At 72.0% G+C, this 81,795-nt stretch carries 88 protein-coding genes and 1 other RNA gene; 52 read left to right on the forward strand and 37 right to left on the reverse strand.

Going from position 1 to position 81,795, the window contains the following annotated elements; all coding sequences use genetic code 11:
* The first annotated feature begins 213 nt into the window (after positions 1-213).
* The 4 genes from GT358_RS13835 (at position 214) to GT358_RS13850 (ending at position 3,978) form a co-directional block, all read left to right on the forward strand.
* A complete protein-coding gene (locus GT358_RS13835) occupies positions 214-1,998 on the forward strand; it encodes a methanol/ethanol family PQQ-dependent dehydrogenase (RefSeq protein WP_166583306.1) in 1,785 nt (594 codons plus the stop codon).
* 61 nt (positions 1,999-2,059) lie between these two features.
* Positions 2,060-2,602, forward strand: coding sequence for a c-type cytochrome, methanol metabolism-related (locus tag GT358_RS13840; protein WP_166583225.1), 543 nt, complete (start codon positions 2,060-2,062; stop codon positions 2,600-2,602).
* Complete coding sequence (locus tag GT358_RS13845; protein WP_166583226.1) at positions 2,583-3,413, forward strand: substrate-binding domain-containing protein; 831 nt, start codon at positions 2,583-2,585, stop codon at positions 3,411-3,413. The genes GT358_RS13840 and GT358_RS13845 overlap by 20 nt, the downstream gene beginning before the upstream one ends.
* A gap of 4 nt (positions 3,414-3,417) precedes the next feature.
* Positions 3,418-3,978, forward strand: a complete 561-nt coding sequence (locus tag GT358_RS13850; protein WP_166583227.1) for a PQQ-dependent catabolism-associated CXXCW motif protein — start codon at positions 3,418-3,420, stop codon at positions 3,976-3,978.
* Between the two features lie 20 nt (positions 3,979-3,998).
* On the opposite strand, the gene GT358_RS13855 is transcribed toward GT358_RS13850, so the two are convergent.
* Complete coding sequence (locus GT358_RS13855; RefSeq protein WP_166583228.1) at positions 3,999-4,508, reverse strand: DUF3280 domain-containing protein; 510 nt, start codon at positions 4,506-4,508, stop codon at positions 3,999-4,001.
* A 53-nt stretch (positions 4,509-4,561) separates the two neighbouring features.
* Here GT358_RS13855 and GT358_RS13860 point away from each other — a divergent pair, with 53 nt between their 5' ends.
* Genes GT358_RS13860 through GT358_RS13885 form a run of 6 tightly spaced genes read left to right on the forward strand, consistent with a single transcriptional unit; the run spans position 4,562 to position 9,615 of the window.
* On the forward strand, positions 4,562-5,746 hold the full coding sequence (locus tag GT358_RS13860) for an ABC transporter substrate-binding protein (RefSeq protein WP_208103541.1): 1,185 nt from the start codon (positions 4,562-4,564) through the stop codon (positions 5,744-5,746).
* Entirely contained in the window at positions 5,743-6,726 is a 984-nt protein-coding gene (locus GT358_RS13865; RefSeq protein WP_166583229.1) for a YVTN family beta-propeller repeat protein, read from the forward strand. The genes GT358_RS13860 and GT358_RS13865 overlap by 4 nt, the downstream gene beginning before the upstream one ends.
* A gap of 17 nt (positions 6,727-6,743) precedes the next feature.
* The gene (locus GT358_RS13870; protein ID WP_208103538.1) at positions 6,744-7,196 is read left to right on the forward strand and encodes a hypothetical protein; all 453 of its coding nucleotides are present in this window, start codon (positions 6,744-6,746) and stop codon (positions 7,194-7,196) included.
* 42 nt (positions 7,197-7,238) lie between these two features.
* Positions 7,239-8,210: an ABC transporter substrate-binding protein gene (locus GT358_RS13875; RefSeq protein WP_166583230.1), complete on the forward strand. Its 972-nt coding sequence runs from the start codon at positions 7,239-7,241 to the stop codon at positions 8,208-8,210.
* Positions 8,211-8,212: 2 nt separating this feature from the next.
* Complete coding sequence (locus GT358_RS13880) at positions 8,213-8,962, forward strand: ABC transporter permease (RefSeq protein WP_166583231.1); 750 nt, start codon at positions 8,213-8,215, stop codon at positions 8,960-8,962.
* The gene (locus tag GT358_RS13885) at positions 8,959-9,615 is read left to right on the forward strand and encodes an ABC transporter ATP-binding protein (RefSeq protein WP_166583232.1); all 657 of its coding nucleotides are present in this window, start codon (positions 8,959-8,961) and stop codon (positions 9,613-9,615) included. Before GT358_RS13880 ends, GT358_RS13885 begins: the two co-directional genes overlap by 4 nt.
* Here the strand turns inward: GT358_RS13885 and GT358_RS13890 are convergent.
* Positions 9,584-11,056 (reverse strand): D-alanyl-D-alanine carboxypeptidase family protein, encoded by a 1,473-nt coding sequence (locus GT358_RS13890; RefSeq protein ID WP_243730902.1) that lies wholly within the window; start codon positions 11,054-11,056, stop codon positions 9,584-9,586. The two genes, GT358_RS13885 and GT358_RS13890, sit on opposite strands and share 32 nt — an antisense overlap.
* A gap of 238 nt (positions 11,057-11,294) precedes the next feature.
* On the reverse strand, positions 11,295-11,996 hold the full coding sequence (locus GT358_RS13895) for an HAD family hydrolase (RefSeq protein ID WP_166583233.1): 702 nt from the start codon (positions 11,994-11,996) through the stop codon (positions 11,295-11,297).
* A gap of 89 nt (positions 11,997-12,085) precedes the next feature.
* Between GT358_RS13895 and clpS the strand changes: the two genes are divergently transcribed.
* Positions 12,086-12,424, forward strand: coding sequence for an ATP-dependent Clp protease adapter ClpS (clpS, locus tag GT358_RS13900; RefSeq protein WP_166583234.1), 339 nt, complete (start codon positions 12,086-12,088; stop codon positions 12,422-12,424).
* 7 nt (positions 12,425-12,431) lie between these two features.
* Entirely contained in the window at positions 12,432-13,439 is a 1,008-nt protein-coding gene (locus GT358_RS13905) for a class I SAM-dependent methyltransferase (protein ID WP_166583235.1), read from the forward strand.
* Positions 13,440-13,453: 14 nt separating this feature from the next.
* On the opposite strand, the gene GT358_RS13910 is transcribed toward GT358_RS13905, so the two are convergent.
* Positions 13,454-13,846, reverse strand: coding sequence for a hypothetical protein (locus GT358_RS13910; protein ID WP_166583236.1), 393 nt, complete (start codon positions 13,844-13,846; stop codon positions 13,454-13,456).
* A 96-nt stretch (positions 13,847-13,942) separates the two neighbouring features.
* On the opposite strand from GT358_RS13910, the gene hemF reads away from it, so the two are divergent.
* The gene (hemF, locus tag GT358_RS13915) at positions 13,943-14,833 is read left to right on the forward strand and encodes an oxygen-dependent coproporphyrinogen oxidase (RefSeq protein ID WP_166583237.1); all 891 of its coding nucleotides are present in this window, start codon (positions 13,943-13,945) and stop codon (positions 14,831-14,833) included.
* A gap of 7 nt (positions 14,834-14,840) precedes the next feature.
* On the opposite strand, the gene GT358_RS13920 is transcribed toward hemF, so the two are convergent.
* Positions 14,841-17,177, reverse strand: coding sequence for a DNA topoisomerase IV subunit A (locus GT358_RS13920; RefSeq protein ID WP_166583238.1), 2,337 nt, complete (start codon positions 17,175-17,177; stop codon positions 14,841-14,843).
* A 145-nt stretch (positions 17,178-17,322) separates the two neighbouring features.
* Here GT358_RS13920 and GT358_RS13925 point away from each other — a divergent pair, with 145 nt between their 5' ends.
* From GT358_RS13925 to GT358_RS13940, 4 genes are all read left to right on the forward strand, one after another.
* Entirely contained in the window at positions 17,323-18,036 is a 714-nt protein-coding gene (locus GT358_RS13925; protein ID WP_166583239.1) for an SH3 domain-containing protein, read from the forward strand.
* 55 nt (positions 18,037-18,091) lie between these two features.
* Positions 18,092-18,967 (forward strand): SDR family NAD(P)-dependent oxidoreductase, encoded by an 876-nt coding sequence (locus GT358_RS13930; RefSeq protein WP_243730903.1) that lies wholly within the window; start codon positions 18,092-18,094, stop codon positions 18,965-18,967.
* A 61-nt stretch (positions 18,968-19,028) separates the two neighbouring features.
* On the forward strand, positions 19,029-20,438 hold the full coding sequence (locus tag GT358_RS13935; RefSeq protein WP_243730904.1) for a YcjX family protein: 1,410 nt from the start codon (positions 19,029-19,031) through the stop codon (positions 20,436-20,438).
* A 22-nt stretch (positions 20,439-20,460) separates the two neighbouring features.
* Positions 20,461-21,486 (forward strand): YcjF family protein, encoded by a 1,026-nt coding sequence (locus GT358_RS13940; RefSeq protein ID WP_166583241.1) that lies wholly within the window; start codon positions 20,461-20,463, stop codon positions 21,484-21,486.
* Positions 21,487-21,561: 75 nt separating this feature from the next.
* On the opposite strand, the gene rpsU is transcribed toward GT358_RS13940, so the two are convergent.
* Positions 21,562-21,768, reverse strand: a complete 207-nt coding sequence (gene rpsU, locus GT358_RS13945; protein WP_166583242.1) for a 30S ribosomal protein S21 — start codon at positions 21,766-21,768, stop codon at positions 21,562-21,564.
* Positions 21,769-21,876: 108 nt separating this feature from the next.
* Between rpsU and GT358_RS13950 the strand changes: the two genes are divergently transcribed.
* The 5 genes from GT358_RS13950 (at position 21,877) to GT358_RS13970 (ending at position 25,579) form a co-directional block, all read left to right on the forward strand.
* The gene (locus tag GT358_RS13950) at positions 21,877-22,566 is read left to right on the forward strand and encodes a COQ9 family protein (protein ID WP_166583243.1); all 690 of its coding nucleotides are present in this window, start codon (positions 21,877-21,879) and stop codon (positions 22,564-22,566) included.
* The gene (locus tag GT358_RS13955) at positions 22,566-23,564 is read left to right on the forward strand and encodes an NAD(P)H-quinone oxidoreductase (protein WP_166583244.1); all 999 of its coding nucleotides are present in this window, start codon (positions 22,566-22,568) and stop codon (positions 23,562-23,564) included. The genes GT358_RS13950 and GT358_RS13955 overlap by 1 nt, the downstream gene beginning before the upstream one ends.
* A gap of 27 nt (positions 23,565-23,591) precedes the next feature.
* Complete coding sequence (locus GT358_RS13960) at positions 23,592-23,786, forward strand: hypothetical protein (protein WP_166583245.1); 195 nt, start codon at positions 23,592-23,594, stop codon at positions 23,784-23,786.
* A gap of 114 nt (positions 23,787-23,900) precedes the next feature.
* Positions 23,901-24,659, forward strand: coding sequence for an electron transfer flavoprotein subunit beta/FixA family protein (locus tag GT358_RS13965; RefSeq protein WP_166583246.1), 759 nt, complete (start codon positions 23,901-23,903; stop codon positions 24,657-24,659).
* Positions 24,659-25,579 (forward strand): electron transfer flavoprotein subunit alpha/FixB family protein, encoded by a 921-nt coding sequence (locus GT358_RS13970; RefSeq protein WP_166583247.1) that lies wholly within the window; start codon positions 24,659-24,661, stop codon positions 25,577-25,579. Before GT358_RS13965 ends, GT358_RS13970 begins: the two co-directional genes overlap by 1 nt.
* Positions 25,580-25,595: 16 nt before the next feature.
* Here GT358_RS13970 and GT358_RS13975 read toward each other — a convergent pair whose 3' ends face one another.
* Positions 25,596-26,438 carry a DUF6473 family protein gene (locus GT358_RS13975; RefSeq protein WP_166583248.1) on the reverse strand — a complete coding sequence of 281 codons (843 nt, stop codon included), beginning with the start codon at positions 26,436-26,438 and terminating at the stop codon, positions 25,596-25,598.
* Between the two features lie 122 nt (positions 26,439-26,560).
* Here GT358_RS13975 and GT358_RS13980 point away from each other — a divergent pair, with 122 nt between their 5' ends.
* Positions 26,561-27,439 (forward strand): 3-hydroxybutyryl-CoA dehydrogenase, encoded by an 879-nt coding sequence (locus GT358_RS13980; protein WP_166583249.1) that lies wholly within the window; start codon positions 26,561-26,563, stop codon positions 27,437-27,439.
* Positions 27,440-27,463: 24 nt separating this feature from the next.
* Here the strand turns inward: GT358_RS13980 and GT358_RS13985 are convergent, their stop codons facing one another.
* The 6 genes from GT358_RS13985 to GT358_RS14010 all read right to left on the reverse strand — a co-directional run bounded on the left by GT358_RS13985 (position 27,464) and on the right by GT358_RS14010 (position 32,242).
* Positions 27,464-27,745 carry an HPr family phosphocarrier protein gene (locus GT358_RS13985; RefSeq protein ID WP_166583250.1) on the reverse strand — a complete coding sequence of 94 codons (282 nt, stop codon included), beginning with the start codon at positions 27,743-27,745 and terminating at the stop codon, positions 27,464-27,466.
* Positions 27,746-27,748: 3 nt separating this feature from the next.
* Positions 27,749-28,162: a PTS sugar transporter subunit IIA gene (locus GT358_RS13990; protein WP_166583251.1), complete on the reverse strand. Its 414-nt coding sequence runs from the start codon at positions 28,160-28,162 to the stop codon at positions 27,749-27,751.
* 108 nt (positions 28,163-28,270) lie between these two features.
* Positions 28,271-29,197: an RNase adapter RapZ gene (gene rapZ, locus GT358_RS13995; RefSeq protein WP_166583252.1), complete on the reverse strand. Its 927-nt coding sequence runs from the start codon at positions 29,195-29,197 to the stop codon at positions 28,271-28,273.
* Between the two features lie 3 nt (positions 29,198-29,200).
* A complete protein-coding gene (locus GT358_RS14000; protein WP_166583253.1) occupies positions 29,201-29,659 on the reverse strand; it encodes an HPr kinase/phosphorylase in 459 nt (152 codons plus the stop codon).
* 99 nt (positions 29,660-29,758) lie between these two features.
* Positions 29,759-31,534 (reverse strand): sensor histidine kinase, encoded by a 1,776-nt coding sequence (locus GT358_RS14005; protein WP_166583254.1) that lies wholly within the window; start codon positions 31,532-31,534, stop codon positions 29,759-29,761.
* Between the two features lie 6 nt (positions 31,535-31,540).
* Positions 31,541-32,242, reverse strand: coding sequence for a response regulator transcription factor (locus GT358_RS14010; protein WP_166583255.1), 702 nt, complete (start codon positions 32,240-32,242; stop codon positions 31,541-31,543).
* A gap of 287 nt (positions 32,243-32,529) precedes the next feature.
* On the opposite strand from GT358_RS14010, the gene GT358_RS14015 reads away from it, so the two are divergent.
* A complete protein-coding gene (locus tag GT358_RS14015; RefSeq protein ID WP_166583256.1) occupies positions 32,530-34,128 on the forward strand; it encodes a phosphoenolpyruvate carboxykinase in 1,599 nt (532 codons plus the stop codon).
* A 4-nt stretch (positions 34,129-34,132) separates the two neighbouring features.
* Here the strand turns inward: GT358_RS14015 and GT358_RS14020 are convergent, their stop codons facing one another.
* Positions 34,133-34,618 carry a lipocalin family protein gene (locus GT358_RS14020; protein ID WP_166583257.1) on the reverse strand — a complete coding sequence of 162 codons (486 nt, stop codon included), beginning with the start codon at positions 34,616-34,618 and terminating at the stop codon, positions 34,133-34,135.
* Positions 34,619-34,625: 7 nt separating this feature from the next.
* Entirely contained in the window at positions 34,626-35,666 is a 1,041-nt protein-coding gene (locus tag GT358_RS14025; RefSeq protein ID WP_166583258.1) for an aldo/keto reductase, read from the reverse strand.
* A gap of 152 nt (positions 35,667-35,818) precedes the next feature.
* On the opposite strand from GT358_RS14025, the gene GT358_RS14030 reads away from it, so the two are divergent.
* Both GT358_RS14030 and metG read left to right on the forward strand, forming a co-directional pair.
* Entirely contained in the window at positions 35,819-36,562 is a 744-nt protein-coding gene (locus tag GT358_RS14030) for an SDR family NAD(P)-dependent oxidoreductase (RefSeq protein WP_166583259.1), read from the forward strand.
* 63 nt (positions 36,563-36,625) lie between these two features.
* Entirely contained in the window at positions 36,626-38,341 is a 1,716-nt protein-coding gene (metG, locus tag GT358_RS14035; RefSeq protein ID WP_166583260.1) for a methionine--tRNA ligase, read from the forward strand.
* Between the two features lie 4 nt (positions 38,342-38,345).
* Here the strand turns inward: metG and GT358_RS14040 are convergent, their stop codons facing one another.
* A complete protein-coding gene (locus tag GT358_RS14040; protein WP_166583261.1) occupies positions 38,346-39,608 on the reverse strand; it encodes an AI-2E family transporter in 1,263 nt (420 codons plus the stop codon).
* Positions 39,609-39,805: 197 nt separating this feature from the next.
* Between GT358_RS14040 and GT358_RS14045 the strand changes: the two genes are divergently transcribed.
* Entirely contained in the window at positions 39,806-40,579 is a 774-nt protein-coding gene (locus tag GT358_RS14045; RefSeq protein ID WP_166583262.1) for a DUF1013 domain-containing protein, read from the forward strand.
* 51 nt (positions 40,580-40,630) lie between these two features.
* Here GT358_RS14045 and recR read toward each other — a convergent pair whose 3' ends face one another.
* The 5 genes from recR to ffs all read right to left on the reverse strand — a co-directional run bounded on the left by recR (position 40,631) and on the right by ffs (position 44,783).
* On the reverse strand, positions 40,631-41,230 hold the full coding sequence (gene recR / locus GT358_RS14050; protein WP_166583263.1) for a recombination mediator RecR: 600 nt from the start codon (positions 41,228-41,230) through the stop codon (positions 40,631-40,633).
* 4 nt (positions 41,231-41,234) lie between these two features.
* Positions 41,235-41,579 (reverse strand): YbaB/EbfC family nucleoid-associated protein, encoded by a 345-nt coding sequence (locus GT358_RS14055; RefSeq protein WP_166583264.1) that lies wholly within the window; start codon positions 41,577-41,579, stop codon positions 41,235-41,237.
* A gap of 66 nt (positions 41,580-41,645) precedes the next feature.
* Positions 41,646-43,568 carry a DNA polymerase III subunit gamma/tau gene (locus tag GT358_RS14060; RefSeq protein WP_166583265.1) on the reverse strand — a complete coding sequence of 641 codons (1,923 nt, stop codon included), beginning with the start codon at positions 43,566-43,568 and terminating at the stop codon, positions 41,646-41,648.
* The gene (gene rsgA, locus GT358_RS14065) at positions 43,565-44,581 is read right to left on the reverse strand and encodes a ribosome small subunit-dependent GTPase A (RefSeq protein WP_166583266.1); all 1,017 of its coding nucleotides are present in this window, start codon (positions 44,579-44,581) and stop codon (positions 43,565-43,567) included. Before rsgA ends, GT358_RS14060 begins: the two co-directional genes overlap by 4 nt.
* Before the next feature lie 104 nt (positions 44,582-44,685).
* Positions 44,686-44,783, reverse strand: an RNA gene (ffs, locus tag GT358_RS14070) — signal recognition particle sRNA small type.
* A 98-nt stretch (positions 44,784-44,881) separates the two neighbouring features.
* Between ffs and GT358_RS14075 the strand changes: the two genes are divergently transcribed.
* Complete coding sequence (locus GT358_RS14075) at positions 44,882-46,249, forward strand: Xaa-Pro peptidase family protein (protein WP_166583267.1); 1,368 nt, start codon at positions 44,882-44,884, stop codon at positions 46,247-46,249.
* A gap of 162 nt (positions 46,250-46,411) precedes the next feature.
* Here the strand turns inward: GT358_RS14075 and GT358_RS14080 are convergent, their stop codons facing one another.
* Positions 46,412-47,956, reverse strand: a complete 1,545-nt coding sequence (locus GT358_RS14080) for a carboxylesterase/lipase family protein (protein WP_166583268.1) — start codon at positions 47,954-47,956, stop codon at positions 46,412-46,414.
* Between the two features lie 104 nt (positions 47,957-48,060).
* Positions 48,061-48,519, reverse strand: coding sequence for an Lrp/AsnC family transcriptional regulator (locus GT358_RS14085; RefSeq protein ID WP_166583311.1), 459 nt, complete (start codon positions 48,517-48,519; stop codon positions 48,061-48,063).
* 144 nt (positions 48,520-48,663) lie between these two features.
* Here GT358_RS14085 and ald point away from each other — a divergent pair, with 144 nt between their 5' ends.
* On the forward strand, positions 48,664-49,779 hold the full coding sequence (gene ald, locus GT358_RS14090) for an alanine dehydrogenase (protein ID WP_166583269.1): 1,116 nt from the start codon (positions 48,664-48,666) through the stop codon (positions 49,777-49,779).
* A 6-nt stretch (positions 49,780-49,785) separates the two neighbouring features.
* Here the strand turns inward: ald and GT358_RS14095 are convergent, their stop codons facing one another.
* From GT358_RS14095 to mscL, 3 genes are all read right to left on the reverse strand, one after another.
* Positions 49,786-50,994, reverse strand: coding sequence for an ATP-binding protein (locus GT358_RS14095; protein WP_166583270.1), 1,209 nt, complete (start codon positions 50,992-50,994; stop codon positions 49,786-49,788).
* An 84-nt stretch (positions 50,995-51,078) separates the two neighbouring features.
* The gene (locus GT358_RS14100) at positions 51,079-51,288 is read right to left on the reverse strand and encodes a DUF378 domain-containing protein (protein WP_166583271.1); all 210 of its coding nucleotides are present in this window, start codon (positions 51,286-51,288) and stop codon (positions 51,079-51,081) included.
* A gap of 73 nt (positions 51,289-51,361) precedes the next feature.
* Positions 51,362-51,823 carry a large conductance mechanosensitive channel protein MscL gene (gene mscL / locus GT358_RS14105; protein ID WP_166583272.1) on the reverse strand — a complete coding sequence of 154 codons (462 nt, stop codon included), beginning with the start codon at positions 51,821-51,823 and terminating at the stop codon, positions 51,362-51,364.
* Between the two features lie 183 nt (positions 51,824-52,006).
* Here mscL and GT358_RS14110 point away from each other — a divergent pair, with 183 nt between their 5' ends.
* The 18 genes from GT358_RS14110 (at position 52,007) to GT358_RS14195 (ending at position 66,021) form a co-directional block, all read left to right on the forward strand.
* Positions 52,007-52,702, forward strand: a complete 696-nt coding sequence (locus tag GT358_RS14110; protein ID WP_166583273.1) for a glutathione S-transferase family protein — start codon at positions 52,007-52,009, stop codon at positions 52,700-52,702.
* A gap of 164 nt (positions 52,703-52,866) precedes the next feature.
* On the forward strand, positions 52,867-54,375 hold the full coding sequence (gene ffh, locus GT358_RS14115) for a signal recognition particle protein (protein ID WP_166583274.1): 1,509 nt from the start codon (positions 52,867-52,869) through the stop codon (positions 54,373-54,375).
* 4 nt (positions 54,376-54,379) lie between these two features.
* Positions 54,380-54,889, forward strand: a complete 510-nt coding sequence (locus GT358_RS14120) for a GNAT family N-acetyltransferase (protein ID WP_166583275.1) — start codon at positions 54,380-54,382, stop codon at positions 54,887-54,889.
* Positions 54,886-55,398 carry a GNAT family N-acetyltransferase gene (locus tag GT358_RS14125; protein ID WP_166583276.1) on the forward strand — a complete coding sequence of 171 codons (513 nt, stop codon included), beginning with the start codon at positions 54,886-54,888 and terminating at the stop codon, positions 55,396-55,398. The genes GT358_RS14120 and GT358_RS14125 overlap by 4 nt, the downstream gene beginning before the upstream one ends.
* Positions 55,395-55,721 (forward strand): chorismate mutase, encoded by a 327-nt coding sequence (locus tag GT358_RS14130; RefSeq protein WP_166583277.1) that lies wholly within the window; start codon positions 55,395-55,397, stop codon positions 55,719-55,721. The genes GT358_RS14125 and GT358_RS14130 overlap by 4 nt, the downstream gene beginning before the upstream one ends.
* 43 nt (positions 55,722-55,764) lie before the next feature.
* On the forward strand, positions 55,765-56,118 hold the full coding sequence (gene rpsP / locus GT358_RS14135; RefSeq protein WP_166583278.1) for a 30S ribosomal protein S16: 354 nt from the start codon (positions 55,765-55,767) through the stop codon (positions 56,116-56,118).
* Positions 56,119-56,122: 4 nt separating this feature from the next.
* Positions 56,123-56,626 (forward strand): ribosome maturation factor RimM, encoded by a 504-nt coding sequence (gene rimM, locus GT358_RS14140; protein WP_166583279.1) that lies wholly within the window; start codon positions 56,123-56,125, stop codon positions 56,624-56,626.
* An 80-nt stretch (positions 56,627-56,706) separates the two neighbouring features.
* Entirely contained in the window at positions 56,707-57,264 is a 558-nt protein-coding gene (locus GT358_RS14145) for a cysteine hydrolase family protein (RefSeq protein ID WP_166583280.1), read from the forward strand.
* A 104-nt stretch (positions 57,265-57,368) separates the two neighbouring features.
* Complete coding sequence (locus tag GT358_RS14150; protein ID WP_166583281.1) at positions 57,369-57,533, forward strand: DUF1328 family protein; 165 nt, start codon at positions 57,369-57,371, stop codon at positions 57,531-57,533.
* A gap of 40 nt (positions 57,534-57,573) precedes the next feature.
* Positions 57,574-58,473, forward strand: coding sequence for a tRNA (guanosine(37)-N1)-methyltransferase TrmD (trmD, locus tag GT358_RS14155; RefSeq protein ID WP_166583282.1), 900 nt, complete (start codon positions 57,574-57,576; stop codon positions 58,471-58,473).
* Positions 58,457-58,837 carry a 50S ribosomal protein L19 gene (rplS, locus tag GT358_RS14160; RefSeq protein ID WP_166583283.1) on the forward strand — a complete coding sequence of 127 codons (381 nt, stop codon included), beginning with the start codon at positions 58,457-58,459 and terminating at the stop codon, positions 58,835-58,837. The genes trmD and rplS overlap by 17 nt, the downstream gene beginning before the upstream one ends.
* Positions 58,834-59,055 carry a 50S ribosomal protein L31 gene (gene rpmE, locus GT358_RS14165; protein ID WP_166583284.1) on the forward strand — a complete coding sequence of 74 codons (222 nt, stop codon included), beginning with the start codon at positions 58,834-58,836 and terminating at the stop codon, positions 59,053-59,055. Before rplS ends, rpmE begins: the two co-directional genes overlap by 4 nt.
* A 78-nt stretch (positions 59,056-59,133) precedes the next feature.
* Positions 59,134-61,278 carry a bifunctional diguanylate cyclase/phosphodiesterase gene (locus GT358_RS14170; protein WP_166583285.1) on the forward strand — a complete coding sequence of 715 codons (2,145 nt, stop codon included), beginning with the start codon at positions 59,134-59,136 and terminating at the stop codon, positions 61,276-61,278.
* A gap of 94 nt (positions 61,279-61,372) precedes the next feature.
* On the forward strand, positions 61,373-62,182 hold the full coding sequence (locus tag GT358_RS14175) for a division plane positioning ATPase MipZ (protein WP_166583286.1): 810 nt from the start codon (positions 61,373-61,375) through the stop codon (positions 62,180-62,182).
* 74 nt (positions 62,183-62,256) lie between these two features.
* Positions 62,257-62,664, forward strand: a complete 408-nt coding sequence (locus GT358_RS14180; RefSeq protein WP_166583287.1) for a polymer-forming cytoskeletal protein — start codon at positions 62,257-62,259, stop codon at positions 62,662-62,664.
* Between the two features lie 106 nt (positions 62,665-62,770).
* On the forward strand, positions 62,771-63,943 hold the full coding sequence (locus tag GT358_RS14185; protein WP_166583288.1) for an acetyl-CoA C-acetyltransferase: 1,173 nt from the start codon (positions 62,771-62,773) through the stop codon (positions 63,941-63,943).
* A gap of 49 nt (positions 63,944-63,992) precedes the next feature.
* The gene (gene phbB, locus GT358_RS14190; RefSeq protein ID WP_166583289.1) at positions 63,993-64,718 is read left to right on the forward strand and encodes an acetoacetyl-CoA reductase; all 726 of its coding nucleotides are present in this window, start codon (positions 63,993-63,995) and stop codon (positions 64,716-64,718) included.
* Between the two features lie 64 nt (positions 64,719-64,782).
* The gene (locus tag GT358_RS14195) at positions 64,783-66,021 is read left to right on the forward strand and encodes an argininosuccinate synthase (protein WP_166583290.1); all 1,239 of its coding nucleotides are present in this window, start codon (positions 64,783-64,785) and stop codon (positions 66,019-66,021) included.
* Here the strand turns inward: GT358_RS14195 and GT358_RS14200 are convergent.
* The 3 genes from GT358_RS14200 to GT358_RS14210 are packed head-to-tail and all read right to left on the reverse strand — an operon-like array spanning position 66,018 to position 69,911.
* Positions 66,018-66,734 (reverse strand): HAD family hydrolase, encoded by a 717-nt coding sequence (locus GT358_RS14200; RefSeq protein ID WP_371416301.1) that lies wholly within the window; start codon positions 66,732-66,734, stop codon positions 66,018-66,020. The two genes, GT358_RS14195 and GT358_RS14200, sit on opposite strands and share 4 nt — an antisense overlap.
* The gene (locus GT358_RS14205; RefSeq protein ID WP_166583291.1) at positions 66,731-67,633 is read right to left on the reverse strand and encodes a D-amino acid aminotransferase; all 903 of its coding nucleotides are present in this window, start codon (positions 67,631-67,633) and stop codon (positions 66,731-66,733) included. Before GT358_RS14205 ends, GT358_RS14200 begins: the two co-directional genes overlap by 4 nt.
* Positions 67,634-67,643: 10 nt before the next feature.
* A complete protein-coding gene (locus GT358_RS14210) occupies positions 67,644-69,911 on the reverse strand; it encodes an NADP-dependent malic enzyme (protein WP_166583292.1) in 2,268 nt (755 codons plus the stop codon).
* A gap of 111 nt (positions 69,912-70,022) precedes the next feature.
* On the opposite strand from GT358_RS14210, the gene mutS reads away from it, so the two are divergent.
* Positions 70,023-72,674 carry a DNA mismatch repair protein MutS gene (gene mutS, locus GT358_RS14215; RefSeq protein ID WP_166583293.1) on the forward strand — a complete coding sequence of 884 codons (2,652 nt, stop codon included), beginning with the start codon at positions 70,023-70,025 and terminating at the stop codon, positions 72,672-72,674.
* 359 nt (positions 72,675-73,033) lie between these two features.
* Here the strand turns inward: mutS and GT358_RS14220 are convergent, their stop codons facing one another.
* Both GT358_RS14220 and pheS read right to left on the reverse strand, forming a co-directional pair.
* Complete coding sequence (locus GT358_RS14220; RefSeq protein WP_166583294.1) at positions 73,034-73,825, reverse strand: ZIP family metal transporter; 792 nt, start codon at positions 73,823-73,825, stop codon at positions 73,034-73,036.
* Positions 73,826-73,832: 7 nt separating this feature from the next.
* Positions 73,833-74,900, reverse strand: a complete 1,068-nt coding sequence (gene pheS, locus GT358_RS14225) for a phenylalanine--tRNA ligase subunit alpha (protein ID WP_166583295.1) — start codon at positions 74,898-74,900, stop codon at positions 73,833-73,835.
* 266 nt (positions 74,901-75,166) lie between these two features.
* On the opposite strand from pheS, the gene GT358_RS14230 reads away from it, so the two are divergent.
* Complete coding sequence (locus GT358_RS14230) at positions 75,167-75,700, forward strand: hypothetical protein (protein WP_166583296.1); 534 nt, start codon at positions 75,167-75,169, stop codon at positions 75,698-75,700.
* A 6-nt stretch (positions 75,701-75,706) separates the two neighbouring features.
* Here GT358_RS14230 and rplT read toward each other — a convergent pair whose 3' ends face one another.
* From rplT to pyk, 4 genes are all read right to left on the reverse strand, one after another.
* Positions 75,707-76,069, reverse strand: a complete 363-nt coding sequence (rplT, locus tag GT358_RS14235) for a 50S ribosomal protein L20 (protein ID WP_166583297.1) — start codon at positions 76,067-76,069, stop codon at positions 75,707-75,709.
* A 12-nt stretch (positions 76,070-76,081) separates the two neighbouring features.
* Positions 76,082-76,282 (reverse strand): 50S ribosomal protein L35, encoded by a 201-nt coding sequence (rpmI, locus tag GT358_RS14240; protein ID WP_166583298.1) that lies wholly within the window; start codon positions 76,280-76,282, stop codon positions 76,082-76,084.
* 152 nt (positions 76,283-76,434) lie between these two features.
* Positions 76,435-76,659, reverse strand: a complete 225-nt coding sequence (locus GT358_RS14245; protein ID WP_166583299.1) for a hypothetical protein — start codon at positions 76,657-76,659, stop codon at positions 76,435-76,437.
* Positions 76,660-76,717: 58 nt separating this feature from the next.
* Positions 76,718-78,163, reverse strand: a complete 1,446-nt coding sequence (pyk, locus tag GT358_RS14250; protein ID WP_166583300.1) for a pyruvate kinase — start codon at positions 78,161-78,163, stop codon at positions 76,718-76,720.
* 107 nt (positions 78,164-78,270) lie between these two features.
* Here pyk and GT358_RS14255 point away from each other — a divergent pair, with 107 nt between their 5' ends.
* The 3 genes from GT358_RS14255 (at position 78,271) to GT358_RS14265 (ending at position 79,767) form a co-directional block, all read left to right on the forward strand.
* Positions 78,271-79,059: an N-formylglutamate amidohydrolase gene (locus GT358_RS14255; RefSeq protein ID WP_243730906.1), complete on the forward strand. Its 789-nt coding sequence runs from the start codon at positions 78,271-78,273 to the stop codon at positions 79,057-79,059.
* Positions 79,060-79,070: 11 nt separating this feature from the next.
* Positions 79,071-79,397, forward strand: coding sequence for a DUF1244 domain-containing protein (locus GT358_RS14260; protein ID WP_166583302.1), 327 nt, complete (start codon positions 79,071-79,073; stop codon positions 79,395-79,397).
* Positions 79,398-79,581: 184 nt separating this feature from the next.
* Positions 79,582-79,767, forward strand: coding sequence for a hypothetical protein (locus tag GT358_RS14265; RefSeq protein ID WP_166583303.1), 186 nt, complete (start codon positions 79,582-79,584; stop codon positions 79,765-79,767).
* 7 nt (positions 79,768-79,774) lie between these two features.
* Here GT358_RS14265 and GT358_RS14270 read toward each other — a convergent pair whose 3' ends face one another.
* Both GT358_RS14270 and dgcA read right to left on the reverse strand, forming a co-directional pair.
* Positions 79,775-80,629 carry a D-amino-acid transaminase gene (locus GT358_RS14270; RefSeq protein WP_166583304.1) on the reverse strand — a complete coding sequence of 285 codons (855 nt, stop codon included), beginning with the start codon at positions 80,627-80,629 and terminating at the stop codon, positions 79,775-79,777.
* Between the two features lie 3 nt (positions 80,630-80,632).
* Positions 80,633-81,595, reverse strand: coding sequence for an N-acetyl-D-Glu racemase DgcA (gene dgcA / locus GT358_RS14275; RefSeq protein WP_166583305.1), 963 nt, complete (start codon positions 81,593-81,595; stop codon positions 80,633-80,635).
* Positions 81,596-81,795: the final 200 nt, after the last annotated feature.

Raw genomic sequence — 81,795 nt, forward strand, 5'->3', positions numbered from 1 at the left:
GAAGCGTCGTCGTGTTCTGAAAACAAACGGCGCCGCAGACGACAGGATTCGAAGCCAGCACAAGGAGCAGCATCAGGACGCGCGACACGACCGGACGGGAGAACGGGCTGCCTGGACCCGTCTTCGGAGCCGCCGCCAGAGACGGCCCGATCCGTCCGGCTAGGGATGACAGCCCCGTTCTTGGGAGGAACCGAAGTGAGACATGCCTTGTGGATGTCGGCGGCCACCCTGGCCTGCGCGACCGCGCCTGCCCTGGCCAACGACGAGCTCCAGCAGATGATGGAGGACCCGACGCAATGGGTCATCCAGACCGGCGACTACGCCAACACCCGCTATTCCGAACTCGACCAGATCAACCGCGACAATGTGGGCGATCTGCAGGTCGCCTGGACCTTCTCCACGGGGGTGCTGCGCGGTCATGAGGGCGGGCCCCTCGTTGTGGGCGACATCATGTATGTCCACACGCCGTTTCCCAACAATGTCTTCGCCCTCGACCTCAACGACAACGGCCGCATCCTGTGGCGCTACGAGCCGCAGCAGGACCCCAACGTGATCGCGGTGATGTGCTGCGACACGGTCAACCGTGGCGTCGCCTATGCGAACAACACGATCTTCCTGCATCAGGCCGACACGACGGTGGTGGCGCTCGACGCCATGACCGGCGAGGTCAAGTGGAGCGTCAAGAACGGCGATCCGTCGATCGGCGAGACCAACACCGCGACCGTCCTGCCGGTCAAGGACATGGTCATCGTCGGCATCTCGGGTGGCGAGTACGGCGTACGCGGCCACGTCACCGCCTACGACATGGAGACGGGCGAGCTGCGCTGGCGGGCCTATTCCACCGGTCCGGACGAGGAGATGCTGGTCGATCCGGAACGGACCACCCATCTGGGCGAGCCGATCGGCGAGAACTCGTCGCTCGACAGCTGGGAAGGCGACCAGTGGCAGATCGGCGGCGGCACGACCTGGGGCTGGTACAGCTACGATCCCGAACTGGACCTGATCTATTACGGGACGGGCAACCCCGGCACATGGAACCCCGCCCAGCGTCCGGGCGACAACCGCTGGTCCATGACCATCATGGCCCGCGATCCCGATGACGGGATGGCTCGCTGGTTCTACCAGAAGACGCCCCATGACGAATGGGACTACGACGGCGTCAACGAGAACATCCTGGTCGACAAGGAGATCGACGGGGAGATGCGGCAGCTTCTCGTCAACTTCGACCGGAACGGCTTCGCCTACACGCTCGACCGCGCCACGGGCGAGCTGCTGGTGGCCGAGAAGTTCGACCCGGTGGTGAACTGGGCGACCCATGTGGACATGGACCCCGAGTCGGAGACCTACGGGCGGCCCATGGTCGTGCCCGAGTTCTCCACGGCCCAGAACGGCGAGGACGTGAACACGACCGGCATCTGCCCGGCCGCCCTCGGCACCAAGGACCAGCAGCCCGCGTCGTATTCGCCGCGCACGGGCCTCTTCTATGTGCCGACCAACCACGTCTGCATGGACTACGAACCCTTCCGGGTGAGCTACACGGCCGGGCAGCCCTTTGTCGGGGCGACGCTCTCCATGTATCCCGCTCCCGACAGCCATGGCGGCATGGGCAACTTCATCGCCTGGGATGCCGTCGAGGGCGAGATCGTCTGGTCGGTGCCGGAGAAGTTCTCCGTCTGGTCGGGGGCCCTGGCGACCGCGGGCGACGTGGTCTTCTACGGCACGCTCGAGGGCTTCCTGAAGGCGGTGGATGCGGAGACGGGCGAGGAACTCTACAGCTTCAAGACCCCGTCCGGCATCATCGGCAACGTGATGACCTACGAGCATGACGGCCGGCAATATGTGGCCGTCCTGTCGGGCATCGGGGGCTGGGCGGGCATCGGCCTCGCCGCAGGGCTGACCAACCCGACCGACGGCCTGGGCGCGGTGGGCGGCTATGCGGCCCTCAGCGACTACACCGCCCTGGGCGGCCAGCTGACGGTCTTCGCGCTGCCGGAATGATCCGGATCGCCGGCGGGGGTCTTCCCCGCCGGCACGTTCCTTGTCCCAGCAGGAGAAGAGCATGACGCGCATCGCAGGACGCGAAGCGGCGCTGGCCCTGTCCGCCGCGGTGCTGGCCGCCACGGCGGGATGGTCCCAGGAGAGCGGAGCGCCGGAGGGCGATCCGAACCTGGTTGCCGCCTACGAGGAGGACGGACGCTATTTCACCGCGGACGGCATTCCCACCTTCAACATCCAGGAGGACGGAACGGTCGACTGGCTGACCTTCTCGGGCTACCGCCGCTATCACGCCGAATGTCACGTCTGCCACGGCCCCGACGGCGAGGGGTCCACCTATGCGCCCGCCCTCAAGGACTCGGCCGTGCAGATGGACTACTACGACTTCTACTACGTCGTGGTGAACGGTCGCCAGGCTGTCGATGCGAGCCACCAGAGCGTGATGCCCGCCTTCGGCACCAACCTCAACGTCATGTGCTACATCGACGACATCTACGTCTATCTGAAGGCGCGGGGCGCGGGTGTCCTGCCGCGGGGACGGCCAGCCAGTCGGGAGGACAAGTCCGAGGCCATCGCGGAGGCCGAAGATGCCTGCATGGGCCGCTAGCCTGCGGCTGGCCGCAGGCATCCTGCTGGTCGCGGGGACGGTCTGGGGCCAGCCGGCGGACCTCGTCTCGCGGACGGCGCTGCGGGTCTGTGCCGATCCCGCAGCCTGGCCGGCCTCCACCGAGGACGGCAGCGGCTACGAGAACCGCATCGCCGAGCTTCTGGGGGAGGCGCTGGGACGTCCGGTCGAGTACACATGGTATCCCATGTCCACGGGGTTCGTGCGCAACACCCTGCGCGCAGCGCGTTGCGATCTCATCATCGGCTATGCCCAGGGCGACGAGCTGGTGCTCAACACCAACCACTGGCTCACCTCGGCCTATGTTCTGGTGACACGCCGGGACGGCCCCTTCGCCGATGTGACCGATCTGAGCGATCCGCGGCTGGCCGAGGCCCGCATCGGCGTGGTCGCCGGCACGCCTCCGGCCGATCACCTCGCGCGCCACGGGCTGCTGGACGATGTCCGGTCCTACGAACTCTTTGCCGACCGGCGGTATGACTCGCCGCCGGACCGGATGATCGCCGATCTGGAGGCGGGGGAGATCGACGTGGCGTTGATGTGGGGACCGATCGCCGGCCCCATGGTCAAGCAACGCCATCCCGATCTGGTGGCGACCCCGCTCCTGCGCGAGCCGGGTTTTCCGCGGCTGACCTACCGGATCACGATGGGGGTCCGTCCCGGCGAGGACGCCTGGAAACGGGAGATCAACTCGCTTCTCCGGCGCCATCAGGACGAGATCGACGCGATCCTGCGCGACGCCGGGGTTCCGGTGCTCGACGACATGGGGACCGCCCCCAAACCGGAGGGCTGAGCCGGTGCCGTGCGTCCGGCCTGTAGTCGCGCTTGCCGTCCTGGCGGTCTTGGCGGCCGCGGGAGGGCTCCGCGCCGGTCCCGTCCCGGAACCCGCGGGCTATCGCGGCGAACCCTACCGCGCAGACGTTCCGGCGACACTGACGGGCGCGACCACGGTCGGCACGGCGGAGGCCCGGGACCTCTGGCGCCGCGGGGAGACGGTGTTCGTGGACGTCATGCCCCGGACCGCCCGGCCCGACGGGCTGCCACCCGAGGCGATCTGGCGCGAGACGCCGCGCGAGACGATCCCGGGTGCCATCTGGCTGCCGAATGTGGGCTACGAGGTCCTGAACCCGGACGAGGAGGACTATCTGCAGGCGGGTCTGGCGGCGGCGACCCGCGGCGACCTGTCCAGGCCCGTCCTGTTCTTCTGCCTCGACCGGTGCTGGATGTCGTGGAATGCGGCCAAGCGGGGCCTGTCTCTCGGCTACCGCAGGGTGATCTGGTATCCGCAGGGCACGGATGGCTGGGCCGAGGCCGGTCTGCCGCTGGTCGAAACCGCGCCCTGGAGTCCCGCGCCATGACACCGGGGGCGTGGGCGCGGTCAGGGCGCCGGTGGAGCGAAGACGTGCCGGTCGAGAATGTACCGGCCGCCGCGGAGCCAGGATTCGTCCGTGTTCGAGCGGATGTCGACCGCCAGCATGCGCACCAGCCGGCCGCTCTCCACCTCGCGCAGCGCCAGGTTCATCGACAGGATCAGGTTGGACACCTTCTGGACCTCGCCCACGAGGGCATAATCCGCCCCGAGCCTGGCCCCCATCCGCAGGTCGCAGCCGTTGCAATCGGCCGGGTTGCGGGTCCGCGCCAGTTCCTCGGCAACCGGATCGAGCGCGACGAGGTCGAATCCCTCGGTCTCGAATCTCTGCCGGACAAGATCCTCGAGAAGGGCCAGCCGTGCGGTCTCGTCCTCGCGCGGGCCGGCCAGTTCTCCCTCCAGCGAGGTGTCCAGAAAGGTGATCCCGAAGAAGGCGACCTTCGCGCCGGGCCGGAGCGCCTCCAGCGCAGAGGCCGGGCCGGCGACAAACAGCAGCAACAGCAGCAGGAGGTGTCGCATTGAAGAGGCCTAACGCAAACAGGGCGATCTGCCAAGCCGGTCTCGCGTCCGCGCTGCTCGGGTGGCTTGCGGCGACGGTCCCCTTCTGGGCTGCCCCCCGGGCGGAGGCGGTAGAGCTGGACACGGCCGTGCTGCGGGTGGATTACCCGTCGCTTCTGCCCCTGTCGCGCCTCGACCTGCCGGTTCCCGATCTCGGACTGGCCGGAGCGGAACTGGCGACGCAGGACAATGCAACAACGGGCGGCTTCCTCGGGCACCGCTATGCGCTCCACAGCGTGACGACCACGCCGGAGGAGGCCCCCGAGGCCTTCGCGACCCTGATGGATCAGGGCTACCGGATCGTCGTGCTCCTGGCCGAGGGGCCGGAGATCCTGGCCTTGGCCGATGCCGCCCCTCCGGATGCGCTGCTCCTCAATGCCCGGGAGACGGACGAGGCGCTCCGGGGTGAGGCATGCCGGGCCAATGTGCTCCATGTCGCGCCCAGCGATCAGATGCTGACCGACGCTCTGGCCCAGTTCCTGGTCTGGAAGCGCTGGACGGACTGGGCGCTCATCCACGGCTCGCACCCGGCCGATCATGCGCTTGCCCAAGCCTACGAGATGTCGGCGCGCCGGTTCGGGGCGCGGATCGTGGAGTGGCGGGAGTTCGTGGACACGGGCGGCGCGCGGGTGTCGGATTCGGGCCATGTGCAGGTGCAGCGCCAGATCCCGGTCTTCACCCAGAACATGGCGCGGCATCATGTGGTCGTCGCCGCCGATGCGAGCGACGTGTTTGCCGTCTATCTGCCCTATCAGACCTGGGAGGCTGCCCCTGTTGTGGGGTCGAGCGGTCTGCGCCCGGTCGTGTGGCATGCCGCGCACGAAAGCTGGGGCGCCATCCAGCTCCAGAACCGCTTCGAGGCGCTGGCCGGACGCCCGATGCGGGAGGAGGACCACCTGGCCTGGCTGGCCCTGCGCGCCGTGGGCGAGGCGGTCGTCCGGACCAACTCGGCCGATCCGGCCGCGATCCGGGCCTATCTGCTCGGAGACGCCTTCAACCTGGCAGCGTTCAAGGGACAGCCGCTCACCTTCCGGCCGTGGAACGGTCAGCTTCGTCAGCCGATCCTGCTGACGGACGGGCGCATCACGGTCAGCGTCTCGCCGCAGGACGGCTTCCTGCATCCGCTCTCCCCCCTCGACACGCTGGGCCCCGACCGCCCCGAATCCGCCTGCTCCGCCTTCGAGGAGACCGCCCCATGACCGGACGTGCCGCCGCCCTCGTGCTGACCGCCACCCTTCTCGCGCTGGGCACTGTCCCCGATCCCGCCGCGGCCTACAGGGTGTTCGTCAGCAACGAGCGGAGCAACACGATCACCGTCATCGACAGCGAGACCTGGGAGGTGATCGCAGAGTTTCCGGGCGGCAACCGGCCGCGCGGCATCACGATCGCGCCGGACGGATCGGAACTCTATGTCTGCGCCTCGGACGACGACACGGTGCGCGTGTTCGATCCGCAGACCTTTGAGGAGCTGCATACCCTGCCGTCAGGACCCGATCCCGAACTCTTCGTGCTGCACCCGAGCGGCAACCCGCTCTACATCGCCAACGAGGACGACAACCTCGTGACCGTGACGGATGTGAGGACCCGTCAGATCCTCGCCGAGATCCCCGTGGGCGTGGAACCCGAAGGAATGGGGATCTCGCCGGACGGCCGGGTGGTGGTCAACACGTCCGAGACCACCAACATGGCGCATTTCATCGATACCGAGACGTTCCAGATCATCCGCAACGTCCTCGTGGATCAGCGCCCCCGCTTTGCCCAGTTCACGGCGGACGGCTCGCTTCTCTATGTCAGCGCGGAGATCGGCGGGACGGTCAGCGTCATCGACCCCGAGACCGGAGACATCCTGCACAGGATCACCTTCGAGGTTCCGGGCATCCAGCCCGAGCTGTTGCAACCCGTGGGCGTGCGCGTCACCTCGGACGGGCGGCGGGTCTTCGTGGCCCTCGGGCCATCGAACCGCGTCGCGGTGGTGGACGGCGAAAGCTGGGAGGTTCTCGACTATCTGCTCGTCGGCCAGAGGGTCTGGCAACTGGCCTTCACGCCGGACGAGCGGTATCTGATTACCACAAACGGCAACAGCAACGACGTCTCGGTGATCGACGTGGCGGCCGAGCAGGTGATCCGGTCGATCCCGGTGGGCCAGCAGCCCTGGGGAGTCGTGGTGGCCCCGCAATGACAGAAAGGGAGGGAACGATGCGACACATGCTGATGGGCACGCTGCTGGCCGGGGCGGTCACGGCAGGCACGGCCGCGGCGGCCCCCCTTTGCGACGACCTGGGTCCGGCAGGTCTGCTCGCGCGCTGCAACCGGGGGGAGCCGGTCGCGCTGACCCTGTCTTCTGGTCGGCCGCTCTACGAAGGTCCTCAGCCCGTCGAGCTGCAATCGGGCGCCTATTACGTGATCGAGATCACCGCGGACGGAACCGCCGAACTGGCGATCGCGGGTCCCGAGTTCTTCCGGGCCGTGTGGATCAACGAGGTGGTCGTCGAGGATATCGAGATCCGGCCGCTCGGCCTCGACAGCCTCGAATTCGACAGCGCCGGGACGGCGCGGATCTCCTTTGTCGCGATCCGGCCGGGGCGTTACGCGATCGCCATCCCGGGCACCACGGGCGAGACGCAGCGCGTGGAGATCGTCATCCAGTAGAAGCGCCGGCCCGAACCGAGCCGGCCAGCGGAGGAGGGCAACATGACCATCCTGAAGGTGATCGGCGGCGGATTCCTGGCCGGCGCCCTGGCCGCCGCCGCGGCGGCGCAGGACCTGCCGGTGATCCGGGCTGCCACGCTCGAAGCGGGCACGGTGAACTGGGAACTCCAGACGATCCTCGAGCACGACCTTGACGAGGCAAACGGCTTCCGCCTGGAACTGATCCCTTTTGCCGACAACGGGGCCACACGTGTCGCCGTGGAGGGCGACGCGGCCGATGTGGCGGTGGCGGACTGGATCTGGGTCGCCCAGCAGCGCGCAGCCGGGCGGCCCTATGTCGCCTTTCCCTATTCCACGGCGGTGGGCAGCATCGTGGTGCCCGCCGACAGCCCCGCCCGAACGCTCGAGGATCTGCGCGGCGGCACCATCGGGATCGCCGGCGGGCCGCTCGACAAGTCCTGGCTGATCCTGCGGGCCTATGCGCAGCGCGAATACGGCTTTGACCTGGCCGACGAGACCGAGCAGGTCTTCGGCGCGCCGCCGCTGATCTACAAGACCGCGCTCGACGGCGAGACGGATGCGGCGATCAACTTCTGGCACTGGACGGCCAAGATGACGGCAGCCGGGATGCGCGAGCTGATGACCGTGCAGGAGGCCGCCGAGGCGCTCGGCCTCGACCCCGGCACGCCGCTGCTGACCTACTACATGAAGGAGGAGTTCGCCCGCGAGCATCCCGAACTGGTGCAGGGCCTCTACAATGCCTCGCGCGCGGCCAAGGACCTTCTGGCGGGCGACGAGGCCTGGGACGCCATCCGGCCGCTCATGAACGCGGACAACGAGGCCGAGTTCGAGGCGTTGCGTGCCGGGTTCCGGGCGGGCTTTCCGGCGGAAGGACCGGTGGACGAGGAGGCGGCCGGACGGATGCTCGCGGTCATGGCGGATCTGGGCGGCGAAGAGCTGGTCGGGCAGGCGACGACCCTGCCCGAGGGTCTGTTCCTCGACGTCTCGCGCTGAGGATGCGCAGCGACGGGGTCGCGCGGTTCGTGTCGCTCGGGGGCATTCTCGGGCTGTGGATCGTCGCGGCCCTGGTGGCGGCGGACCCCTTGGTGCTGCCGGCGCCTTGGGCGCTGGTCGAACCGCTCCGCCGCGAGATCGCGTCGGGTGCGCTTCCCTTCCACCTGTCGCAGACTCTGCTCCGGGTCGCCTGGGCCTTTGCGCTCGCCATGGCCCTGGGGATCGCCATCGGCCTGGTGATGGGCACGAAGCCGCGGATCGACCGCTGGTTCGATCCCTGGCTGACGGTGTTCCTGAACCTTCCCGCCCTGGTCCTGATCGTGCTGTGCTATCTCTGGATCGGGCTCAACGAGACGGCCGCGATCATGGCCGTGACGCTCAACAAGATCCCGAACGTCGTCATCGTCATCCGCGAGGGCGCGCGCGCTCTTGATCCGGAGCTGTCCGCCATGGCCCGGGTGTTCCGGATGTCTCCGATCGACCGGTTGCGGCATGTGGTGCTGCCGCAACTGGCCCCCTATGTGGCCGCCGCCGCGCGCGGGGGTGTGGCGGTGATCTGGAAGGTCGTGCTGGTGGTGGAGTTCCTGGGCCGGTCCAACGGGATCGGCTTCAAGATCCACATGCATTTCCAGCAGTTCAACGTGGGAATGGTGCTCATCTACTCGCTGTCCTTCGTGGCGGTGATGCTGGCCGTGGAAGCCCTGCTGCTGCGTCCCTGGGAGTCGCGCGTGCGCCGGTGGCGGGCGGCATGATCCGCATCCATGTGCGCCGCAAGACATTCGGTGCGACCGAGATCCTGCGCGACATCCGCCTCTCCATCGCGCCGGGAGAGCGCATCGCCATCCTGGGCCCTTCGGGCGTGGGCAAGAGCACGCTGCTGCGGATCGTGGCAGGCGTGGACACCCGCTACGAGGGCGAGGTGGAGCGCCCCGCCGATGTGGCCATCGTGTTCCAGGAGCCGACGCTCCTGCGCTGGCGCAGCGTGCTCGACAACCTGCTTCTGACCCATCGCGGCCTGTCGCGCGAGGCGGCCCTGTCCATGCTGGAGCGGGTCGGGCTGGGGGCCAAGGCCGGGCTGTTTCCGGGGCAGCTCTCGCTCGGCCAGCAGCGCCGCGTCGCGCTGGCGCGCGCCTTTGCGGGACGGCCCGAGCTTCTCGTCATGGACGAGCCCTATGCCTCCCTTGATCCGGCGACCGCGGACGAGATGCTGTCGCTGACCGAGGAGCTGCTGGACCTGGTCCGGCCCACCTTGCTTCTCGTGACCCATGCACGGTCCGAGGCCGAGCGGCTCGGCCAGCGCATCCTGCGGCTGGAAGGGTCTCCGGCGACGCTCGTGGACGACGCGCCGCCCGAGGGGAGGGCCGCGGAGGGACTCAGCCCGCCGTCTCCTCCGTCCCGATCATGAAGCAGGTCGTGCCCCGTGCCTGGAGGCGGCGGCAGGCCAGATCGGCCCCTTCGCGGGTGAGGCCCATCACATTGGCGTCGAAGCCGCCCGAGCGCTGCACGACTCGCCGCAACCCGCCGTCGAGCGCGGTCGCCTCGGCCAGCGCGACCTGGATCAGGGCCCGCTCGGCCGCATCGCGCGAGGGGAAGCGGCCGAGATTGATGCCCCAATGATGGCCGCCGGAGGTCGAGACGCGGGTCACGACCTCGGGATCGGGAGCCACAAGGGGGGCGGCCGCCGGGTCGATGGCCTGGGCGGTCATGATGATCTCGGCCGGGCCCGTGTCGGGCGCAGCGGCCATGCTGTCGCCCTCCGGCTCGGGCAGAAGCCCGAGCGCCTCGGCAAGCGCCCCCTCGATCGCCTCCGGCGCCACGGTGGCCACGGCCACGGCCGCGCCCGGTGCGGTGCCGGGACGGGCGGGCGGGCGCATGGCGGCCGCCACGAGGCCCGAGGGCCGGACCGTCCTGGCCGAAGGTGGGGCGTTCGTGTTGGAGGCCACCGGGAGCGGCGCCGGCGTCGATGCCGGACGCGGCGCGGCAGGAGCCGGAGCGGCCGCGACGGCCGGCGGCGTCCAGCGCAGCTCGGCATGGGCCGGCGCGCGTGCAAAGCCGATGTCGAGCAGCCGCGACACCCTGGCATTGCGGTCGGCGGTGGAGGTGCCACCGAACACGGTGGCGATGATCCGCACCTCGCCCCTCTGGGCCGAGGCGGTGAGATTGTAGCCGGCTGCTTGGGTGTAGCCCGTCTTGATCCCGTCGGCACCGGGATAGGAGTCGAGGAAGCGCCGATTGGTATTGGCGACCTCCGCAATCCCCGCATCGGCCGTGCGCCGCGAAAAGAGGTTGTAATACTGCGGAAAGTCGTAGATGAGGTGCCGGCCCAGGATCGACATGTCCCGCGCCGTGGAATAGTGTCCCTGCTGAGTCAGGCCGTGCATGTTGAGAAAGCGCGTCTGGGTCATTCCCATCGCCTGGGCCATGGCGTTCATCCGCGCCGCGAAGCCTTCGGGGCTGCCGCCGATGGCATAGCCGATCGCGGTGGCGGCATCGTTGGCCGACTTGACCGCGGCCGCGCGCAGAAGGTAGCGCAGACGGATCGTCTGGCCCGGCCGGAGCCCGAGCTTGGAGGGCGGCTCGGCAGCGGCCTGCTGGGAGATGCGCACCTCGGTGTCGAGCGTGATCTCGCCCCGCTGGATCGCATGGAATGCGACATAGAGGGTCATCATCTTGGTCAGCGACGCCGGATGGAGCGGCGTGTCCGCATTCTCCGCATGGATGACCTCGCCCGTGCGGGCATCCATCACGAAGGCCGCATAGGGTGCCGCCTGCGCCGCACCCGCCAGCAGGGCGGCGGCCAGCCATACGAACGCCAGCCGGATCGGCCGGCCCGAAGGTTTCATCATGGCTCTGTCCCTCTGCCTCAGGGCGGCCGGGTTCGTGCCCGCCCGACTCCTTGAACAGCCGAACGCTAGCACGGCCCCGCCCTCAAAAAAAGTCCCCGTTTCGGCATCGTTGCGGCCTCATTCTGCTTCTGCGCTCGAACATCTTGGGCGTGAACCCCGAGGCCGCCACAGCCCCTTGATTATGGCAGAACCTTGGCAAACCGCTCGCCACCGGGCGTGATTCCCTGCGGCGCCGGGCTCACGCCGGCGACATGAGATCGGAGAGCAGGTCCGGAACCTCGCCCAGATCCCTGATGGCGCGGAAGCGCGGATGGTCCTGCGGCGGCTCGGCCGCCTCCAGGGCCCATTCGGGACCACTGCTCGGGACATGGACGCCCCAGGCCCCCGCGGCGAGCGCGGGTATGACGTCGGACTTGAGGGAATTGCCGATCATCATCGCATCGCGGGCACCGTGGCGGGCGAAGATCCGCAGATAGGTGGCCGGCGACTTGTCGCTCACGATCTCCACGGCATCGAACAGGTCCCCCAGTCCCGACTGGGCGAGCTTGCGCTCCTGATCGAGCAGGTCGCCCTTGGTGACGAGCACGACCTCTCCCACGAGCCGCGCCGCTTCGACAGCCTGCCGTGCATGGGGCAGAAGCTCGATCGGATGGGCCAGCATGTCGCGGCCCATGGCCAGGATCTCGCCCACGACATCGCCGGGCACGCGACCGTCCGTGACCTCCACCGCCGTCTCGATCATGGAGAGCACGAAGCCCTTGATCCCGAAGCCGTAGAGGCCGAGGTTGCGCCGCTCGGCCTCCAGAAGCCGGGCCCGCAGCGCGCCTCCCTCCATGTGCGGTGCCAGAAGTTGCGCAAAGCGGTCTTCCGTCATGCGGAAGAAGCGCTCGTTGTGCCAGAGCGTGTCGTCCGCATCGAAGCCGATGGTCCATGCCCGCATGAGCCCTCGCGTCTTTCCTTGCCCGAGGCTCCGGCTTATATTCGCATCCAGCAGGAATCCACCGAACACCGGAACGCGGACCCCTTACCATGCCGGGACTGCCCATCCTCATGGCCAATGACCCCGGACGCGAAGGCGGATCGGGGGTCAAGCTGGAGACGCGCACCCGCACCCAGCGCCCGCCCCTCTACAAGGTCATCATCCTCAACGACGACTACACGCCGATGGAATTCGTCGTGCATGTGCTCGAACGCTTCTTCGGCATGAGCCATGCGCAGGCCTTCGACCTGATGCTCACGGTGCACAAGACCGGCCTGGCCGTCGTCGGCGTCTATTCCTACGAGATCGCGGAAACCAAGGTGGCCCAGGTGATGGATTTCGCCCAGCGCCACCAGCATCCGCTCCAATGCACCATGGAGAAGGAATAACCCCGCCTTGGCGCATTCCCGCCTCGCCGCCGCGCTTTCGGCGGGCCTGTCCCTGCCCTCCGGTCCCGTCCTGGTCCTGCGTCCGCCTGCCACGGCGGACCTGTCGTCGCTCGACCCGGAGCGGTTGCGGATCCATCACACGAGCCGTCCCGATCACGACGCCTGGGCTCTCCAGGGGCTGATCGTGGAGGAACGGCCGGGGCCGGCCGAGGCTGCGCTGGTCTTCCTGCCGCGCGCCAAGGCTCTCGCGCGCGGACTCGTGGCGCAGGCAGCAGCCCTGGCACCGCTCGTCTTGGTGGACGGCGCCCGGACGGACGGGATCGACAGCCTCTGGCGCGACATCCGTGCGCGCCGGCCCGAAGCGCAGGACGTGACCCTCTCCCACGGACGGCTGATCTGGTTCGCCGGAGGACCCGGTTTCGAGGACTGGCAGCTTCCCGGTCCGCAGCGGCGCGCCGACGGGCTCTGGAGCCAGCCCGGCGTCTTTTCGGCGGACGGACCGGACCCGGGCTCCGCCCTCCTGGCCGGAGCCCTGCCGCCGCGCCTGCCGGCGCGCATGGCGGATCTGGGCGCGGGAATCGGCGTTCTCTCCCTCGCCGTGCTGAGCCGCGACGGCGTCCAGTCTTTGGACGTGATCGAATCCGAGCGTCTGGCGCTGGACTGCGCACGGCTCAACATCGCCGATCCGCGGGCCCGCTTCTGCTGGGCCGATGCGGTGGCGGCCCCTCTGGGCCCGTATGACGGCGTTGTCATGAACCCGCCTTTCCATGCGAGTCGCACAGCCGATCCGGCGCTGGGACGCGGCTTTGTCGCCGCGGCGGCACGCGCGCTGGGTCCGCGCGGCACCCTGTGGATGGTGGCCAACCGCCACCTGCCCTACGAGGCGGCGCTGCGCGACGGCTTCCGGCACTGGGAGGAGATCGGCGGCAACGGCGCCTTCAAGCTCCTCGAGGCCCGGGAGCCGCGGCACGCCGAGACCGCGGCCCGGCCCGGCCGCCGTCTCCGGGCGCGCTGAGCCGGCTCGGCGCCCTATTCGGGAAAGCGCGCCGTGCAGGCCTGGATGCGCGCAGCCTGTTCCGCCTGAAGGCGCTGGCGACGCTCCAGAAGGTTCTGGAGCTTGGCCTGTTCCGAGCGCGGGTCGATCGCGACCGGCCGGCGGACATCGCGCACCTCGGTCCGCTCGCAGGGGACCTGCCGGACCGTGCCGTCCGCGTCGCGGATGCGGCAGAAGCGGGGACGGACGCGCACCTCCTGGTCGGTCTCGACGGCATAGCCGCGCTGGAGGTTGGCTTGGGTCTGGCGGATCAGCGCTTCGACGGTGCGCAGTTCGCGCGCACCCTGGTTGATGCACGCCTCCCGGGGGCTTTCGCAGGCCGCCAGGGCCGCAAGGCCAAGAACGGCAAGACAGGACACAGCACGCATGGGACTCCTCTCCCTTATATGGGCAAGCCCTAGACCGGTGGAGGCGGCACGGGAAGGCTGATAGGTGCGCTATCGGATAGCGAAGGGGCGGCGGGAATGACGGAAGGCGCCATGGAGGCAGAAAAGGCGGAGGCCAGCGCATGGTTCGGCACCCTGCGCGACCGGATCGTGGCCGCGGTCGAGGCGCTCGAGGACGAACCGGCTGCGGGCGCGGGCGATCGGGCGCCGGGCCGCTTCGTGTTCCGCGAGACGCGCAGGGCGGCCCCGGACGGGGAGGATGCCGGCGGCGGGGTCATGGCGCTGCTCAAGGAGGGGCGGGTGGTGGAGAAGATGGGCGTGGGCGTCTCCACCGTCCATGGCGTCCTGAGCCCGGCCGCGCGAGAGGCGATGCGCGCACGGGGCGTTCTGGCCCCCGAGGATGGCGGCACCTTCTGGGCTTCGGGGATCAGCCTCGTCTGCCATCCGCGCAACCCGCACGTCCCAGCGGTCCATCTCAACACGCGGATGTTCTGGACCTCCACCAACTGGTGGTTCGGCGGCGGCACGGACCTCAACCCGGCCATCCCCTACGAGGAGGACACACGGCACTTCCACGCCGTGCTGGAGCGCGCGCTGGCCCCCCATGGCGCGGACGAATACCGGCGGCAGAAGGAATGGGCGGACCGCTACTTCTTCATCCCGCACCGGGGTCGGCCCCGTGGCGTCGGGGGCATCTTTCTCGACGATCACTGCTCGGGCGACTGGCAGGCCGACTTTGCCATGATCCGCGCCATCGGCGAAGCCTTCCTCCCGGCCTGGCTTCCGCTGGCCCGACGCCGCGCCGCGCAGACCTGGACCGACGCGGACCGGGAGGCGCAGCTTCTTCACCGGGGCCTCTATGCCGAGTTCAACCTGGTCTATGATCGCGGCACGCGGTTCGGCCTGGCCTCGGGTCACGACGCGGACGCCGTCCTGATGAGCCTCCCGCCGCTGGCCGCCTGGGCCTGAACAGCCCTCAGGGCCGCTCGGGCGGGGGGGCAAAGCGGTTGTCGCGCGGAAATCCCCTCGGCGCCATCCGGCCTGCCTGCCCGCGCTTTCCCGTCCATTCGGAGAGATCGGCCTCGCGGCGGATCTTGCCGCCGTCCTGCACCCAGGCGAGCCCGTCGGCCAGGTTCAGCGTGACGATGTCCGACAGCCCACCCCCCTTGTAGCTCTGCAGCCGCACGCCCTTGCCCCGCGCCATGACGGGCAGACTGTCGAGCGGGAAGACGAGCATCTTCCGGTTCTGGCCGACAACCGCGACATGATCGCCCTGCACGGGCACCATGTGGCTCGCCCGCCCCTCGGGGCCGAGATTGAGGACTACCCGCCCGGCGCGTGTCTGCGCGAGAACGTCCTCCTCGGCTACCACGAAGCCGCTGCCGTCCGCCGTGGCCACCACCAGGCGCCCGCCGGGGCGGTGGACGCGCAAGGCCGCCACCGGTGCGTCGAGGTCGATCATCAGGCGCAGCGGCTCGCCCAGCCCCCGCCCGCCCGGCAGCGCGGACACGGCCAGCGTGTAGATCCGCCCGTTCGCCCCGAGCACCAGCAGCCGGTCGGTGGTATAGGCGTCCAGCAGGAAACGCGTCCGATCGCCGTCGCGGTGGCGCAGATCGGCACCCTGTCCATGCCCCTTCAGGGTGCGAATCCATCCCATCTCGGACAGGGCGACCGTGACGGGCTCGCGCTCGATCATCGCATCGGGCGCGATCTCCGCCACCTCCTCGACCTTCGCGATGGAGGTCCGCCGCGCGCCTCCGGGCGATCGGGCGCCGAACGCCTTACGCCGCTCGCGCAGGTCGGCTGCGATCGCCTTCCATTGCAGATCCTCGCTCCCCAGAAGCGCCTCGAGGCCGGCCTGCTCCGCGCGGAGCGCGTCGCGCTCGGTCAGGAGCGCCATCTCCTCGAGCCGACGCAACGACCGCAGGCGCATGTTGAGGATCGCCTCGGCCTGAGCCTCCGTCATCCCCGGCCCGGACCCCGCGCGCATCGGCAGGGGCGAGACATAGGACGCCTCGCTTGCAGCGCGCTTACGGGGCCGGGACCAGTCCTCGGCCTGGAGCGCGGCCTTGGGATCGTCGTCGTAGCGGATGATGTCGATGACGCGATCAAGGTTGAGGAAGGCGATCAGCAGCCCCCCCAGCACCTCGAGCCGCTGGGCGATCCGTTCGAGCCGGTGCCGGGACCGGCGGCGGAGGACCTCGCGACGGTGGTCCAGGAAGGCGCGCAGGACCTCGCGCAGCGAGCAGACCCGAGGCACCAGTCCGTCGATCAGTACGTTCATGTTGAGAGGCACCCGCACCTCCAGATCGGAGAGGCGGAAGAGCATCGCCATGAGCTGCTCGGGATCGACAGCGCGGGAGCGCGGCTCGAGGACGATGCGGATATCCCCGGCCGACTCGTCGCGCACATCCGCCAGGGCGGGAAGCTTCTTGCCGGCGACGATGTCCGCCAGCTTCTCGATCAGCTTGGACTTCTGGACCTGCCAGGGGATCTCGGTCACGACGATCAGGCGCTGGCCGCGCCCCAGTTCCTCCACGCTCCAGCGGGCCCGCAGGCGGAAGCTGCCCCGGCCCGTGCGGTAGGCCTGCGCGATCGACTCCGCCGGCTCGACCAGGACGCCGCCCGTGGGAAAGTCCGGCCCCGGCATGTGGACGAGAAGGGCCTCGTCCGAAGCGTCGGGATGCTTGAGGAGGTGCAGACAGGCTCCGATCAGCTCGTCGAGGTTGTGCGGCGGGATCGCCGTCGCCATCCCGACCGCGATCCCCGAGGCTCCGTTGGCCAGCAGATGCGGAACCGGGGCCGGCAGCACGACGGGCTCGGACAGCGTGCCGTCATAGTTCGGACGCAGGTCCACCGCGTTCTCGTCGAGCCCTTCCATCAGGGCTTCGGCCAGAGGCGTGAGGCGTGCCTCGGTGTAGCGGGCCGCGGCAGGGTTGTCGCCGTCGATCGAGCCGAAGTTGCCCTGCCCCTCGACCAAGGGATAGCGCAGGTTGAAATCCTGCGCGAGGCGGGCCATCGCATCGTAGATCGCGGCATCCCCGTGCGGATGGTAGTTGCCCATCACGTCGCCCGAGATCTTGGCCGACTTGCGGAACCCCGCCGAGGGCCGCAAACCCAGTTCGCGCATGGCATAGAGGATGCGCCGATGCACGGGCTTGAGCCCGTCGCGTGCGTCCGGCAGCGCCCGGTGCATGATGGTCGAGAGCGCATAGGTCAGGTAGCGCTCGCCGATCGCTCGCCGGAGCGGCTCGGTCGTCAGGGTCTCGTCGGAAGGCTCGATGGGGCCGGGCGTCGGGGCGTCCTCGCTCATGGAACGGACTTAGAACACCGCTCGCACAGGCGCAAGGCGACCGGCCGATCCGCGCGCGGGAGGGAACGGGGCCGTGCCTTCGTGCGTCGTCGGGTCTATACTGGCGGAAGCCATCCGAACCCGTCCACCACCCGGAGAGTTGGCCATGCGTCTGTTTATCCTGCTCAGCTTCGTCTTTCTCGGCTGGCTCTACTGGGAGCTGTCGGGCGGAGCGGGGTTCCGGCCGGAGCCGAGCGAGACGGAGCCGACTCTCGCGCGGGCTGCCGCGCCTGCCGAGCGATCGCCGGAGGACCAGCAGGTCGCCGTCACGGCCGCCGCGCCACCGGTCGAAGCCGAGGCCGAGGCCGAGGCCCTGACCGCCGCCGCGGCCGTTCCCGTCCCCTCTGCCGAGTCGGACGTCCAGGCCACCCGTGCCGCTCCGCCCGCCGAGGGCGTCCTGGCCCTGCCCTCGCCCGGGGCGCCCGAGGCACCGGCGCTGCCGCCGCGGGTTGCGGGGCCGACACGCTCCGGCTCCACCGATCCGCTCCGGCCGACCGAGGCTCTGGCGGCCCTGAGCGGGGGTCCTGCTCCGGCCCCGGCCGAGGACGAGCCGGTCGAGGCCGCCTCTGCCCAGTCCGCGACCGAGGACGAGGCCGCTCCGGTGGAGGTTGCCGCTCCGACCGTGGAGCGGCGGCGCGTCACCGGCGACCGGGTCAACATGCGCGGCGGTCCCGGCACGGATTTCGCCGTGGTCGGACAGATGGGCGCAGGCGAGATCGCCGAGGTGATCGGCCAGCAGAACGGCTGGCTCCAGGTCCGGACACCGGACGGCCAGGAAGGATGGATGTCCGCGCGCTTTCTTGCCCCGGCCGACGGCTGAACGCGCGACGCGGCTGCCGGACCGCGATCTTGCCGATCCCCGCCGGACAGATCAGATGGGCCCCGTCCGGCCGGAGAACGCCATGGTCCAGCGTCAGCCGCCCCCGACGGGGCGCACAATCCTCATCACGGGCTGCTCCTCGGGGATCGGGTTCGATGCGGCACAAGGCCTGCGTGCCCGAGGCTGGCGGGTGCTGGCCTCGTGCCGCCAGGAGGCCGATTGCGCACGACTGCGCGCCGAAGGCTTCGAAAGCCCGCGGATCGACTATGCCGATGCCGAGAGCGTCGCGGAAGGCGCGGCCCGGGCGCTGGAGGCGACGGGGGGTCGACTGGACGCGCTGTTCAACAACGGCGCCCATGCCTGTCCCGGCGCGGTGGAGGACCTGCCGCGGGGCGCGCTCGAGGCGATCTTTCAGGCCAACCTGTTCGGCTGGCACGACCTGACGCGCCGTGTGATCCCGGTCATGCGGGCACAGGGCCACGGGCGGATCGTCAACTGCTCGTCCGTGCTGGGCTTTGTGGGGCTGCGCTGGCGCGGCGCCTATGTGGCGACCAAGTTCGCGCTCGAAGGGTTGACCGATGTCCTGCGTCTGGAGATGGCGGGAACGGGCATCCACGTGTCGCTGATCCAGCCGGGTCCGATCGCCACGCGCATCCGCGAGAACGCCGTGCCGCATTTCGAGCGGTGGATCGACTGGCGCGCCTCGGCCCGGGCGGCGGAATACGAGACGCTGCTGGACCGTCTCTATGGCCCGAAGCGGCCCGATCCGTGGGAGCTGCCGCCCGCGGCCGTGACCGCGCGGCTGATCCACGCGTTGGAGAGCCGCCGGCCGCGCGCGCGCTACCGCGTCACGGTTCCCACGCATGCGATGGCCGTTCTGCGGCGCCTGCTGCCGGGCGCGGCCGTGGACTGGGTGGCGCGCCGGGCCTGAGGGGCGCCCCTACCCGCCGCCCGCGCGGCCCTCTATGTTCTGGCGCGGAACGGAGGACGGCATGATCGGCGGGTTGGCCACGGGCGCCTGGGACGCGACGCGCAACCTCGCCGAGGGGATCACGGCGCCCTTCCGCGACCCGGTGGTGCGGCTGGGCGTCACGGGCCTGTCGCGGGCCGGCAAGACGGTGTTCATCACCTCGCTCGTGGCGAACCTGCTCGACCGCGGGCGGATGCCGCAGCTGCGGGCGGTGGCCGAGGGGCGTGTCCTGGCCGCGTGGCTCCAGCCCCAGCCCGACGACAATGTGGCGCGCTTTGCCTTCGAGGAGCACCTGGCCGCCCTGACGGCGCCCGAGCCGCGCTGGCCCGAAGGGACGCGCCGCATCTCGCAGCTGCGCCTGTCGCTGCGGCTCGCGCCGGAGGGGCTGATCGGCACGCTGCGCGGGCCGCGCACGCTGCACCTCGACATCGTGGACTATCCCGGCGAGTGGCTTCTCGACCTGGGACTCCTCGACCGGTCCTTTGCCGAATGGTCAGAGGCCGCGCTGGCCCGGGCGGAGGGGCGACCGGGGGGCGAGGCGTTCCTGCAGGCGGTGCGGGCCGTGGACCCTTCCGCACCCGCCGACGAGCCGGCGCTCAAGGCCCTCGCCTCAGTTTATGCCGCGCATCTGGCCGCTTCGCGCGAGGCCGGGTTCGCGGATTGCACCCCGGGGCGGTTCCTGCTGCCCGGCGACATGGAGGGGTCCCCCGCGCTGACCTTTGCGCCGCTGCCGCCTGCGCCGGATGCGCCGCGCCGGTCGCTGTGGCGCGAGTGCGAGCGGCGCTATGCGGCCTACAAGCGGCACGTGGTGCAGCCCTTCTTCCGCGACCACCTCGCGCGGGTGGACCGCCAGATCGTGCTGGTGGACGTGCTGGGGGCGCTGGCCCGCGGCCCGCAGGCCTTCGAATCGCTGCGCGGCGCGATGGCGGACCTGCTTGCGGCCTTCAATCCCGGCCGGTCGGCCCCGCTGGCGCGCCTGCTGGGCCAGAGGCGGGTCGAGCGGATCCTGTTCGCGGCCACCAAGGCCGATCACCTGCACCATGCCCAGCATCCGCAGCTGGCCGCCCTGGCCGAGGCGATGCTGCGCGAGGCGCGCGACCGCGCCGCCTTTGCCGGGGCGCAGACGGCCGCCATGGCCATCGCCGCCCTGCGCACCACCGTCGAGGACCGCGTCACGCACGAGGGCCGGACGGTCGAGATCGTGCGCGGCCGCCTGGCGGACGGGCGGCAGGTGGCGCTTCATCCCGGCGATCTGCCGGAGGACCCCGGCCGCCTGCTGGCCCCCGCACGGGCCGGGGCGGCGGAGTGGCCGGGTGCGGCCTTTGCCCTGCCCGAGCTGGCCCCCGCCTCCCTGACGCTGCGGCCGGGCGAAGGGCCGCCACACATCCGTCTCGACCGCGCGGCCGAGTTCCTTCTGGGGGACCGGCTGTGAGCGCCCCTGCCGGAGCGGGACCATGAGAGAGCCGTCCGAGACGCGTGGGCCCCTGATCCTGCACCTCGAGGACGCGCCGCCGCCGACCCCGGCCGAGGCGCCGCCCGTTGACGGAGAGGCGCCGCACCCCCCGGCCATGGCCCGTGCCCTCCGCCGGGCCGGCAACCGGCGGAGTGGCGGCCTGGCCGGGGCGTTCTGGTCCTTGCTGGCGGGGTTCCTGCTGCTGGCGCTGTCGCTCGCGGCCTGGGACTGGGCGACGGGCCTCGTGGCACGGCATCCGCTGCTGGGCTCGGCGGCGACGGTGCTGCTCGTGGCGCTTGGCGTCGTGGCGCTGGCGGTCGCGGGGCGCGAGGTCTGGGCGCTGCGGCGGCTCGCGCGGATCGACGCGCTGCAGCGCCGCGCGGCCGCGGCCCTGTCCGGGGACTCGGTGGCCGAGGCGCGCGGCGTGGCGGCGGATCTGGCCACCCTCTATGGCGGCCGCCCAGCGCTGGCCCCCGCCGCGGACCGGGTGCGCGCCCGGCTGACCGAGGTGCTGGACGCCGACGGCCTGCTGCGCATGGCCGAGGCGGAACTGCTGCCCGGCCCTGACGCCGAGGCGCTGGCCGAGATCCGCGACGCCGCGCGCCGCGTCGCAGCGCTGACGGCGCTGGTGCCGCTGCCCTTTGCCGACATGGCGGCGGCGCTGGCGCTGAACCTGCGCATGATCCGCCGCGTGGCCGAGGCCTATGGCGGGCGGTCGGGGGTGGTGGGGTCCTGGCGGCTGGTCCGCGCGGTGGCCGGGCACCTGATCGCCACGGGGGCGGTGGCGGTGGGCGACGACATGATCGGGGGCCTTGCCGGAGGGACGGCGCTGGCGCGCCTGTCGCGCCGATTCGGCGAGGGGGTGCTGAACGGCGCGCTGACCGCACGGGTGGGGCTGGCCGCCGTCGAGGTCTGCCGCCCCCTGCCCTTCCTGTCCCGGCCGGTGCCCACCGTCACGGGCACGCTGAGCGGTGCGCTGGCCGGCCTGTTCGCCCGCGGCAACCGCCGACCCGATCCGCCGGGCTGAGCGGCCAGGCATGGAAAACCCCCGGAGCGGACGCTCGCGGGGGTCTGACCGTCGCGGACGATCGGGCGCGGCCCCTTACAGAAGGCCCTCGCGCTGCAGCTTCTTGCGGGCAAGCTTGCGCTGCCGGCGGATCGCCTCGGCGCGCTCGCGGGCGCGCTTCTCGGAGGGCTTCTCGAAATGCTGCTTGAGCTTCATCTCGCGAAAGACCCCCTCGCGCTGCAACTTCTTCTTGAGTGCGCGGAGCGCCTGATCGACGTTGTTGTCGCGGACGGAGACCTGCATGGGTTGTTGTCACCACCTTTCGGGTTCGAGTTTCGCATGTCCATGCGGGGAGCCCGGCCTATACCAAGGGGCTGGAAGCCTGTCCAGCGCCGGGAGGATGCGTGAACCATGACTGAACCGGAGGATTTCGCGGGCGATCCGACACGCCGCGCGCTGCTGCGGGCGATGCTGCCGCATGTGCCGTTCGACGGCTGGTCCGACGCCGCGTTCCGCGCTGCCGCGCGCGAGGCGGAGCTGACGCTGAACGAAGCCCGCGCCGCCTGCCCGCGCGGGGCCGTGGACCTCGCGGCCGAGTGGCACCGCGAAGGCGATCGCGCCATGAAGCGCATCCTTCAGACGGAGAACCTCGAGGGGATGCGGATGCGGGACCGCGTGGCGTTTGCCGTCAAGACCCGGCTTCGCCTCGTCGAGGATCGCGAGGCCCTGCGCCGCTCGGCGGCCCTGTTCGCGCTGCCGCAGAACGCCGCTCTGGGGGCGCGCCTGCTGTGGGAGACCGCCGATGCGATCTGGACAACCCTGGGCGACCGCTCTCGCGATGGCAACTGGTATACCAAGCGCGCGACGCTGGCCGCGGTGCTGGCCTCCGCCACGCTCTACCGCCTGAGCGACGACGATCCCGCGCTGGAGGCGACCGGAGCCTTCGTGGACCGCCGCATCGACGAGGTGATGGCCTTCGAGACCTGGAAGAACGGATCGGCCGCCAATCCTCTCCTGCGACCGCTGGCGCGGCCGCTCGACTGGATCATCCGGCATGTGCGGGCGCCTGCTCCGCCGACGGACCTGCCCGGCAGCCGCTGATGCGGGCGGTTGCGATCGCCGCACCCGGCGGCCCGGAGGCTCTGGTTGCCGTCGAACGGCCGAGCCCCGAGCCCGGGGCCGGCGATGTCCGGCTTCGTCTGGCCTATGCGGGCGTCAACAGGCCGGACCTGCTCCAGCGTGCCGGTCTCTACGCGCCGCCGCCCGGTGCGTCGGACCTGCCGGGGCTCGAGGGCGCAGGCTGGATCGACGCCCTCGGGCCGGCCGTGACAGGTCTGCGGCTTGGCGAGGCGGTGTGCGCCCTCCTGCCCGGCGGCGGCTATGCCGAACAGGTCGTCGTGCCCGCCTCCCATGTCCTGCCGGTGCCTGCGGGCCTGACGCTGCGGGAGGCGGCCTGCCTGCCCGAAGCGCTGTTCACCGTCTGGTTCAACGTGATCGACCAGGGCCGTCTCCGCGGGGGCGAACGCTTTCTCGTCCATGGCGGTGCCTCGGGCATCGGAACCACCGCGATCCAGCTTGCCGCGGCTCTCGGCGCAAGGGTCTGGGCCACCGCCGGAAGCCCGGCGCGTGCCCGCGCCTGCGAAGCGCTCGGGGCGGAGCGCGGCATCGACCGCCATGCGGAGGATTTCGCGGCCGTCCTGCAGGAGGAAGGCGGAGCGGACGTGATCCTCGACATGGTGGGCGGATCTTATCTGGAGCGGAACCTTCATGCGCTGGCGGAGGGAGGTCGCCTCGTCCAGATCGCGCATCTTCAGGGCGCGAAGGCCGAATGCAATCTCGCGCTCGTCATGCGCCGGCGGCTGACCGTCACGGGATCGACGCTGCGGCCGCAACCGGCGGCCACCAAGACGCGCATCGCGACGGCGCTTCGCCGCGACATCTGGCCCCTGATCGAGAGCGGACGCATCCGCCCTGTGATCGCGGCCGAGTATCCCCTGGCCGACGCCGCCGCTGCCCATGCCCGGCTCGAGGCAGGCGGAGTGGTGGGCAAGATCGTCCTGCGGATCACCGAGGCTGGACCCGAGGGTTCGGAGTTCTAGCTTCCTCGCCGACAGGGAGGGTCTGCCATGGTGTCCGACCCGGGCGATCCGGACGTGGCGCGCACGCTGGGCGGTCCCATGCGGAGCGGGGACGCCAATCCGGGCGAGCATGCCAAGAACCGCAGCTTTCGCGATCCGGGGGGGCATGACCTTCCGGAAACCGACGCCGAGGAGACCGCCCGGCGCCTCGGCACGACGGGGCGGGACCTCGGCAACCGCTGAGCCGTCCGACGCGGCGTCGGGAGGGATCAACCTGTCGGTTTTGCCCTGTCTCTTGCCGCGGCATCGCGCTAAGGGGCGCTGGATAGCACAGCATCACGCCAGGGGAGCGCGCCGATGAAGGTCCTTGTGCCCGTCAAGCGCGTGATCGACTACAACGTGAAGGTCCGCGTGCGGGCGGATGGGTCCGGGGTCGATCTCGCCAACGTCAAGATGTCGATGAACCCCTTCGACGAGATCGCCGTCGAGGAGGCGATCCGGCTCAAGGAGGCCGGCAAGGCCGGAGAAGTGGTCGCCGTGTCCATCGGGATCCGGCAGGCCCAGGAGACGCTGCGGACCGCGCTCGCCATGGGTGCGGATCGGGCCATCCTCGTCGTGGCGGCAGAGGACGTCCATCAGGATATCGAGCCGCTCGCCGTGGCCAAGATCCTCGCCGCCGTGGCTCGCGAGGAGCAGCCCGGCCTGATCCTGTGCGGCAAGCAGGCCATCGACAACGACATGAACGCGACAGCCCAGATGACGGCGGCGCTTCTGGGCTGGGCCCAGGCCACCTTTGCCTCGGAAATCGTGGTCGATGGGGACCAGGCTACCGTCACCCGCGAGGTGGATGGCGGCCTGCAGGTCGTACGGGTCGGCCTGCCGGCCGTCATCAGCGTGGATCTGCGCCTCAACGAGCCGCGCTATGCCTCGCTTCCCAACATCATGAAGGCCAAGAAGAAGCCTCTGGAGGAGAAGACCCCTGCCGATTACGGCGTCGATGTGTCCCCGCGGCTCGAGGTGCTCAGGACGACCGAGCCGCCCTCGCGCAAGGCCGGGGTGATGGCCAAGTCGGTGGACGAGCTCGTGGACATGCTCAAGAGCGCGGGGGTGGTGTGATGGCAACTCTTCTGATTGCGGACGTGGCCGAGGGTCGGCTCGGTCTTGATGCCACCGCCAAGGCCGTGACGGCAGTCAGGCCGCTCGGAGACGTGACGGTCCTGGTCCTCGGCCCGGAGGCGGCGGGGGCCGAGGCGGCGCAGATCGACGGAGTGGCGCGCGTCCTCGTGGCCGAGGACCATGCCCTCGCCCATCGTCTGGCAGAGCCTGCGGCCGAACTGGTGCGCGGCCTTGCCGGCGGCTTCTCCCATCTGGCGGCCCCGGCCACGTCGGACGCCAAGAACATCCTGCCACGTGTGGCCGCCCTCCTGGACGTCATGATGATCTCGGACGTCACGGCCATCCTCGATGAATCCACGTTCGAGCGGCCGATCTACGCAGGCAACGCGCTCCAGACGGTCCGGTCGCGGGATGCGATCAAGGTGCTGACCATCCGCACAGCCGGCTTCGATGCCGCCGCGATGGGGGGCTCGGCTCCCGTGGAACGGGTGCCCGGCGTGTCCGATCCAGGTCTTTCCGCCTGGGTCGAGGATCGCGTTGCCAAGTCCGGCCGCCCCGAGCTGACCTCGGCCCCCGTGGTGGTGTCGGGCGGTCGCGGGATCGGCTCCAAGGAAGGATTTGAGATCGTCGAGAAGCTGGCCGACAAGCTGGGGGCGGCGGTCGGCGCGTCGCGCGCGGCAGTCGATGCAGGCTATGCGCCGAACGACTGGCAGGTGGGCCAGACCGGCAAGGTCGTCGCGCCCAACCTCTATGTCGCGGTCGGGATCTCCGGAGCGATCCAGCATCTCGCCGGCATGAAGGATTCGAAGTTCATCGTCGCGATCAACAAGGACCCGGAGGCGCCGATCTTCCAGGTCGCCGATTTCGGCCTGGCGGCGGACCTGTTCGAGGCGGTGCCGGAACTCACCGACAAGCTCTAGCAGGGCACCGGGCAGTCTAGACCGACAGCACGGCCCGGATCGAGGCACAGAGCGCCTGAGCCGCCTCGTGGTGGGCCGCCTGCCCCAGAAGCTCGGCTGCGGCCGCCCCCTCGTGGGGGCGGTGGCAGAGCCCCTCTCCCCGTCGCGCCGCAGCGCGTGCGGAGGGTTGCACCATCACCACTCCCCGGACCAGGGGCCGCAGGCTGTCGAGCATCCGCCGCGTCACGAACAGCGGTTCGCGCTGGAGAGGCGAGTCGTGATCCTCCCAGCGCATGTCCGACGGCAGGTGGGGACTGAGCCAGAGCAGGAGCGTCCGCGGGCCGATGCGGTCAAGCAACGTCCGCATCCGGGCCAGCCAGGCGGTCTGCAACTCCTCGCGCAGGATCGGAAACCGCTCGGGCGACACGTCCCAGAGGCAGGACAGCATGTGCCGCGTGAAGCAGAAGTCGGTGAAGTCGACCTCCGGATAGATGGCGCGAAGCACCGAGGAGGCCTGCAGGAAGCGGTCGTTGCGCCGGGGATGGACGGTGTAGAAGCGGTTGGACAGGTTGGCCGCACCGCTGACCTCGAGAACCGTCAGCACGGCGTCGCGGCAGATCCCCGGCACCACCGGATCCGCCAGGATCGCCTCGACCGAGGCGTTGATCTGGCCGAGGTTGATGCACACTTCGCCAAGCCCCTCCTCCACCAGGGCGGGAAAGGGTCTGCGGAGGAACCGTCCGTATGTCTCGGTGGACCCGACAAAGGCGATGTGGCGGCCATCGGTCGGCCGTCTGGGTCCGCGAAACAGAAGCCGCGAACTGCCATAGCGGCAGGGCGTGATGCTTGCCGCTTGATCGTCCAGCGTGTCGTGCCTCATGATTCCCACCCCGGATCCAGCCTGCCGCAGGATGCACCGGGAGGTTTTCCAAATTCCTAATGCGGCGATTGCTTGGCATTCTGCCGGCCCTATGCTGCGCGGCAGCATGAGGGAGGTTCGCCATGACGATCAACCGCGTGGGCGTGGTCGGCGCCGGCCAGATGGGCAACGGGATCGCCCATGTCTTTGCCCTGTCCGGCTTCGATGTCCTCGTGACCGACACGAATCCAGAGGCTCTGGACGCGTGCCCGGTCGTGGTCGGGCGGAACCTCGATCGTCAGGTCGCGCGCGGCACCATCCCCGCCGAGGCGCGGGAGGCGGCCCTGTCGCGGATCCGCACGACGCCCGATCTGGCGGATCTGGGCGGGCTCGACCTCGTCATCGAGGCCGCGACCGAGCGGGAGAGCGTGAAGTCCGCAATATTCGAGGCGCTCGTGCCGCATTGCGCGGCCGAGACGATCCTGGCCACCAATACGTCCTCCATCTCCATCACGCGTCTGGCAAGCCGGACCGACCGCCCGGACCGCTTCATGGGCATCCACTTCATGAATCCCGTCCCCGTGATGCAGCTGGTCGAACTGATCCGGGGGATTGCCACCTCGCAGGAGACCTATGCGGCGGTGCTCTCCGTGGTCGAGCGGCTCGGCAAGACGGCCGCGACGGCCGAGGACTTTCCCGCCTTCATCGTCAACCGCATCCTGATCCCGATGATCAACGAGGCCGTCTATACCCTCCACGAGGGAGTCGGCACCGTCGCCTCCATCGATACCTCGCTCAAGCTCGGCGCCAACCATCCGATGGGGCCGCTCGAACTCGCCGACTTCATCGGTCTCGACACGTGCCTTGCGATCATGACCGTGCTGCATGACGGGCTGGCCGACACCAAGTATCGCCCCTGCCCCCTGCTGGTGAAATATGTCGAGGCCGGCTGGCTCGGCCGCAAGACCGGCCGCGGGTTTTACGACTATCGCGGGGACGGGCCGCCGGTGCCGACGCGGTGAGCGGGCGGATCGGGGGAGCGTCCCTCAGCACCCCTCGCCGAACCGGTCGGCGACCAGGCGGGCGATCGCGTCGGCCAGCTTCTCGGCCTCGGGGCCGCGGGTGACGACCTCGATCTCGCTCCCCGGACCGGCCGCCAGCATCAGCAGGCCCATGATCGAATCGCCCGACGCCTCGAGACCGTCGCGGGACACCACGGCGGTGGCGTCGTGCGCCTCCACCACCTCCACGAGCCGCGCCGAGGCGCGGGCATGCAGACCCTTGACGTTGCAGATCGTCAGCCGTCGGTACGCCGTCGGTTCGTCCACCGGTCAGAGACCCACGGCCCGTTCGAGATCTTCGCCCACGATCTGGCTGTCGATGTACTTGCGCCCGGCATCGAGCGCAGCCGCCACGGCCTCGGGAACGGGCTTGCTGCGGGACTTCGCCAGCTTGATGAGCATGGGCAGGTTGGCCCCGTAGAGGATGCGCCGATTGGAGGACCCGCAGGCGCGCAGCGACAGGTTGGAGGGCGAGCCGCCGAACATGTCTGTCACGACAATGACCCCGTCGCCCTGATCGACCGAGTCGGCAGCCTCGCAGATCTCGGCCTGCTTCAGCGCCCGGTCGTCATCGGGCAGGATGGTGATGGCGCGGACGCCGGGCTGCTGACCGACAACATGTTCCACGGCGGCAAGGTATTCCCGGGCCAGCCCGCCATGTGCGACGATGACAATCCCGATCATGCGTGCCGTCTCCGAAGGCCACCGGCCCGTACATCCCGGCAGGGCTGGTCGCAGGCCGACACCGTCAGCCGTGCGCATCCGACCCGGGCGACCCTGCCGCTCACGTCCTCATCCCCGATCGGCGCCCGCGATCCCGGCGCGCCTCTCCAGTTCCCGATGCCGTTTAGACACCTGCCATCCGGCCTCTGCAAGGGTCATGGCCAGTCTCTCCGCCACGGTCACCGAACGGTGTTGCCCGCCCGTGCAGCCCAGCCCGATGGCCAGATGCGCCTTGCCCTCCTCGCGATAGGCCGGCAGCAGCTGGATGAGCAGGGCCCGCAGGCTGTCGAAGAAGGGTCCGAAACGGGGATCGGCTTCGACGAACGCGACCACGGACGGATCGCGGCCGTCCTTGGGGCGCAGCGCCTCGGTCCAGTAGGGGTTCCGGAGAAAGCGGCAATCCATCACGATGTCGAGTCCCGCCGGAAGGCCGCGCTTGTAGGAAAAGCTCTCCACGCTGATGCCGAAGGGACGGCCCTCGCTCGGGGCGAACCACCGCTCCACCGCGGCGCGCAATTCGTGGGGGCTCAGGGCAGTGGTGTCGATCACGATGTCCGCCCGCTCGCGCAGCGGGGCCAAAAGCTGCCGCTCGCGGGCGATGCCGGACCCGAGAGCCCCTTCACCGGCCAGCGGATGCCGGCGGCGCGTCTCGGAGAAGCGGCGCAGCAGGACGTCGTCGGAGCAGTCGAGATAGAGGATCTGCCCGCCGGCGCCCTTGACGAGATGGTCGATCGCCTCCGGGAGCGTCTTGATCCCGAAGTCCCGGTTGCGGGTGTCGATCCCGAGTGCGAGCGGCCGGCAGAGCGGCGGCCCTTCGAGAAGGCGAGGCAGAAGCGACAGCGGAAGGTTGTCGATCACCTCGAAGCCGAGATCCTCGAGCGCCCGGATGGCGGTGGACCGTCCCGCCCCGGCCGGCCCCGTCACCAGCACGACGTTCGGCGGGCCGCCGGACAACGTGGCGGAGGGCGGCGGAGGGCGGAGTTCGGTCAGGGTCATGGATCACTCGAGCGCCGGCCGATACCGGCCAGCCTTGAGATATTGGAGAAGGGCGGCGGAAAAACGCTCGGTCGCAGGCTTGTGAAGACAGGGGACGGGAACCGAAAGGATGGTCCGGATGCGTGGTGGCGGCAAGCGGGTCTCCTCCTCCAAGGCGAGGTCGAGCAGGGCAGCGACTTCAGCCTCGGCCTGGAGCTCGGCTGGAAGCAGGCCGATGCCGCGCGCCTCGATCAGGGGCGGAAGACCCGGCGGCGCGGCGGCGATGATCCGGTCCCCCTCGCGCCGCAACTCCGTGCGGTCGTCGGCCACCAGACGGCAGCCCCAGGCCATCATCTCGAGCGCGATCGCGGACTTGCCCGAGCCGGACGGGCCCAGCAGCACGAGACCGCGATCCCCCCAGGCGACGGTCGTCGCATGCAGCACGAGGCGCTCCGTGCCCCCGGCGGCTGCGGGGGTGCTCATGCGATGACCCTGCAGCCCGGCCCGTCCTGCACCTCCCGCCGGCGCGCGGCACGAGATCGGGCCGGTCCGGCGGGCCGGGCCCCGCCGGGTGTCGCAGGCTCAGATCGGCAGACCCACGACAAAGCGCGCCCCGAGCGGCTCGGAGGTCGGGTCGGCCTCCGTCGGGCGGATGTTCTCGGCCCAGATCACCCCGCCATGCGCCTCCACGATCTGCTTGGAGATGGCCAGACCCAGACCGGAATTGTTGCCGAACTGTCCCTCGGGGCGTTCGGAATAGAACCGCTGGAAGATCTTCTCGAGCGAGCCCTCGGGGATGCCCGGCCCGGTGTCTTCCACCACGACGAGGACGCGATTCTCGCGGCGGCGTGCCCAGATGCGGATGGCATCGCCCTCCTCGCAGAAGGAGATGGCGTTGCTGAGCAGGTTGACGAAGACCTGCGCGAGGCGGTTCTCGAGCCCGTGGATGACGATGGGCTGTGGCGGAAGGTCGGCGATGAACTCGATCCCCTTGGCGCGCGCCTCCGCGCCCAGATGTTCGTTCAGGTTGCCGATCAGCCGCAGAAGGTCGAACGGCCGCTCCTCCTCCTTGACGAGTTCGCTGTCCAGCCGGGAGGCATTGGAGATGTCGCTCACCAGGCGATCGAGCCTGCGGACGTCGTGCTCGATGATCTCGAGCAGCTTGCGGCGCTGATCCTCGCGCGTGGCGAGATGGAGGGTTCCCACGGCCGAGCGCAGGCTGGCGAGCGGGTTCTTGATCTCGTGGGCCACGTCGGCGGCGAATTGCTCGTTGGCCTCGATCCGGTCGTAGAGGGCGGCCACCATCCCCCGCAGCGCGGCGGACAGGCGCCCGATCTCGTCCGGGCGGGCGCTGAGGTCGGGGATGCGGACGCGGCCGGGGCTCATGGCGCCTGGGCTGCGTTCGCGCCCCACCTCCGCGGCCGCAGCCAGGTCCGACAGGGGATTGGCGATGGTGCGCGCGAGCACGAGGCTGAGCCCGATGGAGACCAGCACCCCGACCACGAACATCCGCAGCACCTGCTCGCGTTCGCGCCGCACGAGGCTGTCGATCTCGCCGCCGGCGCTGCGCACCGCGACGACGCCCACGACCTCGCCCTCGTGCCGCACGGGGTGGGCGACCGTGAAGACGGTGCGGCCCTGCGCGTCGGTTCCCGTCTCGACCACCGTTCCGGCGCGGAAGGCCCGCTCGACAAGGGAATGCGCACCCTCGAGGCTGGCCGTGCCGGGATCGGGGGAGGCAGGCCGCGCCGGACCCAGGGCGCTGGCCAGTCCTTCCCACAGGGCGTTGAGCGCATTGGTGATGAGCGTGCCGTCCACCTCGCGCTGCGGCCCGATCGCGTCCAGATCGGCGCGCGGCTCGGCCTGGGCCACCAGCGCGCCGGAGCGGTCGAACAGGAAGGCCCGCGTGCCGCCGCGCAGGCCCAGCCGGTCGAACACGGCCTGCGGATCGAAACCGTCGCCGGCGGCGAGGCTGACCGGCGGCCCGGGCGGAAGATGGGCCGCCACCACGTCGGCCACCAGGATCGCCTCGCTCGCGAGGCCGGAGGCGCGCTGGAAGGCCAGATTGTCGCGCGAGGGGGTCAGCCACAGCATGCCGGTCACGAGCAGGATAAGACCGACGAGGTTGAAGGTGATGATCTTGCGCGCCAGCGGAGAGGCCTGAAGGGTCACGAAGTTCCGCCGGGACGCCGTCTGCGCTTCCGGCGCGACGCCGTCCGCGCCGATGATCGTCCCCTCCTCCGACGCCGGAGGGCTTGCGTCGCGGTTGGCGGGGGCCACCGCGCGGACGGCACGGCGGACCGAGCGCAGGTCGCGCACATCCACCTTGGGCAGGCCGGGTCGGGGGAGCGCGGTCATGGGCGCTCACTCCTCGTTGTAGCGGTAGCCGATGCCGTAGAGCGTCTCGATGGCGGCGAAATCCTCGTCCACCGCGCGCATCTTCTTGCGCAGGCGCTTGATGTGGCTGTCGATGGTGCGGTCGTCCACATACACCTGATCGTCGTAGGCCACGTCCATGAGCTGGTCGCGGGACTTCACGAAGCCCGGCCGCTGGGCGAGGGCCTGGAGCAGGAGGAACTCGGTCACGGTGAGGGAGACGTCACGCCCCTTCCACTTCACCGCGTGACGCAGCGGGTCCATGACGAGCTGGCCGCGAACCATCACCTTCTGGTCGGCCTCCGGCTCCGGCCCCTCGCCCGACAGCGCCTCCTGCCGGCGCAGGAGCGCGCGGATGCGTTCCACCAGCAGGCGCTGGGAGAAGGGCTTCTTGACGTAGTCGTCCGCGCCCATCCGCAGGCCCAGCACCTCGTCGATCTCGTCGTCCTTGGACGTCAGGAAGATGATGGGCATGCTCGTGCGCTGGCGCAGGCGCTGAAGCAGGTCCATGCCGTCCATGCGGGGCATCTTGATGTCGAGCACCGCCATGTCGGGGAGCTTCTTGGAGAAGGCGTCATAGGCCGCCTGCCCGTCGTTGTAGGTGTCCACGTCGAAGCCCTCGGCCTCGAGCGTCATGGATACGGATGTCAGAATGTTTCGGTCATCGTCCACGAGGGCGATTCGGGACATGGCTCTGCCTCTGCTGCTCGGATGTTGCCTGTTTTTTCCGGATGGTCCGCGACTGCCTGACGCGAATCAAGCCCGGGTCACCCTGCCGTTCGATTCGCGTCACTCTTTTGCACCGAGAACCCTTAAGGTTGAGTAAACGGCCGGCAGGTTTACGCGCATCGGACCCGCCGTTGGCGCTAACATACAAGTGCTTGCGCTAACAGGATTTTTTGGCCTTCCCGGCCCTCCGGGGGGCTGCTAAGCGGATCGGCAGACAGTCCTTGCGAGGCCGATTGGGAGGGTTCCTGATGCCCCTGTGCCACAGCCCAGACCCGGATCGTCCCGGCCCGGCCCTGGTTGCCCTGCCCCGGAGAAGCCGCAATCTGGACGTCCCGGCGCTGATGGAGGAGGCGCTTGCGGCGGGCGAGGGGCGGCTCGGCTCCGGGGGGGTCCTGCTGGTGGAAACCGGCCGCTTCACCGGCCGCTCCCCTAGGGACAAGCACATCGTGCGCCGCCCCGAGACGCAGGGCGAGGTCTGGTGGGACGGCAACGCCGCCATGGAGCCCGATGCCTTCGGGCGGCTGCGGGCGGACCTGTTCGCGCATCTGGCCGCGGGGCCGGGGCTTCACCAGCAGGACCTGTGGGCCGGGGCGGACCCCGCCCACCGCATCGCGGTGCGCGTCCTGACCGAGCGGGCCTGGCACGCGCTGTTCATCCGCCACCTGCTGATCCGCCCCCCCGCGGCGGCGCTGGCGGGGTTCGCGCCCGACTGGGTCGTGATCAACGCGCCCTCGTTCCGCGCCGACCCGGCCCGGCATGGCTGCCGGTCGGAGACGGTGATCGCGCTCGATTTCGGGACGCGGACGGTGCTGATCGCCGGGACCGAATATGCGGGCGAGACCAAGAAGGCGGTGTTCACCGTCATGAACTGGCTTCTGCCCGCGCGCGGGGTGCTGTCCATGCACGGCTCGGCCAACCACGCACCGGGCGATCCGGCCGACGCGGCCGTGTTCTTCGGCCTGTCGGGGACGGGCAAGACGACGCTGTCCTCGGACCCCGGGCGCGTGCTTCTGGGCGACGACGAGCACGGCTGGTCGGAGGGGGGGATCTTCAACATCGAGGGGGGCTGCTACGCCAAGACCCTTCACCTCTCGGCCGAGGCGGAGCCCGCGATCTTTGCCGCCACGGGCCGGTTCGGCACGGTGATCGAGAACATGGGCTGGGACCCCGTGACGCGCGCGCTGGACTTCGCGGACAATTCGCGGACGGACAACACGCGCTGCGCCTATCCGCTGGAGGCGATCCCCAACGCCTCGGGGACGGGGATGGCGGGGGCGCCGCGGCATGTGGTGATGCTGACCTGCGACGCGTTCGGCGTGCTGCCCCCCGTGGCGCGGCTGTCGCCGGCGCAGGCGATGTACCATTTCCTGTCGGGCTTCACCGCCAAGGTCGCGGGGACCGAGCGCGGCGTGACCGAGCCCGAACCCACCTTCTCGCCCTGCTTCGGCGCGCCCTTCCTGCCGCGCCGGCCCGAGGTGTACGGACGGATGCTGGCCGAGCGGGTGGCGCGGTCGGGCGCGTCCTGCTGGCTGGTCAACACGGGCTGGACGGGCGGCGGCTACGGGACGGGGCGGCGGATGCCCATCGCGGCCACGCGCGCGATCCTGGGGGCCGTCCTGTCGGGGCGGCTGGGCGCGGGGCGGTTCCGGCGCGATCCGTTCTTCGGCTTCGAGGTGCCGCTGGCCGTCGAGGGGGTGGAGGCGCGGCTGCTCGACCCGCGGGCGACCTGGGCGGACGGCGCGGCCTACGACGCGGCGGCGCGGCGGCTGGTGGACCTGTTCGCGCGGAACTTCGAGCGGTTCGACGGCCTGCCGGACGCGGGCGGGCGGGCGGCGGCGCTCGGCTGATCCCTCAGGGCAGCCGCGCGAGGTCGAAGCCGTTGAAGTCGAGCATCTCGCGCGCGGCGCGCGCGCGGTCGCTCGAGGCGCGGCCTGCGCGGTCCATGATCCAGCCCGCGCGCCCGTCGGGGCTGCCGATCACGGCGGTGCGGCCGTCGTCGTCGGTCCAGAGCAGCCACAGCTCGGTTCCCCCGGCCCGGAAGCGGCCGCGGGCGACCTCCTCGGTCCGCAGCGTCCGGCCGCCCGCCGACCACAGGAGCGCGCCCCCCTCGGCCATGCGCAGCGACAGGGGCGTGCCGGCCGCGAGCGGCAGCGGCCCGCCCGGATAGGCGCGCGCCACGACCCATTCGCCCGCGAGATCGGCCGCGCCGGCCCGCAGGCTGGAGGCGATGGGAATGGCAGGATCGCGGAAGGAGGGTGCGGCGACCGGCTCGGGCGCCTCGGGCGCGGGGCGGCCGCAGGCGGCAAGCAGGACAAGGAGCAGGAGGGGCGCGCGCATCGGGGCCTCAGAACGGCAGAGGGTGGTCGCGGTGGATCTCGTCGATCCGGGCGGCGAGGTCGTCGTCCACCCGCGCCCCGAGGCCGCGCAGGATATGGGCGAGCTGGTCCGCGTCGGTCGCGCCGAAGATGGGAATCGAGGGGAAGGGCCGCGTCCGGTGCCAGGCCAGCGCCATGTGGACCGGGTCCATCCCCGCCTGGGCCGCGAGCGCGCGGTAGGCCGCAACGGCGGCGAGGGCGCGGGGCGTCAGGCGCCCGCCCAGACGGCCGTCCCCCACGGCGAGCCGGCTGCCGGGCGGACAGGCGCCGTCCTGGTACTTGCCGGTGAGCAGCCCTGCCCCGAGGGGCGAGAAGGCAAGCAGCGTCACCCCCTCCATCGCGGCCGCCTCGGCCAGATCGGTGTCGTAGAGCCGGCAGAGGAGCGAATACTCGTTCTGGATCGTCTCGGGGCGCGGCCCGCCGGTGGCGGCGGCGCGGTCGAGCCAGCGGGTCGTGCCCCAGGCCGTCTCGTTGCTCAGGCCGATGGCGCGGACCTTGCCCTCCTCCACCAGCCGGGCCAGAGCGCCGAGCACGTCGTCCATCCGGCCGAGGACGGCCGCGGCGTCCGCGTCCGGGCGGAAGGTCCAGTTGCGGCGGAAGTGGTAGTGCGAGCGTTCGGGCCAGTGGAGCTGGTAGAGGTCGATGCGGTCGGTGCGGAGCCGGCGCAGCGACGCCTCGCAGGCGGAGCGGATCGCGCCCGGGTCGAAGCCCCTGTCGCGCAGGACGTTGCCGGGGCCCGCGATCTTGGTGGCGAGCACGATGCGGCCCCGCGCGCCGGGCCGCGCGGCGAGCCAGCGGCCCAGGATGGCCTCGGACCGGCCGGCGGTCTCGGCGCGGACGGGGTTGACCGGATACATCTCGGCCGTGTCCCAGAGCGTGATCCCGGCCTCGAGCGCCATGTCCATCTGGCGGTGCGCGTCGTCTTCCGGGGTCTGGTTGCCCCAGGTCATCGTGCCGAGCGACCATTCGGCGACCCGGACCCCCGAGCGCCCCAGCTCCACCTGCCGCATCCCTGCCCCCCGTGCCGCGTGCCGGCGCGACCCTAGCGCGAGGCGGCGCGGGGGCAAGGCGGGGCTTGGTCCGGGGGCGGGATGACCCAGATCAAGGACGGCACCCCGCCCGTGCGCGAGGGTGCGGCCATCCAACCGGACAGGAGAGGACCATGCCCCACGACTTTTCCGGACAGACCGCCATCGTCACCGGCGCCGCCTCGGGCATCGGGCTGGCGATCGCGCGGGACCTTGCCAAGGGCGGCGCGCGCGTCGTGCTGAGCGACCTGCACGAGGAGGCGCTGGCCAAGGCCGCAGAGGGCCTCGAGGGGGCGCTGACGAAGGTTTGCGACGTCTCGGACCCCGAGGCGGTCGAGGCGCTGGTCGGCTTTGCCGTCGAGCGGACGGGGGGCCTGCACCTGCTGGTCAACAATGCCGGCATCGGGGGCCCGGCGGCGGTCGTGGGGGAATATCCGCTGGACGGCTGGGAGAAGGTGATCGCCATCAACCTCAACGGCGTGTTCTACGGGATGCGCTTCGGCCTGCCCGCGATCGAGAAGGCCGGAGGCGGCGCGGTCGTCAACATGGCCTCGATCTTGGGAACCGTGGGATTCGCCAACTCGTCGGCCTATGTGGCGGCCAAGCACGCGGTGGTGGGGCTGACCAAGTCGGCGGCGCTGGAATACGGCACGCGCGGGGTGCGCATCAACGCGGTCGGGCCCGGCTTCATCCGCACGCCGCTTCTCGATGCCAACCTCGACCAGCCGACGATGGACTTCCTCGCGGGCCAGCACGCGGTCAAGCGGATGGGAACGGCCGAGGAGGTCTCGGCCCTGACCTGCTTCCTGCTCTCGAAGGAGGCGAGCTTCGTCACCGGGTCCTATCACCTGGTCGACGGGGGCTACACGGCGCAGTAGCGCGCTTCTGGCGCGCGCCCGCAGGGCGGGCTAGAGGGGGGGCCGCAAGGAAAAGGGCCCCCCATGGCGCGTCACCTCGTCACCTCGGCGATCCCCTACATCAACGGCATCAAGCATCTGGGCAACCTCGTCGGCTCGCAGCTGCCGGCGGACCTCTATGCGCGCTACCTGCGCGGGCGCGGCCACGAGGTGCTGTTTCTCTGCGCCACCGACGAGCACGGCACCCCGGCCGAGATCGCCGCGCAGAAGGCGGGCGAGCCAGTGGCCGAGTATTGCGCGCGGATGCACAAGGTGCAGGCCGAACTGGCACGCGGATTCCGGCTGAGCTTCGACCATTTCGGCCGCTCCTCCTCGCCGCAGAACCACCGGCTGACTCAGCATTTCGCGGGCCGGCTGGATGCGGCGGGGCTGATCGCCGAGGTGACCGAGCGGCAGGTCTATTCCGTGACGGACGGCCGCTTCCTGCCCGACCGGTACGTGGAGGGGACCTGCCCCAATTGCGGCTACGACAAGGCCCGAGGCGACCAGTGCGAGAACTGCACCAAGCAGCTCGAGCCCACGGAGCTGATCCGGCCGCGCTCGGCCCTGTCGGGCGCGACGGATCTGGAGATCCGCGAGACCAAGCACCTGCACCTGCGCCAGTCGCTGATGAGGGACCGGCTGCTGGAATGGATCGAGTCGCGCACGGACTGGCCGGTGCTGACCACCTCGATCGCGAAGAAGTGGCTGCTCGACGGGGACGGGTTGCAGGACCGTGGGATCACGCGCGACCTCGACTGGGGCATCCCCGTGCGCAAGGGGGACGAGCCCTGGCCGGGCATGGAGGGCAAGGTCTTCTACGTCTGGTTCGATGCGCCCATCGAATACATCGCCTGCGCCGCCGAATGGGCCGAGGCCCACGGCCTGCCCGACTCCGCCTGGGAGCGGTGGTGGCGCACGGAACGGGGCGCGGCGGACGTGCGCTACACGCAGTTCATGGGCAAGGACAACGTGCCCTTCCACACGCTGAGCTTTCCCGTGACGATCATGGGATCGGGCGAGGACTGGAAGCTCGTGGACTACATCAAGAGCTTCAACTACCTGACCTATGACGGCGGGCAGTTCTCGACCTCGCAGGGGCGGGGCGTGTTCATGGACCAGGCGCTGGAGATCCTGCCTGCGGATTACTGGCGCTGGTGGCTCTTGTCCCATGCGCCCGAATCGGGGGATTCCGAGTTCACCTGGGAGGGCTTCCAGGCCGGGGTGAACAAGGACCTGGCCGACGTCCTGGGCAACTTCGTCAGCCGGATCACCAAGTTCTGCCGCGCGCGCTGGGGCGAGGCGGTGCCGGACGGGGGCGAATGGGGCGCGCGCGAGCGGGCTCTGGCCGCGGCGCTGGAGGGGCGGCTGCGCGCCTACGAGGCGGCCATGGACGCGATCGAGGTGCGCCGCGCGGCCGAGGCGCTGCGCGCGATCTGGGTCATGGGCAACGAATACCTCCAGGCTGCGGCGCCCTGGGCGACGGTCAAGACGGAGCCGGAGACGGCGGCGATGCAGGTGCGGCTGGGGCTCAATCTCGTGCGGCTCCATGCGGTGCTGTCGCGGCCCTTCATCCCTGACGCGGCCGAGACGATCATGGCGGCGCTGCGCTGCGACGACTGGACCTGGCCCGGGGGAGCCGAGGAGGCGCTGAGCGTTCTGCCGCCGGGGCACGGCTTTGCGGTGCCGGACCTGCTGTTCCGCAAGGTCTCGGACGAGGAACGCGAGGCCTGGCGCGCGCGCTTCGCGGGCGCGCGCTGAGCGATCACTCGCGCGAGGTCGTCTCCTCGAGGCCCGCGAGGTCGGTCTGGTCGCTGAGCAGCAGCGCCCAAGGGCGCAGCGCGGGCACCTGCGCGCCCAGCACCACGAGCGAGACCGTCACCGGCACCGCGAGAAGCGCCCCCGCCAGGCCCCAGACCCAGCCCCAGAACAGGAGCGACAGGAGCACGACGAGGGGGGACAGGGCGATGTTGTTGCCCTGGACGCGCGGCTCGACCACGTTGCCCATGACCTGCTCGATGGCGAGGATGCCGAGGCCCACGACCAGGGCCGTGCCGAAATCCTGCGTGAGCAGCGAATAGGCCACGGGCAGGACGCCCGCGACCAGCGCGCCGAGGACCGGGATAAAGGTCAGCAGAAAGGTGAGCGAGACCCAGACGAGCAGCAGGCCCACGTCGAAGAACCACAGCCAGATCCCGTAGAGCGCCGCCGTGGCCAGACCGATCGCGCCCTGCACGAGGACATAGGAGCGCACCTTGCCCGCGATCACCTCGGCCGATTCGAGCAGGCGCCATTCGGCATGCCGGCTGGTGACCTCCTGGATCTTGCGGTGCCACTGGCCGCTCTCGAGCAGCAGCAGGAAGCTCACGAAGATCACGATGACGAGACCGGCGATCACCGCCGTGGTGGCGTTGAGCACGGCTGCGGCGACCCCGCCGGCTGCGCCGAGGACCCGGTCGCCGAAGCGGCGCAGGAGGTCTCCCACCGTCCCTTCGGGCAGCAACTCGTCGAGGGGGCCGAGGCGGCCACTGCCGGCCCCGCCATCCTCCCCGGCGGCGGGCGTCTGTTCGAAGGCCCGGGGACCGGTCTGCCGGTCGGCCTCGGCAGCGCCGGTCTCGGCCGCATCCAGGAGGTCCTCGTCGCCGTCCCCAGCACCGGTGGGGGCGAGCGCCTCGACAACATCGTTGGCCTCGATGGGCGATTGGGCGACGAGCTGGCGCGCGGCCAGCGTGATCCCCGTCACGAAGACGCCGAGCCCCGCCAGAAGGACCAGCATGGCCGCCAGCGCGCCGAGCCAGCGGAGACTGTCGGGCAGAAGGGCGGCCACGCGGTCGCGCACCGGCATGATGGCCAGCGCGGTGAACAGCCCGATCAGCACGGGCACCAGCACGGTGCCGATGGCGCGCAGGGCCATCACGATCAGGATGACGGCGACCGCAACCAGGAGCCCGCCATGCAGGTCGGGGCGGCGCAGGGTCCCTCCGGGGCGCTCCACGGGGGTCGGGGCGGGGTGCGGCGAGGGGTCCACGGGCGGAGCTCTCCGGGCAGGGCTGCGGCGGCAGCCCAACGGACGGGCCGTCGGGCGGTTCCCGCAGGGTGTCGGCGGCGCTTCCCTTCCGGCGTCGCACATCCTATAGACGCGGCGAGTTCCCCCCCAGCGCGAACCGGCCGCTCCAGGGCGGCGCCCCCGGCGGGGCCGGGGAAAGGCTTGGAAAGGCGACCGCTATGACCGATAAACCGCTGATGGCCCGCGCCACCGCCGTGTGGCTGATCGACAACACGACGCTGAGCTTCAAGCAGATCGGCGACTTCTGCGGGATGCACGAGCTCGAGGTGCAGGGGATCGCCGACGGCGATGTGGCGGCCGGCGTCAAGGGCTTCGACCCCGTCGCCAGCGGACAGCTGACCATCGAGGAGATCCGCCGCGGCGAGAGCGACCCGACCCACCGGCTGCGGCTGAAGTTCAACCCAGCCGCGGTGGGCGAGGAAAAGCGGCGCGGTCCCCGCTATACGCCGCTGTCGAAGCGGCAGGACCGGCCGGCCGCCATCCTGTGGCTGGTCAAGTTCCACCCCGAGCTGACGGACGGACAGATCGCCAAGCTGGTCGGCACGACCAAGCCCACGATCCAGACGATCCGCGAGCGCACGCACTGGAACATCCAGAACATCGAGCCCATCGACCCCGTGGCGCTGGGCCTGTGCCGGCAGACCGAACTCGATGCCGCCGTGCAAAAGGCGGCCGAGCGCCGCGCGCGCGAAGGTCAGGTGATGAGTGACGACGAGCGGCGCAAGCTCGTCTCCACGCAGGTGTCGCTGGCGATGGCGCCCGAGCCGCGCCTGCCCTCCTCCATCGCGGGACTCGAGACGTTCTCGCTGCGGAGCGGCGAGGAGGGACCGGACGAGGACGGCGACCAGACCCTGCCCGACATCCGCGACGCCGACAGCCTGTTCAACCTGCCGGCCGATGCGGGCGAGGAGGAGGACAGCGAGCGCCGCTGAGCGGTCGCCAGGCCGGCGCGGCCCTGCCGGGGGGAGACGCGTCGGAGGGGGTCAGACGGCACGCCGCGCGCGCAGGGCGGCACCGATCGTGCCCTCGTCCAGATAGTCGAGTTCGCCCCCCACCGGAACGCCCTGGGCGAGCGTGGTCACGCTGACCCCGCGGCCGGAGAGGCGGTCGGCGATGTAGTGGGCGGTCGTCTGTCCATCCACCGTCGCCCCGAGCGCGAGGATCACCTCCGTGACGCCTTCGGGACCGAGGCGGGATTCGAGCAGCGGCAGGCGCAGCTCGTCGGGCCCGATCTGCCGCAGCGCCGAAAGCGTGCCGCCTAGGACGTGATACCGGCCCCGGAACGCGCCCGAGCGCTCCATCGCCCAGAGATCCTCCACGTCCTCCACCACGCAGATCTGCCCCGTGCGGCGCCGGTCGTCCGTGCAGATGGCGCACAGGTCCTCCGTGCCCAGATTGCCGCACAGCACGCAGTCGCGGGCCGTCCGGGCCACATCCTGCATCGCCTCGGCCAGGGGCAGGAGCAGCGTGCTCCGCCGCTTGACGAGGTGGAGCACCGCCCGGCGCGCCGAGCGCGGCCCGAGCCCCGGCAGCCGCGCCATCAGAGCGATCAGCGCGTCGATGTCGGCGGGCGCGGCGGCCATCGGTTCAGAAGGGCAGCTTCATGCCCGGCGGCAGGCCCAGCCCCTCGGTGGCGCGGCGCAGCTCCTCGTTCATGCGGTCGGCCGCGCGGGTCTGGGCATCGCGGATCGCCGCCAGCAGAAGGTCCTCCACCATCTCGCGATCCTCCTCGCGGAAGATGGAGGGGTCGATGCGGATGGCCCGCAGCTCGCCCTTGGCATTGGCGGTCACCGTCACGAGACCGCCGCCCGCCTGCCCCTCGACCGTGATGGAGTCGAGCCCTGCCTGCACGGAGGCCATGCGCTCCTGCATCTCCTGGGCGGCCTTCATCATCTTGGCCATGTCGCCCAGATTCCCCAGCCCCTTCAGCATCGCCCGCCCTCCTGCCGCGTCGTCCGCAGATAGGCGCGGCGGCCTGCCGCGGCAAGCCCGCAGGGATCAGTCCTCGAGCGGGTCCCACTCCTCCGGGGCGTCCTCGCCCGCCTCGGGCAGTGCGGTGCGGCGCGCCTCCTCCTCCGCCTCGGCCCGGCTCTGCACCGATCTGAGGCGCGCTTCGGGAAAGGCCCTGAGCGCCGCCTGCACCAGCGGATGCGCAAGCGCCTGCGCCTCCAGATCGCGCGCCACCGCCGCGCGCGCCTCGGCCAGTGCGGGCGCGCCCCCCGAGGTGACCACGGAGACGGCCCAGCGCGCGCCCGTCCACTCCCCCAGCGCCCGCGCCAGACGCTGGGCCAGGTCGGGCGGTGTGCCCGGAGCGGGCTCGAACTCGATCCGGCCGGGACGATAGGCCGCCAGGCGGACCCCCGCTTCCACGTCGAGCAGCAGCCGCAGGTCGCGCCGTTCGCGGATCAGCGCCAGGACGTCCTCGAAGCGCGCGAACCGGTCGAGCGGATGGGGAGCGGAAGCGGGAAGCGCCGCCGCACCGCCTGCCCCCCCGCCCCGCTCCGCCGCGCCCGGCCCGCCTCCGGACGGGTCGGACAGCCGCACCGGGGCCGTGACGGCGGGCGGTGCGGCCGGGGCCTCCCGGCGGTCCGGTCCCGCACCCGCAGAGCCCGTCCCCGGCTCGGCCGGCAGACCCGCGAGCCGCCGGACCAGATCGTCGGGCGCGGGCAGGTCGGCCACATGGGTCAGCCGGATCAGGCCCATCTCGGCCGCCATCCGGGCGTCGGGAGCATGGCCCGTCTCCTCGAGGACCTTGAGCAGCATCTGCCAGAGCCGCGCGAGGACCCGCACGGGGACGCTTCCGGCCAGGCCGAGGCCGCGTTCGCGCTCGTCGGGGGACAGGGAGGGGTCCCGGATCATGTCGGGCGCGACCTTGAGCACGGAGAGCCAGTGGACGGCTTCGGCGAGGTCGCGCAGCACCGCATCCGGCTCGGCCCCCGAATCGTGCTGGGCGGCGAACTCGGCCAGGGCGCCGGCGGCATCCCCCCGCAGGACGAGCCCGAGCAGGTCCAGCACGCGACCCCGGTCGGCCAGCCCCAGCATGGCGCGCACCTGCCCGGCCGAGACGGGCCCGCCCCCCGCGATCGCCTGGTCGAGCAGCGAGGTCGCGTCGCGGGCCGAGCCCTCGGAGGCGCGGGCGATCAGCGCGAGCGCTCCCTCCTCCACCGCGACACCCTCGGCCGCCGCGATGCGACCCAGCAGCGCCACCATCGCCGCAGGCTCGATCCGGCGCAGGTCGAAGCGCTGGCAGCGCGACAGGACGGTGACGGGGACCTTGCGGATCTCGGTGGTGGCAAAGACGAACTTCACATGGGGGGGCGGCTCCTCCAGCGTCTTAAGGAGCGCGTTGAAGGCCGAGGTGCTGAGCATGTGCACCTCGTCGATGATGAACACCTTGAAGCGGGCGCGGGCCGGCGCATAGGCGACCGTCTCGATGATGAGGTCGCGGACGTTCTGCACCCCCGTATGGGAGGCGGCGTCGATCTCGAGCACGTCGATGTGCCGCCCGGCGGCGATGTCGCGGCAATGGTCGCAGACCCCGCAGGGCTCGACCGTGGGCCCGCCCCGTCCGTCGGGCCCGATGCAGTTGAGACCCTTGGCGATGATGCGCGCGGTGGTGGTCTTGCCGGTCCCGCGGATGCCGGTGAGCACGAAGGCCTGCGCGATCCGCCCCGCGGCAAAGGCGTTGCGCAGCACACGCACCATCGCCTCCTGCCCGACGAGATCGGCGAAGGTCTGGGGCCGGTACTTGCGCGCCAGCACGCGGTAGGGGGAGGCTTCCGGGGGCGGATCGGGCAGGAGGGCGGGGGCGTCGTCGTCGGGCAAGGGCGCCTCCGGAAGGGCGGGGGGACGGCCCAGACTAGGCGCGCCGCCCACAGGGTTCAACGGCGCGGCGCCCGGAGGCGGGACGGTCCGGCTCATCCCTCCTCCTCCTCCTCCTCTGGGTCCGAGGGGAGCGGGCGCGGCCTGCGGCCGGAGCGGGCGGCCCGGCTCCGCGCGGCCCGCGTGCTGCTGCGCTCCTCCTCGGCCAGCTTGCGCCAGCGCTCCAGACGGACGGGATCGAGTCGGCCCTCCTCCACGGCCGGGCGGACGGCGCAGCCCGGCTCCGACCCGTGGGCGCAGTCGCGGAAGCGGCAGGACCGTGCCAGCGCCTCGACATCGGCAAAGAGCAGGCGCAGGCCCTCGGCCGCGTCCAGCAGGCCGAACTCGCGCATGCCCGGCATGTCGATCACCCAGCCCCCCGCAAGGGCCGGGCGCAGCGTCCGGACGGTCGTCGTGTGCCGCCCGCGGGCGTCCGCGGCCCGGATGGCAGCGGTGGCGGCCGCCTCGCCCGTCAGGGCGTTGCGCAGCGTCGTCTTGCCCACGCCGGACGAGCCCAGAAGGGCCAGCGTCTGCCCCGGTCCCGCGAAGCGGCAGAGCGGCCGGACCTGGTCGGGATCGCGCGCATCCAGCGCGAGCGCCGGACAGCCCGGCGCCAGCGCGGCGAGCCGGTCGAGAAAGGGGGCCGGATCGGCCTGGTCGGCGCGGGTGAGCACGAGGACCGGCGCGCAACCGGCCTGCAGGGCCAGCGCCAGCATCCGCTCGATCCGCGCGGGGTTGAACTCGGCGTTGCAGGAGGACACCAGCGCGAGCGTGTCCACGTTGGCGGCCACCACCTGGCGCGCGGCCTCGGCACCGGCGGCGCGGCGGACGATCTCGGTCCGGGGGGCGAGGCGGCGCAGCGCACGGGTGCCGTCGTGCAGCAGCCAGTCGCCGACGGCGAAGGCGCCGGTGCCGGCCGGCGCGGCCAGCGGCCGGGGCCCGGGCAGGACCACGAGCCGGTCCCGGTGGATCTCGGCCACGCGGGCAGGCTCGAGCCCGGTCTCGGCGGCGGAGCGCTGGTCGGCAAAGACGGGCGACCAGCCCAGCGCCGCCAGATCGTCCGGTTCCGTCACGCGGCGGCCGTCCGTGTCCCGCCCGCCGGAGCGGTGCGTCCGGGCGGACCGGCTCGGAAGGCGGGACAGGCCATCGGGGGTCCTGGACGGGCGGCGGGGACGGCAGGTGAGGGACCGGACACGACCCAGGCGGAAATCGTTGCGGCTGCTTCCTTCCGGACCTGACCGGGTTGGCGATGCGCCTGCCCGCACCGATCCCTCGGGGTCCATATAGGCCGGCCCGCCCGGCGTCGCAAGCCGAAGGCGGCTGGACAGCCCTGCCCCGGGCGGGGCAGCCTGCGTGCCGGGGAGGGACCGACCATGTCGCGCCTGATCGAGATGCGCTGGCCGGATCACGGCCGGCCGGCCTGCCCGCCCCCGCTCTCGCAGGGCGAGCTGCAGGCGCGGCTCGGGGCGCTGCGCGACCGGATGGAGGAGGACGGGCTCGGCGCGCTTGCGGTCTATGGTGACCGCGAGCATGCCGCCAATCTCCACTGGACCACGGGATTCGATCCGCGCTTCGAGGAGGCGCTGCTGATCGTCACCCCGGCCGAGGCCCATCTTCTGGTCGGCAACGAATGCCTGCCCTATGCCGGCCTGTCGCCGCTGGTGCAGGCCGGCGCGGTGCGGCTGCATCACGTTCCGTCCCTGTCGCTGCCCTCGCAGCCGCGCGACGGGGGCCTGCGGATCGGCGAGGCGGTGGCGCTGGCGCTGCCGGCCGGTGCGGCGCTGGGTGTGGCCGGGTGGAAATGGCTGGAGCAGGAGGAGGGCGGGGGCCATGCGGTGCCCGATTTCCTGCTCGCTCCGCTGCGCGAGCGCGCGGGGGCGGTGCGCGACGCCACGCGCCTGTTCATGGACCCCGCCACGGGGCTGCGGGCCACGGTCGGGGCGGCCGAGATCGCCCGGATGGAGTTCGCTAATGCCATGGCCGCGCGCGCGCTGCGCCGGCTGCTGGGCGCGCTCCGCGAGGGGATCACCGACTTCGAGGCCGTGGAGGCGGCCGGGATCGGCGGGCTGCCCCTGTCGTGCCATGTCACCCTGGCCACCGGGTCGCGCGCCTGGCAGGGGCTGTCCTCGCCCTCGGGCGAGATCCTGCGGCGCGGGGTGCCGCTCAGCGTCAACATCGCGCATTGGGGGGCCAACCTGTGCCGGGCGGGTTGGGTCGCCGGGGACGAGGACGACCTGCCCGAGGCGGCGCGGGACACGCTGGAGACCTTTGTGCTGCCCTATGCGGCGGCGATGTCCGAATGGTGCGCGCTGATGCGCCCCGGAGTCACGGGCGGCGAGGTCTGGGCCCGGATGCGGACCCTGCTGCCCGACGATCCGTTCGGCGTCACGCTCAATCCGGGCCACCTGATCGGGCTGGACGAATGGCTGTCCTCGCCGATCGCGCCGGATTCGGCCGTCCCGCTGCGGTCGGGCATGGCGGTGCAGATGGACGTGATCCCCACCCATCCGGTGCACGGCTCCACCCGGCTCGAGGACGGCTACGTGATCGCCGACGAGGGTCTGCGCGCCGAGCTGGACCGCGACCGGCCCGACCTCTCGGCCCGGATCCGGGCGCGGAGCGTGCTGATGCGCGACACGCTGGGCTTTGCCCTGCCCGAGACGCTTCTGCCGCTGTCGGACACGGGCGGCCTGCTGGCGCCGTTCCTGCTGCGGCACGAACGGGTGGTGGCACTGGATTGAGGCGAAAAGGGGCATCGGGATCGGATCGGGGCTGGGGCCTGGTGCGGTCAGACTGAAGCGGAAAGGTTAACGAATCCCTGCCCCACCGCACGCACCGCGCCCCGGACGCGCAACGCCTTGACCGTGGCGCGGGGGCCACGGGGGATGCCGCGGGGGGGGGCATCAGGGGCCGAGGCTGCCCTCGACGAGGTCGAGCCGGGGGGCAAGCGGGTCCGGCACCATCCCCACATAGCCGTCCGGCGCGAAGAACATGATCTCGTCGCCGGTTTCCTCGGCGGGACGCCAGAGGGGCAGACCCTCGCCGTTCGGATCGCCGGTGCGGGCGAAGTTCGCCCAGAAGCCGCGCATCACCTGTCCCATGGCCCGGTCGGTCTCGGTCACGAGGCCGGGAAACCGGGTCTCGAGCGTGCCGAACAGGAACGGCAGGTCGCTGGCATGAGGCGCGGCGGTCCATTCGTCGCGCAGCGCCTCGGGGACATAGCCCCAGCGGTAGAGCCAGGCCGGCCCGCCGAGGGCATGCATGGTGCGCGCGGCGAAGCGGGCGGGTTCGTGCATGCCGCGATCGGTGCCGATGCTGCGGACGAGGTCCGCGCCGGCCTCCGATCCGTAGAGACGCTCGGCTTCCGGGCGCGCCTCGCCGAACACGGCGAGCGGGTCCGGGGTCCGCGGCGGGTCGGCGGGCAGATCGCCCGTGGTCGAGCCGATCAGCAGCGGCACCGGGGCGACCTCGCCCGACAGCAGGCGCTCGCCCGGCGAGCCGAGCACGTGCAGCCCGTCCACGATGGCTCCCATCGCATGGGTCGCGGCCAGGTCCGGCCGGGTGGCGAGCGCGGTCATCGACAGCCCGCCCACGACCTTCTCGGGGGGCAGGCGGCGCAGGGCGGCAAGCGCTGCGGGCCCGTCGCCCGCGACGCCCACCGCGCGCGCGAAGGCCAGGCCCTTGGCGATGGCCGAATCCTCGCCCTCGGGCGCCTCGAGCGGCAATCCCCCGAGGACGTGGTCGCGCCCGTCGCCGGACATGACGATGGCGCGGTCGAACAGGCCCTCGGCCCGGGGCGAGGTGATGAGGTGCATGACCGCGTCGCCCCCCGCCGACTGGCCCATCAGCGTGACCGATTCGGGATCGCCGCCGAAGGCGGCCGCGTTGTCGCGCACCCAGCGCAGCGCCGCGACCATGTCCTGATAGGCGAAGTTGCCGGTCTCGCCCTCGGCCAGGAGGGCGGGATGGGCGAAGAAGCCGAATCGGCCCAACCGGTAGTTGAAGCTGACCACGACGAGCCCCTCGCGCGCCAGCGCGGTGCCGTCGTAGAGGCCGGGCGAGGCACCGCCGTTCACATAGGCGCCGCCGTGGATCCAGACGAGCACGGGCAGGCCCCGGGCCCCTTCGGGCCGCCAGAGGTTGAGATAGAGGCAGTCCTCCGACGGCGCGACGCCGGGCGGCGCGACATCGGAGGGGTCGGGCTGCTGCATGCAGTCGGGGCCATAGGCGGCGGCGGGGCGCACGTCGTCCCAGGGCTCGGGCGGCTGGGGCCCGCGCCAGCGCCGCTCGCCCACGGGGGGGGCCGCATAGGGCAGGCCGAGAAACGATTCGACCCCGCCGGCCGCCACGCCCTCCACGAGGCCGTCCACCGTCTGGACGATCGGGCCTGCGGCGGCCCCGGCCGGAACAGCCAGGGCGAGAAGAAGCAACAGGGCGGATCGGATCATCGGGCATCCCGGCAGGTGGCGGGGTGCAGGCTAGACGGGCCCGCCCCCTGCGTCGAGCGTCCGCATGGGCGTCGTCGCGGCAATGCGAGCGGGAGCCGGGCCGCTCAGACCGGCAGGGCGGTGGTCTGGCGCACGGTGCGCAGCGCGAAGCTCGACTGCATGCCGCGCACATGGGGCAGCGTGGCGAGCGCGCGGCGGTGGATGCGGGCGAAGTCCTCCGTGTCCTCGGCCACGACCTTGAGCAGGTAGTCGGCCGTGCCCGCCATGAGGTGGCATTCGAGCACCTCGGGGATGCGGGCGACCGCGCGCTCGAAGGCGTCGAGGATCTCCTCGGCCTGACCCTGGAGCGTGATCTCGACAAAGACGGTGGTGGTGCGGCCCAGACGGCGGGGGTCCAGAAGGGCGACATAGCCGCGGATGAACCCCTCGGACTCGAGGCGGTGGACGCGGCGGTGGCAGGCCGAGGGCGACAGGCCGACCCGGTCGCTGAGATCCTGGTTGGACAGGCGGCCCTGGCGCTGGAGCGTCTCGAGGATGCGGCGGTCGATGCTGTCGAGGGTCACGGCCATGGGCTGCGCAATCTCCTGCGGTGCGGGGGTGTTGCGGCGGGATGATCTGCGGCCCAGCCCCGGCAATCAAGGCGGAGTTTGCGACGACCTTGCACGGGCGGCGAGGCAGGATGCACCCGCAGGTGGAGGGAGGAGCGCATGCGGATCGGCTGTCCCAAGGAGATCAAGCCGCAGGAGTTCCGCGTGGGCCTGACGCCCGGCGCGGCGCGCGAGGCGGTGGCGCATGGCCACGAGGTCGTGGTGGAGCGCGGCGCGGGACTGGGCGCGGGCTTTGACGACGCGGCCTACGAGGCGGCCGGGGCGCGGATCGTCCCGGTAGACGAGGTGTGGCAGACGGCGGACCTGATCGTGAAGGTCAAGGAGCCCCAGGCGCCCGAGCGGGCGCGGCTGCGCGAGGGGCAGGTCCTGTTCACCTATCTCCACCTCGCGCCCGACCCGGACCAGGCGCGCGACCTGATGGCGTCGGGGGCGACCTGCATCGCCTACGAGACGGTGACGGATGCGCGCGGCGGGCTGCCGCTGCTCGCGCCCATGTCCGAGGTGGCCGGGCGGCTCGCGCCGCAGGTCGGGGCCTGGACGCTGCAGAAGGCCAACGGGGGGCGGGGCGTGCTGCTGGGCGGCATCCCCGGCGTGCGGCCCGCGCGCGTCCTGGTGATCGGCGGCGGCGTGGTCGGCACGGCGGCCGCCCGGGTGGCCGCGGGGATGGGGGCCCATGTCACGGTGCTCGACCGCTCGCTGCCGCGGCTGAGCTATCTGGACGACGTGTTCATGGGGCGGCTGACGACGCAGTATTCCACCGCCTCGGCCATCGCCGACCTGCTGCCGGAGGCGGATCTGGTGATCGGGGCGGTGCTGATCCCCGGCGCGGCGGCGCCCAAGCTCATCACGCGCGCGCAGCTGGGCCTGATGCCGCCGGGCGCGGTGCTGGTGGATGTGGCCATCGACCAGGGCGGCTGCTTCGAGACCTCGCGCCCGACCACGCACGAGGACCCGATCTACGAGGTGGACGGGATCATGCATTACTGCGTGGCCAACATGCCGGGCGCGGTGCCGCGCACCTCGACCCAGGGGCTCGGCAACGCCACCCTGCCCTTCCTGCTCGCGCTCGCCGACAAGGGCTGGCGGCGCGCCTGCGCGGAGGACCCGCACCTGCGGGCGGGTCTGAACGTCCATGCGGGGGCGATCACGCACCCGGCCGTGGCCGAGGCGCTGGGCCTGCCGCTGACGGAGGCGGAGAAGGCCGTGGCGGGCTGAGGCGTCTCAGAACGGCTCGCCCGGCACGAACAGGCGGGCGCGGGCGCGCGCCAGAAGATCCTCCGGCAGGTCCGTAACAGGGCGCGGTCCCAGCAGGCGGCCGAGGTCGAGATGTCTGGACAGGTCGTGAGCCTGCTGGATGTCGCAGTCGAGCAGCTCCCGCAGGGCGTCGGGGTCCAGACCGAGCGCATTGCGGCGCGCCCGGGCCGACAGCCCGCGGAGCGCGGCGGCCAGATCGTCCACGGCCTGATCGGAGAGCGCCAGCCCGGTTGGCGCGCCGAGGCGGCGCAGCGGCCTGCCGATCTGCTCGCGCGCCCTAGCCAGTTCCGTTCTCAGCGACCTGATCTCCTGCACGAGCGCCTGGCGCAGGTCGTCCAGCGGATCGGCGGGGAGCGCCGTCCGGTCGTGGTTGAGCAGATTGACCGTGATGCTGCGCCGATGGTGGCGGCCGGCGCTGTCCCGGAAGGTCACCGCGACCGCGTTGTCGATCTTCAGCGCGTCCGCTGCGTGCAGCGTCGGATACTCCCCGAGGCAGAAGGCCATGCGTTCGCCCGGATTGAGCGCGGTCAGACCCTCGGTCAGAGCGGGGGCCTCCGACCGGATGACGCGTCGCATCGGCTCGGGCATCTCGAACCGGAGCGTCGAGACGACCTCCTCCCCCCGGTTCTCCACGACCAGTTCCACGAAGACTCCCCGGTCGATACGGATACCAAGAAAGACCGGCGGGGGCCGGACGCGGGCGCGGTTGCGGACATCCTCGATCTCGTGATGCGCCATCGACAGGTTCTGGGCCTGTCGGCGGGCATAGTATCGACCGTCGCAGGCCTGATGGGGCCCGGCCTCCGACTGCGGAACCGCGATGACGAGAACGTGGCCGCCCTCCGGCACCGCGATCTGGCGAAAGGACAGGTCCGGGATGGGCGGCCTGATCCGCGTCTCCAGCAGGCGGCTCAGCCATTCGGCGTCCTGCTTCGACTGCATGATCGGATCGAGGCGGATCGGCCTCGACGACCCCTTGTCCTGCGCCAGTCCGATGATGAACTGGCCGCCTCCGCCATTCGCGAGGGCCGTCACGGCGATCGAGAGCTTGGGACCCAGCTTGTCGTTCTCCTTGGCCAGCACGCCGGCGCTCTTGAATTCGAGGAACGGCCCCTCGGCCGCGCCGTCCTCGATCAGCCGGTTCAGGTCCTCGATGCTGCGGATGTCCGGCGTCACGGCAGGCGTCCTTCTGTCAGGGGGGCGTGGCCGCCCGGAACGGCAAGGCCCCTGCGGAGCGCCGCAGGGGCCGGATCGTCGGCGTCATGCCAGCGCGGGATGCCTCTTCCACGTGTCCGGCATCACCAGCAGGACGACCGCTGCCGCACCCACGAGCACATAGACGAGCCGCTCGAGCAGCGGGACGGCGCCGAAGATGGTGCCCACGAGGTTGAAGCCGAACAGGCCGACGAGGCCCCAGTTGAGGCCGCCGACGATCAACAGGATCACCGAAACCAGACGCAGGATATGCATGATCTCCTCCACGGCTGATCGGCGGATTTCCGCCGATGCCGATGTGGGGAGCGTGAGGGCGCCCTGCAAGGGTTCAGGGCATGACCGTGTCCGGCGGCAGGCGGCGATCCGAAGCGAGCAGGTCGCGGATCTCGGCCAGAAGCTGCTCCTGCGTGGGGCCGGAGGGTGCGGCGGGGACCGGACCTTCGGCCCTCAGCGCCGCGTCCTTGATGCGGTTGACCGCCTTGACGAGCAGGAACACGACCCAGGCGATGATGAGGAAGTTGATGACGGCGGTGATGAAGGCGCCATAGGCGAACACGGCGGCCCCCGAATCGCGCGCGGTCTGGAGGCCCACCCCTTCGGGGACGCTGCCGGACATCACCCAGTAGAGGTTGGAAAAGTCGATGCCGCCCACGATCAGCCCGATGACCGGGTTGATGATGTCGGCCACCAGGCTGTTGACGATCGCGGTAAAGGCGGCGCCGATGATGATCCCCACGGCGAGGTCCATCACGTTGCCCTTGGCAATGAAGTCGCGGAATTCCCTGATCATGGTTCGGCTCCCCCGGGCCGCCTGACGCGGCGGCACACGCTCATCCATGCCGTGCGGACAGCGTCTTGGCGACGGGAATCTGCAGGCCTGCCCGTGGGGCACGGGCGACCTGCGCAGGGGGCGATGGCGCGCCGCCGGGGTCGCGCTACACCATCGCGCGATCCCCGCCCGGAGGCATGCGCCATGGCCGACCTGTCCGCCTTTCCCGTCACCCGCCGCTGGCCGCCGGCCGATCCCTCGGCCATCCAGCTCTACGCCTTTCCCACGCCCAACGGGGTCAAGGTCTCGACCATGCTGGAGGAGACGGGCCTGCGCTACGAGGCGCATCGCGTGGCCCTGACCGAGGACGAGGTGAAGTCGCCCGAGTTCCTGTCGCTGAACCCCAACGGCAAGATCCCCGCCCTGATCGACCCCGACGGGCCGGGCGGGCACCCCCTCGGCCTGTTCGAGTCGGGGGCGATCCTCCTGTATCTGGGCGACAAGACGGGCCGCTTCCTGGGCCGCGGCCCCGCCGGGCGGTGGGAGGTCACGCAATGGCTGATGTGGCAGATGGGGGGCGTGGGCCCAATCTTCGGGCAGGTGGGCTTTTTCGTGAAGTTCGCGGGCCGCGAGATCGAGGACCCCCGCCCGCGCGAGCGCTACCTCGCCGAGGCGCGACGGCTGCTCGGCGTGCTCGAGGCGCGGCTCGAGGGGCGCGACTGGGTGGCGGGCGAGTATTCGGTAGCCGACATGGCGATCGGGCCGTGGCTGAACGGGCTCGACTATTACGGGGCGAGGCCGCTGCTGGGCTGGGACGGGCTGCGGCGGGTGCCGGCCTATCTGGACCGCTTCCTGGCGCGGCCGGCCGTGCAGCGGGCGCTGGAGATCCCCCCGCCCTGACCGCCCCCGCGGGTTGACGCAGGCGGTCCCGTCGCGTATCTGCCCCCCGTCGCCGGAAAGCCCTGGGCCTTCCGGTCCCCTGCCCGTGCCGGGGGATCGCCGTCCGCCAGCGCGATGCGCCCGCGGGCGCGATCGGCGCTTGGGATCGCGGAGGGAGCGGGCCGATGTTCGAGAACCTGTCGGAACGGCTGGGCGGCGTCTTCGACCGCCTGACGCGTCAGGGCGCGCTGACCGAGGCGGATGTCCAGACCGCTCTGCGCGAGGTGCGCACCGCCCTGCTCGAGGCGGACGTGTCGCTGCCCGTCGCGCGCGACTTCGTCCGCGCCGTCGAGCGCAAGGCCACGGGCCAGCAGGTCACGAAATCCGTCACGCCGGGCCAGCAGGTCGTCAAGATCGTCCATGACGAGCTGGTGCGCGTCCTCGAGGGCGAGGGCGAGCCCGAGGCGCTGAAGATCGACAACCCCCCCGCCCCGATCCTGATGGTGGGCCTGCAGGGCGGCGGCAAGACCACCACCACCGCCAAGATCGCCAAGCGCCTGAAGGAGCGCGAGGGCAAGCGGGTGCTCATGGCCTCGCTCGACACCTCGCGGCCCGCGGCGATGGAGCAGCTCGCGATCCTCGGGGCGCAGATTGGGGTGGACACGCTGCCCATCGTGCCGGGCGAGGACCCGGTCGCGATCGCCCGGCGCGCGATGACGCAGGGGCGCCTGGGCGGCTACGACGTGGTGATGCTCGACACCGCGGGACGGCTGCACATCGACGAGGCGCTGATCGCCCAGGCGGCCGAGGTGCGCGACGCGGTGCGCCCGCGCGAGACGCTGCTGGTCGTGGACGGGCTGACGGGCCAGGTCGCGGTTGAGGTCGCGCGCGAGTTCGACGCCAGGATCGGCGTCACCGGCGTGGTGCTGACGCGGATGGACGGCGATGGGCGCGGCGGTGCGGCCCTGTCGATGCGGGCGGTGACGGGCAAGCCCATCCGCTTCGTGGGCCTGGGCGAGAAGCTCGACGCGCTCGAGCCGTTCGACGCGCGGCGGATCGCAGGCCGCATCCTCGGGATGGGCGACATCGTGGCCCTGGTCGAGCGGGCGCAGGAGACGTTCGAGGCCGAGCAGGCCGAGCGCATGATCCGGCGCTTCCAGAAGGGGCTGTTCAACATGAACGACCTCAAGCTCCAGCTCGAGCAGATGCTGAAGATGGGGGGCGTCGAGGCGATGATGGGCATGATGCCCGGCATGGCCAGGATGAAGGGACAGGCGGCCGAGGCGGGGCTCGACGATCGGATGGTGCGCCGGCAGATCGCGCTCATCAACTCGATGACCAAGAAGGAGCGGGCCAACCCCGACATCCTCCAGGCCAGCCGCAAGCGGCGCATCGCGGCCGGGGCGGGGCTCGAGGTGGCCGAGCTGAACCGCCTGCTCAAGCAGCACCGGCAGATGGCCGACGTGATGAAGAAGATGGGCGGCATGAAGGGCGGGCTGCTGCGGCAGGCAGTGGCGCGGCTGACGGGGCGCGGTGGTCCGACCGAGGCCGACCTGGCGGCCGCGCAGGCCGCCCTGGCGCAGGGCGGGATGCCGAAGCTGCCGGGCGGGGTGCAGCTGCCCAAGGGCCTGGGCGGGCTCGGGGGCGCGGGCGGGCTGCCGCCGGGCCTGTCGGGCTTCGGGCGGAAGAAGTAGGCCGATGATCCCTGTCCTCCAGACCGGGCGCCTGACGCTGCGCGGGCCGCGACGGGACGACTTCCCTCCCTATGCGGCCTTCTGGGCCTCGCCGCGCTCCGTCCACGAGGGCGGCCCCCGCGACACGCGCGCTGCGTGGGAGGATTTCGCCGCCGGCTTCGGGCTGTGGACCATCGAGGGGGTCGGCACCTGGTCGGTGGAGGAGCGCGCGACCGGCGCCTTCTGCGGCATCGTCGGGCTCTATCATCCCGTCCACTTCCCCGAGACGGAGATCGGCTGGGCGCTGCTCGAGCCCTTCGAGGGGCGCGGGATCGCCTTCGAGGCTGCGCGGGCGGCGCTGGACTGGGCTTGGGCGACCACATCCCTGCCGAGCCTTGTCAGCTATATCGACAAGGCCAATGCGCGGTCCATCCGGCTGGCCGAGCGGCTGGGAGCGGTGGCGGACCCGCAGGCCCGCCCCTCGGGTCCGGGAGAGGTGGTGATGCGGCACCACCGGCCGGGGGGGCCACGATGATCGAGACCGAGCGCCTGCTGCTGCGCCGGCCCGCGCCCGGCGACTGGCCGGCCTTCCGCTCCTTCATGCTGTCCGGGCGCGCGGCGGGCTTCGGCAGCCACGGGCACGAGGGGCGTGCCTTTCGGGCCTTTGCGGCCGAACTGGGCCATTGGGAGATCTTCGGCTACGGCATGTGGGCCGTGGTGCCGAAGGGGCAAGACGGCGCGGTGGCGCTGGTGGGTCCCTGGACCCCGCCCGACTGGCCCGAGCCCGAAGTGGGCTGGATGATTCTCGATCCGGCCTGGGAAGGCCGGGGGGCGGCCTTCGAGGCGGCCACCGCGGCCGTAGCCCATGCCTACGGCACGCTCGGCTGGTCCACGGTGGTGAGCTACATCGCCGAAGGCAACGCCCGCTCCGAGGGGCTGGCGCGGCGGCTGGGGGCCGTGCCCGATCCCGGGGCGCCCGCGCCCGAGGCGTCGGGGCGGCGCCTCGTGGTCTGGCGGCACCCGCGCCCGGAGGAGCGCCGATGACCCGTCCCGATTCCGTCCACGACGCCCTGCCCGACCCCAGCAGCCGCGCCGCCGCGCTCCTGCGCGAGCACCGCGAGTCGATCGACCGGCTGGATGCGATCCTCGTCTTCACGCTGGCCGAGCGGTTCAAGCACACGCAGGCCGTGGGCCGGCTCAAGGCCGCGCACGGGCTGCCTCCCTCCGACCCGGCGCGCGAGGCCCAGCAGATCGCGCGCCTGACCGAGCTGAGCCGACAGGCGGATCTCGATCCGGCCTTCGCCCAGAAGTTCCTGGCCTTCGTGATCCAGGAAGTCATCAAGCATCACGAGCAGCACCAGTCCTGACGGCGCCCCGCGCCGTCCCCATGGCAATCCAAGGAGAGACCTCATGGCCATGAAGATCCGGCTCGCCCGCGGCGGGTCCAAGAAGCGCCCCTTCTACGCGATCGTCGCCGCCGACAGCCGCGCGCCGCGCGACGGCCGCTTCATCGAGAAGCTGGGCACCTATGCCCCCCTGCTGCCCAAGGACAGCGAGGACCGCGTGCGCATGAATCTCGAGCGCGTGCAGCACTGGCTGAGCCAGGGCGCCCAGCCCACCGACCGCGTGGCGCGCTTTCTGGAGGCCGCGGGCGTGATGCCCCGGCGCGAGCGCGCCAACCCCAAGAAGGGCGAGCCGGGCAAGGCCGCGCGCGAGCGCGCCGAGAAGAAGGCCGCCCGCTCGGCCGAGGCCGCCGCGGAGTAGGCCCGTGCCCGGCGGGGAGCGGGTCGTCGTCGGCGCCCTGGCGGGCGCCTTCGGCGTCCATGGCGAGGTGCGGCTCAAGAGCTTCTGCGCCGAACCCGAGGCGATCGCGTCCTATCTGCCGCTCCACACGCCCGACGGGCGGCGCTTCGACAGCCTGCGCCTGACCGGCCGCGCCCCCGGCGCGCTGGTGGCGCGGCTGGGCGGTGTGGACACGCGCGAGGAGGCCGAGGCGCTGCGGGGCACCCCGCTGCTCGCCGACCGCGACCGCCTGCCCCCGCTCCCCGAGGACGAGTTCTACCATGCCGACCTCATCGGCCTTTCGGTGCACGATCCGGGTGGGGCGGCGCTCGGGGTCGTGCGCGCGGTGCTGAACCACGGGGCGGGCGACATCCTGGAGGTGGCGCGACCCGGCGGCGGCACCCTCCTTCTGCCCTTCACGCGCGCGGTGGTGCCGGTCGTGGACGTCGCCGCAGGCCGGATCGTCGCCGACCCGCCCGCCGAGACCTGACGACCGCCGCGGCGCCCGGATTGCAGCCGCCGCGCGCCGGGGGCATTCTGGGGGGCCACCCAGTTCAGGAGGCCCGAGCCATGCACGCGCTCATCGTCATCGACATGCTCAACGACTTCTACACCGGCGTCCTCGCCAACGAGGCGCATGCCTCGCGCATCGTGCCGGCCATCCGCCGCCTGATCGACCATGCGCGCGGACGCGAGGACTGGCTGGTGGTCTATTCCAACGACGCCCACCGCCACGACGACCCCGAGATCGCGATCTGGGGTCCCCATGCCATGGCCGGCACGCCGGGCGCGCAGGTCATCGACGCGCTCGCCCCCGTGGGCGCCCCGCGCGAGATCGTGAGCCCCAAGCGGTTCTACGGCGCCTTCGACGGCACCGATCTGGGCGAGGTGTTCGCGCGCTACGGCGTCACGGACGTGGTACTGACCGGCCAGCACACGCATTGCTGCGTGCGCCACACCTGCTATGGTGCGATGCTGCGGGGGCTGCGGGCCCATGTGCCGACCGATGCCGTCTGCGTCTTCGAGGGCGTGGACCAGGAGGCCGCGCTCGAGTACCTGCGCACGATCTACGGCGCGCGGATCACGAATGTGGACACGCTGATCGGAGAGGCCCGCGCCGCCGCCTGAGCGGGGACCGGCCGGGGCGACGCCCCCTCGGGGGGACCCGACGGGGCGTCGCGGGGGTTGGGGTCCCGAGGGGGCGCCACCCCTGCGCAGGACGGAGACGCCCCATGCTCGACTGGATCCTCATCCTTCTCGTGGTCGCCGCCGTGGCGGGCCTTCTGGGCTTCGGCCGCCTGTCGGGCGCCGCGCTGACGGGGGCCAAGTGGCTCGCCATCATCGCACTGGTCCTGTTCCTGCTGGTGCTGTTCGGGGTCATCGGCCTCGCGCGCTGAGGCGCTGGCCCCGACCACAGAGGACCGCTAGGGAGGGAGGATGACCGACGATCCCCTCCCTTCCGGCGGGCGGGCGCTGGGGCGCAAGTCCATCCGCCCCTCGGCCCTGCCCCGCGACCTGCTGGCCGACACGATCCGGCCCGGCGCCTGGACCGCGCATGTGATCACGCTTCTGCCCGAGGCGTTTCCCGGCGTGCTGGGCCTGTCGCTGACGGGCCGCGCGCTCGCCCAGGGGGTCTGGTCGCTCGACGTCACCGACCTGCGCGCCTTCGGCGAGGGGCGGCATCGCGCCGTGGACGACACGCCGGCCGGGGGAGGCGCGGGCATGGTGCTGCGCGCCGATGTGGGCGCGCGCGCCCTCGACCATGTGCTGGGCCGGGTACGGGGCGACGCCCCGCGCATCCTGCTGTCGCCCCGGGGCCGGCCCTTCGACCAGGCGCGGGCGCGGGACCTCGCGGCGCGCGATGGGGTCGTGCTCTTCTGCGGCCGCTTCGAAGGGGTGGACCAGCGTCTGATCGACGCCTACGGCCTCGAGGAGGTGTCGGTCGGGGATTTTGTCCTGACGGGGGGCGAGATTGCCGCACAGGCCTTGATCGACGCGACGGTAAGGCTTATGCCCCGCGTGCTCGGGAATCACCGTTCGGCCGAGGACGAGAGCTTTTCGTCCGGCCTTCTGGAATACCCGCAGTACACGAAGCCCCCCGTCTGGCAGGGCCGCGCGATCCCGGAGGTTCTTCTGTCCGGACATCACGCGCGGATCGACGCCTGGCGGAGGGAGGAGGCCGAACGGCTGACACAGGAACGGCGACCCGATCTCTGGCGGGCCCACCTCGCGCGGCGGGGGCGTCCGGCGGAAGACCGAGAGCTCTCGGGCCGCGACACACCTCCGGGGGACCGCCCCGGGCAACCTGAGGGAGGGTCCGATGGACCTGATCGCTGAACTCGAGGCCGAGCAGATCGCCTCGCTGGGGAAGGAGATCCCCGACTTCAAGGCCGGCGACACCGTGCGCGTCGGCTACAAGGTGACGGAAGGGACGCGCTCGCGGGTGCAGAACTTCGAGGGCGTGTGCATTGCGCGCAAGCACGGCAAGGGCATCGCGGGCTCGTTCACGGTGCGCAAGATCAGCTTCGGAGAGGGCGTCGAGCGGGTCTTCCCGCTGCATTCGACCAACATCGAATCGATCACGGTCGTCCGCCGCGGCCGCGTGCGGCGCGCCAAGCTCTATTACCTGCGCGACCGGCGGGGCAAGTCGGCCCGGATCGCGGAGCAGGCGAACTACAAGCCCAAGGAGGACGCGAAGTGAAGGCCGGCATCCATCCCGACTACCACCTGATCGACGTCCGCCTGACGGACGGCACCGTGGTCAAGATGAAGAGCACCTGGGGCAAGGAGGGCGACACGCTCTCGCTCGAGATCGACCCGCTCTCGCATCCGGCCTGGACGGGCGGGACGCAGCGCCTTGTCGATACGGGCGGCCGCGTGTCCAAGTTCAAGAACAAGTACGCCGGCCTCGGCTTCTGAGGTCTTGCGGCGGCGCCCCCATTCGGCGCCGCCTCGTCCGTTAAGGATTTGGCAAGGATTGGCGGCTAGGCTGCGGCCATGAGTGCCGCCGATGCGCCCGGTTGCGGGCACAGCCTGCCTGCCCGAATCGCCCTCGTCATGGGGGTGTCGCTGTTCGTGTTCGCCCTGACGCTCGGCGCCGCCATGGTGTTCATGGCACGGGCTCTGGACCGCGAGGGGGCGGAGAGCGCGACGCGGCTGGTGGAGGCTGCGCTCGACACGCTGCTCGCCCGGTCGCGCGAGGTGACGCTCGACTATGCGAAATGGGCCGAGGCGGTCCGCGCCGTGAGCCGCCACGACACGGACTGGCTCTACAGCAACATGGGCAGCGCCGCCGCCGCGGGGACGGTGGCCCATCTCGTGCTGCTCTGGGGCGGGGGTCTGCCGCGGGATCTGGGCTGGATCGACGGCAGCCCTCCGGCGGGGCTGAGCGGCCTTCTGGGCCGCGAGGCGCTGACTCTGGCCGAGCGGCGGCTGGAGCCGGGCAGCCGCGGGGCCGAAAGCTTCTTCCTGTGGCGGGGCAGCGACCTGTTCGCGCTCGCCGTGGCGGTCGTAGAGCCGCCGGACCGCCCCGACGCCCTGCCCGACGAGCGCAAGGCGCGCCTGCTGCTCGGCCGGCGCGTGAACCAGGAGGAGATCGTCCGCATGGCCGGCGCGACGCTGCTCGAGGGGCTGCGCCTGCACCGCCGGCCGCCCTCCCGGGGCGCCTATGCGGCCCTGCCGGGTCCCGACGGCCGGCCGGTGGCGTTTCTGGGCTGGGAGAGCGTGAATCCGGGCACCGCCCTGCTGCGACGGATGCTGCCCGGTCTCCTGCCGGTCACGCTGCTCGCCGGGCTTCTGGCGGCTGCGGGGGTGCGGGCGGCGCGGCGCGGCGCCTCCGAGCTTCTGGCCGCGGAGCGGCGCGCGCGAACCGCTGCCCTGACCGATCCGCTGACGGGTCTGCCCAACCGCGCGGCCTTTGGCGCAGCCATGGCGCGCCCGGCGCGGGCGGGCGAGCGGGCGGTGCTGTTTCTCGACGTGGACGGATTCAAGCGGATCAACGACAGCCTGGGCCACGGCGCCGGCGACCGGGTCCTGCAGGCCCTGGCGGATCGCCTGGCCGCCCTCGCCGGTCCGGACTGCCTGCTGGCGCGGATGGGCGGAGACGAGTTCGTGTTCGTCGTCGCGGGGCCGGACGCGGAGATGCGGGCCGACTGGCTCGCCCGCGGCGTCGAGCAGGCGCTCGGCCGACCGCTCGAGGTGGACGGGCACAGCCTGCGCGTCAGGGCGGCCCTGGGCCTGGCCGTCCAGCATCAGGACGGCCGCGCCGGAGACGACCTGGTCCGCCGGGCCGACCTCGCCATGTATGCGGCCAAGCGCAGGGGGGCGGACCGCCCGGCGGCCCCTGCCGTCCTGACGGCGGAGGCCCCGCGCGAGCGGGCGGCGCTGGAGCGGGCCCTGCGCGCCGGTCTGGACCGCCCGGAGGAGTGGAGGGTGCTCTATCAGCCCGTTCTGCGGCTGGGCGACGGCACCCTCGCCCATGCCGAGGCGCTGGCGCGCTGGACCTCGACCGAGCTGGGTCCGGTGGGCCCGGAGCGCTTCATCCCCGCGGCCGAGGAGGCCGGCCTGATCGCCGCGATCGAGCACCGCATCCTCGGGATGGTATGCGACGATCTGGCCGCCTTCCCGGGCCTGTCGGCCAGCATCAACCGCTCGGCCAGGGCTCTGCTCTCGCTCGACCCGGCCGCGGACCTGGCGGCGGCGCTGACGGCGCGGGGCCTGCCGCCCTCGCGTCTGGCCGTGGAAGTGCCGGGACGCCTGGCCGATGCGGACCCCGCCCTGCTGGCGGAGCGGCTGGAGGCGCTGCGGCGGGCGGGCCTTGCCGTCATCCTCGACGATTTCGGGGCGGACCGCTGTTCGGCCATCGACCTCGCGGCGCTGCCGCTTGCGGGGCTCAAGCTGGACCGGCGCCTCGTTGCGGGGCTGGGCACGGTCCCCGGCACGGCGCCGCTTCTCGATGCGCTCCTGCGCCTCGGCGGCGCCCTGGGCCTGCCGGTCTGCGCGAAGGGTGTGGAGGCGCAGGCCGAACTGGCCCTTGTGCAGGATCTGGGCTGCGCGCTGGCGCAGGGCTGGCTCATCGGCCGCCCCCTGCCCGCCGCGGATTGCGCGCGGTCGTGGCTCGCGCGCAGCGCGGCCGTCGCCTGACGGGCCTGCGTTCCTCCGGCCCGGCGGCAGCGCTTCCCCTGGGCCGACGCCGTCGCTAGGAACGCAGGCAGGGGCAGGAGACCGCACGGACGGCATGGCGCACATCATCGTCGTGGGCAACGAGAAGGGCGGAGCGGGCAAGTCCACCGTCGCCATGCACGTGGCAAGCGCGCTGGCGCGGCTCGGCTGGCGGGTGGGCACGCTCGACCTCGACCTGCGGCAACGCTCGCTCGGCCGGTATATCGAGAACCGGCTGCGGTTCCTCGCGCGGGAGGGGCTGAGCCTGCCTTCGCCGGCCTCCGTGGACCTGCCCGAGATCGATCCGTCCGCCCTGCCGCCGGGCGAGAACCTGTCCGACCACCGCCTGTCGGCGGCGGTGGCCGCGCTCGAGCCCTGTTCGGACTTCATCGTGATCGACTGCCCCGGCAGCCATACGCGGCTGGCGCAGGTGGCGCACAGCCTGGCGGACACGCTGGTGACGCCGCTCAACGACAGCTTCGTGGACTTCGACCTTCTCGCGCGGATCGACACGGACGGGGAGACGATCCTCGGACCCTCGGTCTATGCCGAGATGGTCTGGACGGCGCGTCAGCTGCGCGCGCAGGCGGGGCTCGATCCGATCGACTGGATCGTGCTGCGCAACCGCCTGGGCTCGACCGCGATGGTCAACAAGCAGCGCATGGAGAGCGCGCTGGGCCGGCTGGCGCGACGGATCGGGTTCCGGGTCGGGCCAGGCTTCAGCGAACGGGTGATCTTTCGCGAACTGTTCCCGCGCGGCCTCACGCTGCTCGACCTGCGCGACATCGGGGTGGAACGCCTCTCCATGAGCCATGTCGCCGCGCGACAGGAATTGCGGGAACTTCTGCGCGCGCTCGGCCTGCCCGGCGTGGAGGTGCGCCTCTGAGGCCCCTTGCCAGAGGCGCCTCGCTCGGGTGTGATGACGCCGTGGCCCGGGGCCGCAGGGGGGGAAGAGTGACCATGTCGATCCTGAGCGGCACCACCGCCAACCCGGGACCTGCGCCCGCAGCCCCTCCGGCCGCATCGGGCGGTCCGGCGCGGGGACGGTCGCACCTGATCGCGGGCGCGCGCGTGGTGGGCGAGCTGACCGCGCCCGGCACGCTCGAGATCCAGGGGCGCGTGGAGGGGCGGGTCGGCGCCGATGCCATCGTGATCGAGGAGCGTGGCACTGTCGAGGGCGAGGCGCAGGGCGGTGCCGTCGAGATCCGGGGGGGCTTCGACGGCACGCTGACCGGCGGGGCCGTGCGCATCCAGTCAGGGGCGCGGGTCTCGGGCACGATCCTCTACGAATCGCTGAGCATCGAGAGCGGCGCGGAGGTGACGGCGACCTTCACGCGCGCCCGCGCCGTGCCGGCGCCCCAGGGGTGAGGACGCCCGCCCCTCCGCGCCCCTGCCCTTGCGGCCCGGCGGCCCCGCCTCTAGGCAGAACGGGAAGGCCCGTCCGCACAGGGCGGGACCGGTGGGAGGGTTTGTCATGACCAACGTCGTCATCGCCTCGGCCGCGCGCACGGCCGTCGGATCGTTCGGAGGGGCCTTCGGCACGGTGCCCGCCCACGAACTGGGCGCGGCCGTCCTCGAAGCGGTCGTGGCGCGCGCGGGCGTGGAGAAGGCCGAGGTGAGCGAGACGATCCTCGGTCAGGTCCTGACGGCCGCCGCCGGGCAGAACCCGGCCCGTCAGGCGCATATCCGCGCGGGCCTGCCGCAGGAAAGCGCGGCCTGGGGCATCAACCAGGTCTGCGGATCGGGGCTGCGCAGCGTGGCCCTGGGCGCGCAGCACATCATGCTGGGCGATGCGGCGATCGTCTGCGCCGGCGGGCAGGAGAGCATGTCGCTCGCCCCCCATGCCGCGCCGCTGCGCGCGGGCCAGAAGATGGGCGACCTGTCCCTGGTGGACACGATGATCAAGGACGGGCTCTGGGATGCCTTCAACGGCTACCACATGGGTCAGACGGCCGAGAACGTCGCGCGCGAGTGGCAGATCACCCGCGAGGAGCAGGACGCCTTTGCAGTCGCCTCGCAGAACAAGGCGGAGGCGGCGCAGAAGGAGGGCCGCTTCCGCGAGGAGATCGTCCCCTTTACCGTCAAGGGCCGCAAGGGCGACACCGTGGTGGAGGAGGACGAGTACATCCGCCACGGCGCCACGATCGAGGGCGTGGCCAAGCTGCGCCCCGCCTTTGCCAAGGACGGCACGGTGACGGCCGGCAACGCTTCGGGCCTCAACGACGGGGCGGCCGCGGTGCTGCTCATGAGCGAGGAGGAGGCGGCGCGGCGCGGCCTCGAGCCGCTCGCGCGGATCGCGTCCTATGCCACCGCGGGCCTCGATCCGGCGATCATGGGGATGGGGCCGGTCCATGCCTCGCGCCGGGCGCTGGAGAAGGCGGGCTGGACGGTCGGCGACCTCGACCTCGTGGAGGCCAACGAGGCCTTTGCCGCCCAGGCCTGCGCGGTCAACAAGGACATGGGCTGGGACCCGTCCATCGTGAACGTCAACGGCGGCGCCATCGCCATCGGCCATCCGATCGGCGCCTCGGGCGCGCGCGTGCTGGTCACGCTGCTCCACGAGATGAAGCGGCGGGGTGCGAAGAAGGGTCTGGCCACGCTCTGCATCGGGGGAGGGATGGGGGTCGCGCTCTGCGTGGAGCGCTGAGGGGCCGGGCCACCCCACGGGTTCACGAGCGGAAGGGAGGAGTTTCGCCATGGCCAGAACGGCCCTTGTCACCGGCGGCACGCGCGGCATCGGCGCGGCCATTTCCCGCGCCCTGAAGGCAGAGGGACACCGCGTCGCCGCCACCTATGCCGGCAACGAGGAAAAGGCCCGCGCCTTCTCGGACGAGACCGGCATCGCCGTGTTCCGCTGGAACGTCGCCGATTACGACGCCTGCAAGGCAGGCCTGGCCGAAGTCGAGTCCGCGCTCGGCCCCGTGGAGATCCTCGTCAACAACGCCGGCATCACCCGCGATGCCCCCTTCCACAGGATGACGCCCGAGCAGTGGCGCGAGGTGATCGACACCAACCTTACCGGCCTGTTCAACATGACCCATGCCGTCTGGCCGGGCATGCGCGAGCGCAAGTGGGGCCGGGTCGTCAACATCTCGTCCATCAACGGGCAGAAGGGGCAGTTCGGCCAGGCCAACTATGCCGCGGCCAAGGCGGGCGACCTCGGCTTCACCAAGGCGCTCGCGCTCGAGGGGGCACGGGCGGGGATCACCGTGAACGCCGTGGCGCCGGGTTATATCGACACCGACATGATGAGCACGATCCCCCAGAAGGTCATGGACGAGGTGATCCTGCCCGCGATCCCCGTGGGCCGGCTGGGCCGGCCCGAGGAGATCGCGCGCTGCGTGGTGTTCCTCGCCTCGGACGACGCGGGCTTCGTGACGGGGGCGACGCTGTCGGCCAACGGGGGCCAGTACCTGGCCTGAGGCGCGCTTGTGGGCCTGGCGCAAAGGCGCTAGGCCCCGCTCCGTCCATCACGGAGCCGTTTCCATGCCGCGTCCCGCGTCCAAGCCCCGCAAGGTCGTTCTCGCCTATTCCGGTGGCCTCGACACCTCGATCATCCTGAAGTGGCTCCAGACCGAGTACGGCTGCGAGGTGGTGACGTTCACGGCTGATCTGGGCCAGGGCGAGGAGCTGGAGCCTGCGCGCGCCAAGGCCGAGATGCTGGGCATCCGCCCCGAGAACATCCGCATCGAGGACCTGCGCGAGGAATTCGTGCGCGACTTCGTCTTTCCGATGTTCCGCGCCAACGCGCTCTACGAGGGGCTCTACCTGCTCGGCACCTCGATCGCGCGGCCCCTGATCGCGAAGCGTCTGGCCGATATCGCCGAGGAGACGGGCGCGGACGCGGTGGCCCACGGCGCCACGGGCAAGGGCAACGACCAGGTCCGCTTCGAGCTGTCGGTGGCCGCGCTGAACCCGTCGCTGCGGGTCATCGCGCCGTGGCGACTGTGGGACCTGACCAGCCGCACGAAGCTGCTCGAGTTCGCCGAGGCGCACCAGATCCCCATCGCGAAGGACAAGCGCGGCGAGGCGCCCTTCTCGGTGGATGCGAACCTCCTCCACACCTCCTCGGAGGGCAAGGTGCTGGAGAACCCCGCCGAGGAGGCGCCGGAGTTCGTCCTCCAGCGGGTCACGCCGCCCGAACGCGCGCCCGACGCCCCCGAGACGGTCGAGATCGGGTTCGAGCGGGGCGACGCGGTGTCAGTGAACGGCGAGCGGCTCTCGCCCGCCGCGCTGCTTGCCCGCCTCAACGAGCTGGGGGCGCGCCACGGCATCGGCATCCTCGACCTCGTGGAGAACCGCTTCGTGGGCATGAAGTCGCGTGGCCTCTACGAGACGCCGGGCGGCACGATCCTGCTCGAGGCGCATCGGGGCATCGAGCAGATCACGCTGGACGCGGGCGCGAGCCATCTCAAGGACAGCCTCATGCCGCGCTATGCGGAGCTGATCTACAACGGCTTCTGGTTCAGCCCCGAGCGCGAGATGCTCCAGGCGCTGATCGACAAGTCGCAGGAACATGTCACGGGCACGGTGCGCGTGAAGCTCTACAAGGGCTCGGCGCGCACGATCGCGCGCTGGTCGGACCATTCGCTCTACAGCGAGCGTCACGTGACCTTCGAGGAGGACGCGGGCGCCTACGACCAGACCGACGCGCAGGGCTTCATCACGCTCAACGCGCTGCGCCTGCGCCTGATCGCGGCGCGGCGGGCGCGCCTCCGGGGCTAGAGCGCGCGGGCCAGCAGCCGCTCGTAGGCCGCCATCCCCTCGGCCGCCAGCCGCGCGTACTCGCCCTCGAGCGCGGGCGGCTCGCCCTCTGGCGGCTCGAAGCCCGTCGAGCGGTGGACGGCGCCGTACCAGTGGGGCGCCCAGGCGCCGTCGAAGGGCTTGGGTCCGGCGGGCCAGGACAGCATCCGGTCCGTGAAGGGCAGGTCCAGCGCGGCGCAGAGGCGCGAAAGGGCGGCGCGGGGGTCGGCGCGCACCGATTCGGCCGAGAGCACGGGGGGCGGACTGCCGGTGAGGCCGGCGATCTCCTCCCAGAGCCGCTCCCCCTGGAGAAACCCGAGATCGGCGGCGGTGGGCGCCTCGCGCTTCCGCGCATAGCTCGCCACGACGCGGGCGGGGTGGCGGATCAGCAGGACATGGGCGCATTCCCGCATCCAATCGCGGGGGAAATGCGGCAGGAGGTGCAGGACCATGTGCTTCTGGTAGATGAGCGGCGCCCCGGCATCCGCCGCGCAGAGGCGCGCGACCGCCTCCGGGTCCGTGGACTGCGAGGCCAGCACCGCCTCGCGCATCGGGTGGTCGAGACCCGTGGCCGCGAGATAGGCGGCATAGAAGGGCTCGTCCATCGCCGCGCAGTCGCCCCGGGCGGCGAAGGCATACATCAGAGCGGTCGAAAGGTTGCGCGGACCGGACCAGACGCAGAGACGGCGGCTCACGAGAGCACCAGCGCCTTGTAGAGCTCGCGCAGGCGGGCCGTCACCGGGCCCATCCGGCCGTCCCCGATCACGCGGCCGTCGATCATGCCCACGGGCGTCTGCGCGCCGAAGGTGCCCGTCAGGAAGGCCTCGTCGGCGGAATAGGTCTCCACGAGAGAGAAGTTCTTCTGGAAGACGGGGATGCCCTCGCGCCGGCAGATCTCGATGACCTTGCCCCGCGTGATGCCGTTCATGCAGTAGTCGCCGGTGGAGGTCCAGACCTCGCCCTTGCGGACGATGAAGAAGTTGCAGGCGTTGGTCGTGTTCACGAAGCCGTGGATGTCGAGCATCAGCGCCTCGTCCGCCCCTGCCTTCTCGGCGGCGATGCAGGCGAGGATGCAGTTGAGCTTGCTGTGCGAGTTGAGCTTGGGGTCCTGCGTCATGGGCAGGCCGCGCAGATGCGGCACGGTGGCGAGCCGGATGGGCCGGGGCGCGTTGGGGCGCGAATGCTCCATGATGATGACGGTGGTCGGCCCCGACCGCGACAGGCGCGGATGCTGGAAGGGACGGGTCTTGACCCCGCGCGTGACCATCAGGCGCGCGTGCACGTCCGTGTGCATCCCGTTGGCCTTCTGGGTCTCGAGCAGCGCCTCGGCGATCTCGGCCCTGCTGCGTCCGATGTCGAGGTCGATGGCGCGCGCGGCCTCGAACAGGCGATCCAGATGCTCGTCGAGGAAGGCCCAGCGCCCCTCGTAGAGCCGTAACCCCTCCCACACGCCGTCGCCCAGCATGAAGCCCGAATCGTAGACCGAGACCACGGCCTCCGCCCGCGGGACGAGACGGCCGTTCACCCAGATCAGGATGGCGTCGTTGCGCGCGTCCTCCTCGGCCTGGTGGGTGCTGACATGGTCCTCGGGCATGGAGAGTCCTTCAGGCGGGGGCCGGCGCGGCCTGGGCGGCGGCCACGATGGCCATGGTCAGGATGTCGTTGGCGGTCGAGACGGTGGAGCAGAGCTGGATCGGGCGCGGCACGCCGGACAGGATCGGTCCGATCACCGTCGCCCCCGCGATCTCCTGGAGCAGCTTGACCGAGATGGAGGCCGAGTGGCGCGCCGGCATCACGAGGACGTTGGCGGGCGCCGTGAGCCGCGAGAAGGGATAGGCGCGCGCGGCCTCGGGGTTGAGGGCGACATCGGCCGTCATTTCGCCCTCGTATTCGAAATCCGCGCCCTCGGCATCGAGCACCGCCGGGGCGCGGTGCATCTTGGTCGCCCGCTCGGAGACGGGATGGCCGAAGGTGGAAAAGCTCAGAAAGGCGACCCTGGGCGTCAGGCCCAGGTCCCGCGCCACCCCGGCCGCCCGGCGGGCGATGCGGGCGAGGTCCGTTTCGTCGGGCCATTCGTGCACCAGCGTATCGGCGACCAGGACGATGCGCCCCTTGTGGAGCAGCGCGGTCACGCCCACGACCCCGTCGGCCGGCCCGAGGTCGAACACATGACCCACGAGATCCATCACATGCGCGGACTTGCGCGTGGCTCCCGTCACCATGGCATCCCCGTGGCCATGGGCGAGCATCAGGGCTGCGAACACGTGGCGGTCGCGCGCGGCGAGGCGGTGGACGTCGTGCCCGTCAAAGCCCTTGCGCTGCAACCGCCGGTAGAGGAAGGCCTTGTAGCTGTCCAGATGGGGGGTGTTGGCGGCGTTGACCACCTCGATCTCGGCGGCCGCGTCGGCGAGGCCGGCAGCCGCAAGCTTGTCGGCCACATCTGCCTCGCGCCCGACGACGCGGGCGCGGCCAAAGCCCCCGCGCGTCCAGGCGACCGCGGCGCGCAGGGTCCGGGGGTCGTCGCCCTCGGCGAAGATCACGGTGGCCTGCCGGGCCCGCGCCCTGGCATGAAGGCCCCGCAGCACCGCCGCCGTCGGGTCCATGCGCGAGCGCAGGCCCGCCCGGTAGGTCTCGGGGTCGGCGATGGGGCGGCGGGCCACCCCGGTGCGCATCCCCGCCTCGGCGACGGCGGGGGGAATGCGGTGGATCAGGCGCGGATCGAAGGGTGTGGGGATGATGTAGTCGCGCCCGAAGGAGAGCCGCCGGCCATAGGCCATCGCCACCTCGTCGGGGACGTCCTCGCGCGCGAGCGCGGCGAGCGCCTCGGCGCAGGCGATCTTCATGGCCTCGTTGATCGCCCGGGCCCGGATGTCGAGCGCGCCGCGGAACAGGTAGGGAAAGCCCAGGACGTTGTTGACCTGGTTGGGATAGTCCGACCGCCCCGTGGCCACGATCGCGTCCGGCCGGATGGCATGGGCCTCTTCCGGCGTGATCTCCGGGTCGGGATTGGCCATGGCGAAGATGACGGGATCGCGCGCCATGGAAGCGACCATGGCCGGCGTCACCGCGCCCCGGGCCGAGACGCCCAGGAACACGTCCGCGCCGGCCATCGCCTCGGCGAGGCTGCGCAGGTCGGTGTTCACCGCATGGGCCGACTTCCACTGGTTCATCCCGTCGGTCCGGCCGCGCCAGAGCACGCCCTTGGTGTCGCAGACGATGCAGCGCGCGGGATCGGCCCCCATGGCCTTGAGCAGCTCGATCGTGGCGATGCCGGCAGCGCCCGCGCCGTTGAGGACGATGCGGCAGTCCTCCAGCCGCTTGCCCGTGAGATGCAGCGCGTTGAGCAGCCCTGCCGCGCAGATGACCGCCGTGCCGTGCTGGTCGTCGTGGAACACCGGGATGTCCATGGCCTCCTTGAGGCGCGCCTCGATGACGAAGCATTCCGGCGCCCGAATGTCCTCGAGATTGATGCCGCCGAAGGAGGGGCCGAGAAGCCGCACGGCCTCGCAGAAGGCGTCCACGTCGGTGGTGTCGAGCTCGAGATCCACCGCGTCGATGTCGGCGAAGCGCTTGAAGAGGACGGCCTTGCCCTCCATCACCGGCTTGGAGGCCAGCGCGCCGATGGCGCCGAGGCCGAGCACCGCCGTGCCGTTGGAGATGACGGCGACGAGATTGCCCTTGCCGGTCAGCTCGAAGGCGGCATCCGGTGTTCCGGCGATGGCGAGACAGGGAAAGGCCACGCCCGGCGAATAGGCCAGCGACAGGTCGCGCTGGGTGGTCATCGGCTTGGTGGGCTGCATCTCCCACTTGCCGGGCCGCGGATGGCGGTGGAAGTCGAGCGCCTCGCCCTCGGTCACCCGTGCCCGTGTCATTCCGTCTCCCTCCCCCGGCGCCGAGATTGCCCGGAGCCGCGGCCGCCCGCAACCGGCGCGGGCTGGCCGGGGGGTCTGGCGGGCCGGGGACGGCGCCGCTAGCCTGATCCCATGGCGGACGGGGCTGGAGCGGATTCGGAGGGCGCGGGCGCGGCGGGCGGCGTCACGCCCATGATGGCGCAGTACCTGTCGCTCAAGGGCGCGCATCCCGATGCCCTGCTCTTCTACCGCATGGGCGACTTCTACGAGCTCTTCTTCGAGGACGCCGTCCGCGCGGCCGAGGCGCTCGACATCGCCCTGACGCGGCGGGGGCAGCATCTGGGCCGCGACGTCCCGATGTGCGGCGTGCCCGTCGAGCGCGCCGAGCCCTATCTCGCCACGCTCATCCGCAAGGGGTTCCGCGTCGCCGTGGCCGAGCAGGTGGAGGACCCGGCCGAGGCGCGGCGGCGCGGAGCCAAGGCGCTGGTCCGGCGCGAGGTCGTCCGCCTGGTCACCCCCGGCACCCTGACGGAGGAGGGCCTGCTCGAGCCGCGGACGGCGAGCCGTCTCTGCGCCTGGACGCCGCTCGGGGGGCTGGCCTGGGCCGATATCTCCACCGGCGAATTCGCCGCCGCCCCCTGCCCCGCCGCCGCCCTGCCCGCCTGGCTCGCGCGGCTCGGGCCGCGCGAGGTGCTGCTGGCGGAGCCCGATGCCGCAGGCGCGGCCGGCGAGGCGGTGCGGGAGATCGGCGCGGTAGCCACGGGCCTGCCGGAGGGAGCGTTCGACGCGCGGGGCGGAGGCGGCCGGATCTGCGCCTGGTTCGGCCTGGCCACGCTGGAGGGGCTCGGGGCCTTCGGCCGGGGCGAGCTGGCCGCGATGGGGGCGCTGCTCGACTATCTCGACACGACCGGGCGGGGGGTCCGTCCGGCTCTGCGTCCGCCGCGGCGCGAGGACGAGGACGGGGCGATGGGCCTCGATGCGGCCACGCGCGCCTCGCTCGAGATCCTGCGCGGGCGGGAGGGGGGGCGCGCCGGCTCGCTCCTGGCCTGCATCGACCGGACGGTGACGCCGGTGGGGGCGCGGCTGCTCGAGGCCCGGCTCGCCGCCCCGTCGCGGCGGCTGGAGGAGGTCGCGGCGCGGCTCGATGCGGTGGAGGCGCTGGTCGAGGACGCAGAGCTGCGGCGCGACCTGCGCGCGGCGCTGCGGGGCGCCGGCGATCCCGAGCGGGCGCTGGGCCGGCTGGTGCCGGGGCGCGGGGGGCCGCGCGACCTGGCCGCCCTGCGCGGCGCCCTGCGCGCGGCGCGGGCGGTGGCCGAACGGTTCGGCCCCGTCCCGGGCCCGGCCCGTCTGGCCGAGGCGGCGGCGGCCCTGGCGGACCCGGACGCCCGGGCGCTGCACGACCGTCTGGAAGCCGCGCTGGCCGAGGAGCCGCCGGCCGATCCGCGCGCGGGGGGTGCCGTGCGGACGGGCTTCTGTCCGACGCTCGACGGGCTCCGGCGGCTGCGCGAGGAAGGACGCGCCCTGATCGCGGCGCTGCAGGGCCGGTATGCCGCGCTGACCGGGCTGGGGGGCCTCAAGATCCGCCACAACGGGACGCTGGGCTATGTCGTGGAGGTCACCCCCGCCCAGGCCGCGCGTCTGCGCGAGCCGCCCCACGACGCCCTCTTCCGGCACCGGCAGACGATCGGGGGTGCCGTGCGCTTCGGAACGGACGAGCTGGCGGCGACCGAGGCGCGGCTTCTGTCGGCCGGGGCGGAGGCCGCGGAGCGCGAGGCGGAGATCCTGGCGGCGCTGCGGGAGGAGACCCTGGCGCGGCAGGCGGCACTCGGGCGGGTGGCCGGCGCGCTGGCGGAGGTGGACGTGGCCGCGGCGCTCGCCGATCTGGCGGCGGAGGAGGGCTGGACGCGGCCCCGCCTGTCCACGGGGCGGGGGCTGCGGATCGAAGGGGGGCGGCATCCGGTCGTGGAGGCGGCGCTGCGGCGCGAGGGGCGGCCCTTCGTGGCCAATGCGCTCGACCTCGGGGAGCGGCCGCTGCTGCTCGTGACCGGGCCCAACATGGGGGGCAAGAGCACCGTCCTGCGGCAGACGGGGCTGATCGCCGTGCTCGCGCAGGCAGGCAGCTTCGTGCCGGCGCGGCTCTGCGAGATGGGGCTGGTCAGCCGGCTGTTCAGCCGGGTGGGCGCCTCGGACGATATCGGGCGGGGGCGGTCCACCTTCATGGTGGAGATGGTCGAGACGGCCGCGATCCTGAACCGCGCCGACGGCGAGAGCCTGGTGCTGCTCGACGAGATCGGACGGGGCACGGCGACCTGGGACGGGTTGTCGATCGCCTGGGCGGTGCTGGAGCATCTCGAGGCGCTGGGCTGCCGGACACTGTTTGCCACCCATTACCACGAACTCGCCGGACTGGCCGCGCGGCTGAAGGGAGCCGGGAACGCCCATGTGGCCGCCCGCGAATGGGAGGGGGAGCTGGTCTTTCTCCACGAGCTGCGCGAGGGGGCGGCCGACCGCTCGTGGGGGGTGCAGGTCGCGCGGCTCGCAGGGCTGCCGCCGCGGGTGGTGGCGCGCGCGAAGGGCGTGCTGCGCGCGCTCGAGGCGCGGGCGCGGGAGGGAGGGCCGCGGGCGCTCGAGGACGAGCTGCCGCTGTTCGCGGGGGCGGCCCCGGCCGAGGCGCCGGTTCCCTCCGCGCTCGAGGCGCGGCTGCGCGCGGCGCGGCCCGACGAGATGGCCCCGCGCGAGGCGCTGGAGTTGCTCTACGAGCTGAAGGCGCTGCTGGGGGAGTGATCCCCGTGCGGAGCCGCCCGCCGGGGGCGGGTCCGGGAGAGCCGCCCCCGGCGTGCGGGGGCGGGCGCGTTGCGACGCGCGGCGGCCGGGGATGTCCGCCTCCGCGCCGTGGACGAGCACCTGCGCAGCCAAGCGGCCCGGTGGGATGCGGCGGAACCTCGGGCGCGTCCGTGGCGCCCCACCCCTGCAAAGAGCACGGGCGGCCGCCTGATCGTTGCAGGTCCCGCCCCGGTCGTCCGCGCCGCCCCTCCGGTCCGCCGGGACGGAAGGATCGGGCGCGTGGGGGCACCCTGCCACAGGGAGGTTAACGAAGCGTTACACCACCGCGCGGTGGTGTTGCGCCGCGCTGCGGCAAGCGGTCAGGCGAGCCAGACGTCGAGCACCATCATCGCCACGAGGCCGAGGCCGAGCCCGGCGGTGGCGCGGCGCTGGTGGCCGCCGGCATGGGTTTCGGGGATGATCTCGTGGCTGATGACGTAGAGCATGGCGCCCGCGGCAAAGGCGAGCGCCCAGGGCAGGAGCGCGGCCGAGGCGGCCAGCACGAGCGCGCCGGCGAGGCCGCCCACGGGCTCGATCAGGCCGGTCAGCGCGGCCACGCCGAAGGCGTCGCGGCGCCGGTAGCCCACGCCCCGCAGCGCCACCGCGACGGCGAGCCCCTCGGGCGCGTTCTGGAGCCCGATGCCGATGGCGAGCGGCAGCCCCCCCTCGAGCCCGCCCGCGGCGAAGGCCACGCCGACGGCCAGCCCCTCGGGGAGGTTGTGGATGGCGATGGCGGCGACAAAGAGCCAGATGCGGCGGCGGGTACGGGCCTGCGGCCCCTCGGGGCCCGAATCGAAATGCTCGTGCGGGAGCCATTCGTTGAGAAGCGCGACGGCCCCCATGCCGAGGAGGATTCCCAGGGCGGCGACCGCGGGGGGGCCGAGGCCCGGGCCCCAGCGGCCCTCGGCCGCCTCGATGGCCGGGACGATCAGCGAAAAGAAGGCGGCCGAGAGCATGACGCCGGCGGCGAAGCCCAGCATGGCGTCGCGCCCCGCCTCGCCCGGCTTGCGCCAGGCCAGAACGGGCGCGGCCCCCACGGCCGTCATCAGCCCGGCGGCGAGGCTGCCCAGCGTGGCGAGCAGGAGGGGCGAGCCGAGGATCGTCTCGGCCATGGGGGGCCTAGAGGCCCGCGGCGAGCGAGGGCACCTCGAGCGCGCCGAAGCCGTAATGGCGCAGCCAGCGCAGGTCGCTGTCGAAGAAGGCGCGCAGGTCGGGGATGCCGTATTTGAGCATGGCGAGCCGGTCGATGCCCATGCCGAAGGCGAAGCCCTGCCACGCCTCGGGGTCGAGGCCCGCGGCCGCGAGCACGCGCGGGTGGACCATGCCCGATCCCAGCACCTCGAGCCAGTCGTCCCCCTCGCCCAGGCGGAGCGTCCCCCCCTCCCACGAGCAGCGGACGTCCACCTCGGCCGAGGGTTCGGTGAAGGGGAAGTGCGAGGCGCGGAAGCGCAGGTCGAGCCGGTCGAGGCCGAAGAAGGCGCGCAGGAATTCCTCGAGCGTCCACTTGAGCTGGGCCATGGTCGTGTCGCGGTCGATCGCGAGCCCCTCGACCTGGTGGAACATGGGGGAATGGGTCTGGTCGTAGTCGGCGCGGAAGACCCGGCCGGGCGCGATCACGCGCAAGGGGGCGCCGCGCTCCTGCATGGCGCGGATCTGGACGGGCGAGGTATGGGTGCGCAGCACGTGGGGCGGGCGGTCGTCGCCCGGGGCCCTCGCCATGTAGAAGGTGTCGTGCTCCTGCCGGGCGGGGTGTTCGGGGGCGATGTTGAGCGCGTCGAAATTGTGCCAGTCGTCCTCGACCTGGGGGCCCTCGGCGACGGCGAAGCCCATGGCGGCGAAGATCAGGACGATCTCCTCGGTCACCTGGGAGACGGGGTGGATCGTGCCCGCGCGGCGGGGGCGGGCGGGCAGGCTGAGATCGAGCCATTCGCCGCGCAGGCGCTCCTCGAGGGCGGCGTCCCTGAGGGCGGCGCGGCGGGCGGCGAGCGCGGAGGCCAGCTCGTCGCGCAGGGCGTTGAGGGCGGGGGCGACGCGCATCCGCTCGGCCGGGTCCATGGCGCCGAGCTCGCGCATGCGGAGCGCGATCTCGCCCTTCTTGCCGAGCGCGGCGAGGCGGACGCGCTCGAGCGCGGCCTCGTCGGCTGCCTCGGCCACCTCGGCGAGCCAGCGATGTCTCAGGTCGTCCATGGAGGGTCCCCTTCTGCCGGGACCCTCCGTTAGCGAAGCCCCTCGGGCCGCGCAAGGCAGCCGGAGCGCCGGGCGCGAGGGGTGATTCGCGGGGGAGGCAGGACGGCACGGATCGCGGACGGTGTCACGGCAAGGGCAGGATTGCGCGCCGGCGGGGAAACACCGCGGTCGAATCTGGGCGCGGCGGGTTGACGCGCGCGGCCGGAGTCCCGAGGTTTTCAACTTGGGATTGAGTTCCTGCCTCCGGAACCATGAGGAGACGGACCGTGGTCCTGCTGCTTCTGTTCGCCGGCATCCTGGGGGGGACGCTGGCCGCCATGGCGGCGGCGCTTGCCGGCTGGCCGGTGGCGGGCTGGGTGCTCGCCTATGGGCTGGGCGGCGCGGGAGGCATCGGGCTGGGGGCCGCGGCAGCGGCGGCCTGGCGGCCCGCAGAGGAGGACCCGGAGATGGAGGACTGGCTCGAGGCGGTCTCGCCGCGCCGGGGCGGGGAGGTGGTCCGCCTGGCGGAGCAATCCGCGCGGCGGCGTCTGCCCCGGCGTCAGGCCGATGCGCGGCTGGCGCCGGACTGGGTGGCAGAGGGCGAGGGGGGGCCGGAGGCGCCGCGGGCGGCGGGATGGCCCGAGGACATGCCCGAGGACCTGCGGCTGCGCCTGACGGCGGCGCTCGATGCGGGCGGGGCCCCGGACCTGCTCTGGGACGAGATCCGGGGCTGGCTTCTGGAGCGCCGGGTGGAGCCGCCGGAGGCGGCCCCTCGGGCGGCGGCCCGGGAGGAGGGCGCGCCGGAGCCGCGGCCGCGCTGAGCCGCGTCAGGCCAGCGCGTCGCGGGCGCGGCCGGCGATGGCGTTGAACGCCTCGGGCTCGTGCACGGCGAGGTCGGCGAGGACCTTGCGATCCACCTCGATGCCCGCCTTGGACAGGCCCGCGATGAAGCGCGAATAGGTCAGCGAGGGGTCGAAGGCGCGCGCGGCGGCATTGATGCGCTGGATCCAGAGGGCGCGGAAGTCGCGCTTGCGCGTCTTGCGGTCGCGCGTGGCGTACTGGTTGGCCTTGTCCACGGCCTGCTTGGCGACCTTGAAGGTGCGCGAGCGGCGGTCGAAATAGCCCTTGGCCTGGTCGAGGACCTTCTTGTGGCGGCGGTGGGTGACGGGGCCGGTCTTGGTGCGGGACATCGGGGGCGCTCCTCAGCGGTCGTAGGGCATGTAGATCTTGATGATGCGCGTGTCCTGCGCGGACAGGACCGTGGTTCCCCGCGCCTGGCGGATGAACTTGGGCGTGCGCTTGATCATGTTGTGCCGCTTGCCGGTCTGGCCGGCCTTGACGAGGCCCGTGGCCGTCATCTTGAAGCGCTTCTTGGCGCTCGACTTGGTCTTCATCTTGGGCATTTTCGCTCCTCCTGGGGCGTGGGGCGCAGACGAGGCAATGCCGGAGGCCAGCCTGCGCGGACGGCACCGCGCGACCGGGGGGGCCGCACGGCATGGGCGCGCGTCCTACACCGGCCGGCCGGCCGCGGCAAGGGTGCCGTCGGCGGGAGCGGTCAGAGAAGGCGGGAGGCCAGACGCACGAAGGCGGCCGGGATGCCGTCCCAGCCGTAGAGGCCGGGCTTCTGCCAGACGGCAAGGGCGACAAGGGCGCCGCCCGCCATCACGAGGATCGCCGCCGCGCGCGGGGCACGGCCGTCGGCAAAGGCCCCCACGCCCGAGGGGAAGGCGAGCACCAGAAGCACCACGCCCACCACGAAGGCCAGATCGGTATCGAGCATCCCACCGCCCCCCGGCGGGTCCCGCCGCGGCGGGCCCGCCTCCTGTCCCGGAGGCAGGCTATTCCGGCTCGCCCTGGTAGATCAAACGTTCCTCGCAGGGCGCGACGCGCAGGATGTTGGTCGAACCCGGCGTGTTGAAGGGCACGCCCGCCGTGACCACGATGCGGTCGCGCGGGTCGGCGAAGCCGCGCGCCACGGCGGCGCGGATGGCGGCCAGCACCGCCTTCTTGAAGCGGTCCACCGGATCGGTGACCACGCAATCCACCCCCCAGGACAGGCAGAGCCGCCGCGCCGTCGGCACTTCGGAGGTCAGCGCGATGATGGGCACGCGCGGCCGTTCGCGCGAGACGAGAAGCGCGGTCGTGCCCGATTCGGAAAAGCAGGCGATGGCGCGCACATGCGTGGCCTCGGCCACCTCGCGCGCGGCCGAGACGATGGCGTCGGCGGTGGTGCGCCGCTCCACCGCGCGGGCCGATTCGATGATCTGCGTGTAGGTGGGGTCGCTCTCCACCTCGCGCGCGACGGCGTCCATGGTCGCCACGGCCTCGCGCGGGTAGCGGCCGGCGGCCGATTCGGCCGACAGCATGATCGCGTCGGCCCCCTCGTAGATGGCGGTGGCGACGTCCGACACCTCGGCCCGGGTGGGGGTCGGGTTCTCGATCATCGATTCGAGCATCTGGGTGGCGACGATCACGGGCTTGGCCGCGGCGCGGCACTTGCGCACGAGGCGCTTCTGGATGGGGGGCACGTTCTGGAGCGGCAGCTCCACCCCGAGATCGCCGCGCGCCACCATGATCCCGTCCGAGGCCGCCAGGATCGCCTCGAAATCGCCCACGGCGGCGGGCTTCTCGATCTTGCTGAGGATGGCGGCGCGGCCGCGGGCGAGGCTGCGCGCCTCCTCCACGTCGGCGGCGCGCTGGACAAAGGAGAGCGCGAGCCAGTCCACCCCGAGGCCGCAGACGAATTCGAGGTCGCGGCGGTCCTTGTCCGACAGGGCCGCGAGCGGCAGGACCACGTCGGGCACGTTGACCCCCTTGCGGTCCGAGACGGTGCCGCCCACCGTCACGGTGCAATCGGCGAAGTCCGCGCCGCAGGATTCCACCCGCAGGCGCACCTTGCCGTCGTTGACGAGCAGCGTGGCGCCGGGGCGCAGCGCGTCGAAGATCTCCACATGCGGAAGCTGGACGCGGCTGGCATCGCCCGGTGCGGGGTCGAGATCGAGGCGGAAGCGCGCGCCCGTCTCGAGATCGTGCGCCCCCGCGGCAAAGAGGCCGAGCCGGAGCTTGGGCCCCTGCAGGTCGGCCAGGATCGCGATGGGCGATCCGGCCTCGGCCTCCACCTCGCGGATGAAGCGGTGGCGTGCCGCCACGTCCTCGTGGCTGCCATGGCTCATGTTGAGGCGGAACACGTCGGCGCCGGCCTCGTGCAGGGCGCGGATGGTCTCCTTGGTGGAGGAGGCCGGGCCGAGCGTGGCCACGATCTTGACCTTGCGGTGGCGTCTCATGGCCGCGCGTCTCCTGTCCTCGTGCCCGCCCGGCGGGCCGTTAGCGGTCGCGGCGAGGTATGGCGCGGTTTCCTTTGGCCGGCAACCGGGCTATGGCGGCCCGCGACATGCCGTCCGCCGCCCCCCCTGCCCCCGCCCAGCACCCCGCCTACGAGATCGTCTCGCCCGAGGCGCCGGGGCCCTGGCTCGTCACCTGCGACCATGCCTCGAACGCGGTGCCGGACTGGGTCGCGGGGGGCGATCTGGGCCTGCCGCCCGAGGAGATGGAGCGCCACATCGCCTGGGACATCGGGGCGGAGGGTCTGGCCCGCGCGCTGGCCCGCCGGCTGGGGGCGGCGGCCATCCTGGGGCGCTTCTCGCGGCTGGTGATCGACGCCAATCGCGGCGAGGACGACCCCACGCTGGTCATGCGGCTCTATGACGGGACGGTGATCCCGGCCAACCGGGCGCTGGACGCGGCCGGGCTGGAGGAGCGGCTGGAGCGGCTCTGGCGGCCCTACCATGCCGCGCTGGAGGCGCTGCTGGCCCGGCGCGAGGTGCTGCTGGCCGTGCACAGCTTCACCCCGCAGCTGCGGGGCAGGCCCCCCCGGCCCTGGGAGGTGGCGGTGCTGCATTCGCCGCTCGACGGGCGGGTGGCGCTGCCGCTGATCGAGGGGCTGCGCGCGCGCGGCGACCTGGTGGTGGGGGACAACGAGCCCTATTCGGGCCACCTGCCCGGCGATTCGGTGGACCGTCACGCGCTGCGCACGGGTCGGCTCAACGTGCTGGTCGAGGTGCGGCAGGACCTGATCGCCACGCCCGAGGGGCAGGAGCGCTGGGGCGCGCGGCTGGCGCCGCATCTGGCCTGCGCCCTTGAGCGGGCGCGCGGCGGCGCCCATCTGGTCGGGGCGCAGTGACGGAGGCAGCCATGACGCAGAAGATCGACCCGGCCACGCAGACCGAGATCGAGGCGGCGGCGTTCCGGGCGCTGCGGCGCCATCTGCTCGAGACGCGGCCCGACGTGCAGAACATCGACCTGATGAACCTGGCCGGCTTCTGCCGCAACTGCCTGAGCCGCTGGATGGGCGAGGCGGCGGCCGAGCGGGGGATCGCGCTCGACAAGGACGAGGCGCGGGCGCTGTTCTACGGGATGCCCTATGCGGAATGGGTCGCGCGCCACCAGCGGGACGCCACGCCCGAGCAGCGCGCGGCCTTTGCCCGGGCCGTGGCGGATCACGGCGGCGAGGGGGCCTGATTCGAACAACCGCGGGGCGAGTCTGTGGCATTGGGTCCGGCGCGCGGACAGTGCCGGCCGCGGGAGCGGGACTGGCGCCCCGGATCGGACGCCGGCTGCGCCGGAATTGACCGGCGAGTCAAGCCCTGCACATAGAGGGGCCGCTCTCCCCCGCTGCTCCTGTCCGTCCGCATCGAGGCATCCGATGATCTGGTCCGCGATTCCCCTTCTCGTCCTTGGCATCCTCGGCATGGCGCTGGGCCCGCGGGCCGGCGCCGAGGAGGACGACGACGCGACGATCGCGCTGCGCCAGGAGGGGATGTTCGACGGGCTGGAGGACGAGCTTCTGGCCGAGGCCGGACCGCTCGGGACCGGCGAGCCGATCCTGTGAGCGGCGCTCAGACGGCGGAGCGGCGCGCCTCCTCGACATAGAGGGCACGCAGGCGGGCGGCGACGGGGCCGGGGCTTCCCCCGCCCACGGGGCGGTCGTCGATGCGCACGACCGGCAGGACAAAGGTCGTGGCGGAGGTCACGAAGGCCTCGTCGGCGGCCTGCGCCTCGGCGAGGGTGAAGGGGCGCTCCTCGAGCGACAGGCCGGCTTCGGCGACGAGGCGCAGGACGGCCGCGCGGGTGATGCCCGACAGGATCGCCTCGGAGGGGGGGCGGGTGACGAGGCGGCCCCCGGCCACGATCCAGGCGTTGTTGGAGGTCCCCTCGGTCACGAGGCCGTCCTCGACCATCCAGGCGTCGTCGGCGCCGCGCCCCCTGGCGATCATCTTGCCCCAGGAGGGATAGAGGAGCTGCACCGTCTTGATGTCGCGCCGCGCCCAGCGCAGGTCGGGGATGGAGATGACCCCGATCCCCCGCTCCGGCCCCCGGGCGAGGCCGGGCTTGGCCTGGGTGAAGAGCACGAGGGTGGGCGGCACCGGCGGGTCGGGCCAGGCGAAGTCGCGCTCGGGCGGGGCGCCGCGGGTGACCTGGAGATAGACCATCCCCTCGGACAGGGCGTTGCGCGCCACGGCCTCGCGGTGGAGCGCGAGAAGGGCCGCGTCGTCGAGCGGGAGGTCCATCGAGAGCGCGGCGAGCGAGCGGCGCAGGCGCGCCATGTGGCCGGCGAAGTCCACGAGACGGCCGTCCAGCACGCTCGTCACCTCGTAGACGCCGTCGGCCATCAGGAAACCGCGGTCGAAGACGGAGACGGAGGCCTCGCCTTCGGGGAGCCAGCGGCCGTTGACGTGGACCTGTCGGGCCATTCCCTATCCCCAGAGCGCCGGTTCGGGCGGATGGAGGCCCGCATCGTCGCAGCGCAGGCCGTGTGCGCGGTCCTGCGCGAGCAGGAGCGGCCCGTCAAGGTCCGCGATCGCCGCGCCCTGCGCGAGCAGCACCGCGGGCGCCACGGCGAGCGAGGTGGCCACCATGCAGCCCACCATCAGCGACAGGCCCTGCCGGCGGGCGGCATCGGCGAGCGCGAGCGCCTCGGTCAGGCCGCCGGCCTTGTCGAGCTTGACGTTGACCGCGTCGTAGAGCCCGGCGAGGGCGGGGAGCGACTCGCGGGTGCGGCAGCTCTCGTCGGCGCAGACGGGGACGGGGCGGGGCAGACGGGCGAGCGCGCCGTCCTCGCCCTCGGGGAAGGGCTGCTCGACAAGGGCGACCCGCAGCCGCTCGAGATGGGGCAGGAGCGCGCGGTAGTCGGCCTCTCGCCAGCCCTCGTTGGCGTCCACGATCAGGCGGGGCGTGGGGGCGCCGCGGCGCACCGCCTCGAGCCGGGGGAGGTCGTCGGGGGTGCCGAGCTTGACCTTGAGGAGGGGGCGGTGGCCCTCCTCGCGGGCGCGGGCCTCCATGGCGGCGGGCTCGTCGAGCGAGAGGGTGAAGGCGGTCGGCACGGGACGCGGCGGGGGAAGGCCCGCGAGATCCCAGACGCGGCGGCCCGTGCGCCTGGCCTCCCAGTCCCAGAGGGCGCAATCGGCGGCGTTGCGCGCGGCGCCGGGGGGCAGGAGATGGGGCAGCGCGGCGCGGGTGGCGTCCGGGGGCAGCGCGGCGATGGCGGCGGCGACGGCCTCGGGCGTCTCGCCGTAGCGGGGATAGGGGACGCATTCGCCGCGCCCCTCGGCGCCGTCGCGGGCGAGGCGGGCGACCACCACGCGGGCGTGTGTGCGGCTGCCGCGGCTGATGGTGAAGGCGCGGGCGAGGGGGAAGTCCTCGATCGTGGCGGAGAACATGGGCGGGCCTCTGGCGTCGGGCGGAGGGGGGCGTAGCCCGTCGCGGGCGGGAGGTCCACGGGGGGCGGGCGGGGGTCGGAGAGAGGCAGGGTTCGGGACGGAGCGGGGGTCGGGATGGGGCGGGGGTCGGGATGGGGCGGGGGTCGGAGAGAGGCGGATCTGCCGGACCCCCTGCCCCGCGGGCGCGCGCTGCTGTAGGG

The organism is Rubellimicrobium sp. CFH 75288, from assembly GCF_009904055.1.
In the GTDB taxonomy this organism is placed as follows: Bacteria; Pseudomonadota; Alphaproteobacteria; order Rhodobacterales; family Rhodobacteraceae; genus Rubellimicrobium.

Coding starts and splice junctions, on each gene's coding strand:
- GT358_RS13835 (WP_166583306.1), top strand. CDS start 214: ATGTCGGCGGCCACCCTGGCCTGCGCGACCGCGCCTGCCCTGGCCAAC.
- GT358_RS13840 (WP_166583225.1), top strand. CDS start 2,060: ATGACGCGCATCGCAGGACGCGAAGCGGCGCTGGCCCTGTCCGCCGCG.
- GT358_RS13845 (WP_166583226.1), top strand. CDS start 2,583: ATGCCTGCATGGGCCGCTAGCCTGCGGCTGGCCGCAGGCATCCTGCTG.
- GT358_RS13855 (WP_166583228.1), bottom strand. CDS start 4,508: ATGCGACACCTCCTGCTGCTGTTGCTGCTGTTTGTCGCCGGCCCGGCC.
- GT358_RS13865 (WP_166583229.1), top strand. CDS start 5,743: ATGACCGGACGTGCCGCCGCCCTCGTGCTGACCGCCACCCTTCTCGCG.
- GT358_RS13870 (WP_208103538.1), top strand. CDS start 6,744: ATGCGACACATGCTGATGGGCACGCTGCTGGCCGGGGCGGTCACGGCA.
- GT358_RS13875 (WP_166583230.1), top strand. CDS start 7,239: ATGACCATCCTGAAGGTGATCGGCGGCGGATTCCTGGCCGGCGCCCTG.
- GT358_RS13880 (WP_166583231.1), top strand. CDS start 8,213: ATGCGCAGCGACGGGGTCGCGCGGTTCGTGTCGCTCGGGGGCATTCTC.
- GT358_RS13885 (WP_166583232.1), top strand. CDS start 8,959: ATGATCCGCATCCATGTGCGCCGCAAGACATTCGGTGCGACCGAGATC.
- GT358_RS13890 (WP_243730902.1), bottom strand. CDS start 11,056: ATGATGAAACCTTCGGGCCGGCCGATCCGGCTGGCGTTCGTATGGCTG.
- GT358_RS13895 (WP_166583233.1), bottom strand. CDS start 11,996: ATGCGGGCATGGACCATCGGCTTCGATGCGGACGACACGCTCTGGCAC.
- clpS (WP_166583234.1), top strand. CDS start 12,086: ATGCCGGGACTGCCCATCCTCATGGCCAATGACCCCGGACGCGAAGGC.
- GT358_RS13910 (WP_166583236.1), bottom strand. CDS start 13,846: ATGCGTGCTGTGTCCTGTCTTGCCGTTCTTGGCCTTGCGGCCCTGGCG.
- hemF (WP_166583237.1), top strand. CDS start 13,943: ATGACGGAAGGCGCCATGGAGGCAGAAAAGGCGGAGGCCAGCGCATGG.
- GT358_RS13920 (WP_166583238.1), bottom strand. CDS start 17,177: ATGAGCGAGGACGCCCCGACGCCCGGCCCCATCGAGCCTTCCGACGAG.
- GT358_RS13925 (WP_166583239.1), top strand. CDS start 17,323: ATGCGTCTGTTTATCCTGCTCAGCTTCGTCTTTCTCGGCTGGCTCTAC.
- GT358_RS13930 (WP_243730903.1), top strand. CDS start 18,092: ATGGGCCCCGTCCGGCCGGAGAACGCCATGGTCCAGCGTCAGCCGCCC.
- GT358_RS13935 (WP_243730904.1), top strand. CDS start 19,029: ATGATCGGCGGGTTGGCCACGGGCGCCTGGGACGCGACGCGCAACCTC.
- GT358_RS13940 (WP_166583241.1), top strand. CDS start 20,461: ATGAGAGAGCCGTCCGAGACGCGTGGGCCCCTGATCCTGCACCTCGAG.
- rpsU (WP_166583242.1), bottom strand. CDS start 21,768: ATGCAGGTCTCCGTCCGCGACAACAACGTCGATCAGGCGCTCCGCGCA.
- GT358_RS13950 (WP_166583243.1), top strand. CDS start 21,877: ATGACTGAACCGGAGGATTTCGCGGGCGATCCGACACGCCGCGCGCTG.
- GT358_RS13955 (WP_166583244.1), top strand. CDS start 22,566: ATGCGGGCGGTTGCGATCGCCGCACCCGGCGGCCCGGAGGCTCTGGTT.
- GT358_RS13960 (WP_166583245.1), top strand. CDS start 23,592: ATGGTGTCCGACCCGGGCGATCCGGACGTGGCGCGCACGCTGGGCGGT.
- GT358_RS13965 (WP_166583246.1), top strand. CDS start 23,901: ATGAAGGTCCTTGTGCCCGTCAAGCGCGTGATCGACTACAACGTGAAG.
- GT358_RS13970 (WP_166583247.1), top strand. CDS start 24,659: ATGGCAACTCTTCTGATTGCGGACGTGGCCGAGGGTCGGCTCGGTCTT.
- GT358_RS13975 (WP_166583248.1), bottom strand. CDS start 26,438: ATGAGGCACGACACGCTGGACGATCAAGCGGCAAGCATCACGCCCTGC.
- GT358_RS13980 (WP_166583249.1), top strand. CDS start 26,561: ATGACGATCAACCGCGTGGGCGTGGTCGGCGCCGGCCAGATGGGCAAC.
- GT358_RS13990 (WP_166583251.1), bottom strand. CDS start 28,162: ATGATCGGGATTGTCATCGTCGCACATGGCGGGCTGGCCCGGGAATAC.
- rapZ (WP_166583252.1), bottom strand. CDS start 29,197: ATGACCCTGACCGAACTCCGCCCTCCGCCGCCCTCCGCCACGTTGTCC.
- GT358_RS14000 (WP_166583253.1), bottom strand. CDS start 29,659: ATGAGCACCCCCGCAGCCGCCGGGGGCACGGAGCGCCTCGTGCTGCAT.
- GT358_RS14005 (WP_166583254.1), bottom strand. CDS start 31,534: ATGACCGCGCTCCCCCGACCCGGCCTGCCCAAGGTGGATGTGCGCGAC.
- GT358_RS14010 (WP_166583255.1), bottom strand. CDS start 32,242: ATGTCCCGAATCGCCCTCGTGGACGATGACCGAAACATTCTGACATCC.
- GT358_RS14015 (WP_166583256.1), top strand. CDS start 32,530: ATGCCCCTGTGCCACAGCCCAGACCCGGATCGTCCCGGCCCGGCCCTG.
- GT358_RS14020 (WP_166583257.1), bottom strand. CDS start 34,618: ATGCGCGCGCCCCTCCTGCTCCTTGTCCTGCTTGCCGCCTGCGGCCGC.
- GT358_RS14025 (WP_166583258.1), bottom strand. CDS start 35,666: ATGCGGCAGGTGGAGCTGGGGCGCTCGGGGGTCCGGGTCGCCGAATGG.
- GT358_RS14030 (WP_166583259.1), top strand. CDS start 35,819: ATGCCCCACGACTTTTCCGGACAGACCGCCATCGTCACCGGCGCCGCC.
- metG (WP_166583260.1), top strand. CDS start 36,626: ATGGCGCGTCACCTCGTCACCTCGGCGATCCCCTACATCAACGGCATC.
- GT358_RS14045 (WP_166583262.1), top strand. CDS start 39,806: ATGACCGATAAACCGCTGATGGCCCGCGCCACCGCCGTGTGGCTGATC.
- recR (WP_166583263.1), bottom strand. CDS start 41,230: ATGGCCGCCGCGCCCGCCGACATCGACGCGCTGATCGCTCTGATGGCG.
- GT358_RS14055 (WP_166583264.1), bottom strand. CDS start 41,579: ATGCTGAAGGGGCTGGGGAATCTGGGCGACATGGCCAAGATGATGAAG.
- GT358_RS14060 (WP_166583265.1), bottom strand. CDS start 43,568: ATGAGCCGGACCGTCCCGCCTCCGGGCGCCGCGCCGTTGAACCCTGTG.
- GT358_RS14075 (WP_166583267.1), top strand. CDS start 44,882: ATGTCGCGCCTGATCGAGATGCGCTGGCCGGATCACGGCCGGCCGGCC.
- GT358_RS14080 (WP_166583268.1), bottom strand. CDS start 47,956: ATGATCCGATCCGCCCTGTTGCTTCTTCTCGCCCTGGCTGTTCCGGCC.
- ald (WP_166583269.1), top strand. CDS start 48,664: ATGCGGATCGGCTGTCCCAAGGAGATCAAGCCGCAGGAGTTCCGCGTG.
- GT358_RS14100 (WP_166583271.1), bottom strand. CDS start 51,288: ATGCATATCCTGCGTCTGGTTTCGGTGATCCTGTTGATCGTCGGCGGC.
- mscL (WP_166583272.1), bottom strand. CDS start 51,823: ATGATCAGGGAATTCCGCGACTTCATTGCCAAGGGCAACGTGATGGAC.
- GT358_RS14110 (WP_166583273.1), top strand. CDS start 52,007: ATGGCCGACCTGTCCGCCTTTCCCGTCACCCGCCGCTGGCCGCCGGCC.
- ffh (WP_166583274.1), top strand. CDS start 52,867: ATGTTCGAGAACCTGTCGGAACGGCTGGGCGGCGTCTTCGACCGCCTG.
- GT358_RS14120 (WP_166583275.1), top strand. CDS start 54,380: ATGATCCCTGTCCTCCAGACCGGGCGCCTGACGCTGCGCGGGCCGCGA.
- GT358_RS14125 (WP_166583276.1), top strand. CDS start 54,886: ATGATCGAGACCGAGCGCCTGCTGCTGCGCCGGCCCGCGCCCGGCGAC.
- GT358_RS14130 (WP_166583277.1), top strand. CDS start 55,395: ATGACCCGTCCCGATTCCGTCCACGACGCCCTGCCCGACCCCAGCAGC.
- rpsP (WP_166583278.1), top strand. CDS start 55,765: ATGGCCATGAAGATCCGGCTCGCCCGCGGCGGGTCCAAGAAGCGCCCC.
- GT358_RS14145 (WP_166583280.1), top strand. CDS start 56,707: ATGCACGCGCTCATCGTCATCGACATGCTCAACGACTTCTACACCGGC.
- GT358_RS14150 (WP_166583281.1), top strand. CDS start 57,369: ATGCTCGACTGGATCCTCATCCTTCTCGTGGTCGCCGCCGTGGCGGGC.
- trmD (WP_166583282.1), top strand. CDS start 57,574: ATGACCGACGATCCCCTCCCTTCCGGCGGGCGGGCGCTGGGGCGCAAG.
- rplS (WP_166583283.1), top strand. CDS start 58,457: ATGGACCTGATCGCTGAACTCGAGGCCGAGCAGATCGCCTCGCTGGGG.
- GT358_RS14170 (WP_166583285.1), top strand. CDS start 59,134: ATGAGTGCCGCCGATGCGCCCGGTTGCGGGCACAGCCTGCCTGCCCGA.
- GT358_RS14175 (WP_166583286.1), top strand. CDS start 61,373: ATGGCGCACATCATCGTCGTGGGCAACGAGAAGGGCGGAGCGGGCAAG.
- GT358_RS14180 (WP_166583287.1), top strand. CDS start 62,257: ATGTCGATCCTGAGCGGCACCACCGCCAACCCGGGACCTGCGCCCGCA.
- GT358_RS14185 (WP_166583288.1), top strand. CDS start 62,771: ATGACCAACGTCGTCATCGCCTCGGCCGCGCGCACGGCCGTCGGATCG.
- phbB (WP_166583289.1), top strand. CDS start 63,993: ATGGCCAGAACGGCCCTTGTCACCGGCGGCACGCGCGGCATCGGCGCG.
- GT358_RS14195 (WP_166583290.1), top strand. CDS start 64,783: ATGCCGCGTCCCGCGTCCAAGCCCCGCAAGGTCGTTCTCGCCTATTCC.
- GT358_RS14205 (WP_166583291.1), bottom strand. CDS start 67,633: ATGCCCGAGGACCATGTCAGCACCCACCAGGCCGAGGAGGACGCGCGC.
- GT358_RS14210 (WP_166583292.1), bottom strand. CDS start 69,911: ATGACACGGGCACGGGTGACCGAGGGCGAGGCGCTCGACTTCCACCGC.
- mutS (WP_166583293.1), top strand. CDS start 70,023: ATGGCGGACGGGGCTGGAGCGGATTCGGAGGGCGCGGGCGCGGCGGGC.
- GT358_RS14220 (WP_166583294.1), bottom strand. CDS start 73,825: ATGGCCGAGACGATCCTCGGCTCGCCCCTCCTGCTCGCCACGCTGGGC.
- pheS (WP_166583295.1), bottom strand. CDS start 74,900: ATGGACGACCTGAGACATCGCTGGCTCGCCGAGGTGGCCGAGGCAGCC.
- rplT (WP_166583297.1), bottom strand. CDS start 76,069: ATGTCCCGCACCAAGACCGGCCCCGTCACCCACCGCCGCCACAAGAAG.
- rpmI (WP_166583298.1), bottom strand. CDS start 76,282: ATGCCCAAGATGAAGACCAAGTCGAGCGCCAAGAAGCGCTTCAAGATG.
- GT358_RS14245 (WP_166583299.1), bottom strand. CDS start 76,659: ATGCTCGATACCGATCTGGCCTTCGTGGTGGGCGTGGTGCTTCTGGTG.
- pyk (WP_166583300.1), bottom strand. CDS start 78,163: ATGAGACGCCACCGCAAGGTCAAGATCGTGGCCACGCTCGGCCCGGCC.
- GT358_RS14255 (WP_243730906.1), top strand. CDS start 78,271: ATGCCGTCCGCCGCCCCCCCTGCCCCCGCCCAGCACCCCGCCTACGAG.
- GT358_RS14260 (WP_166583302.1), top strand. CDS start 79,071: ATGACGCAGAAGATCGACCCGGCCACGCAGACCGAGATCGAGGCGGCG.
- GT358_RS14265 (WP_166583303.1), top strand. CDS start 79,582: ATGATCTGGTCCGCGATTCCCCTTCTCGTCCTTGGCATCCTCGGCATG.
- GT358_RS14270 (WP_166583304.1), bottom strand. CDS start 80,629: ATGGCCCGACAGGTCCACGTCAACGGCCGCTGGCTCCCCGAAGGCGAG.
- dgcA (WP_166583305.1), bottom strand. CDS start 81,595: ATGTTCTCCGCCACGATCGAGGACTTCCCCCTCGCCCGCGCCTTCACC.